This window comes from Flagellimonas allohymeniacidonis (assembly GCF_004296335.1).
Taxonomy (GTDB): domain Bacteria; phylum Bacteroidota; class Bacteroidia; order Flavobacteriales; family Flavobacteriaceae; genus Flagellimonas; species Flagellimonas allohymeniacidonis.
The window spans coordinates 1497787-1613129 of sequence record NZ_SGIU01000001.1; the positions used below are offsets into that span (position 1 = coordinate 1497787).

At 42.7% G+C, this 115343-nt stretch carries 98 protein-coding genes and 1 other RNA gene (2 of these 99 only partly in view); 49 read left to right on the forward strand and 50 right to left on the reverse strand.

All coding sequences use genetic code 11. The features are described from left to right. Positions 1–1333 carry the 3' portion of an OmpP1/FadL family transporter gene (locus EW142_RS06900; protein ID WP_130611570.1) on the forward strand. It extends 167 nt beyond the left edge of the window, so 1333 of the gene's 1500 nt are visible here — the last part of the coding sequence; its start codon lies off the left edge, out of view; its stop codon occupies positions 1331–1333. A 52-nt stretch (positions 1334–1385) separates the two neighbouring features. Here the strand turns inward: EW142_RS06900 and EW142_RS06905 are convergent, their stop codons facing one another. Further along, a complete protein-coding gene (locus tag EW142_RS06905; protein ID WP_130611573.1) occupies positions 1386–2831 on the reverse strand; it encodes a T9SS type B sorting domain-containing protein in 1446 nt (481 codons plus the stop codon). Positions 2832–2947: 116 nt separating this feature from the next. Beyond that, positions 2948–4750: a T9SS type B sorting domain-containing protein gene (locus tag EW142_RS06910; protein ID WP_130611576.1), complete on the reverse strand. Its 1803-nt coding sequence runs from the start codon at positions 4748–4750 to the stop codon at positions 2948–2950. Between the two features lie 134 nt (positions 4751–4884). On the opposite strand from EW142_RS06910, the gene folE reads away from it, so the two are divergent. The 10 genes from folE (at position 4885) to EW142_RS06960 (ending at position 13333) form a co-directional block, all read left to right on the forward strand. Further along, positions 4885–5565, forward strand: a complete 681-nt coding sequence (folE, locus tag EW142_RS06915) for a GTP cyclohydrolase I FolE (RefSeq protein ID WP_130612520.1) — start codon at positions 4885–4887, stop codon at positions 5563–5565. Positions 5566–5578: 13 nt separating this feature from the next. Further along, positions 5579–7060: a cysteine--tRNA ligase gene (gene cysS / locus EW142_RS06920; protein ID WP_130611578.1), complete on the forward strand. Its 1482-nt coding sequence runs from the start codon at positions 5579–5581 to the stop codon at positions 7058–7060. Positions 7061–7095: 35 nt separating this feature from the next. Further along, positions 7096–7323, forward strand: a complete 228-nt coding sequence (yidD, locus tag EW142_RS06925; RefSeq protein WP_130611581.1) for a membrane protein insertion efficiency factor YidD — start codon at positions 7096–7098, stop codon at positions 7321–7323. A gap of 84 nt (positions 7324–7407) precedes the next feature. Beyond that, on the forward strand, positions 7408–8379 hold the full coding sequence (gene lgt / locus EW142_RS06930; RefSeq protein ID WP_130611584.1) for a prolipoprotein diacylglyceryl transferase: 972 nt from the start codon (positions 7408–7410) through the stop codon (positions 8377–8379). 8 nt (positions 8380–8387) lie between these two features. After that, positions 8388–8870, forward strand: coding sequence for a DUF192 domain-containing protein (locus EW142_RS06935; protein WP_130611587.1), 483 nt, complete (start codon positions 8388–8390; stop codon positions 8868–8870). Beyond that, positions 8870–9394, forward strand: a complete 525-nt coding sequence (locus EW142_RS06940) for a GNAT family N-acetyltransferase (protein ID WP_130611590.1) — start codon at positions 8870–8872, stop codon at positions 9392–9394. Before EW142_RS06935 ends, EW142_RS06940 begins: the two co-directional genes overlap by 1 nt. Before the next feature lie 46 nt (positions 9395–9440). Then, on the forward strand, positions 9441–10682 hold the full coding sequence (locus tag EW142_RS06945) for an ATP-binding cassette domain-containing protein (RefSeq protein WP_130611593.1): 1242 nt from the start codon (positions 9441–9443) through the stop codon (positions 10680–10682). A gap of 74 nt (positions 10683–10756) precedes the next feature. Continuing rightward, positions 10757–12232, forward strand: coding sequence for a glycosyltransferase (locus EW142_RS06950; RefSeq protein WP_130611596.1), 1476 nt, complete (start codon positions 10757–10759; stop codon positions 12230–12232). Then, entirely contained in the window at positions 12229–12552 is a 324-nt protein-coding gene (locus tag EW142_RS06955) for a hypothetical protein (RefSeq protein WP_130611598.1), read from the forward strand. Before EW142_RS06950 ends, EW142_RS06955 begins: the two co-directional genes overlap by 4 nt. A gap of 10 nt (positions 12553–12562) precedes the next feature. Further along, positions 12563–13333, forward strand: a complete 771-nt coding sequence (locus EW142_RS06960; protein WP_130611601.1) for a HEAT repeat domain-containing protein — start codon at positions 12563–12565, stop codon at positions 13331–13333. Between the two features lie 72 nt (positions 13334–13405). Here the strand turns inward: EW142_RS06960 and secDF are convergent, their stop codons facing one another. Both secDF and mdh read right to left on the reverse strand, forming a co-directional pair. Then, the gene (gene secDF / locus EW142_RS06965) at positions 13406–16372 is read right to left on the reverse strand and encodes a protein translocase subunit SecDF (protein WP_130611603.1); all 2967 of its coding nucleotides are present in this window, start codon (positions 16370–16372) and stop codon (positions 13406–13408) included. Positions 16373–16590: 218 nt separating this feature from the next. Then, the gene (gene mdh, locus EW142_RS06970) at positions 16591–17517 is read right to left on the reverse strand and encodes a malate dehydrogenase (protein ID WP_130611606.1); all 927 of its coding nucleotides are present in this window, start codon (positions 17515–17517) and stop codon (positions 16591–16593) included. Between the two features lie 248 nt (positions 17518–17765). Between mdh and EW142_RS06975 the strand changes: the two genes are divergently transcribed. Next, complete coding sequence (locus EW142_RS06975) at positions 17766–18137, forward strand: hypothetical protein (protein WP_130611609.1); 372 nt, start codon at positions 17766–17768, stop codon at positions 18135–18137. A gap of 75 nt (positions 18138–18212) precedes the next feature. On the opposite strand, the gene EW142_RS06980 is transcribed toward EW142_RS06975, so the two are convergent. From EW142_RS06980 to asnB, 3 genes are all read right to left on the reverse strand, one after another. After that, complete coding sequence (locus tag EW142_RS06980) at positions 18213–19223, reverse strand: DUF6588 family protein (RefSeq protein WP_130612523.1); 1011 nt, start codon at positions 19221–19223, stop codon at positions 18213–18215. Positions 19224–19294: 71 nt separating this feature from the next. Beyond that, positions 19295–21235, reverse strand: coding sequence for a DNA topoisomerase (ATP-hydrolyzing) subunit B (gene gyrB, locus EW142_RS06985; RefSeq protein WP_130611612.1), 1941 nt, complete (start codon positions 21233–21235; stop codon positions 19295–19297). 254 nt (positions 21236–21489) lie between these two features. Next, a complete protein-coding gene (asnB, locus tag EW142_RS06990; protein WP_130611615.1) occupies positions 21490–23154 on the reverse strand; it encodes an asparagine synthase B in 1665 nt (554 codons plus the stop codon). 241 nt (positions 23155–23395) lie between these two features. On the opposite strand from asnB, the gene EW142_RS06995 reads away from it, so the two are divergent. Then, entirely contained in the window at positions 23396–23935 is a 540-nt protein-coding gene (locus EW142_RS06995; RefSeq protein ID WP_130611618.1) for a DUF2911 domain-containing protein, read from the forward strand. Between the two features lie 49 nt (positions 23936–23984). On the opposite strand, the gene EW142_RS07000 is transcribed toward EW142_RS06995, so the two are convergent. Together EW142_RS07000 and EW142_RS07005 are read right to left on the reverse strand one after the other, a co-directional pair. After that, positions 23985–25604 carry an amidohydrolase gene (locus tag EW142_RS07000; protein ID WP_130611621.1) on the reverse strand — a complete coding sequence of 540 codons (1620 nt, stop codon included), beginning with the start codon at positions 25602–25604 and terminating at the stop codon, positions 23985–23987. Between the two features lie 48 nt (positions 25605–25652). After that, on the reverse strand, positions 25653–26609 hold the full coding sequence (locus EW142_RS07005) for an OmpA family protein (RefSeq protein ID WP_165395232.1): 957 nt from the start codon (positions 26607–26609) through the stop codon (positions 25653–25655). A 291-nt stretch (positions 26610–26900) separates the two neighbouring features. Here EW142_RS07005 and EW142_RS07010 point away from each other — a divergent pair, with 291 nt between their 5' ends. Next, a complete protein-coding gene (locus EW142_RS07010) occupies positions 26901–27224 on the forward strand; it encodes a carboxypeptidase-like regulatory domain-containing protein (protein WP_130611627.1) in 324 nt (107 codons plus the stop codon). A 16-nt stretch (positions 27225–27240) separates the two neighbouring features. Here EW142_RS07010 and EW142_RS07015 read toward each other — a convergent pair whose 3' ends face one another. The 5 genes from EW142_RS07015 to EW142_RS07035 form a co-directional block, all read right to left on the reverse strand. Further along, positions 27241–28332 (reverse strand): OmpA family protein, encoded by a 1092-nt coding sequence (locus EW142_RS07015; protein WP_130611630.1) that lies wholly within the window; start codon positions 28330–28332, stop codon positions 27241–27243. Between the two features lie 174 nt (positions 28333–28506). Further along, complete coding sequence (locus EW142_RS07020; protein ID WP_130611633.1) at positions 28507–29088, reverse strand: SRPBCC family protein; 582 nt, start codon at positions 29086–29088, stop codon at positions 28507–28509. A 73-nt stretch (positions 29089–29161) separates the two neighbouring features. Then, a complete protein-coding gene (locus EW142_RS07025) occupies positions 29162–30013 on the reverse strand; it encodes a helix-turn-helix transcriptional regulator (protein WP_205783223.1) in 852 nt (283 codons plus the stop codon). Between the two features lie 91 nt (positions 30014–30104). Further along, entirely contained in the window at positions 30105–31856 is a 1752-nt protein-coding gene (locus EW142_RS07030) for a TonB-dependent receptor (protein WP_130611638.1), read from the reverse strand. Positions 31857–31869: 13 nt separating this feature from the next. Then, complete coding sequence (locus EW142_RS07035) at positions 31870–34893, reverse strand: tetratricopeptide repeat protein (RefSeq protein ID WP_130611641.1); 3024 nt, start codon at positions 34891–34893, stop codon at positions 31870–31872. A gap of 146 nt (positions 34894–35039) precedes the next feature. Here EW142_RS07035 and EW142_RS07040 point away from each other — a divergent pair, with 146 nt between their 5' ends. From EW142_RS07040 to ppgK, 3 genes are all read left to right on the forward strand, one after another. After that, positions 35040–35723: a cell division ATP-binding protein FtsE gene (locus EW142_RS07040; protein ID WP_130611644.1), complete on the forward strand. Its 684-nt coding sequence runs from the start codon at positions 35040–35042 to the stop codon at positions 35721–35723. Positions 35724–35725: 2 nt separating this feature from the next. Then, the gene (locus tag EW142_RS07045) at positions 35726–36151 is read left to right on the forward strand and encodes a hypothetical protein (RefSeq protein WP_205783225.1); all 426 of its coding nucleotides are present in this window, start codon (positions 35726–35728) and stop codon (positions 36149–36151) included. 99 nt (positions 36152–36250) lie between these two features. After that, entirely contained in the window at positions 36251–37015 is a 765-nt protein-coding gene (gene ppgK / locus EW142_RS07050) for a polyphosphate--glucose phosphotransferase (protein WP_130611647.1), read from the forward strand. A gap of 30 nt (positions 37016–37045) precedes the next feature. Here the strand turns inward: ppgK and typA are convergent, their stop codons facing one another. From typA to EW142_RS07065, 3 genes are all read right to left on the reverse strand, one after another. Continuing rightward, complete coding sequence (gene typA / locus EW142_RS07055) at positions 37046–38845, reverse strand: translational GTPase TypA (RefSeq protein ID WP_130611650.1); 1800 nt, start codon at positions 38843–38845, stop codon at positions 37046–37048. Between the two features lie 90 nt (positions 38846–38935). Further along, entirely contained in the window at positions 38936–41335 is a 2400-nt protein-coding gene (locus EW142_RS07060) for a TonB-dependent receptor (protein WP_130611653.1), read from the reverse strand. A gap of 218 nt (positions 41336–41553) precedes the next feature. After that, complete coding sequence (locus EW142_RS07065; protein WP_130611656.1) at positions 41554–42111, reverse strand: hypothetical protein; 558 nt, start codon at positions 42109–42111, stop codon at positions 41554–41556. Between the two features lie 70 nt (positions 42112–42181). Here EW142_RS07065 and kdsA point away from each other — a divergent pair, with 70 nt between their 5' ends. Together kdsA and EW142_RS07075 are read left to right on the forward strand one after the other, a co-directional pair. Then, the gene (gene kdsA / locus EW142_RS07070) at positions 42182–43000 is read left to right on the forward strand and encodes a 3-deoxy-8-phosphooctulonate synthase (protein ID WP_130611659.1); all 819 of its coding nucleotides are present in this window, start codon (positions 42182–42184) and stop codon (positions 42998–43000) included. Positions 43001–43019: 19 nt separating this feature from the next. After that, positions 43020–44990 (forward strand): transglutaminase family protein, encoded by a 1971-nt coding sequence (locus EW142_RS07075; protein ID WP_130611662.1) that lies wholly within the window; start codon positions 43020–43022, stop codon positions 44988–44990. Positions 44991–44994: 4 nt separating this feature from the next. Here the strand turns inward: EW142_RS07075 and EW142_RS07080 are convergent, their stop codons facing one another. From EW142_RS07080 to EW142_RS07090, 3 genes are all read right to left on the reverse strand, one after another. Beyond that, positions 44995–45360, reverse strand: coding sequence for a DUF1801 domain-containing protein (locus EW142_RS07080; protein ID WP_130611665.1), 366 nt, complete (start codon positions 45358–45360; stop codon positions 44995–44997). 22 nt (positions 45361–45382) lie between these two features. Continuing rightward, on the reverse strand, positions 45383–45658 hold the full coding sequence (locus EW142_RS07085; RefSeq protein WP_130611668.1) for a hypothetical protein: 276 nt from the start codon (positions 45656–45658) through the stop codon (positions 45383–45385). An 82-nt stretch (positions 45659–45740) separates the two neighbouring features. Beyond that, positions 45741–46946 (reverse strand): NAD(P)-dependent oxidoreductase, encoded by a 1206-nt coding sequence (locus EW142_RS07090; RefSeq protein WP_130611671.1) that lies wholly within the window; start codon positions 46944–46946, stop codon positions 45741–45743. A 429-nt stretch (positions 46947–47375) separates the two neighbouring features. Between EW142_RS07090 and ssrA the strand changes: the two genes are divergently transcribed. Together ssrA and EW142_RS07100 are read left to right on the forward strand one after the other, a co-directional pair. Then, positions 47376–47772, forward strand: a transfer-messenger RNA (tmRNA) gene (gene ssrA, locus EW142_RS07095). 399 nt (positions 47773–48171) lie between these two features. Then, the gene (locus EW142_RS07100; protein WP_130611674.1) at positions 48172–48594 is read left to right on the forward strand and encodes a hypothetical protein; all 423 of its coding nucleotides are present in this window, start codon (positions 48172–48174) and stop codon (positions 48592–48594) included. A gap of 166 nt (positions 48595–48760) precedes the next feature. Here EW142_RS07100 and EW142_RS07105 read toward each other — a convergent pair whose 3' ends face one another. Both EW142_RS07105 and EW142_RS07110 read right to left on the reverse strand, forming a co-directional pair. Then, the gene (locus EW142_RS07105) at positions 48761–51178 is read right to left on the reverse strand and encodes an outer membrane beta-barrel family protein (RefSeq protein ID WP_130611677.1); all 2418 of its coding nucleotides are present in this window, start codon (positions 51176–51178) and stop codon (positions 48761–48763) included. 150 nt (positions 51179–51328) lie between these two features. Then, the gene (locus tag EW142_RS07110) at positions 51329–51550 is read right to left on the reverse strand and encodes a hypothetical protein (protein WP_130611680.1); all 222 of its coding nucleotides are present in this window, start codon (positions 51548–51550) and stop codon (positions 51329–51331) included. Positions 51551–51958: 408 nt separating this feature from the next. Here EW142_RS07110 and EW142_RS07115 point away from each other — a divergent pair, with 408 nt between their 5' ends. Then, entirely contained in the window at positions 51959–52369 is a 411-nt protein-coding gene (locus tag EW142_RS07115) for a GNAT family N-acetyltransferase (RefSeq protein WP_130611683.1), read from the forward strand. A gap of 329 nt (positions 52370–52698) precedes the next feature. Here the strand turns inward: EW142_RS07115 and EW142_RS07120 are convergent, their stop codons facing one another. Next, a complete protein-coding gene (locus EW142_RS07120) occupies positions 52699–53541 on the reverse strand; it encodes an alpha/beta hydrolase family protein (RefSeq protein WP_130611686.1) in 843 nt (280 codons plus the stop codon). A 51-nt stretch (positions 53542–53592) separates the two neighbouring features. Next, positions 53593–53745, reverse strand: a complete 153-nt coding sequence (locus EW142_RS16690) for a hypothetical protein (protein WP_165395233.1) — start codon at positions 53743–53745, stop codon at positions 53593–53595. 190 nt (positions 53746–53935) lie between these two features. Between EW142_RS16690 and EW142_RS07125 the strand changes: the two genes are divergently transcribed. The 6 genes from EW142_RS07125 to EW142_RS07150 all read left to right on the forward strand — a co-directional run bounded on the left by EW142_RS07125 (position 53936) and on the right by EW142_RS07150 (position 59088). Beyond that, positions 53936–54499 (forward strand): Crp/Fnr family transcriptional regulator, encoded by a 564-nt coding sequence (locus EW142_RS07125; RefSeq protein WP_130611689.1) that lies wholly within the window; start codon positions 53936–53938, stop codon positions 54497–54499. Between the two features lie 20 nt (positions 54500–54519). Continuing rightward, positions 54520–55188 carry a hypothetical protein gene (locus EW142_RS07130; RefSeq protein WP_130611692.1) on the forward strand — a complete coding sequence of 223 codons (669 nt, stop codon included), beginning with the start codon at positions 54520–54522 and terminating at the stop codon, positions 55186–55188. Positions 55189–55405: 217 nt separating this feature from the next. Beyond that, on the forward strand, positions 55406–56284 hold the full coding sequence (locus tag EW142_RS07135; RefSeq protein ID WP_130611694.1) for an alpha/beta hydrolase: 879 nt from the start codon (positions 55406–55408) through the stop codon (positions 56282–56284). Continuing rightward, positions 56269–56814 (forward strand): carboxymuconolactone decarboxylase family protein, encoded by a 546-nt coding sequence (locus EW142_RS07140; RefSeq protein ID WP_130611697.1) that lies wholly within the window; start codon positions 56269–56271, stop codon positions 56812–56814. The genes EW142_RS07135 and EW142_RS07140 overlap by 16 nt, the downstream gene beginning before the upstream one ends. A gap of 82 nt (positions 56815–56896) precedes the next feature. After that, entirely contained in the window at positions 56897–58540 is a 1644-nt protein-coding gene (locus tag EW142_RS07145) for an HAL/PAL/TAL family ammonia-lyase (RefSeq protein WP_130611699.1), read from the forward strand. Between the two features lie 38 nt (positions 58541–58578). Further along, positions 58579–59088, forward strand: coding sequence for a phenolic acid decarboxylase (locus EW142_RS07150; protein ID WP_130611702.1), 510 nt, complete (start codon positions 58579–58581; stop codon positions 59086–59088). A 46-nt stretch (positions 59089–59134) separates the two neighbouring features. On the opposite strand, the gene EW142_RS07155 is transcribed toward EW142_RS07150, so the two are convergent. The 7 genes from EW142_RS07155 to EW142_RS07185 form a co-directional block, all read right to left on the reverse strand. Next, positions 59135–59671, reverse strand: a complete 537-nt coding sequence (locus tag EW142_RS07155) for a DinB family protein (protein ID WP_165395234.1) — start codon at positions 59669–59671, stop codon at positions 59135–59137. A gap of 52 nt (positions 59672–59723) precedes the next feature. Then, on the reverse strand, positions 59724–60143 hold the full coding sequence (locus tag EW142_RS16695) for a hypothetical protein (protein ID WP_165395235.1): 420 nt from the start codon (positions 60141–60143) through the stop codon (positions 59724–59726). A gap of 366 nt (positions 60144–60509) precedes the next feature. Further along, positions 60510–61208, reverse strand: coding sequence for a hypothetical protein (locus EW142_RS07165; protein WP_130611711.1), 699 nt, complete (start codon positions 61206–61208; stop codon positions 60510–60512). 21 nt (positions 61209–61229) lie between these two features. Continuing rightward, positions 61230–61781 carry an OsmC family protein gene (locus tag EW142_RS07170; protein WP_130611714.1) on the reverse strand — a complete coding sequence of 184 codons (552 nt, stop codon included), beginning with the start codon at positions 61779–61781 and terminating at the stop codon, positions 61230–61232. A gap of 346 nt (positions 61782–62127) precedes the next feature. Further along, positions 62128–64728, reverse strand: a complete 2601-nt coding sequence (locus tag EW142_RS07175) for a helix-turn-helix transcriptional regulator (protein WP_130611717.1) — start codon at positions 64726–64728, stop codon at positions 62128–62130. A gap of 476 nt (positions 64729–65204) precedes the next feature. After that, a complete protein-coding gene (locus EW142_RS07180; protein ID WP_130611720.1) occupies positions 65205–66680 on the reverse strand; it encodes a pyridoxal phosphate-dependent decarboxylase family protein in 1476 nt (491 codons plus the stop codon). A gap of 241 nt (positions 66681–66921) precedes the next feature. Then, positions 66922–67437 (reverse strand): GNAT family N-acetyltransferase, encoded by a 516-nt coding sequence (locus EW142_RS07185; RefSeq protein ID WP_165395236.1) that lies wholly within the window; start codon positions 67435–67437, stop codon positions 66922–66924. Between the two features lie 499 nt (positions 67438–67936). Here EW142_RS07185 and EW142_RS07190 point away from each other — a divergent pair, with 499 nt between their 5' ends. The 3 genes from EW142_RS07190 (at position 67937) to EW142_RS07200 (ending at position 70908) form a co-directional block, all read left to right on the forward strand. After that, positions 67937–68998 carry a c-type cytochrome gene (locus EW142_RS07190; RefSeq protein WP_240740171.1) on the forward strand — a complete coding sequence of 354 codons (1062 nt, stop codon included), beginning with the start codon at positions 67937–67939 and terminating at the stop codon, positions 68996–68998. A gap of 15 nt (positions 68999–69013) precedes the next feature. After that, entirely contained in the window at positions 69014–69691 is a 678-nt protein-coding gene (locus EW142_RS07195; protein ID WP_130611726.1) for a twin-arginine translocation signal domain-containing protein, read from the forward strand. 413 nt (positions 69692–70104) lie between these two features. Beyond that, positions 70105–70908, forward strand: coding sequence for a sulfite exporter TauE/SafE family protein (locus EW142_RS07200; RefSeq protein ID WP_240740172.1), 804 nt, complete (start codon positions 70105–70107; stop codon positions 70906–70908). Positions 70909–71061: 153 nt separating this feature from the next. Here the strand turns inward: EW142_RS07200 and EW142_RS07205 are convergent, their stop codons facing one another. Next, the gene (locus tag EW142_RS07205; RefSeq protein WP_130611729.1) at positions 71062–71853 is read right to left on the reverse strand and encodes a hypothetical protein; all 792 of its coding nucleotides are present in this window, start codon (positions 71851–71853) and stop codon (positions 71062–71064) included. 195 nt (positions 71854–72048) lie between these two features. Next, the gene (locus tag EW142_RS07210; RefSeq protein ID WP_205783227.1) at positions 72049–72561 is read right to left on the reverse strand and encodes a GNAT family N-acetyltransferase; all 513 of its coding nucleotides are present in this window, start codon (positions 72559–72561) and stop codon (positions 72049–72051) included. Positions 72562–73034: 473 nt separating this feature from the next. On the opposite strand from EW142_RS07210, the gene EW142_RS07215 reads away from it, so the two are divergent. After that, entirely contained in the window at positions 73035–73514 is a 480-nt protein-coding gene (locus tag EW142_RS07215; RefSeq protein WP_130611732.1) for a nuclear transport factor 2 family protein, read from the forward strand. 502 nt (positions 73515–74016) lie between these two features. Then, complete coding sequence (locus tag EW142_RS07220) at positions 74017–74907, forward strand: ketopantoate reductase family protein (protein ID WP_130611735.1); 891 nt, start codon at positions 74017–74019, stop codon at positions 74905–74907. A gap of 284 nt (positions 74908–75191) precedes the next feature. Here EW142_RS07220 and EW142_RS07225 read toward each other — a convergent pair whose 3' ends face one another. Genes EW142_RS07225 through EW142_RS07235 form a run of 3 tightly spaced genes read right to left on the reverse strand, consistent with a single transcriptional unit; the run spans position 75192 to position 81595 of the window. Further along, positions 75192–76784 carry a RagB/SusD family nutrient uptake outer membrane protein gene (locus tag EW142_RS07225; protein ID WP_130611738.1) on the reverse strand — a complete coding sequence of 531 codons (1593 nt, stop codon included), beginning with the start codon at positions 76782–76784 and terminating at the stop codon, positions 75192–75194. An 11-nt stretch (positions 76785–76795) separates the two neighbouring features. Then, positions 76796–79723: a SusC/RagA family TonB-linked outer membrane protein gene (locus EW142_RS07230; RefSeq protein WP_130611741.1), complete on the reverse strand. Its 2928-nt coding sequence runs from the start codon at positions 79721–79723 to the stop codon at positions 76796–76798. A 27-nt stretch (positions 79724–79750) separates the two neighbouring features. Continuing rightward, a complete protein-coding gene (locus EW142_RS07235; RefSeq protein ID WP_130611744.1) occupies positions 79751–81595 on the reverse strand; it encodes a glycoside hydrolase family 13 protein in 1845 nt (614 codons plus the stop codon). A gap of 261 nt (positions 81596–81856) precedes the next feature. Here EW142_RS07235 and EW142_RS07240 point away from each other — a divergent pair, with 261 nt between their 5' ends. From EW142_RS07240 to EW142_RS07255, 4 genes are all read left to right on the forward strand, one after another. Continuing rightward, positions 81857–82651, forward strand: coding sequence for a LytR/AlgR family response regulator transcription factor (locus tag EW142_RS07240; RefSeq protein WP_130611747.1), 795 nt, complete (start codon positions 81857–81859; stop codon positions 82649–82651). 739 nt (positions 82652–83390) lie between these two features. Further along, a complete protein-coding gene (locus EW142_RS07245) occupies positions 83391–83939 on the forward strand; it encodes a LacI family DNA-binding transcriptional regulator (protein WP_130611750.1) in 549 nt (182 codons plus the stop codon). 399 nt (positions 83940–84338) lie between these two features. After that, positions 84339–85439 (forward strand): sensor histidine kinase, encoded by a 1101-nt coding sequence (locus EW142_RS07250; protein ID WP_130611752.1) that lies wholly within the window; start codon positions 84339–84341, stop codon positions 85437–85439. After that, positions 85420–86133, forward strand: coding sequence for a LytR/AlgR family response regulator transcription factor (locus EW142_RS07255; RefSeq protein ID WP_130611754.1), 714 nt, complete (start codon positions 85420–85422; stop codon positions 86131–86133). The genes EW142_RS07250 and EW142_RS07255 overlap by 20 nt, the downstream gene beginning before the upstream one ends. Positions 86134–86464: 331 nt before the next feature. On the opposite strand, the gene EW142_RS07260 is transcribed toward EW142_RS07255, so the two are convergent. Continuing rightward, positions 86465–88636: a xanthine dehydrogenase family protein molybdopterin-binding subunit gene (locus EW142_RS07260; protein ID WP_130611757.1), complete on the reverse strand. Its 2172-nt coding sequence runs from the start codon at positions 88634–88636 to the stop codon at positions 86465–86467. Between the two features lie 12 nt (positions 88637–88648). Next, positions 88649–89098, reverse strand: coding sequence for a (2Fe-2S)-binding protein (locus tag EW142_RS07265; protein WP_130611759.1), 450 nt, complete (start codon positions 89096–89098; stop codon positions 88649–88651). A 589-nt stretch (positions 89099–89687) separates the two neighbouring features. On the opposite strand from EW142_RS07265, the gene EW142_RS07270 reads away from it, so the two are divergent. Genes EW142_RS07270 through EW142_RS07280 form a run of 3 tightly spaced genes read left to right on the forward strand, consistent with a single transcriptional unit; the run spans position 89688 to position 92078 of the window. Continuing rightward, positions 89688–90110 carry a hypothetical protein gene (locus tag EW142_RS07270; protein WP_130611762.1) on the forward strand — a complete coding sequence of 141 codons (423 nt, stop codon included), beginning with the start codon at positions 89688–89690 and terminating at the stop codon, positions 90108–90110. A 15-nt stretch (positions 90111–90125) separates the two neighbouring features. Next, a complete protein-coding gene (locus EW142_RS07275) occupies positions 90126–90488 on the forward strand; it encodes a hypothetical protein (RefSeq protein ID WP_130611765.1) in 363 nt (120 codons plus the stop codon). A gap of 18 nt (positions 90489–90506) precedes the next feature. Further along, positions 90507–92078, forward strand: coding sequence for an FAD-binding protein (locus EW142_RS07280; protein WP_130611768.1), 1572 nt, complete (start codon positions 90507–90509; stop codon positions 92076–92078). A gap of 25 nt (positions 92079–92103) precedes the next feature. On the opposite strand, the gene EW142_RS07285 is transcribed toward EW142_RS07280, so the two are convergent. Genes EW142_RS07285 through EW142_RS07295 form a run of 3 tightly spaced genes read right to left on the reverse strand, consistent with a single transcriptional unit; the run spans position 92104 to position 97048 of the window. Continuing rightward, positions 92104–93402: a patatin-like phospholipase family protein gene (locus tag EW142_RS07285; protein ID WP_130611771.1), complete on the reverse strand. Its 1299-nt coding sequence runs from the start codon at positions 93400–93402 to the stop codon at positions 92104–92106. 25 nt (positions 93403–93427) lie between these two features. Further along, complete coding sequence (locus EW142_RS07290; RefSeq protein ID WP_130611774.1) at positions 93428–94975, reverse strand: MBL fold metallo-hydrolase; 1548 nt, start codon at positions 94973–94975, stop codon at positions 93428–93430. Between the two features lie 9 nt (positions 94976–94984). Continuing rightward, positions 94985–97048, reverse strand: a complete 2064-nt coding sequence (locus tag EW142_RS07295; RefSeq protein WP_130611777.1) for a gluzincin family metallopeptidase — start codon at positions 97046–97048, stop codon at positions 94985–94987. Between the two features lie 433 nt (positions 97049–97481). Between EW142_RS07295 and EW142_RS07300 the strand changes: the two genes are divergently transcribed. After that, the gene (locus EW142_RS07300) at positions 97482–99506 is read left to right on the forward strand and encodes a lectin-like domain-containing protein (protein ID WP_130611780.1); all 2025 of its coding nucleotides are present in this window, start codon (positions 97482–97484) and stop codon (positions 99504–99506) included. 121 nt (positions 99507–99627) lie between these two features. Next, positions 99628–101010 (forward strand): exonuclease domain-containing protein, encoded by a 1383-nt coding sequence (locus tag EW142_RS07305; RefSeq protein ID WP_130611783.1) that lies wholly within the window; start codon positions 99628–99630, stop codon positions 101008–101010. A 397-nt stretch (positions 101011–101407) separates the two neighbouring features. Here EW142_RS07305 and EW142_RS07315 read toward each other — a convergent pair whose 3' ends face one another. From EW142_RS07315 to EW142_RS07330, 4 genes are all read right to left on the reverse strand, one after another. Continuing rightward, a complete protein-coding gene (locus EW142_RS07315) occupies positions 101408–102181 on the reverse strand; it encodes an aldose epimerase family protein (protein WP_130611789.1) in 774 nt (257 codons plus the stop codon). A gap of 32 nt (positions 102182–102213) precedes the next feature. After that, positions 102214–103509 (reverse strand): M20/M25/M40 family metallo-hydrolase, encoded by a 1296-nt coding sequence (locus EW142_RS07320; RefSeq protein WP_130611792.1) that lies wholly within the window; start codon positions 103507–103509, stop codon positions 102214–102216. A 30-nt stretch (positions 103510–103539) separates the two neighbouring features. Then, positions 103540–104520: a PLP-dependent cysteine synthase family protein gene (locus tag EW142_RS07325; RefSeq protein ID WP_130611795.1), complete on the reverse strand. Its 981-nt coding sequence runs from the start codon at positions 104518–104520 to the stop codon at positions 103540–103542. A 90-nt stretch (positions 104521–104610) separates the two neighbouring features. Next, on the reverse strand, positions 104611–105852 hold the full coding sequence (locus tag EW142_RS07330) for an ABC transporter permease (protein WP_130611798.1): 1242 nt from the start codon (positions 105850–105852) through the stop codon (positions 104611–104613). A 3-nt stretch (positions 105853–105855) separates the two neighbouring features. Between EW142_RS07330 and EW142_RS07335 the strand changes: the two genes are divergently transcribed. Beyond that, positions 105856–107082 (forward strand): exo-beta-N-acetylmuramidase NamZ family protein, encoded by a 1227-nt coding sequence (locus EW142_RS07335; protein WP_130611801.1) that lies wholly within the window; start codon positions 105856–105858, stop codon positions 107080–107082. Here EW142_RS07335 and EW142_RS07340 read toward each other — a convergent pair. After that, positions 107073–107909: a sterol desaturase family protein gene (locus tag EW142_RS07340; RefSeq protein ID WP_130611804.1), complete on the reverse strand. Its 837-nt coding sequence runs from the start codon at positions 107907–107909 to the stop codon at positions 107073–107075. The genes EW142_RS07335 and EW142_RS07340 overlap by 10 nt on opposite strands. Before the next feature lie 21 nt (positions 107910–107930). After that, complete coding sequence (locus EW142_RS07345) at positions 107931–108425, reverse strand: YkgJ family cysteine cluster protein (protein WP_130611807.1); 495 nt, start codon at positions 108423–108425, stop codon at positions 107931–107933. Positions 108426–108507: 82 nt separating this feature from the next. Here EW142_RS07345 and EW142_RS07350 point away from each other — a divergent pair, with 82 nt between their 5' ends. Then, the gene (locus tag EW142_RS07350) at positions 108508–109218 is read left to right on the forward strand and encodes a class I SAM-dependent methyltransferase (protein ID WP_130611810.1); all 711 of its coding nucleotides are present in this window, start codon (positions 108508–108510) and stop codon (positions 109216–109218) included. A gap of 43 nt (positions 109219–109261) precedes the next feature. Continuing rightward, entirely contained in the window at positions 109262–110179 is a 918-nt protein-coding gene (locus EW142_RS07355; protein ID WP_130611813.1) for a hypothetical protein, read from the forward strand. 12 nt (positions 110180–110191) lie between these two features. On the opposite strand, the gene EW142_RS07360 is transcribed toward EW142_RS07355, so the two are convergent. After that, positions 110192–110824, reverse strand: coding sequence for a 7-carboxy-7-deazaguanine synthase QueE (locus EW142_RS07360; RefSeq protein WP_130611816.1), 633 nt, complete (start codon positions 110822–110824; stop codon positions 110192–110194). 62 nt (positions 110825–110886) lie between these two features. Continuing rightward, positions 110887–111342 carry a Rid family detoxifying hydrolase gene (locus EW142_RS07365; protein ID WP_130611819.1) on the reverse strand — a complete coding sequence of 152 codons (456 nt, stop codon included), beginning with the start codon at positions 111340–111342 and terminating at the stop codon, positions 110887–110889. Between the two features lie 89 nt (positions 111343–111431). Between EW142_RS07365 and EW142_RS07370 the strand changes: the two genes are divergently transcribed. From EW142_RS07370 to EW142_RS16700, 3 genes are all read left to right on the forward strand, one after another. Then, positions 111432–112946: a helicase HerA-like domain-containing protein gene (locus EW142_RS07370; protein ID WP_130611822.1), complete on the forward strand. Its 1515-nt coding sequence runs from the start codon at positions 111432–111434 to the stop codon at positions 112944–112946. Positions 112947–112951: 5 nt separating this feature from the next. Then, the gene (locus EW142_RS07375) at positions 112952–113500 is read left to right on the forward strand and encodes a hypothetical protein (RefSeq protein ID WP_130611824.1); all 549 of its coding nucleotides are present in this window, start codon (positions 112952–112954) and stop codon (positions 113498–113500) included. A gap of 73 nt (positions 113501–113573) precedes the next feature. Next, on the forward strand, positions 113574–114536 hold the full coding sequence (locus EW142_RS16700) for a YybH family protein (protein WP_165395237.1): 963 nt from the start codon (positions 113574–113576) through the stop codon (positions 114534–114536). Here the strand turns inward: EW142_RS16700 and EW142_RS07385 are convergent. Next, positions 114533–114955, reverse strand: a complete 423-nt coding sequence (locus tag EW142_RS07385; protein WP_130611827.1) for a winged helix-turn-helix transcriptional regulator — start codon at positions 114953–114955, stop codon at positions 114533–114535. The genes EW142_RS16700 and EW142_RS07385 overlap by 4 nt on opposite strands. Positions 114956–115051: 96 nt before the next feature. Between EW142_RS07385 and EW142_RS07390 the strand changes: the two genes are divergently transcribed. After that, positions 115052–115343, forward strand: the beginning of a protein-coding gene (locus tag EW142_RS07390) for an alpha/beta fold hydrolase (RefSeq protein WP_130611830.1). 548 nt of this gene lie beyond the right edge of the window; only the first 292 of its 840 coding nucleotides appear in the window; it begins with the start codon at positions 115052–115054; its stop codon lies beyond the right edge, outside the window.

The window sequence follows — 115343 nt, forward strand, 5'->3', positions numbered from 1 at the left end:
CATTAATCCGGCCGGTTCCGCCGTTTTTAACTTCAGCGAGTTTACCATTTCGGGTTCCAACTATAACAGGGACAACGAAGTTTTCTTTGGCAATTCGTTGCGAAGTGGAGATATCAACTCGGTGGAGCTCAATCAAGCTGGAGGGGTTTTCGTTTTCAAATCTTCAGACAGTCCATGGAAAAAACTGGCCTTGGCCGTTAATTATGATTTGGTCCAAAATTTTGATAATGAGTTTTTCGCATCGGGAACAGTCACACAGGGCATAGATAATTACTTTCTCAATTTTGCCGAAGGTCAACCCTTGGGTCCCTTACGAGTGCAGGATGGAGAGTTTATTGAAGATGCTTATTTAGATATTGGTGGCAGTCTTGGATTTGGCGCACAACAGGCCTTTTTGGGCTTTCAAGCCGGTCTTATTGAGCCAACGGCCGATGATGATGCCAATACTTCCTATTTTTCCAACGCTGAATACACCAATGTTAATCAGGATTATCTGCAAAGCACATCAGGATTCAACAGCAAGTTTACCCTTAATTTTGCTGGGCAATACCAGGAAAATCTGTACTTAGGAGCCTCGTTAAACTTCCACTCGGTCCTCTTTGAAAGGGTTACCCTATTGGACGAAACAGGATACGATATAGATTCCCCTGTTCAATTCACCACCTTTGACAACTTTTTGCGAACCGAAGGTTATGGATTTTCATTTGGATTGGGTGCCATTGCCAAATTGAACGATAACATTAGGGTTGGTGGTAGCTATCAATCCCCTACCTGGTACGAGTTTACGGATGATACTTCCCAACGTATCAATTCTACCCTAGCTCAACCGGATATTAATTTCATTGACTTCGGAATTGTTAATCTTTTTGAGGAATATCGTATAAAAACACCATCAAAACTTACTGGAAGCGTTGCCGTGGTCTTTGGGAAAGATGGTCTATTGAGCTTTGATTATAGCTACCAAGATATGTCACAAGCAGAATTGCGCCCCACCACCGATCCAAACTTTGCGCCAGAAAATGATTTTATTGCCAATACCTTGGGCATTGTAAATACCTATAGAGTTGGTGGCGAATACCGAATAGACCAAGTAAGTCTTAGAGCTGGATATCGCTATGAGGAAAGTCCATATGAAAATGGAGAAATCATAGGAGATCTTACCGGATATTCTGGTGGAGTGGGATACAGCTTTGGAGGAAATAGAATAGATCTGGCTTTTGTTAGAACCGAAAGGGATGTGAATGAGTTATTGTTCGACTCAGGACTTAGTAGCACGGCCATGATAAATCGGATAAATACAAATATCACCTTAGGGTACACCCTTAAGTTTTAATATAACTCAAAAATGCGCTTGGGAAGGGTCGGAAATTTTCCGACCTTTTTTCTTATCGTACCAAAGAGAAGTGCCTTCGAACGGAACGGGCAACAACAACACCTTGGTCATCACGATCATAATCCAACCTAAACCAATAATCAGAAGATGGCAACTCGCGTCCATTAAACGTACCATCCCAGCCCAGGCTCTGATCTAACTCCTTTAAAAGTTTTCCATAGCGATCAAAAATATATACTGCAGGATTGGTTAGGGTCTCAATTCCCAATACGTTCCAGTTGTCGTGAATGCCGTCCCCATTTGGGGTAAAGAACTTAGGATATCCCACAACCAAGAATTCAATAGGTTCGGTGGTTCCACAACCGTTCTTATCATTGATCACAACCGTATTCACTCCTGGAGGCACATCCAAGAAAATAGGATCATCTTGAAACTCACCGCCATTAATGGCATATTCAAAATCTCCATCACCCAAAGGTATAATCTCTACATTGTATGGATCGGTTTGATCACTATTTACCAAATCGTCAATAACGCGAACCTCATCCAACTGGGGAACGCCATAAAAAGTAATCAGAATGTCATCAGTAATGATAGTTGCCAGGGTTGTTTCAATGGTCACACGATAGCGTCCAGAATTAGGACTGGTCACTGTGAGCTCCGTAGCTCCGGCACCTGTGGCCAAAACTTGGTCATAAATTCCATCATCCTCAAAATCCACTTCCCAAGTAACATTGGCAATATCAGGACCAGCGGGAGAGTTCAAAGCGCTTAAAACAATATCGGGGTCGCCCTCACAGGCAATAATATCCAATCCCAAAAACTCATCACGAAGTGTACAGTCCAATGCAGTGTTTTGGTCTGCATCCACTGAACTACCCGTAAACGTCAGCGAGAAAGGTTCAGAATCACCGTTAAAGTTGGTGTTGTAATTGTTTATAAAAAGATAGTAGATTTCACCGGCCTGAACGTCCAACCACTCATCATACGTATTTTGACTTCCTTTGACAAAAGGTGCACCAGGCTGCCCATTTATTGGGTTTACTCCGATACCTGTAAAGCCCGTATCATTTACTTCATAGTTGCAGCGTATGGGTTGGCTAGTACCATCCCCAATGGTTCCACAAAAATTCTGTCCAGATGTTTGGTCAAACGGACCATAAAGGGCAAAATCCCACTCAGCAGTTACAATTCCGCCTGGGATTACCGGCAAAGCTTCAATGTCAAATCCAATTTGACCATCAGTGCCCGCTCTAAAAACATACCATGAGGTGTTGTTTTCAATATTGGCGGAGGCAACACTACCCTTTTCCAGACATCCGGATTGGGTAATTACGTTAGGGTCAAAATCATCTATATCACCACCACCATCCGTTGCGGACAAAATAGGAGCATCGGCACATACAGGAATGGCCGTTCTACAGTCCGGGGAGTTTTGGGAATAAGCTTCGACAAAAAACAGGAAAAAACAGCAGATAGCGCAAAATAGAGCTCTCATGGGTTTTGGGGCTAAAAGGTTATTCTGTGTACTTCCTACTATAACTTAAGAAAGCCCTGTTTTAGTATGTTTTATCCAAAAAAATGCGCCGTTAATCGATAAACTGCAGCTTCGGCTCAACGCTTCAATGAAAAATGATTCCTGAGGTACTTGGCCAAAACCCGGTTACCATCATTGTCCAAATAGGACAATTTGAACCAATAATCGGTGGATGGCAGTGGGTTACCATTGAGATTTCCATCCCACCCTGCATCAAATTCATTTAGCTGGGTAATCAATTTTCCATACCGATCATAGATGGTGATTACAGGACTATTCAATTCAGATAGGCCTTCAATATGCCATGTTTCATTCAATACATCCCCATTCGGAGAAAAAATGGCTGAAAAACCAACCACCACAAAATTTTCCGTGACTTCCCCACACCCTAAGGTATCCCTCATGGTCACTGTATGCATACCCCCGGCAACTCCTTGAAAAATGTTGCTGGATTGGAAAACGCCATCGTCCAATTGGTATTCGAAATTTCCTTCCACCTCTGTAAGCACCGTAACCACATTGTTGGTATTCAAGTCATCTATTTCAATATCTGAAATAGCCGGGGCATTCGATATACTCACCTGTACCGTTCTTGTTTGGGGACAAGAAATCGTACCGGAGGAATTGGTTACAGTTAGGGTATATGCACCTGCTTGGGTTACGTTGATGGTCGGTGTGGATTCTCCAGAATCCCATGCGTAGGTATAGCCTGGATTCGGAAGGGTCTCGCCAATCGTGATACCTGCAGAGTCTTCGCAGATACTAACCTCCTCCGGAAAACTAAGCTCTGGCAACTCCAAGGCATTCAGTTCAAAGCTTTCGAGCGCATCGTAACAGTCAGGATTGGCCAGGGAGGTAGTTCTCACATACACAATCTCAGAGCCTGAAGTTTTAGGATACATCTTTGGTAAAGGGTTGATTCCCAGTTCCGCATCGGATTGGGAGCTATGATAGCTTACCCTAAAGTCGTTAGGATTTTGAGTTCCCAGCGCCTCGGCATCCTTGGCACCAAGATCAAAGGACACGGTGGAATCCCAGCAATATTCTTCATGGGAGAGTGCTTCGGTCACGGGAATTGGATTAAACCCTATTTGGACATCACTGACCACGGAACCCGTAGCTGTGGTGACCACTACCCGATAAATTGCCGAAACCGTGGCGTTATAGGTGGCATTGGTCTCCCCTGAGATGGGTTGAAACCCTGAACCTAGGTCTTGATACCAGCTATATCCGGTTGCACCGACCGTTGTGGCATCCAAAGGAACGCTATCCCCTTCACAGGCAGCCACAGGAGGTCCCAAAAGATTGCTAATTATGGAACAGTCCAAAGCATCATTGGGGTTGGTCGCGAATATGTTTCCTGTAAACTGAATGGAAAATCCAGAGTTGGTATTGCTGAAATTATTGATAAGGAGAAAATAATCCTCTCCGGCAGCAACATCCACCCAATCCTCAAAATAAATGGAAAATTGTCCACCATCGGGATGCTCTCCCACCCCTGTATATGACGTGCCATCGCCATTATCGAAAAAATTACACCGTATAGGATCTCCCAAAGCAGAGCAACTTGAAGCACGATACAGGGCAAAATCCCAATCTTCGTTGTTGGCATGGCCAATATTGAAGCCCAACTGCCCAGATGCTGAGGTTCTGAAACGATACCAAACCGAGTTGGACTCGATAAATCCAGATAGAGAGGTTTCCAAACACCCTGTAGAAGTGGCACCATTGAAATCATCAATGCCGTAACCATTGGCGCCTTCGTTGATAGGGGTATTATTGCAAATAGGAATAGCACTGGCACAATCCGCTGCTACTTGAGCGAAGGCCATAGGACAAAAGAATACGAGGCAAATAACTTTGATCAAAAGTCTTACCATAAAACTTGCAAGTTTTGGGCATAGTAAAAATAAAGTACCCATTGCCTTAACAATAATTTATGTTGCCAAACGCTGGATACCAGATGTTAAATAGGCCATTAATGTATATCTTTGCTGCCTTGAAGAATAAGGAAATGAAACTACAGCAGGCATTGGAGGAGCAGTATGAAGAGCGAGGAAACGAACATATTGGTTCCTCCAGCGAAACCCCCATTCGGGAAGATGCTTTCGTACTCAGTGATGATGAGAAAATAGAACGCATTCAAAACAGTGTTCGCGAAATCATGTTGACCCTAGGCCTAGACCTAACGGATGACAGTCTTAACGGGACTCCAAAAAGGGTGGCCAAAATGTATGTTAAAGAGATTTTTGGGGGTCTACATCCCGAAAGAAAACCAAAATCCTCCACCTTCAAAAACAAGTACAAATACGGTGAAATGTTGGTAGAAAAGAACATTGTGCTCTATTCTACCTGCGAACATCACCTACTTCCCATTGTGGGAAGGGCCCATGTCGCCTATATTTCCAATGGAAGCGTGGTCGGTCTCTCCAAAATGAACCGTATTGTGGATTATTACGCCAAACGCCCACAGGTTCAGGAGCGTTTGAATATCCAAATTGTAAAAGAGCTTCAAAGAGTTTTGGGAACGGAAGATGTGGCCTGCGTTATCGACGCCAAACATTTATGTGTAAATTCCCGCGGTATCCGCGATATAGAAAGCAGTACGGTAACCGCCGAATATGGTGGTAAGTTCAAGGATGAGGCGGTAAGAAGGGAGTTTTTGGATTATATTAACCTGGAAACCGAGTTTTAATTGCACCTATTTCATGCAGCTTTATAAAAACCAACCGCTAAAAGTACACAACTCTCTTACCGGAAAAAAAGAGCTATTTCAACCCATAAATGAAGGTCATATCGGCATGTACGTCTGTGGACCTACAGTATACAGCAATGTTCATTTGGGAAATTGCCGCACGTTTATGTCATTTGATATGATTTTCCGGTATTTCAAGCATTTGGGCTATAAAGTGCGATATGTGCGTAACATTACCGATGCCGGACACTTGGAAAATGATGCAGATGAGGGCGAGGATAAAATCGCGAAGAAGGCAAAATTGGAACAGATTGAACCCATGGAAGTGGTTCAGCGGTATACGGTTGATTTCCATAATACGCTACAGAAATTCAATTTACTACCTCCCAGTATCGAACCCACCGCTACCGGGCATATTATTGAACAAATTGAGATCATCAAAGAGATTTTGGAAAAGGGCTATGCCTATGAGGTGAATGGTTCTGTGTATTTTGATGTAGAGAAATTCAACGAAACCCACGAATATGGCAAGTTAAGCGGAAGAAAATTAGAGGATATGATTGCCAATACCCGTGAACTTACCGCTCAGAGTGAAAAGAAGAATCCGCAAGACTTTGCACTTTGGAAAAAAGCGGACACACACCATATCATGCGGTGGCCATCACCCTGGGGAGATGGATTCCCGGGCTGGCATTTGGAATGTACGGCCATGAGCACCAAATATCTAGGGGACACCTTTGACATCCACGGTGGCGGAATGGACTTGAAATTTCCACATCACGAATGCGAAATTGCACAAGCTGAAGCCAGTAATGACCAATCTCCCGTAAACTACTGGCTGCACGCCAATATGTTGACTTTGAATGGTAAAAAGATGTCAAAGTCTACCGGCAATAATATCTATCCCAATGAAATTTTTAGCGGGGAGAACGGTATTTTGAGCAAAGCTTATACCCCGGCCGTAGTTCGTTTTTTTATGATGCAAGCGCATTATACCAGTATTCTTGATTTGAGTGATGAAGCTTTACAAGCATCTGAAAAAGGATACCTAAGGTTGATGGAAGCCCTTAGTACTGCTGACCAATTGTCAACTGGTCCAAAATCGGATTTTGATGTGGAAGCGTGGCGCCAAAAGTGCTACGACGCCATGAATGACGATTTCAATACGCCCATTTTGATTTCCCATTTGTTTGATGCTGTAAAACATATCAATCTTATCAAGGAAGGAATGGAGTCAATCAGCGAAAATGACAAAACAGTGCTTATTTCAACAATGCGTGCTTTTGTGCATGAGGTATTGGGCATTGAACATCAAAGTGAGGCGAAAGACGATTCCCAAGCACTCAATGGGGTACTTGAACTTCTTATCGAACTTAGAAATCAGGCACGGGCTAACAAAGATTTTGCTACCTCTGATAAAATTCGGGACCAACTGATTACCTTGGGTATTCAATTGAAGGATAACAAAGAAGGCACTAGCTACAGCATAAAATAATCAGATAGCCTGCCCGAGATGGAAATTCCGAATTTATGACTCTAAAGAAGGTTCTTATCGCTCCCTTCGTGGCGTTGGTTCGATTGTACCAACTGCTTATTTCACCCTATACGCCAGCAACATGTCGCTACTCCCCAACCTGCTCTGCCTATACTTTGGAAGCGCTACAAAAACATGGACTTTTTAAAGGGGGATGGCTTTCCCTCAAGCGTATTTTTAGTTGTCACCCTTGGGGCGGTAAGGGATATGACCCTGTTCCATGACACATACTTGAAATTTCAAAATCACCTCCTTAATTTGAAAGTGATCTAACATCTAATAAGTATATTAGCCCAAAAATTTTATCCATGTATTTTCTTGGCTTTAATTGGAATCCCGACGATACACTTTTGAAACTGGGTGTTATCCAAATCAAATATTACAATCTGCTTTGGATTGCCGCATTTGTAGTGGGTTGGTTTTTGATGAAAAGGATTTTTAAGAAGGAAAACAAGTCCATGGAAAAACTGGATTCATTGTTTATCTACGCTGTGGTTTCCATAATGCTCGGAGCCAGATTGGGCCACGTGTTTTTTTACGATTGGGATTACTACAAAAATCATCTGATTGAAATTCTACTTCCCATTCGCGAAAGTGCCGAAGGTTCCCTCTTTGGAATCATCAATGGCTATGAGTTTACCGGCTTTACTGGTCTGGCCAGTCATGGAGCGACCATTGCAGCCATTATCGGAGTATGGTTGTACTGCCGTAAATGGAAGGATATCAAAATACTTTGGCTATTGGACAGAATGGTCGTAGTATCCGCCATTGGCGCTTGTTTTGTTCGATTGGGCAACTTTTTCAATTCTGAAATCAATGGAAAAGTGGTGGACCAATCCTTTGTGCTGGCCACGCGATTCATTCGAGATTCAGATGATATGCCCGCTTACAAGGCCATGTCGATTACTAAGGAGAAAACTGCGAGCGCAGCCTACAAAGCCATTGAAACACAACCTGAGTTTGCCAGTGTGTTGCAGAGTATACCTTATCGACATCCCGCACAACTGTATGAAGCTATTTGTTATCTTTTAGTTTTTGTTGCACTCTACCTGCTTTACTGGAAAACGGATAAGGGACAAAAAGTGGGATACCTGTTTGGCCTGTTTATGGTATTGCTTTGGACGACTCGATTCTTTGTGGAATATTTCAAAAAGAGCCAAGGTGGTTTTGAGGAATCGTTAGGACTGTTATCCACGGGGCAATGGTTGAGTATCCCCATGATTGGAATAGGGCTCTATTTCATGTTCAGACCCAGTAAAAATACCAGCAAGGCGCAATAAAGAATTATATGAGATTTTTAATTGCAATAGCTTTGGCTTCTACCCTTATCATGGTTTCATGCAAAAAGGAAACCAAACAGGAAATCAAAACGGAAGCCATTCGTTTTAAAAAGGAAGGGGAATTGACGATTTTTCAATCTGCAACTGACTCTACGCTGGTAAAATTGAATATTGAAATTGCCGAAACTGATTACGAGACCCAAACAGGACTTATGTACCGTGAGTCCATGCTAGAAAATCAAGCTATGCTATTTATTTTTCCAGATAACTCGGTGCGCTCATTCTATATGAAAAACACCCAATTCCCCTTGGACATCATCTATATTGATGAAAATTTCAAGATTGTAAGCTTCCAAAAAAATGCTCAACCTTTGGATGAAAAAGGTTTACCCTCGGAAGTTCCCGCCAAGTACGTTCTAGAAGTCAACGCAGGTCTATCTGACAAATGGGGTCTTAGTGCAGGAGATAAAATTGACTTTACCCGAAACTGATGGGCAAATTTTTGTTGGACGGTGAAAGCTCAGAACGACTATATTTTCGAAAGGTTGCTCTCGACGATTTTGATGACTGGCTTCCTTTCTTTTTAAACCCCTTGTCCACTCAATATTGGGAAGGACTGCCTGATGAACCCGAAGAGGCTTGTCGGCAGCAGTTTGATCGTATATTTGAACGGTATCGAGATGGTTCAGGAGGGATGAATGCCCTGATTCACAAGACCACTTCAGGACTAATTGGGCTTTGTGGGCTTTTAGTACAACGTGTTGATGGACAACAGGAATTGGAAATTGGGTATTCTGTACTCCCAAAGTTTTGGCTACAGGGATTTGCTTTTGAAGCGGCCCAAAAATGTAAAAATTTTGCTTTTGATAATAGGTTTACCGATTCCCTTATTTCAATCATTCATGTAGACAATGTTCCTTCCCAAAAAGTAGCCCAAAAGAATGGTATGCATCTTGAAAAGACCACAACTTACAAGGAGAATCCCGTACATATTTTTAGGGTAAATCAGGGATAATCCTTACTTTGAAATGACCATTTTTTAAAACTCACCTAAGCTCTACATGTTAGAACATTGTGCCATAGTTGTCGATAACCAAACCCATATCGAAAAGTTGGCGCAAGAAATCCTGAGCGGAAAAGTGCAGGGTTTTGAGCGTTTAAAAGCCAAAAAAGGACTCCTCTTTTCCAATGAGCAAATAGAACAATTCATTTGGGAGGAAGAGCAACATGACCGCAAGGAGTTGACTCAAGAAAGTGAACAAACACTCCGCTCGATGAGCAGCGGAGAACGTAAAAAGTCATTACTGCAACATCTTTTGGTGCAAAATCCCGAATTCTTGGTCTTGGTCAACCCTTTTGATCATCTGGATAGTGAATCACAGCAGTTTTTGAAAGAGCGATTCTTGAACATCTCAAAATCAATATCCCTCATTCAGTTGGTAGGCCGTGCAAATGATATCCTACCCGACACAAAAAAGTATGGCACCTTTAAAAAGGGTTTGCTGAAATGGTATAAAAGTAAAAATGCATTTTGGGATTCGTTGAAAAACAACCCCCTGTCATTTTCCGAGCGCATTCCCAATGCGGTAAAAGCAAATCATTATCCAGGTGAGGAGTTGGTGACATTTAAAGACGTCTCTGTGAGCTATGATGGCAGACCCATTCTTGATCAAATCAATTGGACCATTAGAAAGGGTGAATTTTGGCAATTGATGGGTCCAAATGGGAGCGGAAAAACCACCCTGCTTACCATGATAACTGGTGACAACCTTAAAGGTTATGGGCAAGATCTTACACTATTTGGCCATAAAAAGGGAAGTGGTGAAAGTGTTTGGGATCTTAAGGAGCAAATTGGTTATTTCACACCTAGTATGGTGGACCAATTTCGAGGTTATCATTCTGCCCTAAACATGATTATATCGGGGCTCCACGATTCAATAGGGTTGTACACGGAACCCTCCGATACAGAGGTAAGAACTGCTTACCAATGGCTTCGACTTGTAAACCTGGGGCAAAAAAGAGAAGAACTTTTTAAGACCCTAAGTACCGGTGAAAAAAGGTTGGTCATGCTGGCCCGCGCCATGATAAAACATCCACCTTTACTTATTTTGGATGAACCTACCGCTGGTTTGGATGATTCCAGCGCAGCTTTTTTCATTTCTTTGGTGAACAAAATAGCCGAAGAAAGTGATTCTGCCATCGTTTTTGTCTCCCATAGACGAGAAAAAAATCTCAACCCAAAATATATCATGGCTCTCAAACCTGAAGAAGATGGCTCTGTTGGTTTGGTTAAGAAAATGTGATCTCATCCCCTCTCTTTCCCCTTTTCACTAAGTTTTTCCTATCTTAAGAAAATACCAATAACAAACAGGCTAAGATGCAAAAAATCAATGTAAAACCAGGCGCTAAGATTGAGGATTACAAAGCCTACGGTTCTTTATATTCCTCGGTTTTGGATTTTTTGGAACAATCAAAAAATTCGTTGCAAGCTATCCAGGGCTGTACGATTTGGATGATCAATTCTACAGCCATTGGTGGTGGTGTGGCGGAAATGTTACCCAGTCAAATGAGAATACTTAGGGAATTGGGCGCATCCATTGAATGGTTGGTCATTGAAGCCAAGGAGGAAGCCTTTTTCGATTTAACCAAGCGCATGCACAATGCAATACATGGAAGTGGTGACGGGAAATTTTCCGAAGCTGATCGGGAGATTTATGAATCCGTTAACCGTCAAAACCTTTCTAAAGCTTTGCAACTTATAAAAGATGGGGATATCGTCGTGGTGCATGACCCCCAGCCCATGCCTTTGGCAGCTATGATCAAAAAAGAAAGAAATGTCCCTATAATTTGGCGATGCCATATTGGTCTTGAGGAAGATACGGAAGTTACCGACGCAGTCTGGAATTTTCTAAGTCCCTATACGGACGATTACGACCATTTCATTTTTAGTTTACCCTCCTATGTTCCCAAATCATTGAAAAAAAAGACGTCAATAATTCCACCCGCCATTGATCCCTTGAGCCATAAAAACAGGGCGCTGCAATTGCACAAATGCATCGGGATTCTATATCAATCCGGTATTTTGGACGAACACAAGGCTATTTTGTACCACCGATATAACCACTTGGTGAGAAGAATCTTGCCCGATGGTTCCTTCGGAGAAGTCAATGCCCAGGAAGATTTAAATTTTTTATACCGTCCCATCGTCACCGAAATATCAAGATGGGATAGACTAAAGGGTTTCAAAGAGCTGATGCAGGCGTTCATCAAAATGAAGCATGACAATCGAAAGTTTGGTGACCCGGATAGCTTGGAATACAAACGGATTGAAATGACACTTTTAATTTTGGGTGGTCCTGACCCAGCTTTTGTTTCCGATGATCCTGAAGGGCAAATGGTGTTGAAGGAACTTACGGAACAATATCAAGCCGCGGACCCAAGTATGCAAAATAGCATTGCCATTCTTTTGCTACCCTTGGACAATCCGAAGGAAAATGCTTTGATCGTAAATGCTTTGCAACGGTCTTCCAGTATTGTGGTTCAAAACTCCATTCAAGAGGGATTTGGACTGACCGCCACCGAAGCCATGTGGAAGCGAAAACCTGTATTGGTATCGGGTGCTGCCGGATTGAAATATCAAGTAGAGCATAACAAAACAGGAAAGATAAACGAGGACCCAACCGATATAGCAAGTTTGTCAAAAGCATTGGTCTACATGCTCAACCATCCGAAAGAGCGTGACAAATGGGGTTTTAATGGACAGTCCAGGGTCATCCAAAACTTTACGCTCTTCAGCCAGCTAATTTCGTGGCTGGATGTCTTTGCTAGAATAAAAACCACAGTTCACATATGAGAGAGGAAACTCTAAAAGTATATGATGCATTGATTGCAGCCAATCCTAATTTTGAGCGCAAGGGAAAAACAATGCCTTATACCTCGGCCAACGGGTATATGTTTTCTCAGGTAAATAAGGCTGGAGAATTGGGAATACGCCTATCGAAGGCCGATACCGAAGAATTCGATGCCAAATACGGGGCAGAGCCCTTTTTATCTTACGGGTCCAAAATGCGCGAATATGTACTCATTCCAAAAGAATTGTTGGCCGATAAGGAGACCCTAGAGTATTTTCTTCAGAAAGGGTACGAGCATGTGATGTCGCTTCCTCCTAAATAACCCTTTCGGTATGGGCTTTTATGATTTATCAAAGGACGAACGGGCACAGCTGGTTCAAAAAATCGACTCCGCCATTTTAAAGGGACTAAAAGACGGAGATTCTAAAACACTCCTTCCCTATTTTGAAGACTCGGATACCTACATTCGAAAAGCTGCTTATTTAGCTATTGGAAAAGTTTACAAGGCGAAAAAAGTGGCCCCCTTAAAAATTATTTCTGTTTTAAAAAGTCTTATGGAATCCGATTCGGAAAAAGTAAGACAAACTACGGTCAATGCCGCTGGTGAAATTGGTAAAACCGACTTTCCCCTAGTCCAAACCTTTTTTGAAAGAGAGCTCTTCGATGTGCATCACTCGGTAAGAAACGCTGTGATTGGTTCGATTAAAAAAATGGGTGAAAAAAACCCTCAGCCGGTCTTAGGTTGGGCCAAGACCTATCTACATCATCCCAACAAAGAAATTCGGAGAGAAATATGCCATGGTATTGAGCTCAGAGGGCGTACACATCCTCAAGATATACTCCCATTATTAAAAGAACTACAACACGACCCTACTGCAAGGGTACGAAACACCCTGATTCATGTTCTTGGTCAGATTGCCTATAAAAAGGGGTGTTTAAAGACCGTAGTGAATGAACTTAACCATTGGGAAAACAAGGAGCTAGTGGAAAAAGCGCTGGATGAAATTGTTGATGTACACCATCGCTACAAAAATTTTGCGGTTCTATCACAAGAAGAGGTCATGGTATTTATTGATCAGCACTATATGAAAAGACCAGATTAAAAAGTCCAAAGAACAGACAATAAAAAAGCCACTCTTTAGAGTGGCTTTTTTATATCATTGGTTTGCATTTTCTCAGGCTGTGGCCAAAGAACCGATTTTCTTTCTTAACGCGTCAAACATAATTGGTGTTGCAATGAATACCGATGAATAGGTACCCACAAGAACCCCAACAATCATTGCAAACATAAAGCCTCGAAGGCTCTCACCACCAAATACAAAGATGGCCAAAAGTACAATCAATGTGGTTAGGGAGGTGTTCAAGGTACGACTCAATGTACTGTTCAATGCTTGATTGATATTTTCCCCATTTTTCCATCCCTTAAGGTTCACAATCTCACGAATACGGTCAAAAACAACCACAGTATCGTTCAATGAATAACCGATAACCGTAAGGATAGCCGCTATGAACGCTTGATCAATTTCCATGTTGAATGGCATTATTTTCCCTGTAAGCGAAAAGATGCCCAATACAATCATTACATCATGGAATACCGCGATTACGGCCCCCAATGAGAATTGCCATCTTCTAAATCGGAATAGGATGTAGAGGAATACTACCGCCAACGAACCTATGATGGCCAAAAAGGCATTTTTCTTAATGTCGTCTGCGATGGTAGGTCCTACTTTAACAGATTGTAAAATACCTAATGACTTCTCAGAAGCACCCACTGTAAAGTCTTCAAAGGTGGTACCGTCAGGTAAATACTTTTGAAGTGAAGTATAGAGTTTGTTTTGAATTTCCGTATCAACCTCAATGCCCTCAACATCTACTTTATAAGGTGTGGTCACCTTAATTTGGTTTGCTTCCCCAAAGGTTTTTACATTGGTTCCACTACCAAACACCGTATTCAATTCGGAGGCAATTTCTGATGGGTTCACCGCTCGTTCGAAACGGATTTGATATGAACGTCCTCCAACAAAATCAACACCTTGTTGTAATCCTGTGGTAAATAAGGAGAATGCACCAACACCAACCAAAATAAACGAAACGACATAGGCAATCTTGCGTTTTCCCAAGAAATTGATGCTCATATTCTTGAACAGGTTCTTGGTAATCGATGTAGAAAATTCCAAGCTTCGCCCCTTTTTAGCAATGTAGGTATCCACCATCAAACGCGTGATGAAAATCGCTGTGAACAAAGAGGTGACAATACCAATCAACAAGGTAGTCGCGAATCCTTTTATGGGTCCTGAACCGAAGATAAATAAGATAATGGCCGTCAAGCCAGTAGTAATATTTGCATCCAAAATGGAAGATAACGCATTACTGAAACCATCTGCAACCGCCTGCGCTTTCCCTTTACCTCGGGCCAATTCTTCCTTAATTCTTTCAAATATCAGTACGTTGGCATCAACCGACATACCAATGGTCAGTACAATACCTGCAATACCTGGCAAGGTAAGCACTGCACCTAGACTAGTAAGAACACCGAAAATCAATACAATATTGAACGTTAAGGCGATGTCAGCGAAGATACCGGCCTTACCATAATAGAAAATCATCCACACCAGCACGAAGGCCATAGCTATCATGAAGGACATAAACCCACTATCGATGGCCTCTTGCCCTAAAGAAGGTCCAACGACTTCCGACTGAATGATTTCGGCCGAAGCGGGTAATTTACCTGCACGAAGTACGTTGGCAATATCCTTGGTTTCGTTTACGGTGAACGTTCCTGTAATTTCCGAGCGTCCTCCTGAAATAGGTCCAGAGGAAACCCCAGGAGCCGTGTATACCTTATTATCCAGAACAATGGCAATCCCTGTTTGGTTGTTATAGGCGTCCCCTGTCAATTTTTCCCACTCTTTTGCACCTCTGGTGTTCATGGTCATGCTCACAGCAGCTTTGTTGAACTGATCAAAAGTATCCTGGGCATCAGAGACCACATCACCACTAATTCTTGGGACTCCGTCTCTATTGGATTTCAGGGCATATAGCTCAACAACTTCAACATCTTTTGCTGGTCTTTCCCAAAGAAACTTGGTAAACTGAACGTCATTCGGCAACAACCTTCTTATTTGAGGCATACGAAGATATCCTCCTACCTCAGCAGTATCGGTAACCAAAGCTCTTGCTATGGCGTGGCTGCCAGGATTGGCCGGAATCAATTTGCTCAACAAAGGGTTCACCTCGGGAGCCAGATCCAAAGAATCTTGGGCGACATCAGATAGCAAAGAATCAATTTCTGACTCTGGCTTTGCTACTTCCTCTTCCTTCTCTTCGGGTTCTAAAATCTCTTTGAGTCTTTCATTGGCGTTTACAAAGAATGCTCCTAAACTTTGGCTACTTTGAGGGTAGGTTTCCCAGAATTCCAATTGCGCCGTGCTGGAAAGCAACTCTTGCGCCCTTGCAATGTCTCGTGCTCCAGGCAACTCAACCAAAATGCGGCCAGAGTTTCCTTCCCGCTGAATGTTGGGTTGGGTCACCCCGAAACCATCAATACGTTCACGAAGTACTTCAAAGGCTGAAACAATGGACTCATCAATTTTTCTTCGGATGATTGGTTTAACCTGATCATCGGTCATTTGAAAATTAATGTCGTCGCTAAGACCCTTGTTGGCGAAAATATCAGGTGATGCCAATTTAGCATCCCCCTTTACATTGTCGAAAGCTTCAAAAAAGAGTTCGATGTATGTGTTATCACTGCTTTTCGATGCTTCATCGGCATCGGCAATAGCCTTGTTGAAGATTGGATTTTTGGTATTGTTGGCCAATCCCTTCAGAATATCTTTAACAGAAATCTGAAGCGTTACATTGATTCCTCCTTTAAGGTCAAGACCTTTATTCAGTTCCTTTGTCTTGGCATCCTCGTAACTCGTAAACCCTAGAACAGAGGCTGGGCCAATAGAATCCAAATACGATGCTTCTAAAGCCTCACGCTTTGCCACATAATCTTCCTCAGCTTCCGAAATTTGGTTGACAGCATAGGTCTCAGCATCCTTTTCCAACTTACTAGTGATGAAAGTAAAGGAGAGCTGATAAATGCTCACAACTCCAAAAAGGATCGCGAAAAGCCTTATAAGTCCTTTATTTTGCATTGATTATTAAAATTTTAGAAGTTTTCTTAAACAGCGTGCAAATATATCATTTCCCTTAAGATTTGCCAATAGAATTTAAGGGAATTGCAAGGCCGAGAATGGCATATACTGTTAAAAAAGGATTGTCATTTCGAACCTTTATAATAAGAAATCTCAGGAAACACACATCAGATTTCTCGCTTTGCTCGAAATGACAATCGCTATAAGCTTGTCAGGTACTACACCTGAAGCAATGTATTGGTTTTGGACACCCCTTCGGCACTTTCTTGCATTTTGGCCTTTTCAGCGTCACTTAACTCGATTTCCACAATTTTCTCGATACCATTTTTCCCCAAAAGAACAGGAACTCCGATACAGATATCGTTCAAATTGTACTCCCCTTCCAAATATGCAGAGCAAGGGAACATCTTTTTTTGATCACAAGCAATGGCCTGAACCAAGCTTGAAACTGCAGCTCCAGGAGCATACCACGCGCTGGTACCAAGCAACTTGGTCAAGGTGGCACCACCAACTTTGGTGTCTTCAACTACTTGCTTCATTCTATCATCAGAAAGAAATTCAGATACCTTCACACTATTTCTGGCAGCATGGCTGATCAAAGGCACCATACCTTTGTCGCTATGACCACCGATTACCATTCCATCAATATCAGAGATGGGGGCATCCAATGCCTCCGCCAATCGATATTTAAATCGGGCACTGTCCAAGGCGCCTCCCATACCGATGATTCGATTTTTTGGTAAGTCCGTAGTTTTATGAACAAGGTACGTCATGGTGTCCATTGGATTACTTACCACGATCATTGTAGTGTTAGGGGAGTGTTCAAGCAAACTACTGGCCACTGATTTCACAATACCCGCATTTATTCCAATTAATTCTTCTCGGGTCATCCCAGGTTTTCTAGGGATTCCCGATGTTATTACCGTAATATCACTGTTTGCAGTTTTTGAATAATCTCCCGTTGTGCCGGTGATTTTGGTATCAAATCCATTCAAGGAGGCGGTCTGCATCAAATCCATTGCTTTTCCTTCAGCATACCCCTCTTTGATATCCAACAAAACGACTTCAGACGCAAAGTTTTTCATTGCGATATATTCGGCGCAGCTTGCCCCAACGGCTCCTGCTCCAACTACGGTAACTTTCATAGAATTTCGATTTAAATTTAACGGCACAAAAATACGCTATTTAAGACAGAAAAAAGCTGATAATTATCCTCTTTCAATCCTTTATTCATGTTCCCGGAAACATGTAGGGGAAATCTTGGTTCTGTTAAGAAATTGTGCAGTTCATCGAGTAAATTACTGCATCTGTAGCAAATAGTGATTCTCTCAACAATACTTCCCTCAATTTCTACGTTGTCATAGTCCCAAATCCTACTTAATGCACTTGACCTATGAAGAAGCTCTTTTCATTATTGGCCATTGTATCCATAATAGCGGTAAGTAACTGTACCGATATTCCAGAGAACAACGATCCCATATTAGGGGTCTGGGTACGAGCAACAGCAGGCGCTGAAGAGGCCAAATCAAATAATATTACCAAAGAGGAATGGATTTTCAATGATGTCTTTTTAGGAAGGTATCAGAGTTATTCCGGTTCAGATCTTGTTTTTTACACAGATTTCAAATGGTCTGAGGAAAATGGAACATACACCATTATCTACTCAGGAACCAACATTGAAACTGTTACTGTAAGTTTGGAAGAAGCCAATTCACCCGAGACTTTGGCTCTCCAAAATGGAGATATTTTCGCTACCCGAGATTAGCGGAAATTGCACTTATGAAAATAGGACGCCCGGTCATTGGCCGGGCGTTCTTTATTGTTGATGGATAAGTTTCTATTATCTGAAGCCAAAATTCAAACCAAAAGTGAAAGTGCTGAACTCAGCAATATTATAGTCAGCATTGATTCTAAAGAACCCTAATTTAAGTTTGGTTCCAATATTACCCACAACACCACTAACATTGTTTGTAATCAAAAATGGATCTTCGTAGGTGGTTTGAAAGGGACCTGAGGTCACCACATAGGTTCCTAAGATATCCGTATCCGATTTTCCAGTAATGTATCCCAATCCCCCATAAAAGTTGATAACCGGGAGTTTGGTGGAAACCACGGCGCTAAAATTCCATGAACTGAACTTTGCATCAATGCGCTGATTTTCACCTGCAATTACATCAGTATCGGTAAAATCATATTCACCACTCAATCGGGTATATCCAATTACTGCAGAAATAGCCACTGGAAGAATTTTATCAGCCGGAAGGTGTTTTGTAAAGTCGTGTTGTACACCAAATCCATATAAGCCAATTTTTACATCGTCCGTATCTATTTTTGGAAGGAACCGGGCTTTGACTTCCGTTCCCTTAATTAATCCTACACTGGCTTGAATGTACCCAGAGGGCACAAAGTTCAAGTCTTCAGACGCGAGACCAGAAGGCAATTCAAAATCTGCCCGGACCGAGGTTCCATTTACATCCGCTTCCACAAACACGTCTACGCCTTCAATATCTCCCAATGCAGTGGAAACCTGTCGGGAAGTACTTCCGTCTGCAAACTGTAGGTTTTCATAATCAGCAGTATCCAAGGTGAAGGACTTTTTGTCATCTTTGTTTTTGAATCCCGTGAGATTTCCCACAATTGATATTTCAAACCCTCCTAGGGGTTTTGCATCAGCTGAATTATACCAGCCATTGGAAATGCTATATACTCCAGCTTCGGTAACTGGCGCCAGATAACTGGTAGTGTATCTTTCCGCATCGTTGAGGCCCGCGGCCAACAAATCATTTAAATTGGATTGTGCCATTCCTAGGGAAAAACTGCACAATACAAGAATCAAGACTATTCTTTTCATCATGTAAAAGTTTTCCTAAAGCTAAAAAACTCGCCTTGTAAGGGCGAGTTTTTGTTGTGAAATGGTACTAATTATGCATCTATGTTCGCATAAACGGCATTTTTCTCAATGAATTCTCTTCGTGGAGGCACCTCATCACCCATCAGCATCGAGAAGATACGATCTGATTCCGTGGCGTTATCAATGGTTACTTGGCGCAAAGTTCTGAACTCTGGATTCATAGTGGTATCCCAAAGTTGTTCGGCGTTCATTTCACCCAGACCTTTGTAGCGTTGGATGCCAGCTGTGCCACCCATAGACTCCACAATCTCATCACGCTCTTTGTCATCCCACGCATATCGTCGCTTAGTTCCCTTTTTCACCAGATAAAGGGGCGGTGTGGCAATGTAAACATGTCCATTTTCTATGAGTTCACGCATATATCGAAAAAAGAAGGTCAAAATAAGGGTCTCGATATGGCTTCCATCCACATCGGCATCACACATGATGACCACTTTGTGGTATCTGAGTTTCTCAAGGTTCAAAGCCTTACTGTCCTCTTCAGTTCCTATGGTTACCCCAAGGGCCGTGTACATGTTTTTTATCTCCTCGTTTTCAAAGACCTTGTGTTGCATGGCCTTTTCAACATTCAAAATCTTACCTCTTAGGGGCAAAATGGCCTGAAAGTTTCTATCTCGGCCCATTTTGGCCGTTCCCCCTGCAGAATCACCCTCGACCAAAAACAATTCACAGTTCTCTGGGTTTTGATCCGCACAATCTGATAATTTTCCTGGAAGGCCCCCTCCAGTCATAGGATTTTTCCGTTGCACCATTTCGCGGGCCTTGGCAGCAGCATGCCGGGCTTGGGCAGCCAGTATCACTTTCTGAACTACTGACTTCGCATCGTCTGGATGTTCTTCCAAATAATTGGTCAACATTTCGGAAACAGCCTGACTTACAGCACTGGTTACTTCCCTGTTCCCTAATTTGGTCTTGGTTTGACCCTCAAACTGGGGCTCAGCTACTTTAACCGACACAATCGCTGTCAATCCCTCTCGGAAATCGTCACCAGAAACCTCAAATTTGAGTTTGTCCAACATTCCAGATGAATCAGCATATTTTTTCAGAGTACTGGTCAACCCCCTTCTAAAACCGGAAAGGTGTGTACCACCTTCGTGGGTGTTGATATTGTTCACATAGGAATGGAGGTTTTCTGTATATCCTGTATTGTAGATCATGGCCACTTCCACAGGAATTTCATTCTTTTCCCCCTCCATGGAAATCACACTTTGAATCAGGGGCTCGCGATTGCCATCCAAAAACCGAATAAACTCCTTAAGACCTTCATTGGAGAAGAAAGTTTCTGAGATAAATTCGCCTTTATCGTCCTTGTTGCGTTTATCTGTTAGCGTAATTGTGACTCCCTTGTTCAGATAGGACAATTCCCGCATTCTGTTTGCCAGAGTGTCATAGCTATACTCGGTGGTTTGGGAGAATATAGAATCGTCTGGTGTAAAGGTCACCATAGTACCAGATTCTTTGCTCTCGCCTACACTTTTTACAGGGTAAAGGGTTTTTCCACGCTCATATTCCTGCTCCCAAATTTTTCCTTCGCGATGCACAGTGGCTTTCAAATGCTTGGATAGTGCGTTCACCACTGAAACCCCAACACCATGCAAACCACCCGAGACTTTGTAAGAATCCTTATCAAACTTACCTCCGGCACCAATCTTAGTCATTACCACTTCCAAGGCCGATACCCCTTCCTTTTTGTGCAGTCCTACAGGGATACCCCTACCGTTGTCATGGACCGTTATGGAATTGTCCTCATTGATGGTTACCTGAATTGTATCACAGTAACCTCCCATGGCCTCATCAATCGAGTTATCCACCACTTCATAAACCAAATGGTGCAAACCCCTAACCCCAACATCACCAATATACATGGAGGGACGCATCCGCACATGCTCCATACCCTCAAGGGCCTGAATGCTGTCTGCGGAATATTGCTTTTTGTTAGCCTCTTCGCTCATAAATTTACCTTGTTAATTTTGAAAATTTCAAATCCTACAAATATAAGAAATACCCAGTAAAAATGGGCTATAAGGCTATATTGAACCTTTGAAGTTATCAACAAGATTTTGTGGAAAACCAAGGAAAAATCCTTAGTTGGGTTATTAATGGGCAAGGAACACAAAAAACCCCTTTAAAAAGGGGCTTTTCTGACTAATTTAAAACGAATCATACCGTTTGCACACGGTATTGATAATGACTCCAATAGGTTGACTTAATAAGCGTCTTCATGAACATTTGCAACAGCTCTCCCAGAAGGGTCATTCATATTCTTGAAAGCTTCATCCCATTCCAAGGCAATCTTCGTACTACACGCCACGGAAGGTTCCTGGGGAACACTAAAAGCTGCAGCATCAGAAGGAAAATGTTGCTCAAAAATAGATCGATAATAGTACTCTTCTTTAGTGGTGGGGGTTTGAATCGGGAACTTAAAATGGGCATTGGCCAATTGTTCATCAGAAACTTCTTGTTCCACCAACTCCTTAAGCGTATCAATCCAACTATAGCCTACACCATCTGAGAATTGTTCTTTCTGACGCCAGGCCACGCTTTCTGGCAAATAGGACTCGAATGCTTTTCGTACGACCCATTTTTCCATTCGCTCTCCATTGATCATTTTGTCCTTTGGGTTGATACGCATAGCAACATCCATAAACTCCTTGTCCAAAAATGGGACTCTCCCCTCTATTCCCCATGCGGCCAAAGATTTGTTGGCACGAAGACAATCGTACATATGCAATTTGTCGAGTTTACGAACAGTTTCTTCATGAAAGTCCTTTGGACTTGGTGCCTTGTGAAAATAGAGGTACCCTCCAAAGAGTTCGTCAGCACCTTCTCCTGAAAGTACCATTTTTATCCCCATGGATTTGATTACTCGAGCCATGAGATACATGGGTGTGGAAGCCCTAATCGTTGTAATATCGTAGGTCTCCAGATTGTAGATAACGTCCTTAATGGCATCCAGTCCCTCTTGTATTGTGAATTTAATCTCATGGTGAACCGTGCCAATATGATCGGCCACCTTTTGGGCAGCTGCCAAATCAGGTGAACCTTCCAATCCTACTGAAAACGAATGCAATTGCGGCCACCAAGCTTCTTTGGTATCATCTGATTCAATACGCTTTTGGGCATACTTTTTTGCGATGGCTGAAGTTACTGAAGAATCCAAGCCGCCTGAAAGAAGTACCCCATAAGGTACGTCAGACATCAACTGACGGTGAACAGCAGCTTCGAGTGCGTCGCGAATCTCTTCAATACTGGTTTCGTTTTCCTTAACGGCATCATACTCCATCCAGTCCCTTTTGTACCATCTTTTGAATTCTCCGTCAGAGCTGTGAAGGTAGTGGCCCGGAGGAAACAACTCAATTTTGGTACATACACCCTCCAGCGCCTTTAATTCAGAGGCCACATAAAATGTTCCATTTCTATCCCAGCCTATGTACAACGGAATGATGCCCATATGATCTCTGGCGACAAAATACTCCCCTTTTTCACTATCATAAATGGCAAATCCGAAAATCCCGTTCAATTCATCCAAAAAATCGACTCCTTTCTCTTGATACAAAGCCAAAATAACCTCACAGTCCGATTGGGTCTTAAATTCATATTTCCCCTCAAAGGGCTTTCTCAGCTCTCTGTGGTTGTAAATTTCTCCATTGGCGGCCAATATGAGTTTGCCGTCAGCACTGTATAAAGGTTGCTTGCCCGAAGCGGGATCTACAATGGCCAAACGCTCATGGGCCAAAATAGCCTTGTCATTTGAATATATTCCGCTCCAATCAGGGCCCCTATGCCTCACTTTTTTTGACATTTCAAGCAATTGAGGTCTTAACTTATCAGAGCTCTCCTTTAAATCAAAAGCACATACAATTCCACACATAATCTTTCTTTCTAGTTACAATTATGATTCAAAAATGAAATTTAAATACCAATTATGAAATAAAAAAGTATATTATAATTACATATTTCAATAAAAAAGATTGAATTTTAACTCAATTGAAATAAATATCAGATGGTAGGCGGATTTTTCGAACATTTTGAAAGGTTATCGAATTTTAACGTCTTTTTAAAGGTATAGCGGGTAATTACGCCCTAGTTTTGGACGAATTAAAAACAACATCATGAAAAAATTTCTTTTTTATTCCTTTTTAACCTTATGTCTTGTATTCACCGTGGATGCCTCTGCGCAAAAATTTGGTGGTTTGGATAAAAGTCCTGCCGATATTGCTTCCTATCCGGGCAGCTACAGAGTAGCGGACAAGGCGGTTCGTGTAATTTACAGCCGGCCTCAGTTAAAAGGAAGAAGTCTTTCTGAACTTGCACCAGCCGGTAAGGTATGGCGTACAGGAGCTAACGAAGCTGCTGAGATCACCTTTTATAAAGATGCCACTATTGGAGGGACAGCCGTTAAAGCGGGAACCTATTCTTTGTTCACCATTCCTGGTGATAGTGAGTGGACCATTATCCTTAATAGCAACCTCAATCAGTGGGGAGCTTATTCCTATGATAGCGCTGCCGATGTAGCTAGGGTTACAGCTTCTGCCAGCACAGATTCTGAATCTTTGGAGGCTTTCTCAATTGCCTACAAAGATGTTGATGGTGGAGCCCATATGGTTATGGGATGGGGTACTACAAGAGTAGCCGTACCGATGACTTTCTAATCCAAGAAAACAACGATTTTAAAAAGCGAGCTAAAAAGGCTCGCTTTTTTTATTTCACTTGCTCACCGCTCAAAAATACCTGCTCCGCTTTTAGCTGAGGGATGTTGTCTTCTGGAACATTCATGATATCATCACTTAGAATTACAAAATCCGCCCATTTTCCGATTTCGATACTGCCTTTTTCGTTCTCCTCAAAATTGGAATGCGCCGCCCAAATGGTCATCCCCTTGAGGGTCTCCTCTCGGGATAGGGCATCTTGTATTTGGAATCCTCCTTCGGGATAGTTTTCCAAATCTTTTCGAGCCACGGCGGCATAGAAGGTCAAAAAGGGACTCACCCGCTCCACTGGAAAATCAGTTCCCAGAGCCACCGTCCCCGCTTTACCCAACAATTTCTTAAAAGCATAGGCTCCTTTGACTCTTTCTTCACCTAAACGATCTTCGGCCCAATACATATCGCTAGTGGCATGGGTGGGTTGTACGGAGGGAATAATTCCATTCTTGAAATAATCAAAATCCATTTCTGAAATGACCTGAGCGTGCTCCACTTTCCACCGTCTATCACTTTTTCCTTCCAAGGCTTTTTGATAAGCCCTGAGAACTACAATATTGGCCGAATCCCCAATGGCATGGGTGTTCATTTGATACTCTGTAGCGGCAATTCGTTCAGCCAGGGCCTCCATCTGATCCATTGGGGTTATCATGGCACCAAAGTGATCTTCCTTATCTGAATAGGGCGCTTTCAAGGCTGCGCCGCGTGAACCTAAAGCGCCATCTCCATAAACTTTTACCGAACGCACATTGAGTTTATCCGTTTTTACGATTCCCTTCTCCAAATAATGGTCCAGGTTTTCCGTGGTGTTGCTCACCATCGCATAAACCCGAATGGATAGGTCCCCTGTGTTTTGCAGGCTGTCAATAAGTTCTATGGTGCTTCTATGAAGTCCAGCATCATTTACCGTGGTAAGTCCATAATCAAAGCAGAGCTTTTCAGCGTCTTTTAGTGCTTGAATTTGTGTTTTTCTATCAGGTTTGGGCATCACGGCATCCACCATGGCCATGGGGCTATCGACCAAAACCCCAATAATTTTTCCATTTTCTTTTACAATCTCCCCACCAGTTACCACGGTTTTATCCGTAATTCCAGCCATGTCCAAGGCCTTTTGGTTTACCAAATAGGCATGGCCATCTACTCTTTCGAGAGCCACTGGTGTTTGTGGAAACATTTCATCCAGCTTATCCTTCGTAGGGAAATTTTTGTCCTCCCAATCGTTTTGATCCCAGCCTCTTCCCAAAATAAAACTTGATTGGCGCTCTTTTTGAAAAGCCTCGACCTTCTCTAATATTTCATTATAGCTTTTAGTCCCGACCAAATCCACGACCTGCTGGTTCAGCCCCAGTCCATAAAAATGACAATGTGCATCGATAAGGCCAGGAACTATGGTGTTGCCTTGGGCATCCAATAAATCTTTGGACTTATATTTTTGGGTAAGGTTGTTTTCCGAAACCTCAACAAATTTTCCATCTTTAACGGCTATGCTAGTAGCTTTGGAAAAAGTTTCATCGACTGTGTAAATGTTGGCATTATAAACAATAAGATCTACTTCTTCCTTGGGATTGCAAGCAAAGAAAAAGAGGGTAAGGAAAAGGAAACCGATAGACTTTCTCATGAACGAGGGTTTTCCCCAAAAATAGGAAAAGTCTAGAAAGGATTTTTCCTATTGATCGTCAAATTTGGTCATCACAAATTCTACACGACCATCCTCAAAATTGCTGGACTTGATTTTTCCATTGCGAAGCGGTTTGGTATCACCCACGCCTTCCCAAACAATTCGGTCGTCATCGATGCCAAGCTTTTTTAGGTGCAACGCTACAGCCCTTGCCCTAAGTGAGGAAATAAACTTGTTGTATTCTGAAGTTCCAATATTATCGGCATGTCCCGTGATCTTCATTTGCACTTCGGCATTTTCTTTCAGATACTTGAATATCTTTTGAATACTTGCCATTGCTTTAGCATCCAATTCGTACCCTTTTGGCTCGAAGGGATTCTGCTCCATGACATAAATCTTGTCTTTCTCATAGTTTACCCTTGGTAATTCCTCAAGAATAAAATTATCAACATAGTAATAGGAGAAATCGCTGGATGAGGACACTTCGTTATGCTTAAGCAACTGCGTGTTTTCATTGGTCTCAAAATTTCCCAATAGGATATGATTTTCAAAACCTTTAGCGTCAAATTCGGCCGTGAGGGTGACCCAACCATCAGTCTCAGTCATTGAACCATCAGCTTTTAATTGCACCTCCTGAAATTGCACATCTTCCTGCAAATCCAATCTTGAGTGGGTCAATACCGAACTGTTAGGTACTTTTATTTTCTTATTTACCAGAACAATGGACATTGTTTTCAAAGCGAGTTGTGAATGTTCTGCCCTACTGATTTGAAATGAAATTTTATAAGGATGTTTTTCTCGAAGTGTTTTGGCCGTGTTTAATTGAACATACTCGCGATAGTCATTCAGGGCATAAAAATACAATCCAATATAAGCTGATCCTTCAGCCGCAGCTTGACTTCCTTTAAAGTTAGCTGGAACACCAAAATCTTCATTGCTGCATGGGTTGAAATAATCCCCGGAACTTGATGTTGGCAACGAAACATCCTCAACCAACACATCCATGGAAGAAATATTGATTGGGCAATTGGTAAAACTTTCAAACCCAGAATTGACAATTAGGTTTTGTGCTGAAAGGGCTGAACAAAATAATATACTGAAGCTGAGAAAAGATAGGATACGGTAAACCATTTTAAACGCTGTTTATTGGTTCCCGTCATTGCTTTAAACGGATAACTTGCTGCTATATTGCGATATTCGATAATTTTTCATCTCCTGCCACATTCCTTCCCAACACTTGAATTTTGATACTAAACCTTGATAAAAAACGTTATTACAGTCCAAATCTTAACTGTAATGCGCAAGGTGACCTTTACGCTAATGCTATTGGCTATTCCTATTCTAGGTTTTGGCCAAAATGTAGTTACGGGAAAAATCATCGATGAATTGGGACTCCCCATTTATCGGGCTTCTGTTGAAATCAATTCAACAAACGATAAGGCGTACACAGACTTTGATGGTGTCTTCTCACTTGAGAGTGACAAAGATTTTCACTGGAAAATAAATATTAGCTCCAAGGGGTATAAAACCGAGTCATTCTTTGTTTTAAGCGGCGGAAGCGCGGGCGAAATTGTCCTGGAATATAATGCCGAAATGAGAAAACTGCTGGAAGGTAAGTAATAACTTTAGAAGCTTTTCATTCGTCATCCACGAACTTCGTCATCACAAACTCAACCCTACGATTCTTTTTTCTGGCTTTTTCTGAAAGTGTACTGTCCAACGGTTTTTTATTGCCATACCCTTTTGACGAAATTCGGTTTTTGGGTAATCCCAAACGAATTAAATATTTAGCGACTGTATTGGCCCGTTGTCTGGATAGCACGTCGTTGTATTCATCGGAACCCTGGTCATCGGTGTGACCGCTAATGAAAACTTTTAAGTTCGGGTTCTTTTTAAGATAGTCATAAACATCCTTTAAACTCGCCTTGGCCTTGGGCTGCAATGAAAACCGGTCAAAATCAAAGTTGACATGGTTCAAAACGTAGCTTTGGTCCGGTTTGTAAACGGGTCCAATGTAGCTCAACTCAACATTGTCCACATAGTAATAGGAGTATCCCTCTGTTTTGGCAGGATTCTTTCCGAAGTCAACATATCCTGTGCCTCCGTTGCTCTTGAAATTTCCGAGTATCAGGTTTTTTTCAAAGCCTTCCGCGGCGATTTCCAGGCTTACTTCCATCCAGTTGGTCTTATCGTCGTATAGCCCCTTTGTTGAAAAGGAAATGGATTGTGTAGTTTTTATGGATTGCGAAGCTAAAACCGTATTCGACAATTGCCTTTTTGTATGTACAGATAGCGGATGCTCTGAAAATGCGGCACCCATACTCATCACCGCTCCATCTGATTTTTCCGCCAGGCTCAGGGAAAGGCTCAATTTGTAACGATGCCCTTTTTTTAGGGTTTCGGTAAGTGCAACCTGAATGTATTCCCTATAGTCTTTGGGCGCAAATAGATAAAGGCCCACATAACCCTTTCCTTCAAAAGCTTCCTGCTTTCCCTTGAAATTCATTGGAATCCCAAGCTTTGTCTTACTACATTCGTTGAAGTAATCGGTGGTGCCCAAGGTAGGTGCGTTCCAATATTCAGCATCACGATTTAGGTTACTCATTTTGACGGGACATTCGACAAAATCCTCAAAACCACCATTGTGAACCAAATTCTGGCCCAAAACCGCATGTGCCAAAATCAAAAATGGAAGAAGCATCAAAATGTCATTGCGCAAAGTTCGCATAGCTTCAGTTTTGGCAATCCCAATCTGAAAAAGATGAGGTTGATTAGTAGTTGCAACGTAATTATCCTCCCTTTATTGCCTTCAATTAGTACTAATATTGCACAAAATCAGTAGTAAAACCCAACAAAAAAGCCCCCTAAAAAGGAGGCTATTTGTAACATAGTGATACGGAAACTAGGAGTACAGCTTTTTTATTTTTCTGAAATTCTCCTTGGTCACCTTTTCACCGGTTTTGGCATGATGCTCAATGGAGATAAAGTAATCCCGAATTAGCTTCTTAAAACTCCCTTTAGCCATAGAACCCATAAATGCAGGTTTGGTGCGATATTGCATTTCAAAGGTAATTTTGCTCTTGCCACCAGCTAACGGTTCCACTCTGTATACTGCTTTAGTGTAGTCCGGATCAACCGGAAACCTCCCCGATTGATAGACCGTATTGGTGAAGCTCATTTTCTCGGGATTGTAATCCACCATTTTTTCTTTCAGGAATTTGGTTCCCTTTTCATTAAAATTACATACCCTCTCGGCTCCCTCACCCGCTTTTAAGGTTCCATTAATGTAATTGGACGAAATAATTTTTGGATGGGAATAGGCGATGGCACCATAATCCTCTCCGACAATGGCCCATACTTTCTCTGCAGGAATGTCAATCACTTTGGATTCCACAAATTTATGCACCTTTTTTTGTGCATTAACACCTTCGGTCGCCATTACGACCATAAAAAATATTGCACTCATCATTACTAAACTTTTCATTTTTTGAACGATTTATAAATTCACGTTCAAATTTCCTTTAATCCTGGCGCATAGGATTGTTCGTTCCGTCCAATTATTTGGCGATAACGTTCAGGCGATACTGTGAAGGGGAAGAATTGTATTTCTTATGGAATATCCGGGAAAAATGGGCAAGGTCAGCAAAGCCACAATCATAGGCAATATCCGAAATACGTTTTTCGGTACCCTTGAGCAACTTTGCGGCTTTTTCGAGGCGTTTCTTTCGAATATATCGGGCTGGCGTGTCTATATAATGTTTGGCAAATTCCCGTTTAAATGAAGACAGACTTGTACCTGTAAGCTTGGCCAATTCCTCCAAGGTCAAGTTGTTATAAATATTGGATTCAATAACCTCCTTGAATTCATAGTTTACCTCACAAAACAGTCCTTGAAACAATTGAAGAATAGCATCAGCGCTATCGGAGCGGGCTAAGAGCAGCAACAATTCCTTGAGCTTGAGTTTCATCAATTCCTCACTAACCAGTTCGGGGTTCTCGAAATAGAATTGAATGCTTTGAATATAATTTCGAAGTAGCTCTGATGCTTTATAGCGTTGAATTCTTACAGGTTTTGCTTTTTTCAGATTCAGGAAAAAATCGAGCGGTTCCTTGTCAAAAATCAACTGGAGCATATCAGGATAAAGATGAACGGCCACTGCTTCACAATAATCAATTCCCTCTCCCGAAATCATATCGGACAAATAATTGCCACATTGCATGACCACTCCTTCTTGACGATCTATTTGCATACTTTCTGTAGGGGTCACCAGTTTGGAGCTACCTCTTTCCATATAAAAAAAACACGCCTCGTTGGGCATAGAATAAAAATGTCGGAACGGGGGACAGACCACGGCTTTTTCGAAAACCTTTCTACCTTGAAATTCAATCTGTTTGTATTCTTGAATCATCTCAAACAAAAGTAACCGATTTCAGGTCTCATGCCTTGTCGATTCAGCTCAGCGGTTTGACGATTCGGTTCAAAAAAGTGATTGTTCCCTATCAGAAATCAAACTTATAGGAAACCCCAGCCAAAGCTTGAAAAGTTTGCACCCTAAAATTAGCCCAACGTTGATAATCATTGTTTGCAATATTAGAAGCCTTTACAAAAATGGTCAATTGGTCATTGAATCGATAGCCCGCATGCGCATTAACATCAAAGAAACCATCCAAAGTAACAATGCTGGCGGGAAATTCTGAAGGAAGTGCATTTTCCAGAGCTTGTGCCACTAGGTCATCCCGTTCACCGACATAAAAGAGGTTGGCCCCAAAGTACCATTGCTTGTTCACTTGGTAATCCATAAACAAAGAGCCCTTTATCGAAGGTAAATTCCAGGCCGGGTTGTCGGTTTCTGTATCGTAGTCATAGAATTCAGCGTTTATCCCAAACGTAAAGTTCCTGTTGACATCAACGTTCAATTCGGCAAAAATGCCCAAGGTCTTAAGGTCATCATAGAATACCTGAAAAGAATTTCCATAGAAATATCCCTTATCATCGGTTCTGAATAGATTTTCCGGATTCAAAAGAAACAAAGGTCTTCTGTTTTCGGCCGTGTAGGAACCCTTGATGTTATAACCAACATTCGACAAAAGTTGTCCCTTTAACCCCAAATAACCTTCATACTGCTGGTCCGTTGGCTGGATTTCCAAGGTTGGAGAGACATAAGGATTGTCCTGTACAAAGTCGTAGTAGGAATTCTGTCGAAGTTCCCCTTCTATTCCTCCGTAGGCAATCACACTCTCATCAAGCAATCGATAAGATGCCGTAACAGCAGGGTAGATAAAGAAACTGCTATCGCTGTTTTCCAAATCGGAACCAAATACCAAATTCGCACCCAAATTAAGCGTCAAATCATCCCGAAGTATCAACAAACTTGGAGTAACGCCCACTTGAAATTGGCTATAGTTTATTCCTGAGTCATTGACCGTGTTGTTCAAGGATGTGTTTTCAAAACTACCGTTCACATAATCCACTTTGGTTTTTATGGTCACCAATTCTTCGGTTATGGGAAGTTCAATGGTCGGTTGAAGCACTACCCTGTTCTCCCCTGAGTCGGTGGCATCCCAAAATCGTCTCAGCAGGATATTCCCCTTCTTAAAGAAAGAATCCTCCAAATTCAAATGTGCCTTTGCCTCGGCATTAAAATAATTTTGGGTTTCATCCAAAGATGAAATCACGGTCTCATCAAATTCACCTTGTTCCACTCCATACCAATTGTACAACTGGTGTTGTAATCCTAAACTGGCGCCCCAATCCAAATCACGGTCTTTTTTGGCGTAGGAAACATCCAGACTTGTGTTGTAGAAATCGGCATCCAAGGGTGTGGATTCAATATCTCCTCGCGAAGAATGATGGCTTAGGCCTACATCCAAAAGATTTTCGCCTCTGTTAAACTCCCTGCTGGTATACACATCGACCAAGGCATTGTTGAAATTTCCCAAACCGATGGATGCATAAGAGTTAAAGAGTGTTGGCGGAGGCGTTTTTTTTACCCTTGATGCCCTGCCCTTTGCGGGTGTAAAGGTAGAAGCCACTGGTACCGAAAAGATGCTATAGTTAATCTTCTTTTTCTGAAGTACGATGGAATCGTCCAACTGCGGAGAGGATTTTAGTTTAAAGGCATCAGAAACGGTGGGGGAATAAGGCTTTACAACCGTTACCGTTTCCGTACCAATATTATCGGTTTCTTGGGCAGAAATACCTCCCCAAAGGCTCAAAAAGAAGATGGAAATTATGTTAATGCGTTTGCACATGATGTTCTTTGATTTAATTGCCATTGGTATCTACTGAAGAATTACGCTGTGCCTCTCGAGATTTAATAACGGCCAATTCGCCCTTTGCTTCCACCACAATATCCTCAAACTCGGTAAAATTGGTAATCACGCTTTCCAAAATATAGGTAGCCTGAAAGGCATCATCCAAAGCATAGAAGTTCTTGGCCATAACAATCAATCCCTTACCTCCCCATTCTTTGTAGGCCCCATAATCCTTTGCCAATTTTTGGGCTGACACATTGGACGCCTCAAAATCACTGTTTTGGTTCTTGAAATAGGCATCGTAGTACCAGGCTTCCGCAGCCAATGCTCCGGTCGCAATTTTCTTTACTTCCCGATAGGCGGTTTCTGCCAAGCGTTCATTGCCTGTGGAAATGGCAGATCTCGCTATCATGATTTGTGCATCACTCTTAATACGATTGTCAATTTTTGGGGCCGCCAGGACCTTTTCTGCATATGCAATGGTTTGGGAATAGTTCTTTTGGCCATAATAACCTTTCATCAAATTGGATTGGGCAAAGGTCCTATTCTGGGAAATCTCAGCAATCTGTTCGAGACGTTCTAAAAAAGGAAGTGCATTTTGATAATCCTCCCGACCCACATAAATTTCACAGACCCGGGTCAAGGCTTGCTCTTGATATTCGCTTCCACCACTGTTTGCAACAGTTTTGTAATACTCCAATGCCCTACCTTTTTGTCCCTTGGAAAAACAAATCTGTGCCGTGTTAAACCGCACTTGAAGTGCATGTATTCCATCGGGGAATTCCTTTAAGTAATCCTCATACCCTTTTAAGGCCGCCTCGGTTTTTCCCTCAGCATACTTACGGTCAGCGGCTTCGAAACTTGCGTTCTCAAGCTCTGAATCGGTTACTTCCACAAAATCCAAGTTTCTGGCCCAAGCTGCATATTCACTTACCTTTCCTTCATCTATGTAAACCAGCTTTGCCGTGGCCACCGCTTGTTTGGCCTCCGAGGTCTTGGGATATTGGCGTACCACTTCTTTGAGTTTGTTCAAGGCTTGGTCGTTTCTGTTGGCATTATAATGCACCAATCCTTGGCGAAGCAGGGAGCGAGGGGCAAATTTGCTTCGACCAAATGTTTCCACAAGACGGTCATAGGTTTGCAATCCCAAGGACTCTTGCCCTCCTTTTACATAAGAATTGCCCAATTCGAACAGGGCATCATCCCGAAAGGTTGACCTAGGATATTTTCTCAGAAATTCGTTCAAGCCTTCAATCTTGATTGAGTTATTTCCCAAAAATCCATCACAAAGTACTTTTTGAAAGGCGGCGTAATCCCTTTCTGGACCATCTCTTCGGGAAGCCTCATTGTAAGCTGTTTTGGCTCCTGTATATTGACTGGTGACAAAGTAACTGTCCCCTAATCGTACATAGCTGTCGCTTCTATTGGCATTTTCTTGGCTTTCAGAATCGGCCACTTTTTTAAAGAAAGGAATCGCTCTTGCATAGTTTTTTAGCTTGAAATGACTATAACCCAGATTATAGTCCAAATCCACATACTCCTTTAAATCTTTGGCCGAAGGGAGGGATTGAAATCTAGAAAATCCGGCAAGGGCATCGTCAAACTGATTCAAACGATAGGCAGATTCCGCTCTCCAATACTCAGCTCTAGCTTCAAATTTTTGGTTCTCCGGGTTCTTCAATGATTTTGAAAATCGTTCGGTAGCTGCTTCATAATCCCCCTCTACAAAAAGTTCCACTCCCCGGTAAAAAGACACTTTTTGATAGGTTTCTTTGCTGGCATAACCCTTATTCTCTTCCAGAAGGGTCATGGCCCCCTCAAAATTTTTGGAAGTGATATATGAATCCACCAAGAGTTCCTGCATTTCCTGCTGATACTGGTCTTTTGGATAGGTTTCCAAATAAGATTGCAACACCCGAGGCACAGGCTCATAAGGATTCCCGATCTCATAGCTTAACCGGGCATAATTGAGCAGTGCATCTTTTTTGATTTCAGCACTGAAATCCATTTCTGAAGCATTGCGAAAGGCATTGAGCGCTTCGGTTTTCTGATCTAATTTCAAATAGCACTCTGCCAAATGGTAGTAGGCGTTTTGCGATACATTGTTGGTGCCGCCTATTATTTTATTGAATTGTTGGATTGCACTGGCATAATCTCCTTGCTTGTAATAACTGTATCCAATCAAATAATAGTCAGTGTTGCTAAAGCGGCCTCGTTTGCCCCGATACTTTTTCAGATAGGGAATCGCTTGATCATATTGCTCAAGATTGAAATGACTTTCCCCAATGATCTTGTTTAGTTCGGAAACTTCTTTGCGGTCCGATTTTGGCAACTGCTTTTGGGCCATGGCAATGGCCTCTTCAAAGTTGCCCAACTTGAAATTCAGGTCTGCCTGATAGTAAGAAAGCTTTTCGTTGAGCAATTCAGGGTCCGTGATTTGATCAAAGCGGGCACTTGCCTCGTCATAATCATCTTGTTCATAGGCAATGTATCCCAAGTAATATTTCGCCTGTGATCCATAGGTTGGCGAATTGCTCACCTTGCTCAGATATCGCTCAGCTTCCTTTGGTCGCTTTGAGGCATATAGCGCATAGCCATTATTAAAGTTGAAGCGCTCCTTATCCCGGTTTGACATGGAAGCCGCATCGACTTTTTTATACCACTTTAAAGCATAAGGATATTTTCCGGTTTCAAAATAGTAGTCCGCAACATCCAAAAAAGCAGAGTTCCTCTTGGTGGAAGTGGGGTAACGTTCTACAAAATCTTCCATCATCCTATCTGCACCCCTTTGATTTAATCGAATGGCAGCATTGGCCGCATAATAAGCACTGTTTGCCTCGGTTTCATAGTCTTTAGTTGAGGACTTTACCTCTTCAAAAATGGTTTGCGCCGCCTGGTACTGTTGATTGTGGTATAAGGTCAAAGCATCTTGAAACGCCTTATCCTCATGATAAAAAACCTTGGATTCCTGTGCAGATATGGAGAAAAATAGCCCAAGGAAGATGGGCAAAAAATTGAAATTTTTTCGATACATAGTGTTCTACGCTGTTTCTCGATTGACTTATAACATAACGTCAAAATTTAGGCCAAAGTATGTCTTCCAAAACAGCGGGTAGAAATTCGATGGCCTAGCTATCACAATATTTTAGAACTTAGTACCTTTAATTTCAAAAGTAAAAGATGCCCGAAATCATTGTCCAGTTAGAAGACGTAGCTGTTTTCCAAACCGAAAATCTTATCCTAAACCACATCAACCTAGAAGTAAAAAAAGGAGACTTTGTCTACATCATAGGCAAAACGGGGAGTGGAAAGAGTAGTTTCATGAAAACGCTTTACGGGGATTTACCCCTCAAACAAGGAAAGGGAAGCGTAGTCGACTTTAATTTGGCCACACTCCAAGAAAAGAACATTCCATTCTTGCGAAGAAAACTCGGTATTGTTTTTCAAGATTTTAAACTACTTCCCGATCGAAATATCAATAATAATTTGAGATTTGTTTTAAAGGCCACAGGATGGACGGACCACGAAAAAATGAACACCAAAATTGAAGAGGTGTTGGAAAAAGTGGGCATGAAGACCAAGGGCTTTAAATTTCCCCATGAACTTTCGGGAGGGGAGCAACAGCGGGTGGCCATAGCCCGAGCCCTACTCAACGACCCCGAACTTATATTGGCTGATGAGCCCACCGGGAATCTTGACCCTCAGACCAGTGTAGAGGTGATGAAGGTGCTACAGGAAATCAACCAAAGCGGCCGGACGATTATCATGGCAACCCACGATTATGCCTTGATTCTTAAATACCCACACAAAACCTTGAAATGTGATGGGAGCAAAATCTTTGAAGTCATTCAAAAAGCGATGTAGCCATGATTCTTAAACATCAAGATTGTAAGCGTGATAAACCGGTGAACCCCCTCATTGGGATTCTGCTTTTTTTAATTTCCATTGTGCTTTTTGTTTTCACGGGGCCATTGGGCTTCATCTTTGCTTTGCTGCAACAATTGTTCACTAAAGGTTTACGGGGAGTGGGTGAGTATGCCCTACAATTGGCCATATCCATTGATCAATTGGGAAATGTGTTGATGCAGCATCTTTTCAATGGGCTTTGGATTACCAAAAACGGCTATAAATTTGGCAATAGGGATGAGACCATTTCCAGTGCCCTTGGAAAAAACAAACAATTGGGTACCCTAACCGGTTTCGGTAGGCTCATTGATGGATTGTTGGATATTATTGACCCCAACCATAGTTTAAATTCAATAGATTATTATATTGAACCGCCAAGCAAATAATGGGTTGCCGTTTAACCTAAATTGCTACACCGGCCAATCCATACTTTTGACTTTTAAAGATTTTTGTTTCTTTGCGCTTATTAAACACAAAACCATTTCATGGAAATTTTAGGTATTGATATTGGCGGAACCGGTATCAAAGGGGCACTGGTCGATGTAAAAACTGGGGAAATGCTAACGGATCGGTATCGTATTCCGACACCACCCTCGAGAAAACCCCAGGAAATGGCCGAAGTGGTGGCGCAAATTGTTGAACATTTCAATTACAAGGGCCCTGTGGGATGTGGTTTTCCAACGATTGTAAAGAAAGGCGTGTGCAAAGCCCCAGGAAATCTTCATAAAAGCTGGATGGGCGTCAATATCGATGAGCTTTTTACCCAAGCTTCTGGACAACCTTTTACCGTATTAAATGATGCCGATGCTGCTGGTTATGCTTCCATGAATTATGGCGTGGGCAAAGGACGGGACGGATTGGTCATTATGGTGACCATTGGAACTGGTTTAGGCAGTGGCGTTTTTTACAACGGGATTCTTCTCCCCAATTTTGAATTGGGTCAAATTCCATATAAGAAATACAAGAAAATTGAGACCTGGGCGGCAGCTTCAGCAAAGGAACGTGAAGGGCTTAGCTACGAAAGATGGGGCAAGCGTTTCAACAAGTTTTTAAAATTGGTAGAACTTATTACCTCTCCTGACTTGATTATTGTTGGAGGTGGCACTTCAAAGAAATGGGCAGAATTTCGTCACCATATCGATATTGAGACCGAAGTTGTAAAAGCTGAACTGATGAACAATGCCGGCATCATCGGTGCCGCGGTTTCTTGTTTAAAGGAACAGCATCATGGGGTAGTGGTACCGAAGTAAAACTTCATCCAAACCCAATGAACTGGCAAACTAGTTTATCTTATTTCTTTTTCGATCTACTTCCTTTAGGAAAATCTTTCGAATACGAAGGTGATTTGGCGTAACCTCAACATATTCATCCTTTTGAATATATTCCAACGCTTCTTCCAAAGAAAACTTGATAGCGGGTACGATTTTGGCCTTATCATCCGAACCTGCTGCACGTACATTGCTTAATTTTTTGGTCTTGGTAACATTGATGGTCATATCGTCCCCCCTAGAGTTTTCTCCAATGACCTGGCCTTCATAAATCTCTTCTCCCGGGTCAATAAAGAACTTCCCTCGTTCCTGAAGCTTATCGATGGAGTACGGAATTGCCGTTCCATTTTCCATAGAGACCAGCGAACCATTTTGGCGCTGGGCGATATCTCCTTTCAGAGGTTGATATTCCATAAATCGGTGAGCCATAATAGCCTCTCCTGCTGTGGCGGTCAATAATTGATTTCTAAGACCAATGATTCCACGGGAAGGAATAAGGAACTCGCAAACCATACGGGAACCTTTGGCTTCCATACTGATCATCTCCCCTTTTCTTTGGGAAACCATTTCAACAGCTTTGCCCGATACTTCTTCGGGCAAATCAATAGTCAAATGCTCAATAGGTTCGCACTTCACTCCATCAACTTCCTTTATGATAACTTGAGGTTGGCCAATTTGAAGTTCATAGCCTTCCCTTCGCATGGTTTCTATTAAAACTGAAAGGTGAAGTACCCCTCGACCAAAAACCATGAATTTTTCGGCACTGTCCGTTTCTTCAACTCGTAGTGCCAAATTCTTTTCCAGCTCCTTCTCCAATCTTTCCTTGATATGCCTTGAGGTCACATATTTACCATCCTTTCCAAAAAATGGGCTGTCATTAATGGTAAACAACATACTCATAGTGGGCTCATCAATGGCGATGGTCTTCAGCTGCTCCGGATTTTCAAAATCGGCAACGGTATCCCCAATTTCGAAACCTTCCATCCCCACAATGGCACAGATATCACCCGCTTTCACTTCTTTTACTTTTTGTCGACCCAAACCTTCAAAGGTGAAAAGTTCCTTAATTCTTGTTTTTACAAAGCTTCCGTCCCTTTTGACCAGTGTGATGGGCTGACTTTCCTTCAGCGTTCCACGCTGTAGTCGACCAATTGCGATACGACCTGTGAAAGAAGAAAAATCCAATGAGGTGATCAAAAGCTGTGTAGATCCTTCCTGGGGTTTGAACTCAGGAATGTGTTCTATGACCATGTCCAGCAAAGGCTCAATGGAATCTGTAGGCTGTTTCCAATCTTCACCCATCCAGTTTTGTTTGGCAGAACCGTAAACTACAGGGAAATCAAGCTGCCATTCTTCTGCACCAAGCTCAAACATCAAATCGAACACCTTTTCATGTACCTCTTCTGGCGTACAGTTTTCCTTGTCTACTTTGTTGATGACCACGCAGGGCTTTAATCCCAAATCCAGTGCTTTTTGCAACACAAAACGGGTTTGTGGCATGGGTCCCTCGAAGGCATCCACTAATAGAAGTACTCCGTCGGCCATATTTAGAACGCGCTCCACTTCACCTCCAAAATCGGCGTGCCCAGGGGTATCAATAATATTGATTTTGGTATCCTTGTACACCACGGATACATTTTTAGACACTATGGTAATGCCCCTTTCCCGCTCCAGGTCGTTGTTATCCAAGATGAGTTCACCCTTGTTTTCATTGTCTCGAAACAGGCGGCAGTGGTACATTATTTTATCAACCAAGGTGGTCTTCCCATGGTCTACGTGCGCAATGATGGCAATATTCTTGATTTTGGACATGGCCCTGTTTTTTAAGGGCGCAAAGGTACTGCTTATTTTTGTCCCCTGTTTGAAAACCTCATTATTTTTAACTTTTTGTCTATAAGCAGATTAACGCCCAATTCGCTTGTTTTCATCTTCAAGTCCTGTTTTACGTTTTCGTGCTTTTTTGATTTCATTGCGACCAAAATCATAGGTAAGGCTGAAGGCTACCCTTCTAGAATCACTTCCCCCATCGCCGTTGATAAAGAGATCGCCAAACTGGGTAACTCCCCTCCATGGTACTGTGAAAAGAATGTCGTTAACGGCCAAGCGTGCCGTGAACTTGTCATCAAAGAACCTTTTTTGAACCGCGGCATTGAGCGATCCTTGGGAGCGTGTCTGGTAGGTGCCTCCCCAAATGGAAGGGGAACTATACCAGCCCGAAACCTCAAAGCGCCATTCGCTAGGCAGGGAAAATGTATTTTGGGCATAAAACCCAAGCGTTTCTTGCCGGACTGGTAAAAACTCTGGGCTGGTCGCCGAATAATCGCTGATGTATGCATTCAAACTAAAATATAAATCCCACCAGCTCAATAGTTTTTTAGGATAGGAAACCCCTAAATTGTAGACTTCTTGATTTGCCACATTCAAGGAGGTCAAAAAACTGGTAGATTCCCCTTCAGCCACCGTAACCTGAGCAAAAAAGTCGGAAATATAGGAATAGCTCAACGAGGTAGTCAATCTATAATTGAAGGTATGGGACAGCTTCAGGTTGTTGGTATATTGGGGTTGCAAAAAAGGATTTCCCTGACGAAATGAAAGTTCATCCAACTTATACTCAAAAGGATTCAAGGATTGATAGTTGGGCCTTTGAATTCTACGGCTATAAGTCAATGCAAACTGGTTTTTTTGATTCAATTGGTAGGTAATACCTCCCGAAGGGAAAAAATCGGTGTAATTGCGTTTTACCCGATCATCCTCATTTTCTTGAGCACTTTCCAAATTGCCATCAGATACTGTGTTTTCTACACGTAAGCCAAGTTGAAGGTTCCATTTTCCCCATTTTCGGTTGTAATTGAAATATCCCGCATTGATATTCTCATCATATTGAAACTGGTTGCTCTGGGTTAAATCCAAGACCGGTTGCCCATTAACTTCATTGAAGAAATCGAAGGTGTTATCCGTAGTGATAAAGGACAATTTAAAACCTAGACCCAACTTTCCCTTCAGAAAGTTCTGCTCATAGTCCGCTTTGATTGTTGCAATATTGATGTCTATGGGCGTCTCTTGAAGAGTTACCCTTTCGCTGATAACAAAAGACTCCGTTCCGTCAAAATAAGTATTGGGCTGAAAAGCGTTTCGGTCGCTATTGTATCTTCCATAATCCAGGTCGATATTAACGCTATACCCCAATGTGTCCGCATATCGGTAATTTACGTTGGCATTTACATTGTAAGAAGTGTTATCGGTTTGGTTCAAAGCAACAAGAACGCTGTCGTTCTGAATCGTATTGGCCGGACGGATAGGGGTTCGGGTGTTATTGGTGTTAAATCCATTGTTGAAATTGCCATTAAATATGGCTCCTAAAGTGTGCTTGGAATTTAAGTAATAGTCATAGCCCAATTTGATATTATTGCTGTTGCGATCATAAACGCTGTTAGTCCGTGCATCGAATTGCGTGCCCGACTGGGTCCTTAACAGATTGATGAAGCCTGTATTCTTTCCAAAACGATTGCTGTAAGTCCCATAAAAGTTTCCTTTCTTCCCTCGGGTATTAAAGTTGAGGCTGGAGTTATATCTAGCAAAGTCTCCCGTAGTTATTCCCGTAGTGTATGTTCCGTTTGTCCCCAAACTTTTGTCTTTCTTTAGCTTAATATTGATGATTCCCGCATTTCCAGCGGCATCGTACTTTGAAGAAGGTTGGGTAATTATTTCCACCGCTTCAATATCCGTTGCTTGTAGACTCTCCAAATAATTGATTAGATCTTCTCCTTGAAGGACAGAAAGCTTCCCGTCAATAAAAATTTGCACTCCGGTTTTTCCCTCTACAATTATGCCTCCATTGTTATCCACAATAACTCCAGGGGCTTTTCGAAGCAGTTCGAAGGCACTGGTACCCGTTGCATTGATCGTATTCTGAACATTGAACACGGTTTTGTCAGCCAAAACCTGAACCATGGGTTTATCGGCAACTACGGTAACTTCCTCCAAATTCTGAGCCGCTTCATTCAGGATAATGGTTCTAAGTGATAAAGTAGTTCCCTCAAAGTTTATTTGCTTTAAGTAATCTGCAAATCCTAAGGCATTGATTTTTAAAAGGTATTCGCTGGGTTGCATTCCCTTTAGCACAAAACTTCCATTTTCTGTGCTGACCGTAGCTTTGACCAAACTGGAATCCAAGGGTGAGTTTAGTGTAATGGCCGCATAGGGTACTGCTTCCCCAGTAGCGGTTTGAATTTTTCCTGTAATGTTTTGCCCATACACAAGAGTGGAAATGAGCATGCCCAAAACAATGGTCAAAGTTTTCATGATGGTTACCTTTTTAAAATTGAATACTCAAAATTTTGGATTTGGTTACAACCTTAAAAAGTGTTGCCCGAGAAGTTGACCTATTTACTGACCAATTGGCAAGGGTCATTTATCGACAAATAGTCAATTCGACTTTATGTGGTTTTATGCAAAAGGGCTTTTGAGTTCATTTCTCTAAGTCATGAACACAATGGACAACAAAAATCATGCTTATTGGGTTAACGCCCCACGCACCAACGTTTCTCGCTGATGATCCAACCCAAACTAATGTTGAACATCGGATAAATACCTCCTCGAAATGGGCCCACATAATACCCGGCGCCCACATCAATTGAAAAACTAAGTCCAGAATTATAACTGCGCTGTAATCCGGTCACAAGTCCTGCAGCCCCATAAACGCCTTCAGCAATCTCTCCTTCCACCAACCTGCTCCCGGGTTCAAAAATGGAAATGGTCGGAGCCACATAGTTGGCCGAATTTCCGTAAATCTGCCTTCCTCTTCGACCTCTAGACCCAAAATTATAGTAGTACCTATTCTGCACGGTTATCGCAGGGAAAAATTCATAGTTCTCAATTGGTTCCATCGCAAAAGGGTCTAAGGCCAACTGCCAGGCTATGCGGACATCCAAAGTGGAGTTCACTCCCAGTCCCATTTCATATTCGATTCCCGGATTAAAAATGTTGAGCTTAAATTGGCGTACCTCACAATTTTTTCCAAATTGTGCTAGGGCCAAATGGGTAGAAAAGAGCAACAAGATGAAGAGCCATCGATGCATGGTAGGTAATTTGGGTAAGGATATAACCCATACTTTTTCAAAATAGTATTTTTGTCTAAAACTAATTTTGATGCAATTGACGCAAATACCTCAATTAAAACACACAGACAGCAATAACTTTTTCCTACTTGCCGGACCCTGCGCCATTGAAGGGGAAGACATGGCCTTAAGAATCGCGGAAAAAGTTGTCGATATAACCGACAAATTGAAAATCCCCTATGTGTTTAAAGGTAGTTTTAAGAAAGCCAATCGCAGTCGCATTGACTCGTTTACCGGGATTGGGGATGAAAAAGCCCTAAAAATCCTTAGCAAGGTATCCAAGACGTTTGAGGTACCGACCGTGACCGATATCCATGAAATTTCTGATGCGGATAAGGCTGCTGAGTATGTGGATGTCCTTCAAATTCCTGCTTTTTTGGTCCGGCAAACCGATTTGGTTGTCGCAGCTGCAAGAACAGGTAAGGTGGTCAATTTGAAAAAAGGACAGTTTATGAGCCCTGAAAGCATGCAACATGCGGTAAAAAAGGTAACAGACTCAGGAAATGACAAAGCCTGGATCACGGATAGAGGTACCATGTTCGGGTATCAGGATATGATTGTGGATTTTAGGGGCATTCCCACCATGAAGCAATATGCCCCTGTTGTACTGGATGTTACACATTCCCTGCAACAACCGAATCAATCTTCTGGGGTGACCGGAGGTCGCCCGGCCCTTATTGGAACCATGGCACGTGCTGGTATAGCAGCGGGCGTGGATGGACTTTTTATGGAGACCCACTTCGACCCTGTCAATGCCAAAAGTGATGGGGCCAATATGCTCGATTTAAGTTTATTGGAAAAGCTCTTGACAAACTTAGTTGCCATTCGTAACGTAATCAATCAAATTTGATACAACCAATCCATTGTATATGAAGAACAAATACCTACTAGGGTTGCTGGTGATTCTTTTTGTATCATCGGTTAACGCACAAACCAAAGCCGAATTTGGAAAATTAACTACCAAGGAGAAAAACTTCACCTCATATCAGCAAGATTCAACCGTCAATGCCGTGGTTCTTTTTGAAAAAGGCGAAAATCACTTTAAGGTGGTTGATTCCCGCATTCAATTGGTGAAAAAGTATCATACCAAGATCAAGATCCTGAAAAGAGAAGGGTTTGATCAGGCAAATATCTCCATCCGTTTTTACCATAACGATGGCCTAAAGGAGAAAATAAGGAATATCCATGCCATTACGCATAATGGTGCCACCCAGAGTATTTTACCTCAAGATGAGATCTATACCACCGATTTGACCGAAAACTGGTCAGAAAAAAAATTCACCTTTCCCACTGTACAGGAAGGAAGTATTCTCGAATATGAGTACGAACTGGTATCTCCCTATTTTTTCAATCTTACGGGCTGGGTCTTTCAAAGTGATATTCCCAAAGTGTATAGCGAGTTTTATGCTGAGATTCCAAGCAACTACATCTATAACCGAACCATGATCGGTAGTTTGAAGTTGGATGTCAATGAAGCCTCCATCAAAAAGAACTGCTTTTATGTGGAAGGGTATTCCGAGCCGGCGGATTGTGAAAAAGTACTGTATGCCATGAAGGATATTCCAGCCTTTAAGGCCGAAGAAGAATATATGTTGGCCAGCTCCAACTACATTTCAAAAATAGAATTTGAACTGTCCCAATACTTACGTCTTAATGGCACTCGGGCCATGTATACCAAAACATGGGAAGATGTGGACAAGGAATTGAAGCGTGAGCGGGATATTGGTAAGCAATTGACAAAAAGTGCCTTTTTTGAAAAAAATGTGCCCAATGAGCTGTTTGAGATTGAAGACGATTTGGCCCGGGCCAAAAAAATCTATGATTATATCAAAAAACACTTCACCTGGAACAAAAGATATGGTATCTATCAAGACAGTCGGGTAAAAGCGGCTTTTGAAAGAAAATCGGGAAGTGTGGGGGAAATCAATCTTTCGTTGATCAATCTCCTCAATGCCTCCGATATCGAGGCAGAAATGCTACTGATGTCGACGCGACAAAATGGGCTGCTCAAAAAATCACACCCCGTGATGTCTGACTTTAACTATCTGGTGGCCAAGGTAAATATTGATGGTAAATCCTATCTGTTGGATGCCACCGACAAAGACCTTCCCTTCGGGGTGCTCCCCTATCGCTGCCTAAATTACTACGGCAGGGTGATGGATTTTAAAAAGGGTAGTTATTGGTACGATATAGTTCCTGATAAACAAAATCGTATGATCTTTAGGTCACAGGTTTCATTTGATCATGACGAAGATTTGGTGAAGGGAACTTTTGATTCCTTCCAAACCGGATATTTTGCGTTGAGCAAAAGAAAGGAAATGCGGGGCATGACCGAAGATGAGTATCTCTCCAAGATGGAAGAATCTTCGAATGATGATATAGAAATTTTGGAGTATACCCTAAAAGAAAAACAGAGCAATGCCAAAACCGTTGCCGAACGATTCCAATTTGAATGGGAGGGTTCTTTAAATAACGACCAAATTTATTTCAACCCATTTTTCATCAAGTTTTTTGGGAAAAACCCTTTGACATTAAATGAAAGAAACTATCCTGTTGATTTTGGACATCCGCGGACATATGAATTTATGATGAACCTAACTGTTCCCGAGGGTTATATTTTAAAAAGCCTACCGGATAAAAAAACCTTGGGCCTGGCCGATAAATCAGCGACCTTACGTTTCGAATGCTCCCAAATGAATCAGAATACCATCACTGTTTTAATGAGCTTCAACCTGAGAAAAAGTCAATATGATATTAGTTCGTATGAAGGGCTAAAGATGCTTTTTGGAAATGCTATGGATGTGCTCGACAACTCCCTAATTGTTTTTGAAAAGAGTTAAAGCGTTATTTATAAAATCCCTTTTCTTTATGTGCATTGACTTCTTCCAAAACCTCGGTTAAAATGGTATCGTCAATTTCCTCCAAGGTGGTATACCGAAGGGATTTGACCACCTTACGCTTTTCGGTGACCATGAGTTCGATGTATTTGGTGAGATGGGCTGATGTCCAGAAAGCGATGTCCACATAATCCTTTTTGGAAGGGGCATTGAAATAGCAAATCGGGTATTTTTCTACATAAAAGCAGGGTATGCCCCATTTGTACTTCATAGTTGCTTCAGGAATGACCGCTTCTACAACTGCCCTTAAGTGCAACAAAATGCTTCGTTTGGGTTCGGGTTGGGATAGGATATATTCTTCGGCTGGGTTCATAAATCAGAAAGATGCATTTCCATTATGCCACTGAAAAGAAAGACGATCCATTGATTTCCCTATCAAATTCCTCTTTTATGCTTTCGATATAGTCTTTTGGTGTTTTTTCAGATATCCAAACCCATTGGTTTTTGATATCCACATCGAAATAAAAACAGCTGAAGTTGCTAAAGTCATCCGTATCCAACCTATCCATCAAAAAACGGGTGATTTTTGGTCTAAGCCGGTACTCAAGGTCGATACAGGCTTTTTTGGTTTCGGCGTTATTTGCTCCGGATATTATCCAGTTGAATTTCACTACTTTAACTCTAAGGGAGAGGTAAGATAACAAAAAATAATGTATGCCTTCGGAAAAAGTACGAGCCCTCGGTCAACGGCCATTATTCTCTACCATCCACATAATCTTGAAGATACGCGAAGCGCTTGGTGAGCTTCCCGTTTTGGGTCATTCTAGCCCGTTCCAGTATGCCGTCGGAGTCCCCGTTAAAGAAAGCGGGAATCACATATTTGGAAAAGGCTTCGCCAAAACCGTTACTGGCATCGCGCGGTAACTCGGCAGGCAAATTGTCCACGGCCATCACGGCAATAGCATCAGGATTTAGAAAATCGGTTTCCACTTCTGCAAGGGGGTCATACCCATAAATAGGGTCTTCAATGGTCGATGGACGAATGGTGGAGGCCACAGGGCCATCGATATCGCAGCTGATGTCGGCCACCACTTTAATTTTGAAATCTTCCTTTTTGGCATCTTCACGGGTGTACAAGTAAGGCGCTCCGTCGCCATAAAAATGACCGGCGATATAGAAGTCGGTCACTTGGGCAAAGCGATAAAAATTGGATTTGTATTCCTCGGGATTGGCAAAGAAATCGGCTTTATTTCCGCGGACACCGTCTTTTCGTTTGTTGTATTCGGAAGCATCAATTTGGCAATATACAGGCTCATCGAAGTTGGAACTCAAATAATCGGCGACCGTAACTTTTTTGATGTCCATGGCATCCAACATTTCACGGGCTCCGTTGCCTACCCTGCCCCTACCGGTCAATAAGATTTTGATATTGGGTAATTGTACCTTGCGTAATTCGGCTATCAAAGCTTGTTGGTCGGTCAGCTCTTCGGCCTTAGGCAATTGGAAAAGACCCGATTTATGTCCGTAGGTGCGCATGCCATTGTACGCTCCTACAATGCCGGCATAACGGCCAAAAGCTACCAAACGAACGCCATTGCTGTTGGTAATGACCTCATGGTCATACAATTCTATGTTTTTCTCCAAAATCGCCCTTAGCAAATCACGATTATAGGGCTGTTTTTTAATGGTATGGGAAAAGAAAAAGTATTTTTTGTTGGGAATAAGGGCATCGATTGGGACTTCCTTCACCCCGAGTAGCACATTGCAGTCTTCCATAGATTCGGAAACGGGAATTCCGGTCTCTTCGTACTCGACATCGGTAAAAACCCGAATGGGCGAGGCTTCCACCGAAATTTCTGCTCCGCTGAAGCTTTTTAGGACATTTTGACATATGGCTGGGGAAAGAACGACCCTGCGATCAGGCGGGTTTTTGCGTTCACGAATAATTCCGAACTTCATTTGGGATTTGGTATAATTGTTGCCCGAAAATAAGGGGTTTGGGCAGGGTAAACAAACTTTTACATAACTTTGCCCTCCTTCGCCCGAAGGGCTTCTGAGGGCAAACCCTAAATTGGGAATTGAAATCCGGGCTTCGGAGGGCAAACCTAAATTCACCGTAGCCTTAGCGAAGGTGAACTTAATTCTTCGAAGCTGCTTAGCAGCGAAGAAGGAGCGTTAGGGATAGAGGCCAATACCACGTATAGCCGATAGCCCGACCCATTGAAGCTTTTCAGCCTACATTGCCATGCTATTTCGGCGAAGTTGGCTAGCGAAAATGGGGAACGCCCAGAAACTGTTCTTTGACAAAACAATGAGATGATTTAGGCCCTTCGACTACGCTCAGGGCATAATTCGTTTACGGTAAGTAAAGCTTACCTAACTCATTATGGGGCCGACTGGTTTTGACAGCAAGACCAATGGTGATGTAAGCATGTCGAGCGCTGGGTTACAGCTCGTAAATCTCATGATTCACACTTTTTAAATGGCGAATCTAATTACGCTCTTGCCGCTTAATCTGAATTATAGTAAGATTAGCCTCGTCGCTACTAGGTAGCGAAGCGAGATGTCCCTGAATAGCCCTTGTTGACGGCGATTCATTTAGGGGCACCATAAAAGTCAACACAGGATTGCCAGAGCTTCGATGGCGGTCTCAAACTAAAGAAGCTAAGCGTACGATAGGCGGTTTTGGGTCGGTCGTGCGTCGACAATTGAACCAAGACTAAGCATGTAGAAAGCGTTGCAATTGCTTGTTTGGACGGGAGTTCGATTCTCCCCGGCTCCACTGAAATGGCATCATTTCGAATCATTAAACCTGTAAATTACTGATTTACAGGTTTTTTTATTTTATTTGCCTTTATTTAATAGTAAAAAAAATAGCATGGAGTGAAGCTAAACAGATAACATGAAATCAATCAAATGGAAACAAAAACATGAAGGAAATTCGTTGGTAAACGGAAACAACAGCTAATACCATTCCTTGAAAGGCTGCCTTATGGGATATATTCCCACATCATGTCTTGGCACAAAAGGCCGTACACCATGTTGGGTCAATTTTAATGCTCAAAGTGTCCTTACCGTATATCGAATTTTCCACAAAATAGGCCTCCCCAATCAATTAAAGTAGTAATTTTCTGTCAGTTTGGGCTTAAGCCCAAACACAACAATGTGTTTTAAAAAGAAAGTTATGAGAAAAGAAACCTACACAATGGTCATTGTTGCAGTTCTATCCCTGAATTTGATGTCTTGCAGCAACGATAATGACGATGGCAATGTGGATGAAAAACTCAATGGGACCTATGCCGGCACCTTCACCGTGGCCTATGCAAATGGAGACACTTTCTCCAACCCCGTTACCGTAAACTTTAGCGGAGACAGCAACTATGAAAGTAGTGCCAACGGTGACCGTTTACCTGCGGGGGGAAGTGGAACCTATGAAATGGGGAGTTCAAAAATTGATTTCAGCGACACCAACATATGGACCGCAGATTTTGACTGGAACCTTATTTTAAACGGTGAATATGATCTTTTAGCAAACGGGAACGAACTTATCATTTCAGTTACCAAAAATAATGTCGGGTCGTACAGGTACGAACTGACAAAAGAGTGAATGCCATTGGCAATACAGGGATGGCACCAAGTAACCAAAACCTCATTTTAACCTAGCCAAACCTCTTCGATGTTATGGTCGCCATCCATTCAGGGGGTTCCGGAAGTAATGGGATTGAGCACCACGGTCAATGCGGTAAATGGCTTGTTTCCTTGAATGGTCAACACTAATAGACCCTCTTTTTTTCCTCTTCCGAGCCGGATTTGGGGATTGCATCTACCCGCTTTTTGGACCGGTTGAGCCTGTAATTCATGCTAAAGGACAACACCCTGCCCTCAAAAAAGTACTGCCAGTCCAATACGGCATTGTTTTCAGGAAAGACACTTCGTGTTGCAAAATAGGAGCGGTCGTTTGTATCAAAAATATCCCTAAATGCAAGGGCAATGCTGAACCGATCATTAAAAGAATACTTACCGCCAAGATTAAGGCTCCAGGTGGTCGGTATGGTGCCCAGCCCTGCATACCGCTCCGAATTCAGGGTAAAACTGGCATCCGCCTGAAACCTATCGTTCAATCGATATTGAACCGAACTGTTCAGGAGTGCGTACGTGCCCCTATTGACCAAAACCTGTCCCTTGTATTTTGGACGCTCTTCCTGCCAAATTCCGGTCAGCGAGGTCTGCCATCTCAGATTATTGGAGAAATCTATTGGAACAAAAAGGGTGAGGCCCATGTTTTTCCTTCCCTTCATTTGCTGTGGAATCAGGGTGGTAAACTCAAAATCTTCCGAAAATGAGGGTTGCCCCCATACGTAGGGGTTGGTTTCGCTGGAAAAATAGAGTGACGCACTGGCCTTTTTGTATTTATACTCCAGGGTCAACGTCTTGCTCAGCACAGGCTTTATCTCTGGATTTCCAATGAGTATGGTATTGGAATCAAAATAAAAGAAGGAGGGGAACAATGTAAAGAAGTTAGGGCGTTCAATACGTTCCCCATAGAGCAGACCAATTGAATTCTTTTCGTCGAGGGTATAGTTCAGGGTCACTGATGGAAAGAACACCCCTACTCCCAGAATTTTCTTTTTGACATTGCCGGGAAGGGTAAGCGATGAATTTCCATAGGCATAGCGCTCACCAAAATTAAGGTCAAATCCATCGGCAAATTTGAAGTTCAGGTTCACATAGGCCGAAAAAAAATGTTCATTCAATATACCAAAGTTGTTCGAATCAGGAACTATAGTAGTATTGCCTGTTACCTGGTTCACCACTTCCGAGGTATTGTCAAATCTTGACCAACTCGATTTTATCCCTGCTTCAAGTTTTGTGTCATTGAACAGTTTTCCATTGATATCCAACTTGGCCACATGGAAATCAACTTTGGTTTGGGCCGAGGACAAGAACTCGCTGAAGTCCAAATCTAGGCCCTGTCTTAGCTGTAAGTCATAAAAAGCATCATTATTGTTTTTGTAGTTCAGGAAGTCATAATCGACCCGAAGGGTCGTTTCTTCATTAAACTGATATTTAAAATTAGAGTACAACAAGAGATGCTTCCAATTATTTTTTTCCGAAGTGGCTATTTCCTCCGATCGGATCAAATCGTCATTGGAAAACCCAAAGCTTTCGGTTCTGGCATCCATAATCCAATCATTGGCCCCCAAATCCATTCGCAGGCCTAGGGACGCCTTTTCGGAGAGGCCAATATTGGCCCCCAAATCAATTTTGTGCAATCCGGTATAGACCTGGCGATCACTGTACTGTTGCGATGACCTATTGACATCGTTTATGTTATAGCTTTTAAAAATCCGGGAGGGTTCCTCCCTGTAATTGTTATTTGTGGTTATGGAGGCATAAAGGGTAAATCCATTTTTGGAGTAAGCGCCGTTGAATCCCCCTATATACTTGGTATTACTGCCATAACCCAGAGATGCTTCAACCGTCCCACGGTACCCTTCGTGCCCCCCCTTATCCTTGGAAACGATATTGATGACCCCACCGGAGCCTTCGGCGTCATAATGGGCCGGAGGATTGGTAATCAATTCAATGCTCTTCACTTCGGTGGTCGTCAATCCGTTGAGCAATTGGACAAGTGCCGCTCCATCCATAACGGACCTTTTTCCATCGATATAGACGGCAACACCCCCTCTACCGTTCATGGAGATTTTTCCGGATGCGCGATCCAATAATACCCCGGGTAGGGTTTCAATGACCCTGAGCATGGAAGATCCCGCATTCATCGAATTATTCCCTACATGGACCACGGTCCTGTCCGACAATTTTTCCATTGAGGTCTTCATGCCGGTAATTACGATTTCATCCAGCGCCATATTATCTGCTAACAGGGTAATCTTTTCCTGAAGTCGAACGTCCTTGTTCCGAACCTCGATCACAGGGCCAATATATTCCTGAAATCCCAAGTAACTGATCTTTAGCAAAAACTTACCGCTGTTGGGCACCCCTACCCGGAAAGCCCCAAATTCATCAGAAGTCGTACCCGACACCATGGCACTGTCCAACTCCTTCAAAAGAACAATATTGGCAAAGCTTATGGGAGTTGCACTTTCATCCTGCAACATTCCTGATATCTCGAATTGTGCATAGGTTTTACTTCCGATCACAAGTAGTACAATAATTATCAAATATTTCATATTGATTTGCACGATTTTATCTTAATACAGTCTAGAAATCTTATTTCAATGGGACAATCCAGGCATCGGAACTCCATGCACAGGCACTGTCAATTGTCAGATTTTGGTGGTGGAATGCGGCCGCGGCAGTCCTCTTTATCCTCATGTTCTTCAAGATGTTTGAACCCATTTTGTGGGGATGAACCCAAAAAGCTGTTTATCGTCTTCGCTCTTTGCGAAGACCGACCTCCTTGGATTGGTCACAACGGCCGTTCGCTGGCCATACCTTTTGGACACCCTGGTCCAAAACCATGTCCAAGTTGCGCCTGCAATTACATCGCTTTTCCATGATTGTTCCAACAATCCCTGAAAAGCGGCCAAAGCCACAATCATTCAGCGAGCTTGAACACAGTACATTGTTGGACTTTTGAGCAATTCCCATAACCATAACCCGATTCAAATTTATCTGTCCCAGATCTCATCCAAATCAGGGGTATCACCCATATTTAATGCCATGCCACCTATTTTGCACGGCAGTCATAGAATTTTGTCCAAAGGAGGATGGGATCAAAAATGGAGCATGGGGTCATAAGATAGTTTAGGCTATGTCCCTAGGTTTTTTGATTTTTATGCATAGGTCCTGGGCCAAAAGGCTTAAGAACGAACCATGAAATAGGGTGCCTGCATACCATTGTTTTTGCTTTGGGCATTGCACAGTTGAAAATTGGACCCAGCCAATCAGGAAAGTATTCTGATTAAATGCTAATTTCAACAACTCAAATCAAATGTTCAAAGTGAAATATGGAATTGGAATTGAATACGGTACAAAAGCCCGAAGTGGACGAATTATTGGTCATTTTCCTACAGACCGGTTGGGCGAAGAACAGAAATAGGTTGGACATACAGCGACTCATAGATCAAATGGAGCATTTTGTAACCGTTAGACATGGTAGTCAGCTTGTAGGCTTTGGAAGGGCAATTTCCGATGGGGTTTATCGAGCATTGATTGAAGATATAATTGTTCATGAGAAATTTAGGGGCAAAGGAATTGGAGGCAAACTGGTGTTGGCACTGCTTGCTCAAATACAGTCGGTAGAAGAAATAATCCTTCATACCGAAACCCATTTAATGGAGTTTTATCAAGATTTGGGCTTCCGTGCCAATGATTGTCTCACCATGAATATCCGAAACTGGGCTGAACAAAAGACCTGATTTGAGAAATTCCATCTTCATCGGCGATTCCTGGTTGAATACGTCCCTCTGCGTGGTCTATCATATGGCAACATTGAGCAATGTGATGTTTTTGTTTCATTGACCAAACACCAGTCCATGTCCTTGACATTTTTAGGCTCCATGCCGTTCCACAATGGATTGCATTCATAATTCAACTTTCCCGTCCAAATGTTGGGAGCCTGAGGGTAACTGTCTTGACTAAAGCAACAGAAAAATTTGGAGTTCAACACTATCGATCATTGCAACATGTTGCGTCTTACAAATACCGGGACAGCTATGTGTACTCCCATTGGAGGTTTGACCATAGGTCAGCTCAATTGAATTTGACGGGCCAATATGGGCCAAAGAGTTTCGCCTTTCCTTTCTTTGAAGATTCCGAAATGACCAATATGCCCTACTTGGTAATCCTGATCACGTATATGAACGTGTTTACGCTTCTTGGATCCAAACCATCCGGCCAAGCATGCTACGGAGGCAATTGGGGCAAATGCATCCCGTTCCATGCTGAACACCAACAACTCGGCCTCAATTTCCTTATAAAAACAATGGCTTTGGGGAACATCGTCCAAAATATAATTTGGCAGGGTGCACCAATACCTCCATTGGAGGGCCATCCGCTTGGGCAAATTCTCCATACCCAAAATATGCTTACTGGGGAAATAGCCGAATAGGCTGGTCAAGGTGGGCAACAGCAGATACCAATTAAACAACATTTTCGCTCTTGAAAGGCCCGTCCAGAATTTCCAATAGCCGCATTGGGCTCCGATGAGGACGATGCAACTGGCCTTTCTGGCCGTGGGGGCCAAACCAATAAGCTGTCCACCAATGCTATGCCCTAGAATACACAGCCTTCCATCGGAATTTGTAGCCCTTACGAAAGAAAGGACCCCTTCCAGATCCGCACTTCCCCACTCTTGGGCATTGCATCTTACTTGGGCAATCGGACTTCGTAACGACTCCCCAATCCCCAAGTAATCAAAGGTGAGCACCCACATGCCCTTCTCTGCCATATAACTTGCAAAGGCGCTATAAAAGGACTGTTTGACCCCTGTGGCAGGAACAATCACCAAAATATCCTTACAGTTTTGTTGGCCATAGCCCGTGGCCACAATCACATGTCCCAGATTTGTTGTCACCTCCAACTTTGTCATACTATCAATCACCTAAGTTGAATAAAACTAGCCATAATCTGCTGAAGTTTCCTACCGCCCAATATCCCCATAGCACCATTCAATAGGATTATACCCCCATCCATTTCCTAAACCATCGGATATCCAATCCTTCATACTGTTTTTAGCCAAGGTCTTTACATGAAGTTTTTGGCCATTGCATCCAAGCAAACCAAAAATGTCCATATTCAATACCTTTTTCTTGGGAATCCGTTTTTACCTTTGGGGCGTCATTCCCTCCCAGCCCCTCTGCATTCCACCCTTGAAATTTTCCGAAGAGTAAATTCACCAAATCCGAACTGAGGCAATTTGAAAAACAGCTTAAAAAATCCTTTACAGTAGTTAACTTTGTAAAAGAAGTAATCTCGATGCGCCTATGTCCATTATCGGTTATTACCAAAAATACAATCCTGGAAAATCCAAGCAAGACTTTCCCCTTACCATTCATCAGGAGATCTTCAAAAAGGGGGATATCATATTGGACTACATGCAACCGGTGACCAAAATGTATTATCTCGTTGACGGTTTGGTCGAATTCAATACACTTTCCAAAGACGAGGAAAAAATTATTGATTTCTTTTTCAAGGATAATTTTTTTTCTGCGTATTCCTCATTTCTCCAAGGCGAACCTTCCAATATCAGGATAAAGGCACTAAAGGCCTGTAAGGTGGAATACTTCTTCATGAACGAATTGGTACAGGCACTGGACCATTCCCTTGAACTTAACCAATTGGCCCGTATCGAAACGGAAAAGCTCTTTATCAAGCGTATTCGTCGCGAAAAGGATCTATTGTCCAAATCGGCAGAAACGAGATACCTGGAAATGGTTGCGGAAAATCCTGAAATCATCAAAAACATTCCCGTCAATAAAATTGCAAAATATCTTGGAATCCATCCCGAAAGCCTCAGCCGGATAAGAAAAAACATAAAATCCCAATAGCTCTTTGCATTATCCAACATATGTCAATCCTGTTTTGGCACATTTCGTGTAGTTTGCCTTCAATTTGGCGGCCCGAACTCTCAAAATTTGCAGATTGGTCCGCTCCAAAACCTTCAAATTCCCAAATTGACCAAAGAACGGTAAGTGTTATGAATGAAAAAGAACGTAAAGCGCTGAATGCATTAAACAGCACCATTAAAGCGTTTCACCAGTTAATCGATTCCTTGACAGCGCAACAGTTGGCCACAAAATCCAAACGGTCCAAAAGAACAGTTCAAGGTATACTTGCCCATATTTTAATTGCAACACAATATGCTTATCCCCTACTTCTAAAAAAAGCAAAAAAACAAAAACCCACACCAGCCTTTTTTGGAACCCGAATGGGCCATTACCTTTCCTATAGGCATTCAGAGTTCATAGGTTCCAGAATGGATAGGGAAGCACTTCACTTTGCGTTTGATAGGGCCAATTGGCATTTGGAAAAAGCCATGCCGAAAATAAAGGACCATGAGTGGCAACTAAAAACCACATTGCCCAAGCAAACCAATCGCACACTCACCGTTCTGGAAATTTTCACTTTTTCAGGTACCTCAGCATTTTCAGGTGCATCAGGACGAAATATGGGATACCATAGGGGAGCGACCTTGATACATTTGTGCCTTCCCGATCAATTTGATCCTATTTGGTGAATGCTAAAATTTCCTAACATATATCAAGGAAAATCGCTATGATTATTACGTGATTTGTATGGTCTCTCGATTTCCAATAAACCCTTTCTCTTGGAGGTTGCATTCGAAATCCAAAAAATCGAGGGATGGCAAAGGACCAAGTATTAGGGATCATCAAAATCCCAATGTGCCTTGACCAAGGGATTGGTTTCACCCAAAGAAACCATAAAATAGAAGGATGGCCATGTTGACTTATAACATTAAGCGGAACAACTCGATCAATGCGACCAAAATATTCCAGTTTTTAAAGCGAATATTTTTTGGGCGCTTTATGGTCCTATGGAAAAACCCCTTGTCCCAAGATAAAATGAAAGCTTGGAACGAGGCACTGGTCCACAGTGCATCAGGTGCCATGATAAAGATCTTTTATTCCAAGCCAAGAACAGTGCCCCGACCCAAAGGCATCATGGTTTTGGGCCACCCCATGGGCAAGGAAGCCAAAGGATATTTCATCAAAAGGGGACATACGGACATACTTATTGAAAACGGCTATCATGTCACTGTATTCGATTTTAACGGTTTTGGTCAGAGTTCAATGGGAAGCTTTGCGTTCCATGAAGATATTCTGGCCGTTGGCGCTTTCATTCGACAGATCTATCCCGGTTTGCCCATTGGTTATCATGGAATCTCCCTGGGCGGACAATCCGGAATTCTAGCCTTGGCAAGGAACCGAAATATTTTTGATTTCGCGATTATTGAGGCAACCACAACCACCCTTTATGAATTTTGGCGACATTATCCCTTACAGTATCTCCTGTTAAGCGCGGGAAAATTCATTCTGCCCAAAAGCGCAAAGGGATATAATTTCATCAAAAGATCCAGCGATATCAAGGATGTCAAGGACTTTCTGATGGTTTATTCCCTAGATGATAAATACACCCCTGTCAAAATGGCCAAGAAATACCAACAGCACATCTCCGGCTCCGTGGAGATTTGGGTTGCCAAATCCGGAGGTCATGCGGAAATAGCCAAATCCTCGCACAATAAGGAATATTTTAAGCACATAGTGCAGTTCATTGACACCTCAATCGAAAAATCCAAATGGAACCAAGAATAAAAGCTCTAGAAAAACCACCTGGATTATGGGCGACCCTAATTTATGGAATCCTAAGAAAACAGTATGGCAAAGTATTGATGCCCGCAAAGGTCATATACAGTCGCTATCCAAAAATAGCCTTCCTGGTCAAAAAAATATATTCGACTGAACGTTCGTTCAAACATACTTCTGAAGAACAACGAAGTGACATCCAAAAATTGGTCGCCAGTTTGAACGGTTGTGCATTCTGTCAAGATCTGATCGCAAAAAATGAAAAAAACAAAATCAACCGCACACAAGCATCCAATAAAGAATATTCATTTGGTGACACTACATCGCTCAGTTTTGACAAAGAACGGGCCATCTACCAATATGTAACGGAAATGACGCAGCATATTACAGTAAGTGACAAAACCTATACTACTTTAAAAACCCATTGCTCCGATGAGGAGATCATTGAAATAACGTTTACCGCCTCTTCCGAAAACTTTTTAAATCGATTGATCAAGCCTTTGAACATAGGCTCTGACCAGCTGTGCAGTTTGCCATAATCAATCATATTCCATCCCAGAAACTATTAGATAATCCCATGCTAAAGGACTGCCTTTGGCAAAATCCCAAATAAATAATATCATGTTCGAATTAAAAAAAATCGATAGCCTGCCATTGGATACCAAGAGATTAAAAATCGACGATGTCGTATCGGTTTCGAAATTTCATCGAAGTGTTCGATTGACCGATGATGCCGTCGTCCAAGATAAAATCGAAGCCTCCCGCAGGTACATATCCGATGCCGTAAACAAAGGGAAGCCCATTTACGGGGTGACCTCTGGTTTTGGGGGAATGGCCGATGTGGTCATCACTCCCGAGGAGGCTTATGCGCTCCAAGCCAATTTGGTACAGTACCATAAGGTAGGGGCGGGAAAACCATTGCCCAAAAAGGACGTAAGGGCTGCCATGCTCATTCGCGCAAAATCACATTTGCGGGGCGCCTCTGGAATTCGTTATGAGCTCATCAAGCGGCTGGAAATTTTCTTGAACGAGGATGTCATCCCCATAGTTCCCGATCTGGGTTCCATTGGTGCAAGTGGCGACCTGACACCGTTGGCCTATATTACCGGTTGCATAACCGGGTTGAGCGATTCCTTCCAAGTGGAAATGCGTGGAAAAAAAATACCGGCAACGGAAGCACTGCAAACTTTGAACCTGGAAACCTTGGTACTGGAGCCCAAGGAAGGGCTGGCCATGATGAACGGCACATCGGTGATGACCGGAATTGCCGCCAATCTCATTCATGATACCGATGCCATATTAAAATTGACCCTTGGTGCCCATGCCCTATTTGCGCAGGGCCTCCATGCCACCAACCAATCCTTTCATCCATTTATCCATCAGTGCAAACCACACCTGGGCCAAAAATGGGTGGCATCAGAGATGATTCGCCTCTTGAAAGATTCGGGCCTTATCCGCCATGAATTGGATGGCTCGCATGACTACCGGGGTTCGGAACCAATACAGGATAGGTATTCCCTGCGTTGCCTTCCCCAATTCCTTTCTCCCATCTTAGAAGGAATACAAAGCATTAAAAAACAGATTGAGGTGGAATTGAATTCCACAACGGACAATCCACTGATCGACGCAGAAAACCAGGTAAGCTATCACGGGGGTAATTTCTTGGGGCAGCATATCGGTGTGGCCATGGACCAACTTCGTTATTACAATGCATTGCTCAGCAAACACCTGGACGCACAGATCTCCCTTTTGGTAGCACCAGAATTCAATAATGGGCTTTCAGCTTCCTTAAAGGGCAACGGGAACAAGTCCATCAATATGGGCATGAAGGGCCTACAAATCACTTCCAATTCCATTATGCCCTTGATCGGTTTTTATGGCAATTCCATTGCCGACAGGTTTCCAACGCATGCCGAACAGTTCAATCAAAACATCAACAGTCAAGGCTTTGGATCGGCCAATCTCACCCGTGAATCCAATTATCTGATGCAACAGTATCTGTCCACCGCATTACTTTTTGGCATTCAGGCAGTGGACCTTCGCACCAAAAGCCTATTTGGGCACTATGACGCTTCGAGGTACTTATCCGGACCGACCAGGGCACTTTATCTCTCCATCAAAAAACTTTTGGGAACACAGCCCTCCGAAGAACGCCCATTCCTATGGGATGATAGCGACAGGTCCCTTGATCTGGACATCGAACATCTTTTTACGGCCATTAAGGAAAATGGCCCGGTCACGGAAAGTATCAACGGCCATTTATAATTTCAAATTAACAGTAGTAACACCGAAAAAACAGTATTATGAACAATGACCTATCTAAGTTTACGGGATGTCACTTCCTGTACCAATACGCAAATGGATGGTGCTATGAGATGTACATAAAAAATGAGAAAACCATTGACTACAGGATCCATAGCGGAATCGTGGCCGGGCGATGGGTCAAGGACCAACACGCCCTGATCAACAGGATTGCCGATAATGTCTTTAAGTTCTCTTGGGATGAACCCACCGGGACCTTTGTAAGTATTACCATCAATCTTGAAGTTTATATCCTCCATGGTACGGTGGCCTTTCCCAAATGGATCATCGACCACCCGGAAAAAACGGTCTGTTTTCAGAACGACCATTTGGCGCTCATGCGCTCCCATAGGGACAAGGGCCCTACCTATGACAAGACCCTGGAAGATAATTTCGCCAAGCTCTATTTCTTCCGAAATGCAGGCAAAAACAATGAATCGGTTATTGATTGTCCGATTGGGGATTTACCGAAAGACTACCCGTTCAATCTCAAGGGAAAAGTTCTTTTATAGGGAGATAGTTCAATCCCACTATCGGGTTTGCGCATCAACCTTATGGTCAGCGTATCGCTTCCAAGGTCCTTTTGGCCTGTTCCAAATGTCTGCGCTCGTGGGCCAAAATGATTTCAAATGCCATACCCAATGTATAAACGATTTTAGGATTTCCTGGAGAGGGGATGACCACTTTTTCATGAACCAGGTCCATGGCATTGGCCCTCATGATTTTCAAATCGGACTGATGCTTTATAAATCTGTCCAAAATTCCCTTCTCGGATGCCCCAGAACCCGGTCGCCAGACCTTAAAGGTCCTTAGTTTCCTCTTATTGTCCGATTGTACGGCATTCAGCACCCTACGGCCAAAAAAGTCAACCGCAAAGTCAAATCGGGCGTACGGAGGTAACTTACAGGTACCTTGCCTGACAGACCTAATGACCAGGGCATAGGATTCATTGGTGACAATCAAGTGCTCTATGTTCTGGGCTATACTCCATGTATGGATATTGGGCTGGCAGTTCATATAGTCCAACCCCAAATTGTCAAAGTATTGTTCGAACTCTTGGGTTATTTTATCTATTCTTGCATTCCAAGCTCCCATAACCAATTTGATTTTTGTTGCCTCGATAAAAGGTGTCCAGATGAAATAGGACCTATTCCTCGAGCATATATTCCAAACCCGGACCGTCACAACTTTCCCAGGTCCCGATAAGTTTACGATCTGATGTGAACAGCAGCAATTCAACCGGGTTCGGAAAACAATTGCCAATGATCTTATGATCGGACTCATGGGTAAACTGCATGTACCTAAAATTATCGCCTATGACGACATCGTATTCTCCATTGGATTGACTACGTCCACCGTCCTGGAGCCTGGTCTTGACAAAAGTGCCATCGGCCATCAAAACATATTCCTCCTGCCAGTCCATATCGTCACCCGTTTTCTCGTCCATAGGCATTTGTCCCGTCATTTTTACCAAAGTCCATTCTTGGTAGATTCCATCAAAAAGTTCCTCTTCTTCACATGACATTACCAAGGAAAATGCCAATACTGTTACTGTAAATAATCTCATGACTCTTTATTGTTCATTTAAAGGGAGGCCATTGGCCTGATTCACGTTTTATCCTTTCTTTTTTGAAAAATGGATACATCTATCTACATACGCCCCGTTTTGCAATCGATGATCGCCAAGAGGGGATCTAATCAAAAACAGGGGGCGGTTTTAAATCAAAGCCACCCCCTTAACATAACCAAAAACACCAACCACAATCAATGCCCTACCAATCATAAGGACTCTTAAACAACACAAATTCCCTTATCTATAACTCTAGATATTCAAGTTGTCCAATGTTTGCGGGCACCATTGTGGGAGCGATCAAACATCAGCATCTCCGGCTATGGCACAGCATCAAAAAAAGACCGCAATGTCAAATAACAATCAGTTCTTAAATACAAAACCAAATTGTTCAACCACCGTCCCATCGGGACCCAACTCTTCTCCCCATGTTTTCCCATCCATGTGGTAGGATCCCACGACATGCCATTCTTCCTCATTGGTAAGGGGGCAATCCTTAATATCCCCTATCATGGACAAATCTGCAGGTGTAGGGCTCAAAGCAGTGATATGGGCCTGTCCCGTTGGGGAGGCAATGAAAAAGTTATCTGATCCATCACCCTTTCCAACGGCCCCTATTCCTCTAATATTGAGCATATCCTGGGAAGGATCCGCACCACCGTCATTAAAGGTTACATGCCATAAGGTATAAACACCATTGGGAACAAGACCGCTTAGGGTGACATCGATAAATACTCCATTGTTCTCACAGGTAACCTCAATTCTCCCGGTAACCGTACTAAAATCACCAAAGGTCATATGGTTCCCGTCCATATCGCGAATGGGTTCCTTGTCCCTGATTTCATAGATGACCTCGTCAGGAGATGTGGGCATTGCCCCCATATCATTTTCTATAAAAAAGGGCACCGTAATAACCTCTTCCAACACCTCTGAGACAGGGGGTTCTACCGGTAGTGGGTCTTCACCCCCATCATCGGAACAACTCAACACCAATAGGGCCAAGGATGCTGCGGCATAGAAAAGGCGCACATCATGTTTAAATCTAAATTTCACTCTTCTCATATCAATTTATTTAAAGGTTAACTATATTCGAATCCGATTCCCAAGCCCATATTTCAACATATCGAACAATGGGGATTTCCTCGCCAAATACTTAAGTTCTTTGGCCTGTGCCTGGTTCAGTGCGCCATCAATTTCCAATTGCACCGCAATATCTTGATATCCGCTCCTGATGGAATCATCCAGACCCAAAAAGCCACGCATGTCAAGCTCCCCTTCGATGATCACCCCAACCTTGGTGAGCGAAATTCCTCGAGAGGCCGCATGTATCAACAGGGTAGTGGTAATACTTATGGCCATGTTTTCCAATACAGATTTTACCGGTCGCGACCATTCATTGCGACCAAGCTTCATATTGGGTCTTCGCGTGTTGACATATAGTAATTTGGCCATTTCGAAGTCTTCATAAAAACTGGATTGGTATATCTTGCATATATAGGCATGATGTCCAGAATTGCGCCATTGGGATTTTATCCCCAGGCGTAACTGCGCTGCTTTCGGATTCTCCGTGATTGTCTCTATTATCCGGGAAATTTCACTGAGATCGATGCTATTGATTAAACTTGGGTCTATCATGTTTACTGAACTTCAATCGTGTAACCGTCCCTAAAAGAACTTCAATTAATATGGGTACAAATTTATTCCGGCCATCTTTGGGTATAATCAGGGGGATTACCCATATTTTAGGTGCCAATACCTAATTTGTAAAGCTTGGTTGTGTCCCATTGATGGAGCATTTGGATACTGCCGCCCGAGGTATATGGGCCGGAAAGCGCTTTTTTCGGTTGGGTTTGGAAATGGCAGGAAACAACCATCCCACTACCCCGGATAGTCTTTCGTCATTGCGACCGAATACAAAATCGACCAACAAAGGATTTCGTGCCTAGGCCCGGGTAGCCTGGTCCCCTTAAATAGAAAATACCTACAGGATTCCTTTCTCCATGGCCAACGAGACGGCCTTCCCCCTATTTTCCGCATGAAGTTTTAACAAAATGGCGGAGACGTGATGGTCCACGGTTTTCGGAGATATAAAAAGTCGATCTGCAATCTCGGCATTGGTCAGGCCCTCTTTCAAAAGCCCCAATATTTCCAATTGACGATTGGTCAGTTGTTCTGGGTTGGTAAGGGTACTGGAGCGTTTTCCCCTGGGCACATGTTTCATTCCCCTTTCCCTAAGGTCTTTTTTGATACGCGCGGAGGTCGCATGGGCACCGAGGTCTTCAAGGATGGTAAAGGCTTCGCGGACTTCTTCGATGCCACCCTCTGAAAGGGACATGGCCCTATAGTACGGTATTCCCAAAGCGCCCCATTGCTTAGCGGCCTTTTTCCATGACCCTTTGCAGTCACTTTTGAACGGTTCGACAAGGGCCTTGCCCTTTAAAGGAGGCAATGCCCTTTTCTTTAACCAAAAACCCAACAGGCTATCAAACCAAATACTTTTACAGTTCTGGGTCAGATCAAGGGCATAGCTTATGACCGACCGATCGGGAAATGCCTCCCCATTGATCCACTCGTATTCGAGAATCAGTCCGGCCATGGGGATCACAAACTGATACTCTTTGGTCTCCATTGCCAATCGGCTGCCTTCCAAAAGGAACTCCATGGCATCCGGGCTCCCGATTCTGGTGCTTATCACCGACTTTGTGAGAATGGCCACAATGGTGCTATAAAACCTATCATGCGACACATTCAGGGCAGCCTCTGCCACTACCAATGCCCTGTCCCAATCCCCAATAAGTTGGTGGAACATGGACTCCAATGATTTCAGGTAGTTATAGAAGAAGTCCAAATCGTTTTCCCGAAAGTAGTTTTTGATTTCTCCAAAACTCTCCTCTGCCATGGACAGGTTGCCGCTAATGAGGTAATTGAAGTATAGGTTGGAATAGATTCTTCCTATTAGATCTTGGTCTTGCACCTCATGGGCCATTTTCAAAGAGTCGCCCAAAATTTTGAAGCCCTTCGAAGAGGACTCGATGGAATGGTGGATGTCCAATAGACCCAAACTGGAGTAGGAAAAGGCCTGAATTTGCTTCTCCCCCAATTTTTGCGATAGCTTGTAGGCCTTTCTGTTCCATTCATAGGCTTCCTCCAACCGAAAGGAAAGCGCCCACAAATGTCCATACTGTACATAGGCATTGGCCAAATACGCTGTGGACGGCGCATATTTTTCCAATAGCTCAATTGCCTTGAACCCCTGCTCCAGCCCTTGCTCGCCAGCCCCACTGTACCAAAACAGCCTTGAACTTAGGGTATAGGCATTTCCCTCCCTGACATTGTCCAATGAACTCCATATCCGAATGGCGGACCCTATGGCCTCCTTCCCTTCGTTCAACTGATTGGTAAGATAGCACTCATGGGAATACGCTTCCAAAAGACCGGCGTACTCCTTGGAACTGTTTTGAACACTGTTCTCTATGGCAATCTTATAGAGACTGGAGGCCTGAATATGCGCTCCCCATTTTGAAGCCTCTTCGGCGCCCAGGGGTGCATATTTTCGAATGACATCCAGGTTCCTTGATTTTATGGCATGGTGCAGGACACTGGAAAAGTTGATCTCGTCCTGCGCCTCCTTTAAAAGTACCTGCAATATCTCTTTGTGCAAGCGTATCTTCTCCATGGGATATATGGATTCATAAATGGCCAGTCGTACCATTTCATGATTGAATCCCACATGGAATCCGTCGATTGCGAGCAATTCCCTACCGAGAAGGGCATCCATCAATACATCAATATTGCCCTTGGGGTCGATTTCATGTACAAGATCAATCCTTACCCTTTGTGGAAAAAAGGAGATCAACCGTAGCAGGTTGTTCTCCTCAGGGGTTAAATTGTTCAGGCTCGATAGGATGGAGTCCTTTAGGTTTTCGGTGACTTCCAATTTTTGGTCCTTTAACAATTCAGACACAAAAAGCGGATTCCCTTGGGTAAGTGCATAAAGGCGCTCACCGGGAAGGTCATGCTCTTTGGCCAGGCGAACTACCATTGTTTTGCTCAGGGGGGCGATTCTAATCCGATAAAGTGTTCTTGGATGGAACTCCCCCAATATTTTGTAAAATGGATGTACGGTATCAAGCTCGGTATCCCGATGGGTAAGCAACATTAGACACCTGAATTGTCCTATTCGCCTACCCAAATATTTAATAAGGTCCAAGGTGGCTTCATCGGCCCAATGCACATCTTCAAAAACCAGGATTATGGGACGTTTTGACCTTAAGATCTCTTGTTTAAAGCTCTCAAAGATTATGGCCCTATTGCCATTGGCCAATATCTTAAGAAAGTCCTGTCGCAGATGGGAGGACATGTCATAAATCGGGCCAAACGGCCTTGGTGTAAATAGGGATTCGCAGTATCCCTGGCAAATTTTAAAGGTATCGCGACATTCGTCAAGAAAGGCGTTGACAAGTGAAGTCTTGCCGATTCCGGCCTCACCATAAATGCTCACCACCTTTCCTTGCCGATCAAGACATTCATTGGCATACCTTTGTAAGGTAGCCATTTCATCTTCCCTTTCAATAAGTTTCATTTCAAAATATAAAATTCGGTTTTCCGACCCTGACCTAAGGTTGCCTCCAGCTTGGTATCTTGGTCACCCTTTTCCTGTTCGGCCCGCAATCCAAGCGAACCCATTGGGAATTAATCCGTCATTATTCTTCCGTCAAATGCACATTGCCTGTTCCGTATGATCTCATTCTTGAACTGGCATGGATCCTTATCATCTTCATAAAGTTAGCCAAAAAATGTACTTGAAAAGGCTCAAGGAACCGGAACACTCTCTAAAAACAAGATAGCTTTTCCCACCAAGGACTTCCTTCCCGTACCATATTAATACAACCATTTATGCCCATTATATCGGACAGGGGAACAACATCACTTGTCTACCCAGCCTCACCTTTAAAACAAACCATTTCCCGCATTTCCCGAACTTTTGGTTCAGGAAAGCTGACCAGGTTCTTCCATACCATGGCCACAACCCCATACCCCCTGCTTAGAACCGGACCGTCAAATCGACCCCTGTTGTCCCACACTTTTTTTGGCAGGTCTGTTCCCCATATATTTTTCCACATAGATGTTCATCAATTTCACAAGAGCTTCGACATCTTCTTTGGAGGATGCATAGTTCGTAATACAGGCCCTTAATGCATTGACCCCTTGAACTGGGTAAACCGATATCCAAAAAGTACCGGAATGTACAATTTCATCGCATAGTTGCCGGGCAAAAGCGCCATCCTCGTCAAAGTAACTGTGCGAAAAGAGTACGATGGGCAAAACCGTATGGTTTTTAATGATCCAACCGGTCGCCAATAGTCTTTCCCTAAGATGCTCCGCGAGTTCCAAGTGATGATCGACCTGCTCTTCCAATGCCTTCCATCCATGAAACGATAATGCCATATAAATCTTCAAGCCGATAAACCTCCTGGACCATTGTATCGAATTCACATAGGGATCTGGAAAAGAACCATGGGCAATTTTGGAATCTTTTGGCATATACTCGGTCCTGGCACTAAAGGTTCTACCCTGCAGCTCGGGTCTTGAGGTCAAGAACAGACTTGCCCCCATAGGTACCGATAGCCATTTATGCAAATCGAACGTAATGGAATCCCCATTGTTCATTCCCCTTAAATATTTTTCTTGTTTGGCCGAGAACTTCAGTGCCCCTCCAAAAGCGGCATCCACATGGAACCATATTCCAAATTTTCCGGCTATGGCGGAAAGTCCCTCTAAATCATCGATGGCACCATAACCCGTAGTTCCCGCTGTACCAATAATCATAAAGGGGGCCATACCAGAAGCAATGTCTGACTCCAGTCTACTTTTCAATAGCTCCAAATCGATTCGATACCGGTCGTCCGTATCTATGGGGACGATTGCATTGGAACCCAATCCACAGACACGGGCCGCCTTAAGAATCGAATGGTGCGTTTCCCGGGAGCAATAGAGCAATGGGGGTTGTTTGATTCCCTGTATCCCAGATTTTCCATAATCAGGGAAAGCATGGTTAAGGGCCATTACCATAGCGGTCAAGTTGGCTTCTGCACCACCTGTGCAAAAAGTACCCCCAACATCTTGGGAATACCCAAACTTCCTTCCAAATTGCTGGACCAATTGGTATTCCAATTCCACGGCATAAGGTGCATGGGACCACATGGCCAATTGCGGGTTGAATACGGCCGTAACCACATCGGCCAGTATACTGGCAAAGGAGGTCCTTGGATTGAACAGCCCAAAATACCTGGGGTGGGGCGTATGCAATCCATATTCCGTCAGCCCTTTCAATACATTGGATAGGGAATGCTTGAAGTCCAAGGGGTTCTCGAAGTCATTGCTGAGCACTAAAGACCGTACCTCTTCCCTGTTTGCTTGCCGAGACACTTTTAGCTTATCGGTGCCATTGTAGTATTGTCCCAGATTGGCCAACAGCAAACGTATGAGGCCCATCCGTTCCTTCTCACTGAGATCAAAGTTGGGTCTGTCCATGTTGTTCAATTAATAGTCCCGCAATCATTGGTGTTCAAGGGAATCCATCCCAGCCCCATCATATGGGTAAATTGGCATTGGGCCAAAATCAAATCTTTCACAGGTCCATCATCAAAATTCACTCGAAATTACAATCTCATGGCAGAGCACTAATCAGGGTATTTCCCTATTTTATAAAATCGACACCCCAAATGAAGCGTGGCAGGGACTCTGGATATGTTCATGAGGTGGGGCCCAAACCCTAATTCCCAGGATTGTATTCATAGAGCAGGAATTCCTTATGTGCAGGGTCTATCAGTTGCCCTTTATAGGAGAGCCCAATCCGTTGCAATAGATATTTTGCCTTTTGATTGCCCTCGGTGGTGTACCCATAAACATTGGACAATCCCAAATTGTCAAGCCCATACTCCAAAACGGCAATAGTGGCCTCAAAGGCATATCCCTGGCCCTCGTATTTTGGCAAAACGGCAAAGCCTATATCGGGATGATCCAAGTACTCCCGTTTCACAAAACCACATATCCCAATGGTGATATTGGAATTTTTCAATACCATTTTATACTGGCCATACCCATTTTTCTGATACCCTTCCAGTATGTATGAACGGATATAGTCTGTAGCAGATGACAAATCCTTAATTTTCCTATCCCCTATCCGTGTTAACCAGTTTGGGGAATTCAAAAGTTCAAGGATAAAGGGTGCATCATTGCCATCGATGACGGCCAACCGTAGCCTTTCTGTACGTACCACAACTTTCACTTTCCTCAATTTTAGTTTAATTGGATATACCGAATCCATACCACTCCAAAAAACACATTTTAGAAAACATTGCGCCTTTTCGTGTTTAGCCTTCCATTCATGGATAATTCGGGCATCAAATGTCTCGAACCCGAAAGAATCCTTGCCCAAAGATTACCAATAGTTATCCATTTTCAAAAATAATCCTGTGGCTACAGGGATTATTCTAACACATGTTAGCTTTTTTCGGTCCATTCCCCATTTAGTTTCTAAAAAGATGGGACATGCACACGGAAATGCTTAAGAAGATTCCCTACCGACCCTAACAACTGCCCAAACCTCAAATAGTGGTACCCATTCGGTTTGTTTTTATCTATAAAATAGGATTTGTGGAGAAACAAAATAGGGAATACTCCCAAATATGAAGGCGCTCAGCGCACCTAGTTTTGCATCGAGGCTGAGACAATCATGTCTCTCTTTGGTTTCCCCCTTGCACGAGGGCAACAGAGGAAAACAAGCGATGAAAAAAACAGATAACAGCAAGAATGGACCAATCCCCAATATGCAGTACGGCTTACAAAAGCTGAAGGGCATAGTTGCGCTGTTCTTTAGTGCCATATGTACTTTATCACTTATTATAGTATACTTTGGGCTGCAAGGGGGCCATGGACCAAATGCCGGGCTGCCATCCGACCCATATTGGATATATACTTTGGACTATACCCCCAATAATTCCAATTTGGATGTTCGGGATAGCCTAGTGGCCTTCGGTTTCAGCATTTTTAAGGAAACACCACAGCATATAGGTCCTCTTGCAAACGAGGAGGGGCTTCGACTTTCTGGAAATATGCTGTCCTGTTCAAACTGCCATCTTGACCAAGGCACCAAACCTTACTCCGCCCCACTGATAGGGGTCGTTCAGAGATTTCCCCAGTATCGCGGCAGGGAGCATCGAATGGGCACCATAGAGGACCGAATAAATGGTTGTATGGAACGGAGCATGAATGGAAAAATGATGTCCCCAAACGGGAAGGAAATGCGTTCCCTGGTAGCCTATCTCACCTGGCTTGGCAGGTACGCTCCAAAGGACGGACAAGTTGCCGGAAAGGGATTCATGGAATTTACCATCCCCGATCGGCCCGTTAACACCTTAAAAGGAGGTGAAATCTACGGCATGCAATGTGCCAAATGCCATCGCCCGGATGGTCAAGGCCTAAAATCGGGAAATACCTATATCTATCCTCCACTTTGGGGACCCCATTCCTACAATAATGGTGCAGGAATGGCAAGGGTACTTACCGCCGCCCGGTTCATAAAGGGCAATATGCCCTTTGGGACCACCTATGAGAATCCTTTGCTTTCCGACGATGAGGCCTATGACGTAGCGGGATATATCAACCAACAGAATAGACCGACAAAACTGGATTTGGAAAAGGACTTCCCGGACCTTAAAAGGAAACCGGTTTCAAGTCCCTATCCCCCTTATGCGGATAATTTCCCCATAGAACAGCACCAAATGGGACCCTATGCCCCCATGATGGAGTACTACCTCAAAACATACAATATCAAGAAAACCAAATAAATAAATATCTAATATATGAAAACAGCAAGTGAAAAATCAAGAAGAGGGTTTTTGGGAACATTGGCCCTAGGAGCTGCTGCGGGCACAGTGTCGATGTTCGCAAATCCGCTCTATGCAAACATGTCCACCTTTGACGAAAGCCAAATGGACGATGTCGAAAAATGGTTCAAAAAGATAAAAGGAAAGCACAGGGTGGTCTTTGATGGTTCCACACCAAATGAGGGCTTTCCCGTAATTTGGAACTGGGCCTTTTATCTTACAAACAACGGTACCGGGGCCACGGATGACCAAATCACGGCAATGACCGTATTTCGCCATACAGCTGCCGGTTTCGCCTATGAGGACAGGATCTGGAAAAAGTACAAACTTGGAGAGTTTTTTGGAATCAATGACAATAATACCGGTAAACCGGCCCTCCGTAATCCGTACTATGAGCCCAAAGGGAAGGATTTTCCCATTAAAGGTGTGGACGGTATAAAGCGCATGCAGGAACGTGGTGCACTATTTTGTATTTGTGACCTGGCCACCAAGGTATACAGCGGCTTTGTTGCAGAGAACATGGGGATGGACCCCCAGGTAGCCTATGAGGACTGGAAAAGCGGGATCCTTCCGGACATTAAGTTGGTACCAGCGGGAATATGGGCCTTGGAGCGCGCACAAAAGCACCAGTGCTCCTATATATTTGCAGGATAGCAATCCCGTTGTCTGGGACGGGTATATCAGGGCATTATTTTCATGCAATGTTGCCGGTCCCAGAATACCAACTGGCCCCAATCTTCCATGAGCTTACCCTATTGATTTGGGTCCTTGTCCCATCTATCCTTTTGAATTTTGAGCTGTTCCCTAGAATGTGAAGGTTTGGGGGTACCATCTAAAGTAGCAAAAAAAGAGCCACAAACGATGATTTCCAACAGCACTTGGACCATCCAAACAGTGTTTACCACATTCAGGGCTGAAACAAGCTAACCACAAGGCATCATCTTGGGTCCATTGGATTAGCCATTGCGTTGGGGAGGCTGTATTGCAACCCATCTGCATCCATTCCTTGCCAAAGGGAACCCCTCATAAAAGGAAGCAGTGCATAACCTATTAATCAAAGCATAATCATGATGACAACCCTATTGCTATGTTGTCTTGGTGCACTTTTAATTGGTGTTACCTTGGGCCTATTGGGTGGTGGGGGATCCATCCTAACGGTTCCCTTGATGGTATATTTGCTGGGTTATAGCCCTATCGTGGCCGGTGGCTACTCCCTGTTCGTTGTTGGATTTTCATCCTTGTTCGGTACAGTGCACAAATATAGGCAGGGTTCGGTGAACATAAGGATAGGGTTATTGTTGGGCGTACCTTCCTTCCTTGTGGTTTATATCACAAGGCGGTATCTGGTACCCCACATCCCCGATATTCTTTTCGGTTTTGGGAATTTTACCCTTACAAAGGGGATGGGGATTATGTTATTGTTCTCCTTGGTAATGCTTTTTGTGGCCCTAACCATATTCCGGGGGGGAAAAATCATTGATTTCTCCGAGCGGGGCCGACCCAAATACATAAAAACCATGTTTCAAGGGGTTCTGATAGGCATAATAACAGGGATTTTGGGCATAGGAGGGGGCTTTCTTTACGTCCCCATCTTGATATTGGGAACCCGCTTATCCGCAAAAATGGCCATTGGCACCTCTCTGTTCATAATCACACTTAAGTCCCTGATCGGTTTTTTTGGAGACATTCAGATACTTGATATTGACTGGATATTTCTTTTGACGTTCTCCGCCGTTTCGGTTATTGGGATTTTCATTGGAAGTCGGTTTGCCAAAAGATTGGACAATAAAAACCTTGTCAGGATATATGGATACATTCTTACTTTCATAGGAGTTTCCATTCTTGCGCATATCCTATATCAATTGGTCTGAAATGCGCGTTCTCTTGAGGCGCTCTCACAGAGGGCGAGCCTTGGTCGCGATAGTGCCATCGGCCATTGGCTGCCCCGTGGAGCTCAAAAATTATACCTATGGTATGAAGCCCTTCAGATGCCATAAGGGTGCTGAAAAAGGGACGTCCCTTTTTCAGTTCCCGCAAAACACCTTGTTTCTTTGGAGGGCATATTGTGTGTTCCCGTTTCTCCACCTTCCCCTCCTAATAATTTCCTCATTGAGCACAAAATCATTCCTAGACCCGTTGCCATAGATCAAACTGATGTAATCCTGACCATTTGCCCTATAGATCTTCCATTTTCCAGTTGAACTGCCGTAGGTAGCCCCATGGGCATTGCCACCATATCCTTCAACACTGAAGGAACCGTCATAATTGACAAAAAAGTAACCATTGGCACAGAAGTTATAATAGTTCAATGAACTGGCATTACTATCGCTTACGTAGGAGGTTCTTGTATAGACCGAAATTTGACTTCCCGCAATAAGATCAAATAGTGTATTGGCAATTTTAGGTTGCGCTGTATCGGTCGTCATTTTCTTTTGGGCCTCAACGTAGGGGGCAAAATCAAACTGGTCCAGCTCATGTTCCGGTTGCAAAAAGGAAAATAGCTCTGAATGTCCGGATATTTCAACGTTCAGGTTGCCCGTCCCAATAATTCCCTTGACCTCCAGTCGTTTTTCCTGACTGACAAAATGCCCTTTCAACAAGTTGCCCTGACGTCTGGCAACAATTACAAAAGATCCGTACATACTGCTCATCAGGCCATAATGGTTTTCCCCATCCTTTTTTAATTGAAGGGACACCTCCTGGCTTGCATTCATATAAGTGCCATCAGGAAGGCTGTTTTGACCAAATACCAGATTGGCCATCAAAAATGGCATATAAAAAGTAAAGTACGCGATACGCTTGTTCCAGTTTTTCATAGTATCCTTTCATTTTCGATATGGTCGCCAAATTGTATGGTAAACCCCAAACCTGTCAATCTTAGACCATACTTGCCCCAACATGCTTTTGGACCTTGTCAACCCCTTTGCATCAACCCAAGTTCAAGCCCTTTTCAGAACTGCCTGTCCTTCACAAGGACCTGACATAAAAATCAAGATGGGCTTCTACCCTCTTTAATTTAGTTCCAGCTTCATTAGAACGTCGGTCTGATCGTCATTTCCGAGTTTGAAAATATGTTTGCCAAAGGCCGAAAATCCATTTTTTTGATAAAATCGTATTGCTCTGGGATTGTGTTCCCATACACCCAACCAGACATATTCGACATCCCTATCCTTCGCAATTTCCATCGCTTTCCCAAAAAGAAGTTGTCCGACCCCTTTTCCATAAAATGTCCTGAGTACATAGATCCGTTCAATCTCAAGGGCATTATCATCCTTAATTTCGGTTTGCGATTTCCCAAAATTTATTTTTAAGTAACCAACCACCTGACTTTCAAGTTCCACAAAATAAAATTCTGAATTTTCGTCCAGCAGTTCACCCTTCAGCGTTTCCATGGAAAATTCTTTCTCCAAATATGCATTCATGTTTTCTTTACTGTTTCCAGAAGAAAATGTTTCCAAAAAAGTCCTTTCCCCAATCCTTTTCACCTTTTCAATGTCAGTTATTGATACTCTTCTAATTTCCATTTTTTCAATACACATAATTATTTGTTACTACATTCCTTAGACAATTACTATTAGCAGGGCACCCCTTTAAATCTGCATTGGGAAGTTCAGTCCATTGGATTAACTGAAACGGATAACGGTTCGATAAGGCCCAAAGTCCCATTTTTTGACCAACCGTACCTATAGGGTATGCACACTTCAAAACTTGCTTCTCAAATCAATAATTCAAAACTTGAATTTCCCACTTTTACAATTATTTCCCGCTAACAATTGTTAGAAAATAACCCTCCGCCCCATGCCCACCGATTTAAGTCGGGACATCATTGGCAATACAGTTTTATGGAAATGGAAATTAGGCGGTACAACACGCAATATAGGGACATCCCCCAATGACGTTTGCCTTACTCGGGCTTAATATTGTTACATCAGGTCAACGAACCTGTCAACCAGAAATTTCCGAATTATCAAAATAAGCTATGATGAATATCCAATTTATGACCAAACAAAAAAATGATAGGAAACTATTGGTCCTCTTTGCATTCTTCCTTTCTTCGGGCGTACTTGCCCAAACCGTGAATCATTTCCCCGCAGAGGGGGCCAAACAACAAATCCAGATGAAGATCGACCATCTGCTCGACAACCTCAAAGAGGGAAATGTGGCCGTTTTGGAAAGCTATCACTACAACGGCGAAGAATCCTCTTATTTCACCAAGAGGGGCCTACTGGATTACGATGGCATAGTGGCACTGGAAAGTGGGTTCTTTTCCAGTTTACGGAACTTTGACAGCCAAGTGCATAACTTACGGGTGGATTTGGTCGGAAGTGGAAAGGACGTAGCCATTTGTACCTTTATATACAGCTATAGTGGAATATTCCGTGATACTCCCATTGCACGGGAAGGGTTAAAGGTATCAGCCATTTTTATTAAGACCGGGGATGAATGGCAAGTGGTCCACAAGAACGTTTCAGAATGAGCTGCTACAATAACTGCGGGTATTGTTGAGGGTTAAGATAAGGGGCGGCTCTTTCCAAAAACAATGTTTTGAAAACCCCTGCCAAGCCCAATCCACCGATCAATGGCCCAGCTTTTGTAACCAGGGCTTCCGCCTGCCAATACCCTATCTAAGGTTCGGGAGGTCCGGCAGGCACAAAGGGTACGTTCCTGTAGCCAAGGGCCAACACTGCAATGACCACCCCAACCAGGGATTTTAGCACCCTATTTTCTAACATAAGTCAAGGGAATTATCGGCTATTATTGGCACATTTAAAGGGTTTGGGCGATTGAAATCGGTCATGTTTGTCGATGGTGTGAATCTTGCCGCTTGATCGGTTTATGCCTACCACCCAAATGGTGCGTGGTTTCATATCGAAATCCATTGAGGTACCATTGCCATAAAATGGAAAGAACTCAAAAATGGCCAATGCCATTTATACTCCCCGATTATACCAATTAATCGTATTAAACATGGATTGTCAATGGGAACAAAACAAATTGGAATTTTAGGTATTGGGGCCATAGGGTCCTTGATGACCTATCAATTGGGCCTAAACAAAAACAATACCCTTTTTCTGTACAGCAGAACGAAAAGGGAACAGGTCGATTTAAAAATAAAGTCCGACCTGATATCATTGCCGCTCAATATTTCGTCCCACCCCAAGAAGGATCAAGAATTGGAATGGCTCATCATTTGTATCAAGGAGCACCACTACAAATATGCCAAACATTGGTTCAAAAAACTCATCGGCCCCAACACCAAGGTCCTGGTCATTCGAAATGGTCTAAACCTAAAAGGCCCATTGTTACGGTACACTCATGAAAGCCATATTTTGGAAAGCATTATTGATGCCCCGGTCCAATGGACCGATTCGAATGAATATGAGGTAATCCATACCCCTAAACTCATCCTTCCTAGATCTAAGGTGGCAACATCTTTTTCGCGATTGCTTAATGAAGAGCACATTCAGATTACGTTTGTGCAGGATTTTAAAACTGCCAGTTGGGAAAAACTGGCTGAAGCTGCAGCGCTTGGTTCAATTTTATGCTTGACCGGTGAAACCTGTAGGATATTTAAGTATAAAAAGCCAAGAAAACTGTTCGTCCAGCTTTTGCAGGAAATCATTAAGGTCGCCCAGGCAGATGGCGCAGCCATTGATTTGGGCTATATCCCTGAGATGGTAAAAAAGATAAAGGCCTACCCGCCGGATAAAAGCAGCTCCATGCTTATGGATAAGACCTGGGGCAGGCCCATAGAGGTAAACGCCAAAAATGGTATCATTTCGAAATTGGGTAAAGATTACGGCGTCCAGACCCCAATAAACGATACGTTGGCGACCTTGTTGACCTTTGTGAATCACAGAAATTTTTAAGTCCACGGCAGAAAAAACGAAACACAGTCCTTGATGGGCACATTGCAAGCTTTCCGCAATGGTCCGCCCAAAAAGAAACAGCGCCCCATCCTTTTGTTTTGAATGCCAGGTCCCACAAAATGTCATAGGGTTCCAAATGGCTCCAATAGAAGCGAACAAAAAGGGAGTGTGTCGCCACACCCCCATTTGAACTAATTAACTAAACCTAACCCCAGGATTCCCTATAATTTCCTATGTCATGCGAATGTAGATAGGGGGTCCCCTGCCCTTTTATAACTTCTTGCCTAATACCCATCATTTTGGGTAATGTTCGGATTGGCTATGACATCAGCGACCGGTATTGGATAGAGATCCCTAAAACTTTCCGTGGTCCTTCCCTCGGGCACATTGCCCTTCCATGGCCAAATCCCCTGGCTGGAAAACTGTCCAAAGCGAATCAGATCGGTCCTCCTATGACATTCCCAATAGAGTTCCCTGGATCTTTCATCCAGTATAAAATCCGGATTCAACTCGGAAGCGGTGATATTCCCGGAAGTATCCCCATACGCACGTTCCCTCAGCAAATTGACATAATTCAGGGCAGTGGCCTGATCTCCCCCAGCTCCCCTTACAAACACTTCGGCGTACATTAAGTAAGCATCTGCCAAACGGAACATCGGAAAATCGATATCCACAATATTTCCGGAGACATCTGAACCAATGGCCCCATTCACATCAACATTGCGATATTTTGTAACGGCGTAGCCATTTTGGAAATTAAAGGGATCTTCTATTTCCAGAGTCTGGGAATCCGTATAGAACATGGCTCTTGAATCCGTATCTCCGGAAATATCGGCAAACTTTTGAACAAAGTTCTCGGTGGTACGAATACCCCACCATCCACCATTGACACCAAACTCCGCTGGGTTCATCGTGCCACCGATAGCGGCATGGGTAAGATACGTCGTCCCTCCAAATCCGGCATTGTTGATGCCATCAAACAGCACGGAAAAAATCACTTCGTTTTCGGCCCCATTTCTATCGTTATCGGCCAGATACAGATAATTGTAATTTGGAGATAGCGTATATCCCGATTCTATTACGTTAACAATGTAAGGGAGTGCATCGGAATATCGGGCCACCCCGGTATAGACCTCCGCGTTCAAGTACAGCTTCGCCAACAACATCCAAACCGCCGCCTTATCGGCACGACCATATTCGTTTCCCCTTGGATCTAAAAGGGAGTCCTTGATTTCAAGCAATTCGGATTCAATAAATTCAAACACCTCGCCTCTCGATCTTTGCTCGGGAAAAAAGTTGCCCACTTTATCCGTTTCCGTAACGAAAGGAATGTTTCCAAAGTTATCGATGCCGTGCCAATAGCTAAGGGCCCGCATGAACCTTGCCTCATCCCGGAACAATTGTATTTCCGCCCTTAGCGCAGTGTCTACACCCCGTTCATCCAATTTGGCCTCCGTGGTCTCCCTTAAGAATTGATTGACCATACCGACCTGAAAATATATTCTGGAGTACATTGCCGAGAGAAACTCGTTGGCCGGAGTCCAGACATGATTGTGAATATCGTGAATGGTGCCGTCGTTCCATGCAATTATGGCTTGATCGGTCGAAAGTTCCTGAACCGTGAACAGCAGGCGCAGATAATTGGAGAAATTTCCATCTATCCCCTGTATATCGGCATCCCCGGCAGCTTGACCGTTTATGGCTATTCCGCCATATATCTTTGCCAAAAACTGTTTGTACGCCAGTGGGTCCTCAAATACTTTGTCCGCTGTTTGAGAAGTGATTGGTTCCAAATCAAGTTCACTTTCGCAGGAACCCACCAACACAGTCAACAGCATCGAGATTCCAATGTAATAAATTCTTTTTGTTTTTTTCATAGTGCAAAATTTTAGAAGTTAGCATTAAAACCGAACAGGAAAGTTCTAGGTCTGGGAAATAGGTTGTTATCTATTCCATTATTGATTTCAGGATCCAATCCGTCATAGCCCGTAATGACAAAGACGTTTTGTGCCGTTGTATACAACCTTAAATCTACCTTACCATTAAGTATGTTATCAAAATTGTACCCTAGGGTGATATTATCCATCCTAAGAAAAGAAGCATCCTGGACATAATAATCCGAGAACAACTGTAAAGTTTGAAAATTGGTGTCCAGATAGGAGGCCAGGATGTTTCTGTTCGAGTTCAGACGATTAAGCTCGGATGCCACACCCAGGGAAGAATCATTGTTGTTATAGGCATAGTTGCCAAGGCTGCCCCTCAGGGTGAAGTTCAAATCCCAATTCTTGTAGTTTGTATACGAGGAAAAACCAAGTAATACATCCGCATTCGGATTTTTGTAAATTCTGCGGTCCGCAGAATCCACAGTTCCATCCCCATTTATATCGACATATTCGCCCTCAATGGGTCGTCCATTTTCATCATATACCTGTTCAAAAACGAGGAAAGAATTCTGCGGTTCACCGACTTTTTGTGTTTGTATGTTATTCCCGGTTCCACCGGAAATTGGTCCTGTAGCAATCCCAGGGGAGTTTGGGTCATCCACGGAATTCAATTTCTTGATCTCATTATCCAGATAGGTCACATTAAAGCCAAAATTCCAGTTGAATTGTTCCTTTCGAACAATATCAGTTTCCAGGGAAAACTCGATACCGCTACTTTCCAGGTCCCCAATATTGGTGAAAAGGATGTTCGTGAGATTCGATCCCGCCGGAGGTGAAATGGTACTTAAGACATCTGATGTGCTCCTTGTAAAATAATCAATTGAACCGGCAATCTTATTTTCAAGGAAACCAAAGTCCAAACCAATATTGTAGGTACTGGATTCCTCCCATTTAATATCGGAGTCAAATCCCGAAGGACGCAGGGTATTGAAAAATTCGTTTCCAAACTGATATCGAAAATCATCTTGTCCCGGGGTGAACACCGGCAAAAAACCGAAGTCCGATCCAATTTCCTGTTGCCCGGTTTCTCCGTATCCCAGTCTTAGCTTAAGATTCGAAATTGTTTTGGAATCCTTTAAAAAGTCCTCCTCTGAAATGGACCAGGCCAATGCACCCGATAAAAAGTTGCCCCATCGGTTTTCCCTGGCAAATCGGGAGGAACCATCCCTTCGATAGGAAAGCGTTAAAAGGTATTTACTTTTTAGCACATAGTTGAATCGTGCAAAATACGATATTAGGGAATTTTGGGTGGCAAATTCAGTTTCGGAAATGGCCCCTAGGCCCGTAAGGTTGAAAGATTGGTTTTCCCTATAAAAATCCTGATAGGAATGTCCAACTGTCAAATCAATTTTACTGTCCATCTTTTCCAATTCGGTCATGTAGTTCAGATAAAAATCCGCCAACGTACTTCTACGCAGACTTCCATAGGTGCCCTCACTTCCACCATTTAAGAATCCGCCTGCAGAGGTTGCCAGTGTACGGGTTTCCCCATCTACTTTGGAATAGTCAAACCCTAAAATCAAATTGGCCTTCAATCCTTTCAAAAAGGGGATGTCATAATCGAACTTGACATTTCCTATGAACCTTTCGGTATCCGCCGTGTTGAAATTTTGTCTTAATAGTCCCAGTGGATTTAATGCAGCTAGAGCCAATGGGGTACCGTCATCCTGTAGCCATTCCGAATAACCCCCATACAGATCGGATCCACTAAAAACGGGAAATGTGGGATCAAACTCCAATGCAGACCGCAATGCAGAATTATTTGCAAAATCATCCGTTGTAAATGCTCCACGAATGTTTAAATCAACCTTCAAGCTATTGTCAAAGAGATTTTGACGAAAGGTCAAAGCAGCATTAAGCCTTTCAAATTCCGAAGTTTTCAAAACACCTTCCTGGTTAAGATAGCCTAACGACAATCGATAGGATGACGAGTCATATCCCTTCGAAATTGCGAGGTTGGTATCAGTTCCAAACGCGCCTTGAAAAATTTGGTCCTGCCAATCGGTATTGGCATTGCCCAAAAGGGCAATTTGTTCCGGGGTACCCGTGGCATTAATGGCGGCCCTAAATTGTTCTGCGGATAGCACATCCGAACGGTTCGCAGTACTCCCTATGGAGGCATAGCTACCAAATGTAACTTCCAACGGGGCATTTAATTTTCCTGATTTTGTGGTAATCAAGATTACCCCTGCGGAAGCCCTAGACCCGTAAATAGCCGCAGCCGAGGCATCCTTTAGCACGACAAAGCTTTCTATATCATTGGGGTTGATTGAATTCAACGGGGTCGATGCGCTCCCTGGCGTATTGTTTTGGTCAACCGGAACCCCATCTATAACAATTAGGGGACTATTGTTCGCATTAAGGGAAGAAGTACCTCCTCGTACCCGTATCGTACCGGCCTGACCGGGCTGTCCACTAGGTGGTATAATGTTCACCCCGGCAGTCTTTCCGGAAATCAGCTGTTCGGGTGAAACAATGACCCCTCCGTTAAACTCCTCTGCATCCACCTTCTCGATCGCTCCCGTTGCATCTTTGACCGTAGTGCTCCCATAACCAATGATTACAACCTCGTCCAACTGGTTTTGCGATTCTGACATAACAACATTCAGCACCGAGGAAACCACCTCAATTTCCTGGGTGGTAAAGCCGATATAGGAAAAAACCAGTATATCGCCCTGATTGGCTTGAATTTGAAAATTACCGTCCAAATCGGTCGTGGCACCAACCGAAGTTCCTTTCAATAGCACATTGGCCCCAAATATGGGATCCCCTGTCACCTCATCGGAAACGGATCCCGTAACCGTGATTTGGGCACTTAATCCGAAGAGTGCAAAAAACAGTATGCACGCAATTATGGTTTGCTTAGTTTTCATAGGTTTGATTTTAAACTCTTAATAGTATTAATTGGTTAGTTGTATTATTTTGGCGGTATGTTTTGGAAGGGTTATACTTCCAACGGAGCCCATAACCTCTCCCGTTAGGATATCCGTCCCTTTGGAAAAACCATCCAGGGATTCCTGAAAACGGCCTAGGTCATAGGTTGAATGATCTTTTTCACTATTGTTTATGATCACCATTGTTGACCTGTCTTCCAGGTACCTGAAATAGACATAGACATCTTCAATAGGTTTGTAATGCACTAGATTCCCCTTGTGAATTTCAGTGGCGTTCTTCCTCCATTTAAGAATGGTACTGACATAATCGAACACCTCGTTTTCATCTTTGGACCTCCCATCCCTGGAAAAAGCATTTCGGTCATCGGATTTCCACCCACCTGGAAAGTCCCTTCGCAACAGACCATCAGGCTTATTTCCGTCCAATAAGATTTCGTCGCCGTAATATATTTGGGGAATGCCCCGAGTCGTAAGCATGAACGCCATTGAAAGTTTAACCTTATCCTTGTTTTTGTCAAGTTGGTGAAACACTCTCGCGACATCGTGGTTTCCATTGAATATCTTGTGGCTAAACGGGGTGCTGTAAAGGAAATCATATGCCAAAGCCTCATAAAGCCTATAGGTGTCATTATCCTTCCCAAAAGCCCTTACCATGGCATAATAGAGGGGGTAGTCACTCAAGCTATTGATATTGGAGCGATACCCATCCTTGTTCAATTCGTCCCTATTCCAATAGGAAAGCGATGCGGCCTGCTCCTCAGAGGTTTCTGCAACCAGATAGAAGTTAGGGTACTCTTCTTCTATTGTTCGGCCCCAGGTGGCCATGACATCTTTGTCCGGATAAGGATAGGTATCCATTCGGATTCCATCCAAATCCGCATATTCTATCCACCATATTGAATTCTGTATCAAGTAGGTCGACAGATATTTGTTGTTCTGATTTAGATCGGGAAGATTTCGGTCAAACCATCCTTTGGTATGCAGGTCCAAATCTGTATTGGATTTGTAAGGATCGGAAATACTGATATTGGTATAGCTGGTTCGCGTAAAGTCATCCCATTGGTTCAACCAATCCTTTGAGGGAAGGTCCTCCATCCACCAATGACCGGCCCCACAATGGTTAAAAACCTGATCCATGACCATTTTGATCCCTTTATCATGACATTTCTCCACCAAATCGAGAAAATCATCATTGGTTCCAAAACGGGGATCGGTCTTGTAGAAATCAGATATTCCATAACCGTGGTAGGAATATTTTGGTTGATCGTTCTCAAGGAAGGGATTTAGCCAAAGAGTGGTTACCCCCAGTTCCTCTATATAGGCCAGGTGGTCCATAATACCTTTGATATCACCGCCGTGCCTACCATCCAAGTTGGCTCTGTCAACATTTTCTAAGGTGTCATCGGTAGAATCATTCAATGTATCCCCATTGGAAAACCTGTCCGGAGTAATGAGGTACATGACGTCGGATGCATCAATCGATGGTCCTACGTGCTTTGAATTTCTTTTGGTTTTAAGCTCATAGTCATAAACCACCGAACCCTTATCTCCCTGAAAGCGTATCAGGAATGTGCCCGCCTTTGTCGTCTTGCCGATATCAAGGTTAACAAATAGGTAATTGGGGCTTTCCAGCGTCACGGTACTTTTAATGGCAATGCCAGGATAGTCTATTGTAGGAACGGTCCTGCTGATATTGGTTCCATGGACCAAGAGCTGCAAATTTGAATTTTCCATGCCCACCCACCAACTTGGCGGTTCGACCCGATTTACCGCAATGTCCTGCGAATGGCCATTGGGCGTAAGGAAAAAGAAAAATACAACGATCGATATAACCTTGTAGAGGGTTTGCATAGTATCAATAAATTTTACCCGACAATTCTATCAAATTAAAATGCCCACTACAAGGAAGCTATATAAACAGCCTTTTGATTTGTACCAAATACGACTTCCATCGATTCGATGTTCCTTTTTAATATCTGTCAGATTTCAAATTATTGGACCATGCCCACCTGTATTTTGTATAGGTTAAGTTGCATTATGTACTTTTTATGTTGTTGTTTATACAATTTTGAAGAACTTCGAACTACCTCGGGCACCAAATGAAAAAACTCAATGTTGAGAAAATTATTGAAACATACTTGGGCAAGACATTTGTTCTATTGGATTTCCTTTGTCCTATTCTTTACAATTGTGTGGGGCACAGCGGACGGGGATTACTTTACGAGCCTGAAAATTCAATTGTGCAGTCTCCCTTCCCGTTTGGTATTGGTCTATGTCACCTTACGGGTACTCTTTGTAAAATATTTTAAAAGCAAACAGTATGTAAAGCTGTTTTTCCTCTACCTATTATTACTGATTTTTACCGGTGTTTTTATTCAAAGGCCAATGATGCTTTATTTTGCAAGGCCTTTTTTATCCCTGGATTGGGTCAATCCCGAATTTTTCGTGGTGACCGAAATTGTCAATACTATTTTGGACGTTAACCTGGCCGCAATACTTCCAATCAGTAATTTTTTCTACAAGGCGTACAAAACCACCTATGAAAAATCCATGGCCCTGGAAAAACAAAGCCTAAATCAAGGGACAGGGGACATTGAAGGTTTTCTACTGGTAAAGGTTGAAAAAACCCTACAGAAACTTCCCCTTTCCGAAATTGTCTATATCGAGAGCCAAAAAAACTATGTCAAAATCTGCACAACAAAGAAAAAGATCTACACCTACAAAAGCATTTCCTCGGTTGAAGAGGAATTGCCCAAGGATTACTTCATTAGGATCCATCGATCATTCATAATCGGCCGTCACTTCATCGAATCCTTCTCGCCAAGTAAGGTAGTGGTCAACGGATTTGTAATCTCCGTGGGAAGAAAGTACAAGGAAAGGTTAAAAAACGAGTTGGGCTACTTTTAGTTTCCATTGGTAGGCGCAATGGATTCTTACCCCCATTACCAGCCAACAAGATGGAATGCAATTCAAATCGGTCACATACTGCATTTGCCTACAGGTAAGTCGAGTCATCGGGACTTAAACCTCAAAGTGGCCAAGGGTCCCTTAGGGCAATAACCACATTGCACATGAACTCAAAATCATCACAGCAGCGCACCCCAACCCATGCCAAAAAACATGCTACCGGTATGGTAAAATCCCATTTCCGTCATTTATTATAAGCCATGGTAGTTCTATGGACCTAAATTTGAACCAACAATTTTAAAACATGCACGCCGTTCCTTCCTTAATGGATGTAGATTCTGAATAACCACTCAAAAGCTTTGAAAGGGATGGGGCATAAGATTGAGTTCTGAAGCTGAAGTGTCACCGACCTTTTTGATTAAGACAAAGGTAGAAATCCCAGAAAAAATCCTACCCCCACGGAATGTGATGAACCGAACACCATTTGAATTTTGAGAAATCCCCCAGTAAATGAAGCGCACCACCCTTATTCTCCTTGCAAAAATTGTAGCGGCCATTGGAGTTTTCCGTACTGTTCAAGCCGTGATTTGTATAATAGGATTGCGGATTATGGATGAATTTTATACCTATATACCATGTCAAAATTGAATGAAAATTATTGGTGGGTGCTAGAACAAAAAATTCTCGATATGTCATCCTACTTTTTTAATACCCCCAATTACCAATAAGCCAAGTATACATGTCTCAAATTTCCCTTAAACAGATCGCTTTTATTTCAGGATACTCTCCCGGCACAGTATCAAAGGCGTTGAACGGCAGTCGAGAAATCAGCGATAGGACAAAGGAAGTGATCCGGAATATTGCCAACGAATACGAATACCAACCGAACATCTCGGCAAAATCATTGCTTTCGGGAAGAACGAACACCATTGGCTTGTTGATGCCGGAATTTTCGAAAATCGAATATTTTGAGGTAATGAAGGGTATTGAAGAAAACTTGGTCAAAAATGGGTTCAAACTAATGACACACCAATCAAAAAGAAGCCATTCAAATTTCAAAAAGGTGGTAAACAATTTTTTGGATGGAAGTATTGACGCCCTTATTATTATTGACAAGGCCCATATTCCTGGAAAGAATATCGAATATCTGGACAAAATCATTGAGCGAAGGCTACCGATCTGTACCCTGGATCTATCCAACACCAATGGATTTAATGAAAATCCAAGTATTTCAACCACGGAAATCGTCAAAAAGGTTGCAACAGAAATCTTACGGCATTTGAATTAATGGAGCTCTGTCAACGTTTTTCGCTGAATACCAAGTCCCCTGCTTACACAACCTCCAATTTCCCCTGATGACGCCCAAAACCTCGAACATAGACAAAATTGACAATACTTCGAAGTTGAACATTCAAAACCCTGGTTCCAAAAGTCTTATTGGCTTGAAGAACATAAATACATTTTGATCATAGGAAAAGTCAGGTCAATATTTCATCTACCTATGCAAGTGCACAGAATCAAAATGTGCCAGGTCTTGGAGCAGTGATATGGGGTACTCCAAATACCATGTCATTCTTGTACGCCGTTTTGATAGTTACATGGCCCTATCCCATGCATTCGTATATCCTTCATTGATTTACATCCCTTTTGGAGACGGTCGATCTGTTCGTTATCTTATTTTTGAAAAATGTTACTATTATCGAAGACCTATCGAACATGGTCCCTTGAGCGGGTTTCAAGGCATGTGGTATATTGGATGTTTTGGTGGGTGTTCTATACCGTGGTGAACGAGGGGATCTTTGAAAATGGCAGTTATAGTTCATGGTTTTTATTTGAGCTTCATGTCTTGCCGCTAAAGCTTTCCATAACATATTTTACGATTTACTATTTGTTCCCGAAATATGCCAAAAACAAAGGGTACTTTACTTTCTTTGTCTTTTTGATTGGTTTAACCATAGTCGGAGGCTTTATATTTCGGGCCATTGACTATTATATCATCAGTGGTCGCATCATTTCTTCAAAATCCTTTTTAAATGAAATAGATGATACGAGATTCTGGTCATTCCAAATCGCGTACAAAACCCTTAACCTTCTGTTTATTGTATCATTGGTACTGCTCATAAAGTACATTCAGCTGCAGTTCGAGCAGGAAAGAAAGAACAAGGCACTGATGACCCAAAAACTCGAAACCGAGTTAAATTATCTAAAACATCAATTGCAACCCCATTTTCTGTTCAATACCTTAAATAACTTATATGGTTTGATTATCACCAAGGACGAAAATGCCGGTAAAATAGCATTGAAATTATCAGAAATCCTAAGCTACATGCTTTATGATTCCAATGATAAGGAAATTCCCTTGGAAAAAGAGCTCACCTGTATTTCTGATTATATTGAATTGGAAAAATTACGCTATGGTGATGAACTGACGGTAACCTACAATGTCGAAGGGACCGCCCATCACCAAAAGATTGCGCCCCTGATATTGATTTCATTTGTTGAAAATGCCTTTAAGCATGGTCCTTCTGGTGAACTGGCCAGTTGTTGGATAGCCATTTCAGTTACTATTGAAAGGGATATTTTGAGCTTTTCAGTGGAGAACAGCATCCAAAAGGAACCCGTGGAGACCACCAAGGAACCTGCTAGGATTCTAAGCGGAATTGGACTTGCCAACGTCAAAAAAAGACTTGAATTGATATATGGAGAATCCTTCGACCTTAGTACCACTGAAAAAGACACGTATAAAGTGGAATTAACAATTAATTATAATGAACTGTCTCATAGTTGATGATGAACCTATTGCCATCAAAGTAATAGAGACGCATCTAAAGGAATTTAAGGAACTGGTGGTGATAGCCAAGTGCCGGAGCGCGATACAGGCTTTGGACATCATAGAAAAAAATAGGATCGATCTTATTTTTCTTGATATTGAAATGCCGAAGATTGATGGGTTTTCATTTTTGAAATCACTCAAGAACCCTCCTTTGGTGATTGTTACTACGGCTCACCGTGGTTATGCAATCGAGGGGTTTGAGCTGGATGTGGTCGACTATCTACTAAAACCCATTTCATTGGAGCGTATGGTAAAGGCCATTTCAAAAGTAAGGCGAATGCAGAAAGAGGGAGCTTCCTTCGGTGTTTCCCAACTGGTTAAGACCAAATACAATCCCTTTATTTTTATCAGAAGTGAGCGGGAAAATGTCAAGATAGAGCTACAATCTATACTTTATATCGAAAGCCTTAAAAATCATATCAAAATAGTTACTCCAAAAAAGAGCCATATTACGTTACTAAGCATTGGTAAAATGGAGGATAAATTACCAAGGGATGTTTTTTTAAGGATTCACAGGTCCTACTTGGTAAACAAACATCAAATCGAAAACTATTCCAACACCCATGTGGTAATCAAGAGAAAATCCATCCCAATTGGCAGAAACTACAAGGAAGAGGTATTGGAATATCTTGGTAAGAATCAACTGTAATATTTTGATGTTCACTAAGCATCCCATAACCTTTAACCGGTACAAATTAAGGGGGGATCCTTAAACCAGCATGTGCTGTCCCATTTCCGATTTTGGTAAGTTTTCAGCTCATTCCCAAAAAACTATGCTTCTAACAAAATAAAACTCTTTGCATTTACTTTTCATCCGAAGACAAGTTTCTCAGCAACCCTATCTGGGGCTGGGGCACAAAATACAAGTACGGGCCTATCTCGTAGAAAGTACGATACTCCTCTAGTCTGACTTGAAAAAAAATAACACTGGGTTTGTCCATTCTTTTTTAAAGAACACCCTTCGAAATTCGAACCAATGGTTAGACTGTACTAATAGGCAACTTTCTTATCCGTTTCCCTGTGGCAGCGAAAATTGCATTACAAACAGCTGGATAAGTCACGGGAGGGGCGATTTCCCCTACTCCCCAAGGCTGTTCTTCGTCGCTTTCGCAAACATATACTTCAATTTCAGGCGTTTCATGTATGCGCAACACTTTGTTGTCATGGAAATTGCTTCGTGTTACCTTTCCTTTATCATATTCCGTACCGCCATAAAAAAGGGCCGATAGCGCCCAAATCACCCCTCCCTCCATTTGTTTTTTCACGAAATCGGGATTGATAACCAGGCCACATTCAATGGCCACGAAGATCTTGTCCACCTTCACTTGACCACTCTCAATCGACACCTCGGCGATAGCAGCTGCATACCCATTTCCATGCATGTAAGGATATACAGCAATGCCCTGGCCTGAACCCTCTTCCATTGGTCTCCCCCAATTTCCCTTTTGGGCAACAGTTTTCAGTGCCTTTCTAATTCGGTCAATTTTGCAGGGGTATTTGTGGTTGAGCTGCACCTCTGTACCTTCCGGCAATAGTCCCAACCTAAATTCAAGTGGGTCTTCTCCTAGTTCCACAGCCACTTCGTCAATAAAGCACTCGGTGGAAAAACCCTCTGCATTGGCCATCACCGAACGCCAGGCACTCATTTGGGTGAACCCCTTGAGACCAATGAGTTCTGCGTGAACGTTAGGCACATCATATATCATCCAAGCGCAGAGTCCCCCCCAATTGTCCAAGGCCCCTTTCAATTGCCAAGTAACGGGATCACCCTCTTTGAACCCCATGGTGTGCGTATTTATTTCCAGTGGGTTTAAAAAGTCAAATTGGATATCATCCTCCCTTGAATACACCATTTTTACCAATTGCCCCCCGGCTGCCTTTGATACCAAGAGTGCCTCCATACCATGGGAAGCCCAATACCGCAATCCAAAACCACCACCGGAGGGATGGCAATGCAATTTGATGTTTTCTTTGGGCACCCCTAAATGCTTTTCAATGTTGCCAAGCATGTAATTTGCAGCCTGCGTTCCGGTCCAGACCTCACAGCGGTCTTCCATAAAAATTGCTGTGGCGTTCAAAGGTTCCATACAGGCATGGTGTTGATAGGGAAACTCATAGGTATGTGATATTGTTTTTTCCGCATCCGGATAGGTATCCACATCCCCCTTGCTATAGGCAACGTATCCATCTTCTTCCCTTAAACGTTGGTGCGCTTCTTCCAAAAAACGCTCATGTACAATATTGCTCTTTTCCCCAGCTTCCCAAGTAATCTTAAGTTTTTTTCTCGCCTGAAAAGCTGTCCATGTGGAGTTGGCGATTACAGCCACCCCATCTCGAATATGGGAACTACCGTCCAACACAAACCCTTTAATGGGAACTACTTGTTCCACGCCGGGCAACTGCAAGGCTTCGGTCGCCTCAAAGTCAACGAGCCTGCCTCCAAATACTGGTGCCCGTTCTATGGCGGCATACTTCATTTCAGGTAGTCGAATATCCAGCGCATAGGGATGTTTCCCCAAAACGATATCTGGAATGATCTTGTTGGAAAATACTTTCCCCACGAGCTTGAATTGCTTCTTGTCCTTTAGTTCGGTTACCTCGGATTCAGAAGGGTCAAATACAATTTTGTCCACCAGTTCACCGTACTCTACCTTGTTTTCAGAATCCTTGAGATGAACATGGTTGTTATCTGTAAAACAATCTTCCTTATCCACCGCCCAGCCCTTGGCCGCAGCTTGAATCAAAAGCTTTCTTGCCAATGCCCCAGCACTGCGCATGATTCCCCATTCATTGAGGGTACTGGTACTTCCGCCTGCCCAATTGGCTAGTCCTGGAATGGGATCGGAGTAAACCACATGTACTCTGTCCCAGTCTGCATCCAATTCTTCCGCCACAATGGCCATAAGTCCAGAAGCGATCCCTTGACCCATTTCATGTTTGACAATATTGATGAAAACCTGCCCATCCGGTCGAATTTGGAGATATTCCCCAATGGCCGACCCGTTGTTGTCCCCAAAACCATTTTGAGTATTGGGCAAGGGATTTTTAGGTGGTTTTTTTTGTTGCTCACAGGATTCCAAAAGACCTATTCCTATGACAAGACCTCCACCGGCAACTCCCGTGAGTTGCACAAACTTTCTACGTGTCAACATAATTCGTGAATATTAATCGTTCTGAGCTGCCTTTCGGATAGCTTTAATAATTCTTGGATAGGTTCCGCATCTACAGATATTTCCCGACATAAAGGATTTTATTTCCCCATCAGTCGGTTCAGGGTTCTCATTTAGCAATGCAATAGCACTCATTATCTGCCCAGATTGACAATAGCCACATTGGGGTACTTGCTCATCAATCCATGCTTTTTGAACAGGGTGCAAGAATTCTCTTGAAACACCCTCAATGGTTTGCACTTGCTTATCCTCAACAAACCTTACCTTGGTAGTACAGGACCTCATGGCCTGGCCATCCACTAAAACAGTACATGCCCCGCATTGACCAATGCCGCAACCATATTTGGTCGCCGTTAGTCCCAAAACATCTCTCAATACCCATAGCACAGGCATATCCGGATCCAGTTCTTGCTCATAATCCTGCCCGTTAATGTTTACTTTCATTATTCTTGGGTTTTACAAGTTTGAGCCAAAAAGATATCTAAATCTCCCACTCCAGAACCATTAAAATGACCAACACAGGATTTAATGATATGAATTGAAACAATTGAAAGACCAAAAGTTTGTTTCGCCAAGGCAAAAGGACCTCGGAATGTGGATCTTCTTCAAAGTCCAATGCCCAGGGGTTCAGATTTTGATTGACATGTGCTATATAATTAAGGTTTTTTGGGAATACGAAAATCGTAATTAAACACTTTCCGAAATACTAAGATTTACACCCATTTGAGGTTATGTAAGGAATCGAACCTGATATTCTTAGATATAGTTACCTATTCGGTGAGTATAAACTTTTATTGTGTTCCAAAGCCTATTTTTATTGGGGTTTTGAAAGATAGGTTCTAGTCCCTCCGGGGCCAATTCCGAACCCAGTGCAAAATTGACAAATTTCCCCGTTTCCTTTTGAGGGTACATTTGAATGAACGTTAGGAATATATCCCTCAACACATACAAAAAAACCTACAATTCATACAAGTCTTGTCCTAGTCCAGGCTTATTTCTTTTATCTTAAAAAAGGATTGCAAAGAGCCTGGCCATGGACAAAAAACCCTTTCCCTATAAAACCCTTATTTGGGCCGTTGTGGCGGTGGCGGCATTGGTACTTTTTAAGCCCCAGATAGCCAACCTGCTCCTCAATAGCAATGAAATTGATGTGTTCGGGGTTAGCATTAAGGTAAATGACAAACAATCCAAGGAGCTTCTGAACGCCCAGAAAGATTTTGAGGACCAAGCTGCTGACCTCAACCAAAAGATTATCAACCAAGATATGGCCATTGATTACTTAAATCTACTGGCCTCAAACTTATCAGGACAAATTCAGGGCTGCCAAGATGCCCAATCCACCGCCAAACAAATAGACTCGAGTATCCGAAACCTCAACATCCTGAACAAAAACCTGAAAAAGGAGCCGTTTCTCTTGAAAGATTATCAAATCATAAGAGCCAAAAAGTCGAGATAAGCAAAAAAACGAATCATGAAAAATAGCAAGCTGACCTTAGTTTTCATCCTGATCCTAAGTGTTTTTTCTGTGTCCTCATGCGTAAGTACACGAATAGAGGCCAGTCCGTATCAGGATAGTGCTGAAAATATAGAATGCCAACGCAAATCGAGCTGGAGCTATTGGTGGGGCGTCGCGCCAGGAAGCACCAAAACGGTCAGTGCCAACCCTGAAATACAGGGCACCGAATGTCCCTGTGAAGAGAAAGCCATGAGTTGGACTGTCGTAAAGACCTCTTTTCCCGATTTTCTATTGAGCCTGGTCACCTTGGGAATCGTGAACCATAGAACCGCTATTTACGGTTGTGCGCGACCACAAAACGGTGATGGACCGTTATAGACAATTAAAATCAACAGTATGCCGCCTGAAGGAATAACACAGCTGCCCATTCAGCAATGGACCAATAAGCACGAAAACTTCATCCATAATTTGGTGCAAAATGCCTCATTTAAATTGAGAAATCCTGATGCAGGCAGTCGTAAGGAACGCTATCGAAAGAGCACGGAAAACTTCCAGTGGCTCATTCAACATGCACTGGACAACAACTTAAAGCTACGGGCCATGGGTAGTGGGTGGTCCTTCACAAAAGTCGGTGTCACTGAAGGTGGATTGATTGACACGGCCTCCCTGAATTTTTCATTCCCGCTCACACAAAAGTATGTCAATGCCAATTATGCAAACGGACCTGAAGATTTGTATTTTCTTCAATGCGGAACCATTGTCTATGAAGTCAATAACCGATTGGATGCCAAAATACCCCCTCGTTCCATCAAGGCATCGGGAGCCAGTAATGGGCAAACCATTGCCGGGGCCCTTTCAACGGGTACCCACGGCGCAGCCTTCAAAGTTGGCGCCATACCTGATTTTGTAGTTGGATTGCACATCGTGACCGGCCCCAATACCCATATTTGGTTGGAGCGAGCTTCATACCCTGTGGCTTCCCAAGAATTTGTGGATTGGTTGGACGCCGATTTACTACAGGATGATGATTTGTTCAATGCAGCTTTGGTTTCTTTTGGAAGTTTTGGGTTCATTCACGGAGTGATGGTAGAAACCGAGCCTCAATTTTTGCTTACGGAACATCGGGAAGGAAACATTGCTTATGACCAAAAGCTTAAAAAAGCGATGACCCAACTCGATTTCTCTGACCTACAATTGCCCGGAACTGGACAAAATGGGGAATTATATCATTTTGAAGTGCTTTTCAACATTCACAAATTTGAACCTGGAAATCCCCAAAAAGGGGCATTTTTAAAATATATGTTCAAAAAGCCAGTGGAACCGCATCCACCCATTTTAAGGGATAATGAGTTCACCTACGGCGATGATCTATTGGGAATCATTTCCACAGTTTTGGACAAATTACCTGGTTCAGGACTTCTCATTCCCGTGCTGGTCAATAATATGTTTAACCTTGCCTTTACGCCAAAACCGCCAATTCAGGGAACCATAAGGGAAATTTTCAATTACACCAAGTTTAGGGGCAAAGTCGCCAGTGCGGCAATAGGAATTGATATTGCTGATTCCCCAAAAGCGTTGGAACTCATTGTAGAGGTAAACAAGAACAAGCCTTTCCCTGGCGGATTATCCTTGCGTTATGTAAAAGGTACAAAAGCCACCCTAGGGTTTACCAAATTTCCCAATACCTGCGTTTTGGAAATGGATGGTGTTGATGGAAATAAAGCCCGAGAGTTTTATGAAGCCGTTTGGAACAAATTTGAACAAGAAGGAATTGCCTACACTTTACATTGGGGCAAAATCAATTTTAACCTGAATGAGAATAGGGTCAAAGCCATGTACGGGGCTAACCAGGTGCAATCATGGATAGATGCCCGAAACCAATTGCTCTCAATACCGGTGTTAAAGGTGTTTGAAAACAAGTTTATCGAGCAGTGCGGATTGAACAAGGTGCTTGGAGCAATTATTTGAGTCCATATGACAATCTTCTAAAACCTTAGTTGAAAAAACTAGGGCAATAGAGCTTAACCTGAATTTCCGTCATAATAGAGGCTTGCGATATGAGGGCCTCTATTTGTTCATTGCTCAATGGCACCAAATTCGTACTTACTTTTCTCGCAATCTCCAATTTTTCTTTCGGCTGTAATTGCTTTAGGATGGTTTCGTAGTTGATGCTCTCTTTCAGTTTTTGTTCAATCAACTCCCATTTTTTTTGTTCAATATCTGAAGCGGATATGCCATGGGATTTCCACACATCTTCTTTGATATGACCCTGCTTTAAACCATCAATGAATATTGGTATCGATTCGTCAAAGTCCCATCCCAGTGATTGATAGGCCACCTCATGTTTTTGACTTTTACTGGGTTGAAACAATTGCTGTATCATTTGAAGGTTCTTAATCCGGTTCATAAAAACATTTGAAGTTCTAAATAGCAAAGCCAAAGAATTCCAATACCTGTTTTTAAAAGGCATTTCATTACCGGCATCACTTACCAAAATATAATAGCAACCATATTTGCTTGCCATTTGTGTCAATTTATGAAGCCCCTGATTGTCGTAAACTCCGCCGTCAACCAATCTAGGTTTTACAATTTGATAGTTTTCGGGGTTTTCATAGAACTGTTTTTTGATCTTTACCGGAGTGAACACCCCAGGAACCGCTGTTGACGCCGATACAGACCGGGCCAAGGGAAAGTCTTTTGTCAGATACTTAATATCTGGTAATTCTTCGTCATACACATATTTGGAATCTCCCATGCTTGTTCTTGAGAACACGAACAATCTCCCGGTCTCCAGATTGGTAGAGTTTATTGCTATTTCAATATCTGGGGACATATCAGAAAGCTTTGCCTTCTTAATGAAAAATTTGTCATAGGCCTTTTCATTTAGATAGCTCAAAGGAAAAAGCAAAAATTGGAAGAAAAGGATCAAAAGAATAAACCCAAGTATTCCCAATAATCCAAAAAGCGTATAGCCGTTAAACAAGAGCCATGTACTGCCCACAACTATCCCCAAAACAAAAAGGGATGGGATCAAAATGCGAAACGAAGTCAAAACAAATTTTATGACGCTTCGCTTTACCCCGGATAAAATTATTTTTTCAAAGGTGTCATAATCCCCTAAATGTAACATATAGGTCGCCCCTGTAATTGATCCACCTGAGTTGGAGGATATGACATCTATTTTGTCCAATAGAGCCAATTCCCTTAATTTTCTAAAAGTTCCAATATGATAGGTTGTTGCACGATAGCCACCTCCACTGAGACTCAACCCAAATTTCTTATTATTGATCATATCCAGATTTGATTAATTGGTTCCTTTAAAATCTTATGGTCAACTCATGGTATAATCCATTCACATCATCCGTCTTGAAATTGTTCTGAAAATCAGCTCTCTCATTGGAATCCATCCTCGTCCTTTCTTGATTGATTCTATCCGTCAGCGTTGTCTGTTTATTATATGGTATTCCCGCTTCATTGCTGAAAATTAAACGACCCTTTGTTTTGTGCAATAAGTCATCGAGAATGAACTTATTGGGCATTGTATTTTTCCAACCTTTACTAATCACGTTGTAATCCAAAGTGGCCATAGCGGTTAGTTTTGGATCGGTCATCATATCCAGACCCAATCTTTCTGCGGTTCCGTTATGGCTCATATGGTGTGCAACTTTGTAGAAAATGGTTCTATTCAACAAATCTTCGGTCAAATGTTTTTTGGCAGGATCTTGCTCGTTTCCCCAATCGATTGTATGCCAGCTGGACCAACTACCATATTCAGCATCTCCAGGAAAGAGAAGAACTTGTCCCGTGCTCTCAAATTCTATTGCAATAGCAAGACTTAGGTTATTGGTAAGACTGTTCATGCGCAACGCCAGATTACCACTGCTAAAAAGCCAATCATAATCTATTCTGCGCCAGTTGCCCTCCTCATATTTCTCCTTTACGGTTTTCATCACCTCATCTGATTCAACCAATAATTCTTGGTTTCTCATTTTTGCCGAATCGTCATCTTCGTCCGTATAAATGAACTTTTCATCAAACGGTAGTTTAGAGGAAGGCAGCTCAATTTCGTATTTCATGTTAATAGCTTCCGAAAATGCTCGGTGATCTTCCATATTATGACTGTGTTCAAAGGACTCACCCGGTCCTCCTGACTCCTTTTCTACTTTATCATGCAATTCGGGAGGGCCCAGAATGTAAAACTTTAAACCTTTTGCACCTGGATGATCTTTTACCACCTGGCCTGGTTTGAAGTAGCGAAATCCATCTACATTCATATCCTCTTTCACGATTCGCATACCCTCCATGGCCCCTTTGTACTCCCCCGCTATCGCTAGATTTTGTTCTAGACCTGTATTCAACTCGGCAAAATCTTCAATGATTGAAGCTTGATTCTCCCGCAAATTGAGCATTTGATTTTCATATTTATGTCCTTGGAATTGCTGCATGAAATCAGGTGAGGCAATAGCCTGATTTAGAAAAGAGGCCGCCATGGCCAAAGCTTTTTTCTTCTCTCCATGGTTCTTTTTCCATTTTTCCACTTTGGGATCTCCGTCTTCCTCTGTCCAGCCCATCCATACTTGTTTTACATCAAATCCTTGGGTAAACAGATCCTTGCATCTTTGAAAGGCCAAAACATGATCCATATGTTCATGGGTCACCACCAACACATCCACTTGATTATTGACGTATTTTTTGATGTCCTTTACGAAAGGTTCTATGTGATCTTTGCCTTTTTGCCAAACCCCAGCATCGATCATCATTTTGAAGGTGATCTTATTCCCCGAAAAAAACTTTAGCACAAAACAGTCACCTGTTCCCATGCGGTACATTCTTATTTGTACGCGTGTTACTGTTGAGTTGGACATATTTATCTATTAATGTTGATGTAATATTGCAAAAGGCTCTGTGAACATAAAATCGGATGCCCGGGTACCAAAGTACCGTCTTGCTTCCCCCATATGTAGGGGCATATCGTAATTCTGATATTGATATTGAGCCAACACCCTTTCAGCATTGATCACAGCCTTGTTTCTTTTTAATTCCTCGATATCGAGCAGTGGTTTGTGTATGGCATATTTGAGCACATTGGAGTCGAGGTCAAAAATCAAGGTGCAACCACCATAGAAAATGAAACCCTCATCGTTGTCCAAAGCATCATCGCTATCTGGAATAAAGTGACTAATAGCACGATTTATATCCACCTGGCAGCCACTTTTTTGCGTTATGGAAAAAATAACATGATTAATTTTTTGATTGTCCGGTCCTACTCTGGATACTACCCTTAAATTTTGGATTTGAAATGAAGGAAAATAGCCGCTTCCCGCTGTTTTAAACCCGAGTTGATCAAAATTGGGAACGAAAGCCAAACCGGTCATTTCACTAAACACAGGATTTTCCCCAAACTTTACCTTGATACGGTGGTGCAGCCCTTTTTGGTATTTATTTGAGTCCCCGAAGCCTCCACCGATATAATTTCTGGTGATTTCATAAATCTGCTGTCTGTCAGTTATGTACTGTATCTCTTTGGCATAGTCCTTTAGAAAATCTATTATTATTTCTATTAATCTTACTGAGGTTTCGTCGAAATTGGTTTGATAGTTGCTTTTAATGTTGAAATTGTTATTCTGTTGATTTGCAATACCTAAACGTAAGTCAACAGCTTCATAGCTCAGCGTTTCAATGCTTAAAGTTTTTATAGTACGTGGATAAATGCCCCGCTTTCTGAAGGCATCGATAAAGGCTAGTCTGTAGTCCAGGGGATCTTCTTTCATAAGATCGATATCTGCAGTAATTATGGCTCTTAAATAATCTCCAAAAGTCAAATCAACCGGGGGACAATAATCCAAAGCACGTATACACATGTTCAGCACATGTTTTGCCGATTTAGATGCCTCGCCCGCAAGGCGATTGGCCAGGTCAGGATGGATTTCCCCTTCTTCAAGTAGACCTGTGCCGTTTGTTGCTATTCGTAGTAAATCGGCAATACGACTTTGATAAATGGTTAAAAAGGCCTCGAAAATAGCGGCAACCAGAATACTGCCTCGCTCATGGGGCTGTGTTATGTTTTCATAATCATCGGAATTGGGTTCCCGAGGTCGCCATTCGCCCGTTGATTCATCAACCTGTCCAATGGCGTCTCTTAAACTTCCATAACCTCCTATTGCTGAACCTAATTCTTGGGCCAATTTTCCCAATAAATTCTGACTCCCGAGGTTTCCCCTAGTGTTTGCAATCTCATGTCGTAAAACTTCAGGATGCGTGAAATGTTGAAATAAGGCCACAATATCTGCGAAAGCTTCATGAAACGCCAGCATATCGGGATTTGTGGGGTTGTTATAATCCCTATGAATGCCATCCAGAATGGCATGTGTCACCTCATGGGAAATAACATCATGGCTCAAGCAGGTAAACACCAAAGAATTGGGCATATGAATAACATTATTTGCCGGAGTAGAATTAAAATAGCCAAATAAAAGTGCTTTTCTGTACGGACTGTAAAAGGCATTGGCCTCTCTTAGAGCATGGGGGTAAATACGCAATTTGGGAACGTATTCTTCATAATTATCATCATTGGTGAGTCTTGGTGACCAAATGATTTTTCTTCCCAAGGCACGCTCAAAATTCTGAATGGTCGACATAGCCACAGCATATACCATCTGCTGATGAAATTGAGGATTACTTACGCTTGGTCGAAGCCCATTATCGGCCAAAATCGGTCTATCATTCAAATCTACCGGAGCGTAGTAACGCGATATGGTGGGGTCATAATCAATGACCTCCAGATATTCTCCGCAAGGACCAGGTTCCAAATCTTCCCAATCAATAGCATATGTTATTCTATTAATTTTGGCTGTATCAATCTGTAGGGAAAGTGATGGATCAAAGGCATAGGCACGTAAATGCCGAAAATCTGGATTTTTCGCTTTTGATATTCGCATGGGCAACAAGGAATTAAATGTGATGGGGGAAGTACTGTAAGTTACTAAATATCAATCAAAAGCAATTACATGAAAATCTTAAAAATTATAGGGTTTTCCTCTAAAGCCACCTAATCTCAACAGAAATTTGCCTATCGATCAAGCATGCATTTTTAAAAAGTTAAGAAACCTTGTTAACCGGTGTTAGGTTCTGATGAATCTTTCCCTGGAATAATTCCGATAATTCGCTTTTGAAACTACCTTGAGCGTTTATGCTCTATAGCAACAAAAGAACATTCCAAAAATGGTTGATAGGTATGTGCTATGATTTATTTAAATTAGGCTGGTTCAAAGAACATTCTAACCAAATTTGACATAGGACTTAGCCGACCTTAAGCTCAGCAACAAATTCAAAAGGAATCTTGATTAATCTTGAATCATACATATTTGCTTAATGAAGTTCAGGATTATAGTCGTTTTTTTACTGTTTGCCTTAGGCTATTATAACCCCTCATTCTCGCAACTTGATGCCTCGACCATTGGGAGCGCTGTTGACCTAGGAGGTAACTGCTATAGTATCACACCTGATCAATTGGATCAAGCGGGAGGTGTTTGGTACAATAATAGCGTCGATTTCGCAGAAGATTTCACTATTTATTACCAAGCTTTTTTTGGCACAAAGGACGCCGATGGTGCCGATGGCTCAGCTCTCGTATTTAAAGGTACTCCAAACCCTGTTATAGGTGGTAGTGGAGGAGGAATAGGTTTTGCTGGAATCACACCTTCCTTAATTATTGAGTTCGATACATTTCAGAACATTTCACCCTTCAACAATAATGATCCTGTATCCGATCATATAGCCATTATTAGAGATGGGGACCCCGATCACGGCCAACCCACTAATTTATCAGGTCCGGTTCAAGCAAGTTCTACAAGTACAAATATTGAGGACGGTTTAAATCACGAGGTTCAGATTCAATGGGAAGCCGCTGCACAAACCTTGAGTGTTTATTTTGATTGTGTCCTTCGACTTACATTGACCGAAGATATTCAGAACACCATATTTTTAGGAGATAACACTATTTTCTTTGGATTTGTAGCGTCGACCGGAGGATTATCCAATTCAAACGAAGTATGTTTTAACAGCATCACATTTGTGGAAAATCTACTACTTGAGGATGAAGTTCTATGCATAGGAGAATCCCTGGATACTGTCGACGCCACCATTCCCAGCGGTGTTACGTATTCATGGAGCCCTATAACGGGAGTAAGCGATCCCAACATTCCCAATCCAATTTTTTCCCCATCCACTACTACTACCTATACCGTGACCATCGAAGATATTTGTGGAGAGACCACCACCGAAAACTTTACACTTAATACTTTACCTATTGAGACTCCACTATTTGACGCTGTCCCTCCCATCTGTGCAGAAGAAGACCTGACAGCGCTACCAACCACATCAAACAATGGTATTACAGGCAGTTGGAGTCCTGCATTGAACAACACAGTCACAACAACCTATACCTTCACACCAAGTTCAGGAGAATGTGCAACAGAAACCACATTAGAGGTAACGGTCATCCCTAATACCGTTCCCATTTTCGATGCTATTATGCCTATTTGTCCTGGAGATATTCTGCCTCCATTGCCAACTACGTCCAACAATGGCATTACGGGAAGTTGGAGTCCAGCTCTTAACAATATGGCCACCACCATGTATACCTTTATACCAAATCCTGGCCAAGGTTGTGTCGCTGAAACATCTACGGAGATAGTGGTGCAAGGAATAATCCCTGAATTTGAAGCCGTGGGAGCCATCTGTGCTGGTGAAACCTTGCAACCCTTGCCAACCCTATCCAATAATGGTATTGCTGGAAGTTGGAGTCCGGCTCTAAACAACACGGCCACCACCGTCTATACCTTTACACCTAATGCAGGAGAATGCGCCTTTCCTACCACATTGGAAATAGTTATCACACCCATAAGTACACTGGAAGTGGACGCATCCGTCACTTCCGAGAACTTTGATGATCGGCAGACCATTGAGGTAATCGTTACAGGGGGTATACCACCCTATGAATTCAGATTAAATGATGGTGCTTGGCAAGAAAGCAATGTTTTCGAACGGGTTGAAGGTTGCGCGCAAACGGTGTTTGTAAGACAGGTAAATGAATGCAGCGATATACCCGAAACCTCGGTGCTGGTTCTTACCTATCCCAAATTCTTTACTCCCAATGGAGATCCCTATAATGACACTTGGAATATATTTTGTCTTGAAAACGACCCCTTAGCGCAAATAACCATTTTTGACCGATATGGGAAGTTATTAACCAGATTCCCTACCACTAGTTTTGGTTGGGATGGAAGGTTCAACAATATTGACATGCCTTCCGAAGATTACTGGTTCGTACTGGAATATGAAGATCAAGCTGGAGTTATGAGAACATTTTCTTCACACTTTTCTTTAAAAAGATAAACTTGGTGATGAGCTATCTATTGACTACAGCTATTTTCTTACAAAGTGTTCCAAGCCCTTTCTGAATTTCACTATTAAATAAATCCCTAATTTTAAATTCACTTTCTATAAGCTTGGAGCTTTGTATACTGTCATCGACATAGAGACCACTGGGAACGGCATTAAAGGGAATCGAATTACCGAGATTGCCATCTTCAAATATGATGGGCAGCAAGTGGTGGAGGAGTTCACTTCCCTGGTCAATCCAGAATGTCCTATCCCCTACTTCATCACTGGTCTTACTGGCATCGATGATCAAATGGTCGCCAGAGCTCCCCTTTTTTCTGAAATTGCCGATACCATTCTCGACCTTACCCGTGATAGCATCTTTGTGGCTCATTCTGTTAATTTTGACTACGGGGTCATCAAAGAAGAGTTTCGACAGATTGGAGTGGATTTCGTTCGGAAAAAATTATGTACCGTACGTTTGTCCCGTAAGTTGATTCCAGGACTTCGGTCCTATAGCCTAGGTAAGCTATGTTCAGCCATTGACATTCCTATTTTGGACAGACATCGGGCTCGCGGTGATGCCCATGCCACAGTTTTACTGTTCGAAAAGCTGCTGCGTCGGCCTGAATCGGAAAGTGTAATACAGCGCTTTTTAAACGCGCGAAGTCAAGAGGCCACGCTTCCCCCGCACTTGTCCAAATCGGTTTTGGACGCCATCCCCCAAAAACCGGGCATCTACTATTTTAAAGATCAAAAGGGAAACATTATTTATGTGGGTAAGGCCAACAATTTGCGAAAGCGAGTTTTGGGGCATTTTTATGATAAAAGTGAAAAGGAGGTACGAATGTGCAGGGAAACGGCCCATATCGATTTTGAACTTTCGGGCAGTGAGCTGGTCGCTCTCTTAATGGAATCGGCAGAAATAAAAAAACACTACCCGCCATACAATAGCGCCCAAAAAAGAAATCTAAAAAGATATGCTCTTTTCAGCTATGAGGATCGACGCGGAATACTGCATCTAGCTTATAATGACATTAGGCATGTCCCCAATCCTTTGAAAATTTTCTACAGTCAAACCGATTGTAGGGCCTACTTGGAAGAAATATGCAATATTTTTGCGCTTTGTCCTAAATATTGTCATTTATTACCTAATGCATCTTCCTGCACACTACATGGGCTAAACTCTTGCGAAGGGATATGTATTGGGGAAGAATCCATAGAGCGATACAATACCAAGGTTGAGGAAGCCCTATCTCATTTCGGCACCTCATCATCAGAAATTCAAATCATTAAAGAAAAGGGAAGAAACCCAGATGAAAGTGCCGTAATCCTTGTTGCAGAAGGTATTTACCAAGGATATGGGTTTATCGATAAACAGCATCAGGTCACGACAATTGAAGATATTGAAGCATTTATCATCCGTCAAAAAAATACCTTGGAAACGGAACGCATTATCAATGCCTACTTAATCAAAAAAAATGCGGTTGGTAAAACAGAATCGACGGTAGTCAATTAAGTGGGAGGGCAATAAATCAGTCTTTGATCTTTTTGTACATGCGTATTACAAAGAGCAGCCAGGCCAAGAAGATAATGGCAACCACAATGGAATAAGCAAGAACAAAATCCATTACTTTTTATATTTCAAGTAATTCATAAAACCTAATATGGTCGGTGCCCAGAATGCTATGAAAATAGCATCCATCTTTTTTCCACTCAGGAAAAGTACTTCAGAGACGATGATGATCGATACCACAACAAGGAGCATGATACAGTTCATTACCCCAACTCTCTCAATAAATTTTTGGAACATTAAGCGTATTTCGTAAAATTAGCTATCCCAATATACTTAATATAACGGTGGATTTCTTAAAAAAATTGTGATTTTCTTAACATTTATTTTTGGAAGGGGAAACCTACACAGAAATAATTGTTTTAAAGACTACTTCTGAGTCCTTTGTATAGTCAAAACCGGTATGCAATTCCCGCTGCTCCACAGCGTATGGATAGAAGGAAATAGGTTCAATGCACACCATGTTCGGAACCATGGTCCAGCACATAAAATGACCGAAACCTTCGGTTTCAATCTTAACTTCCTTCTTATCCTTTAGTGTGATGGCTTCACAGTCTGCCACCTGCAGTGCCCTATGCCCCACGGCAAGGACATCTTTGAGGGGAATTTCACGGGAATCCGTTTCAAGGACAGGGTTTTCGGTATACAATTTAAAGGCGGGGTGATACCCAATCATATAGGGCATATCGCGTTCTGCATTCAAAACAAGCGTAACCTCAAGCTGGTTCGGTTTAAGTACAAATCGCTTTTCAAACTCAAAACTATAGGGCCACATCAGCAAGGCCTTATTGGAATTTTCAGGAAATTTTCCGTTTTGCACCGGAGTGCCACCCTTGTAGACTTTTTTGAAAGTCGCATGGGTATCGTCATGTGAAATCAAGTCATAATCCAATAACCTTAAATGCCCATGTTGGTCCAAAATTGCATTTCCTCGAGGAACTTGAACGGCATAACCCGCATCTTTTACAGGACCAATGATGGGAAACATCTCCGTATCGGCGCTACCCCATCCCGGGCTTCCCTTTTGATGGATATATTCATGGCCATCTACTTCATAGCCTACCAATTCTCCTTCTTCGATTCTTACGGTTTGATTATCTAATTTTAAGTATGTCATTGGTGATGTTTTAAAGGATTCGGTTCAGCTTTTTATTCGTTGATCAATCTATAAATCAAAATGGCTGTTCGTTTGGTCAATGCTTCAATGGTGTTCAAATTAACGGTTTCTTCCGGGGTATGGGCTCCGGAGCCCATAGTACCCAGGCCATCCAAACAATCCACATATTCTGCAACAAAGGAAACATCCGCAGCTCCCCTTCTACCCGGGTCATACGCCAACACTTCACCCTGATTAAGATCAAGACTCACTTGGTTCAGGGTATTCAATAAATTCATATTTCCTTCAGAGGGTTGCATGGCCGGGTAGCTGTCAGTAAAACTGATGGCAGCGGAAGTCTTGGGTAGGTTGTTCTTTACGATTTCACGCATCTTGTTCCTTGCACGTTCTTTTTGTTCTTCGGAAATAAACCGAAGCCCTCCACGGGCAATGGCTTTCTGTGCCACCACATTGCCTTTTCCAAAAACATCTCCTTTACTAGTGGATGTATCAAAATTCACAAAAGTACCTCCCAAAAGGGTTCCGGGATTAAAGGTAAGCAGCTCTTCCCCTTTGACATCGGTATAAAATTGATGCAAAATCCTAGAAATCTCAAAAATAGCTCCGGCTCCCGTACGCTCACTGAAAACCCCAGAAGAGTGCGCCCTTTTTCCTTCTACTTCCAAAGCCCAACCCGAAGCTCCCCGTCGGGCCACAGTAGCATAGTTGAATCCTGTGGAAGTCTCAAAACCAAGGGCCACATCGCTTCGCTTTGCAGCTTCAATCAACTCCTTACGGCTTATATCTAAAGGCTTTCCCGTGCTTTCTTCATCTCCCGTAAAGGCCACAATAATCTGCGCATTCTTTAAAAGTCCATTCTCGTGCAAGGCCTTAAGGGCGTATAACACTATGACATCACCACCTTTCATATCGTTGCCTCCCGGTGCATGGGCAATGCTGTCATTGACCATTTTGAACTCTTGAAAGGGGCTATCTTTTTCAAAAACGGTATCCAGATGACCGATCAGCAATAGCTTTTTACCGTTCTCTCCTTTCGTTTCCGCAAAAAGATGTCCGGCCCTTCCCATTTCCGGAGGCATATCAATCCATTGGGTCTGAAAATTGATGGCATCAAAAGCATCTTTAAATACCGTACCCACCTCCTGAACGCCCTCCGCATTTAAGGTGCCACTATTGATGTTGACGACTTTCTTAAGAAAGGAAATGGCCTCATCATTGTTCTTTTCAATGGTGGCCACTATTTTTTTCTCTTTACCAGATAACTTTTGGGAATAACCCGATGCGCTTAGTACGAGTGTAAAAAGCAACAAAACTGCTTTGCGAACCATGTTGGAAATTTTGCTTTTGAAGGTAACAAATTATTCTATGAATCCCTTCTCCCGCATCCAATCATCATTGAACATTTTACCCACATAGCGACTTCCATGATCATGGAACAGTACCACCACAACATCGTCCTTCGTAAAATGTTCCTTTAACTGAAGAAGTCCTTTTATGGCGGCTCCAGCGGAATTGCCCAAGAACATCCCTTCTTCCTTGGCCAAACGTTGTGTATAAACGGCAGCGTCCTTATCAGTGACCTTGGTGAAACCATCAATAATATCAAAACGGACATTTTCAGGCAGTATGTCCTCACCAATACCCTCAGTGATGTAGGGATAAATTTCATTTTCATCGAAAATCCCTGTTTCGTGATATTTTTTGAAGACCGACCCATAGGTGTCCACACCCCAAACTTTTATGTTGGGGTTTTTCTCTTTTAAGTAGGTCCCCACACCAGAAATGGTTCCGCCGGTACCCACGCCCACAACAAAATGGGTCACCTTTCCATCGGTTTGTTCCCAGATTTCCGGCCCTGTACTTAAATAATGTGCTTTGGTATTGCTCGGATTATCGTATTGATTGACATACCAAGAATTCGGAATCTCGGTGGCCAGTCTTCTCGCTGTGGAGTAATAACTTCTGGGGTCATCAGGAGCCACATCGGTAGGACACACATGCACCTCACTGCCAACAGCTTTCAGAATATCTATTTTTTCTTTGGATTGCTTATCGCTGATTACGCATATCATTCGATACCCCTTGACCACGGCGGCTAAGGCAAGGCCCATACCGGTGTTACCGGAAGTACCCTCGATTATGGTCCCCCCAGGTTTAAGGACTCCAGCAGCTTCGGCATCCTCTACCATTTGTAGGGCCATACGATCTTTGACCGAGTTGCCAGGGTTAAAGGTTTCATATTTTGCCAAAACCAAACAAGGTAGTTCTGCTGTAAGCTTGTTCAACTTTATCAAAGGGGTGTTCCCAATCGTCTCAAGAATGTTATTTGCGTATTCCATAATCGGGCACAAAGATAGTTTTTTGGAATGGTGAATAACAGTAATTCTGTGAAATCAAGGAACAAATTTTCAGCTAAAAATCCTTGAAAATCATTCAAACTTGATGGCCTTCACCGGAGTTATCTTGGTAATGATGTAGGAGGGAATCAACAACATCAACAAACAAAGGAGCATAACGCCCAGATTGAGCAACAGAACCGTAGGCAAATCAATAAAAACTGGAATGTAATCGATATAATATTCTTCTGGATTGGGAAACTTAAAAAAGCGATAACGATGTTGCAGGAACAAAAGTCCAAGACCAACCCCATTGCCCCACAACAAGCCAATGGAAATCAAATAAGCGGCATTGTACAAGAACACTTTTCGTATGCTCCAGTTTTCTGAACCCAAGGCTTTTAACACCCCAATCATTTGTGTACGCTCTAAAATGAGGACCAGCAAAGCCGTGATCATATTGATGCCCCCAACAATAATCATAATGCCAATAATCAAAGCAATATTAAAGTCGAAGAGTCCTATCCACTCAAAAATTCGAAAGTACTTGGATCTGATGTTTTGGGTATCCAAGCTCGAAATGGTTTTCCCGTAAATCTCTTGGGTCTTAGCTTCCATCTCATCAAAATCGGAAAGAAAGACCTCAAAGTTTCCTATTTCGTTTTCCTCCCATTTATTCATTCGCTGAATGTGACGAATATCCACAAACACATAGGTGGCATCAAACTCCTCAAAACCGCTGTCATAAATACCAACAATCTCGAAACGACGGTTGTTAGGTACTTTTGATGGATCTCCTTCCTTCAGAAAAAAGGAAAAAAAAGAGTCGCCAACCTTTAGTTGTAGGCGATTGGCCATCAATCGAGATACCAATACCTCATCATTCAATTTTCCAGAATAGTCAGGAATTCGTCCATCCACCAGATATTCTCCAAACACGCGCCAATCATAATCTGTCCCTACGCCCTTGGCCAACATTCCCTCAAAAGTATCCTCGGTTCGTATGATTCCCCCTTTGGTCGCCACCGCTTGAACATGCTCCACGCCTTCCACGGATTTGAATTCTGGGTAAAACTCCTGATTCAAAGACACTGGAGAGATGGATACTTCGGAAGTATTGTTGTCGAAGTTGGAAATTTGAATGTGACCATTAAATGCCGCCACTTTTTCCCTGATCTTATGCTTTAGGCCAACCCCAGTGGCGATGGCAATGAGCATCATCACAATGCCCATAGCGATGGCGGCAATCGCAATTTTTATTATAGGGGCGGAAATGCTAATTTTATGTTCCTTCCCTGTGATCAGGCGTTTGGCAATAAACAGTTCTAAATTCAACGGATGCCCAATTTATCGGTTCTCAAAAGTACAGCTTTCTCTTTGGTTTTGCTCGTTTTCTCTTGTAAAGGACAAACCCATCCTCCAGAAAAAATTTCGAATCCAGAAAAAAATAAATCCCCAAATCAAGTTGTTGTTGCGGCCAATCAAACAGATGCTTACCTCCCCTTATTGAAGGGTAAAACCATAGGGGTAGTGGCCAATCAAACGAGTGTTATTTTCAAAGCGGAGGGGCATACGCATCTTGTGGATTCTCTCTTATCTCTTGGAATCAAAGTCAACAAAGTATTTGCTCCCGAACACGGATTTCGGGGTCGGGCTGATGCCGGCGAGTTAGTGGAGGATGGCCTGGATAAAAAAACAGGACTTCCCATTGTTTCTTTATATGGGAAGAACAAAAAACCTTCCAGGGAACAGCTTGAAGGAATTGACATTGTAGTGTTCGACATACAAGATGTGGGTGTTCGTTTCTACACTTACATCGCCACCCTACATTTGGTAATGGAAGCTTGTGCAGAAAATAACATTCCTGTTTTGGTCTTGGACCGACCCAACCCCAATGGGCATTATATCGATGGGCCTACCATGCAAGCGGAACATACAAGTTTTTTGGGCATGACCACCATCCCCTTGGTATATGGCATGACCATTGGGGAATATGCCATGATGCTCAACGGTGAAGACTGGTTGGAGAATGGTGAACAAGCAAACTTACAAGTTATCCCCCTCCAGAACTACACGCATCAAACTTCCTATAGTTCGCCCATACGCCCTTCTCCGAATTTGCCGAACGATGTAGCCATCAATCTGTACCCCAGTCTTGGTTTGTTTGAGGGCACCTATGTCAACGCCGGCCGAGGTACGGAATTCCAATTTCAACGTTATGGAGCTTCCTTTTTAGATAGCACAATCTATGATTTCAGTTATGTGCCAAAACCCAATTTTGGTTCAAAATATCCAAAAGAGGAGGATAAAAAATGCTTTGGAAAGGACTTGTCATCACATCCTAAAATGAACTCGGTTTCTTTGCAATGGTTGATGGATGCCTATACATACTCTTTGGATAAATCCAAGTTTTTCAATACCAACTCTTTTACAAAGCACGCCGGAACTGCTCTTTTACAAAAACAAATTGAAGAAGGTCTCGAAGAATCCAAAATTCGGGAAACTTGGCAAGAAGACCTTGATACTTTTAAGGAGATACGTAAAAAATACTTGCTTTACGATTGAGTTTCGGTAGTCGGTCTACGGTATTTGTGAAAAGGCTGTTTTAATAACCCAACAATGCTGCTGTTCTCCTTTTCATTGGGAAACGTATCCACCCCATAAACAATTTTTTTAGGGTCGAGGGTCATATAAGTTCTAAAAAGCCTATCCCAAATAGAAAAGATATTCCCATAATTGGAATCGGTGTAAGGCAATTTATAATGATGGTGCACCTTATGCATATTGGGACTGACGATGATCCAGCTAAGAACTGTGTCCACTTTTTTGGGCAACTCAATGTTGGCATGATTGAACTGCGACAAGACCACAGAAAGACTTTGATAGAGCATTATAATTCCGATGGGAGCTCCAACCAAGAAAACGCCGATCAAGGTGAATACATATCGAATTACACTTTCCAGTGGATGATGCCGATTCGCCGTGGTGGTGTCCACATTATGGTCAGAATGATGCACCAAATGCACCATCCAAAGCGGTTTCACCTTGTGCTCTACCCAATGCGCCGCATACGCCCCAATAAGATCCAAAAACAGGACTCCCAACAATACATAAAGCCATAAGGGCATTTCAGGCAACCAATTGATTATTCCAAACTCGTTGGCAACGGCCCAGTCGGAGGTCTTTAGCAGTAGAAACGCCAAGGGGAAATTCACAATAATGGTAGTCAGCGTGAAAAAGAAATTAGGTACGGAATGTCTCCATTTTTTATAAGGGATACTGAAAAGGGGTACAACGCCCTCCAAAATCCAGAAAAAAGTAATGCCCCCAACCAAAATAAGACTACGGTGTAAGGCGGGAATGGTTTCAAAGTAGGCTATCAACTGTTCCATATCTTCAAATATAAGAAATCGTCATGGCTTGATTCTCCGTTTCATCTCCTCAACAATATTGAAAGCTGCTGGGCAAATGGCCACATTTTTGAGGGTCAAGTTGGTGATTTGATGAAATTTTTTGCGATTCGTATGGGGAAATTCCCGGCATGCCTTTGGGCGAACCTCGTAAATAAAGCAGGCGTTGTCATCCCCTAAAAATGCACAGGGGACCTCTTGCAACACATGGTCATTGTCCTCATCCACTCTCAAATATTGCTGTATGAACTCCGCAGGGCGCAATCTTAAATGTTTGGCAATACGTTCGATATCTGCCGAGGTAAAGAGTGGGCCGGTAGTTTTACAGCAATTGGCACAGGTAAGACAGTCCGTTCTTTCGAACTCCGACTCATGCAGTTCATCCATCAAATAATCCAGGTTCTTTGGAGGTCGCTTTTTAAGCTTTGCAAAAAACTTTTTGTTTTCTACGTGCTTCTCCTTGGCTCTTTGAGGGAGTCGTTTCAATTCATTTTCCATGCACTACAAACTTAAAAAACCCTTTTCAATTAAACCTTTGGATGGAATTAAAGTCCCATTTTTGTAGCTTTCAAAAGAAGATATGGCCGATATTTTTGGAATTGCGTTGCTTGACTATTACCACGGAAACTATTCCGAGGATATCAAAACCCATTCTTCCTTAGAGGAAGAGGACCGAATTCCCCTGCCCTACCTTTTCAGAAGTTTTGAGGAAATGCCACAGTTGGAGCAAAAAGCGCTCGAGCTGGCAAGAGGCGAGGTTCTTGACATCGGTGCTGGTTCGGGGAGTCATAGTCTGTTTCTTCAAGAGAAAGGATTTCAAGTGACTGCGCTTGATTCATCAAAGGGAGCCATAGAAGTTTGCAAGTTGCGCGGCTTGCAATCTGTCAGTCAATCGTCCATTATGGACCATTCAGGTCGGCAATACGATACGTTATTGCTATTGATGAATGGTATCGGATTAGCAGGCAAAATTGAAAGTTTGGAAGGGTTTTTGCTGCATTTAAAGTCGTTATTAAAACCAGATGGACAAATCTTGATGGATTCCAGCGATATCATTTATATGTTCGATGAAGATGATGATGGTGGATTTTGGGTTCCAGGCAATACCAATTATTATGGGGAAGTAACTTTTTATCTGGAATATAAAAATGATAAAAGCGACCCTTTTGATTGGTTATATGTTGATTTTGAAACCTTAAAAACCCATTGCGAAAAGGTAAATCTTGATTGCGAACTTGTAATATCTGGGGAACATTACGACTATTTAGCTAAACTTTCTGTAAAAACATAATACAGTAGCTAGTTTGCCCGTTTTAAATTGATATGATTTTGTTATGAAAAAGAAAAGATTTCTACCATTGCTTCTTGGTCTTGTTTTATTGATGGCCTGTTCAAACGATAGTGACAATACCCCACCACCTGATAATAATTCCAACAGCAATAACAATGGCAACAACGGCAATAATGGCAACAACAATGTTGACCGGTCGGCCAATCTATTGGGCGCTGGAGATTCTGCCAACGACCTCTTAGCAAACACCAACTTTGATAGATTGGTCATCGAAATTGGGCATGTGGCCGGATTTCAGCCTACTGTGGAGACCTTAGCAAATTTTGAAGACTTCATACTAAATCAGTCTTTTAAGGAAAATATTCAAATAGACCTTCTCTCTTTATCCTCTCCAGAGGAAACTACGTTGACACTTCAAGAAATCGTAGATCTCGAAAACGATAATAGAACAGCTTACAACGACGGAACCACCTTGGCCATCTATATCTATTTTGCTGATGCGCCTTCCGACAGTGATGACGATGACGAAGGTTTGGTCACCGTAGGTTCGGTATATCGTAATACGTCTATGGTAATCTATGAATCTACCATAAGAAGGCTCGCAAGCCGCAGTTCGACCATTACGCTTTCCGATTTGGAGACGGCTACCCTAAACCATGAATTTGGGCATTTATTCGGATTGGTTAATTTGGGCACAGACCCCGTCAACTCTCATGAAGATCTTGATGCCCCCAATCATTGTAACGTTCAGGGTTGTTTGATGCGTGCTGAAATTGAGTTCGGTACCGTTTCAAGAAGTGCACAAGCTTCTTCCAAAGAAGGAATATTGCAGTCTGTGTGTGATTTAAGTGGTAACTCCCTGGTTCGAAGGCTAGAATCAAGAACTGGAAGAGGGTTGGCCATTATTCCTGTTCTAGATGATGAATGTGTTTTGGATCTACAAAACAATGGAGGGCGTTAAAGCCAGCGACCATTAAGGTATATTCAAATATTTATGGGTCTGTAGAGAAATCTTCCATTTAGGGTTTTTCATAACGTAATCCACAATCAATGGAATCATTTTTTCCCTGACACTCCACTCGGGCTGAAGATATAATACGCAGTTGTTATTGACCTTTTCTGCTTGTTCTTCAGCAAAAATAAAGTCATGCCTATTGTAAACAATGACCTTTAGCTCATCGGTCTTATCGTAGACATCGCCAACAGGAAGTTTATTCTTCTTAGGGGAAAGACAAATCCAATCCCAAATACCGGTCAAGGGATAGGCTCCCGAAGTTTCAATGTGGGTCTGTAGGTTTTTTGCTTTTAACCCTTCTGTAAGCGGACCCATATCCCAGGTTAAGGGCTCACCCCCGGTCACCACAATGGTATTCGAATATTGAGCAGCGTTTGCCACAATACTATCTATATCGGTTGGAGGGTGCGTTTCGGCGTTCCAACTTTCCTTTACATCACACCAATGGCATCCCACATCACAACCACCAACCCGTATAAAATAAGCAGCGGTTCCTTTGTGGTACCCTTCGCCCTGAATGGTATAAAACTCCTCCATCAAGGGCAGCATCAGTCCCTGGTTCACTAAATCCATCACCTTTTCTGTAACCATTTTGCAAAGATAGAGCTTCGTGGCAGTAAAATATGCTGATAAATTCGATAAAACCATTGGTTTTATTCCCGGACGGCAATCACGTCGATTTCAATTTTGGCACTTGCAGCCAATCCGGCAGCCGCATAGGTCGTACGAGCTGGTTTTTTGGTAAAATATTTAACGTATACCTCATTAAAGGCTCTAAAATCATTGATATCGCTTAAAATCACGGTGCACTTTACCACATTGTCCAAGGTCAACCCGTGTCGCTCCAAAACACCTTGAATGTTTTTAATGGCTTGCTCGGTCTCCCCTTGAATACCTCCTTCGGCCAATTTACCCACACTTCTATCCATTCCAATTTGACCTGCCAAAAAGAACAGGTTGCCCGCTTGGACTGTTTCACTAAAAGGAGCTTTTTGGCGTTCAGGATTCGGAGGTTTATGGAAGATAATTTCAGAGTCCTTTTGGGCAGAAACGCTTACGCATAGAAATAGACCAAGTATAGCAATTGGAAGTCTTGTTGAAATTTTCATGAGGAGTAGGGTTATAAAGTCTTTGTTCTAAGGTCTTGAATATTTTGTCTTCTGCCAAATTACCCTATTTTTATCGCAAAATGAATAGCATGGCGGATACGGAAAAATTCTTTCAGCATATTGAAGAGGGCTATACGACCAAAGGAGATTTCATTACCATGGGTGCGGGTATGTTGGATGGCGAAACGGTGAAGAACGCTTTGGTAAAAGTTCCTTTGAAAACTTTGAATCGTCACGGCCTGATTGCTGGGGCCACCGGTACCGGAAAGACCAAAACCCTTCAGGTTATTGCTGAAAATTTATCTGATAAGGGAATTCCCGTATTATTGATGGACCTCAAAGGTGATCTTAGTGGGATTGCACAACCGAGCCCAGGCCATCCGAAAATCGACGAACGCCACGAAAAAATAGGCATCCCATTTAAGCCCAGCGGATTTCCCGTTGAGATTCTTACGCTTTCTGAACAGGATGGTGTACGATTACGAGCCACAGTTTCTGAATTTGGTCCTGTTTTGCTGAGCCGAATCTTAGATTTGACCGTTACCCAAGAAGGTATTGTGGCCGTGGTTTTTAAATACTGTGACGATAACAAACTTCCGCTCCTCGACCTAAAAGACTTCAAAAAGGTATTGCAATATGCTACAGGTGAGGGCAAAAAAGAATTTCAAGCCCAATATGGACGAATTTCTACCAGTTCAACAGGTACCATTCTTCGAAAAATCATCGAATTGGAGCAACAGGGTGCTGAGCTGTTCTTCGGAGAGACATCTTTCGATGTGGAAGATTTGGTACGAATCGATGAAAATGGCAGAGGATACATCAATATCATCCGATTGACCGATATTCAAGATAGGCCCAAGCTCTTTTCCACTTTTATGCTTAGCCTTTTAGCAGAAATTTACGCTACCTTCCCGGAGCAAGGCGACAGTGACCGACCCGAGCTTATTTTGTTCATTGATGAGGCCCATTTGATTTTTAAGGAAGCCTCCAAAGCTTTGTTGGACCAAATTGAGAGTATTGTCAAATTAATTCGCTCCAAGGGAATTGGTTTGTATTTTGTGACCCAAAACCCTACCGATGTTCCCGATGATGTTCTAGCACAACTTGGACTTAAGGTACAGCACGCCTTAAGGGCGTTCACCGCCAAGGACCGGAAAGCCATAAAACTTACGGCTGAAAACTATCCTGATTCTGAATTTTACGATACCAAAGAGGTTTTGACCTCACTGGGAATTGGAGAAGCGCTTATTTCGGCCTTGGATGAAAAAGGACGACCCACACCATTGGCTGCAACCTTACTTCGGGCTCCTATGAGTAGAATGGATGTTCTTACCGATTCAGAATTGAAGGAAGTCATCAACACATCGAAACTGGTCAAAAAATACAATGAAGATATTGACCGGGAAAGTGCCTATGAAGTGCTCAATGAAAAGATAGAAAAAGCACAGAAAGAGGCTGAAAAAGAAAAAGAACGAAAAACCACCTCGTCGCGCAGAACTTCAACCCGGCGAAAGAGCACACGAATGAACCCCGTGGTAAAGGTGCTAACAAGCGCAACCTTTATTCGAGGTGTTTTGGGTGTTTTGAAAAAGGTAATCCGATAAATAGAATGAAAAGAGTACTAGGAATTTTAGGAATTGTCGTTCTTACGGCATTGGCTTCTTGTGAACAAAGGGACACCAGCTTTCTTATTGCGGAAGACAGCGTAGGACCCCTGCAGAAATCCACTACCCTTAATGAACTTGAAACTATTTTTGTTGAGGATTCGATAGTGAGGGACACGTTTCGTACGAAAGTCGGTTCAAAAACCAGAAAAATCAAGGTATATGAGCGAGGGGGAAAACATCTGCTAACGCTTACCCCCAGCCAAGACAGCGTTCAACGCGTTGAAAATATAAGAGTTTTTGATAACCGTTATACTTCAGAAAAAGGGATTGGTCTGCAAAGCACCTTTAGGGATATTAAGCAGCAGTATGCCATTAAGAAAATCGTGACCACGCTGAACAGTATTGTCGTTTTCCCAAAAGCAAGTAACCTTTACTTTACAATTGACAAAGGTGATTTACCACCAAGTTTACGCTACACGGCGTCCAATATCGAGGAAGTCCAAATCCCGGATAATGCCAAAGTGAAATATTTGATGATTGGATGGGACTAAGTTCTGTTAATTAATAGTCAAAGAGACCCTTGGGCGGGTTGATTTTTACTAATTTATTGGCAAAACCCAACCAATGAAAATTGCCAATCTTCTTTCATGTTTGCTTTTGCCTTTGTTGTTGAGTGCTCAATTTGAGTACGAACCTTCCCCGGAACATCCTTTTGGACTTCCCAATCCAAAAGCACCAGAAGCTTTGTTGGATTTTGCTCCGATGATAGGTGAATGTGAATGTCAATCCCAAACACGGAATGCCGACCAAACCTGGGCAGAGCCCGTGGATATGGTATGGAGGTTTAAATACATCATGAACGGAATGGGCATTCAAGATGAAACCCTCAAGAAAGATGGTACTTACTCAGGCAGCATACGCCAGTTCATCCCTGATAGTACCCGTTGGTTTGTGCATTACTACAGCTATCCGCGTTCCTCCCCGTCCCTTCCAACTTGGGAGGGCAATAAAGGAAAAGATGGGAACATTGTCCTCTACAGAGAGCAACGGGCCCCTAACGGCATGGATGGGTTTTATAGGCTCACCTTTTACGAAATCGATGAACAGGGCTTCAAATGGCTTGGAGAATGGGTGAATACCGACGAATCCATTGTATTCCCCACTTGGAAGATTGATTGTTCCAAGGGAAAGCAAAATAAAGGGCAGGAAAAAGATAAAAAAGCCATCCTGGAGGCGGTCCGAAAATTTTCAGAAGCATACATGGCCGCTGATTTTGAAACCGTGGCCCATAGTTACACCGCTGATGCCAAAATATTTCCAAATGGTGCACCCATTATATCAGGACGGGAAGCCATAAAAAAATGGTGGATTCAGGGCTCGGGTTCCAAGGTGCTTCACCATGAAATAGTTCCTGAAGAAATCAAGTTTTTTGGAGATTATGCCCATGACTACGGGTATTATCAAGGCAAAAGTCAAAATAAAGAAGGACAGATTTCTGAATGGAAAGGCAAGTATGTGGTCATATGGAAAAAGGAAGATGGGAATTGGCGTATGTATTTGGACATCTGGAATCGCGTCAGAAACTAGTACAGCCCATATCGTTCCCGGTTGGCCAATACTTTTGGGCTGTTCAATTGCATCCACTCCGTAAGCTCCAATAGTTTTTCCACGTAAGAATGACCAAACTCCGTCAAGGTATATTCTACTCGTATCGGCACTTCGGCAAAAGCTTGTCGGGAAATATACCCATCCGCTTCAAGTACCTTTAAACGTTGGCTCAGCACCTTGTTAGAGATACCATAAACGTACTTTTTCAGCTTATTAAAACGTAAGGTCTCGAAGTAGGCCAGCCAAAGAATAATCAAAACACTCCACTGATCGGAAGCTACGGACATCACATCTCGAACTGGGCAAAGTTCGGGAGGGTTCTTGTAATCGATATGCCCAAACATTTTTTCTAATTTTTTGGTTATCCTAACCTTTTGATTTTCAGCAACGGTATCCATTTTTCTACCTGATTTGATGTGGGTTACTATGAATTTTTTAAAAAGGAATATGTATTTTTAATCTCTTTTATAGAGTAAGTTACAAAAAGTAACCAAATGAAAAAACTACTGACCAAAATTATTCCACGGATCTACGGGAAATATTTTAATCTTTTGGTGGTTTTCGATACAAAGAGGACTGCACAAAAAGCCTTCAACACCTTTTGTAAAATACGTAAGGGTCGGGTTACCGAACAGCAAAAACCCTTCTTGGAGGCCGCAAAAAAGGAGGTGGAAGCAGCTGCAGGACATCAAATCCAGGTCTACGAATGGCAAGGCAGCAAACCTACAGTGATGCTCGTTCACGGCTGGGAAAGCAATAGCTTCCGCTGGAGGAATCTGATAAAAA

Coding starts and splice junctions, on each gene's coding strand:
- EW142_RS07225 (WP_130611738.1), bottom strand. CDS start 76,784: ATGAAAAAAACAAAAAGAATTTATTACATTGGAATCTCGATGCTGTTG.
- EW142_RS07240 (WP_130611747.1), top strand. CDS start 81,857: ATGTTGAGAAAATTATTGAAACATACTTGGGCAAGACATTTGTTCTAT.
- EW142_RS07295 (WP_130611777.1), bottom strand. CDS start 97,048: ATGCGAATATCAAAAGCGAAAAATCCAGATTTTCGGCATTTACGTGCC.
- EW142_RS06950 (WP_130611596.1), top strand. CDS start 10,757: ATGCAAAAAATCAATGTAAAACCAGGCGCTAAGATTGAGGATTACAAA.
- EW142_RS06910 (WP_130611576.1), bottom strand. CDS start 4,750: ATGGTAAGACTTTTGATCAAAGTTATTTGCCTCGTATTCTTTTGTCCT.
- EW142_RS07190 (WP_240740171.1), top strand. CDS start 67,937: ATGAAAAAAACAGATAACAGCAAGAATGGACCAATCCCCAATATGCAG.
- EW142_RS07075 (WP_130611662.1), top strand. CDS start 43,020: ATGAAGAACAAATACCTACTAGGGTTGCTGGTGATTCTTTTTGTATCA.
- EW142_RS07210 (WP_205783227.1), bottom strand. CDS start 72,561: ATGGAAATTAGAAGAGTATCAATAACTGACATTGAAAAGGTGAAAAGG.
- EW142_RS07135 (WP_130611694.1), top strand. CDS start 55,406: ATGGCCATGTTGACTTATAACATTAAGCGGAACAACTCGATCAATGCG.
- EW142_RS07000 (WP_130611621.1), bottom strand. CDS start 25,604: ATGAGAAAGTCTATCGGTTTCCTTTTCCTTACCCTCTTTTTCTTTGCT.
- EW142_RS07300 (WP_130611780.1), top strand. CDS start 97,482: ATGAAGTTCAGGATTATAGTCGTTTTTTTACTGTTTGCCTTAGGCTAT.
- EW142_RS07140 (WP_130611697.1), top strand. CDS start 56,269: ATGGAACCAAGAATAAAAGCTCTAGAAAAACCACCTGGATTATGGGCG.
- EW142_RS07375 (WP_130611824.1), top strand. CDS start 112,952: ATGAAAAGAGTACTAGGAATTTTAGGAATTGTCGTTCTTACGGCATTG.
- EW142_RS07060 (WP_130611653.1), bottom strand. CDS start 41,335: ATGAAAACTTTGACCATTGTTTTGGGCATGCTCATTTCCACTCTTGTG.
- yidD (WP_130611581.1), top strand. CDS start 7,096: ATGACTCTAAAGAAGGTTCTTATCGCTCCCTTCGTGGCGTTGGTTCGA.
- EW142_RS07200 (WP_240740172.1), top strand. CDS start 70,105: ATGATGACAACCCTATTGCTATGTTGTCTTGGTGCACTTTTAATTGGT.
- EW142_RS07120 (WP_130611686.1), bottom strand. CDS start 53,541: ATGACAAAGTTGGAGGTGACAACAAATCTGGGACATGTGATTGTGGCC.
- EW142_RS07170 (WP_130611714.1), bottom strand. CDS start 61,781: ATGATAGACCCAAGTTTAATCAATAGCATCGATCTCAGTGAAATTTCC.
- EW142_RS07125 (WP_130611689.1), top strand. CDS start 53,936: ATGTCCATTATCGGTTATTACCAAAAATACAATCCTGGAAAATCCAAG.
- ppgK (WP_130611647.1), top strand. CDS start 36,251: ATGGAAATTTTAGGTATTGATATTGGCGGAACCGGTATCAAAGGGGCA.
- EW142_RS06975 (WP_130611609.1), top strand. CDS start 17,766: ATGAAGAAGCTCTTTTCATTATTGGCCATTGTATCCATAATAGCGGTA.
- EW142_RS06995 (WP_130611618.1), top strand. CDS start 23,396: ATGAAAAAATTTCTTTTTTATTCCTTTTTAACCTTATGTCTTGTATTC.
- EW142_RS07045 (WP_205783225.1), top strand. CDS start 35,726: ATGATTCTTAAACATCAAGATTGTAAGCGTGATAAACCGGTGAACCCC.
- EW142_RS07105 (WP_130611677.1), bottom strand. CDS start 51,178: ATGAAATATTTGATAATTATTGTACTACTTGTGATCGGAAGTAAAACC.
- EW142_RS06935 (WP_130611587.1), top strand. CDS start 8,388: ATGAGATTTTTAATTGCAATAGCTTTGGCTTCTACCCTTATCATGGTT.
- EW142_RS07360 (WP_130611816.1), bottom strand. CDS start 110,824: ATGGTTACAGAAAAGGTGATGGATTTAGTGAACCAGGGACTGATGCTG.
- EW142_RS07260 (WP_130611757.1), bottom strand. CDS start 88,636: ATGTTGACACGTAGAAAGTTTGTGCAACTCACGGGAGTTGCCGGTGGA.
- EW142_RS07155 (WP_165395234.1), bottom strand. CDS start 59,671: ATGGGAGCTTGGAATGCAAGAATAGATAAAATAACCCAAGAGTTCGAA.
- EW142_RS07115 (WP_130611683.1), top strand. CDS start 51,959: ATGGAATTGGAATTGAATACGGTACAAAAGCCCGAAGTGGACGAATTA.
- EW142_RS07130 (WP_130611692.1), top strand. CDS start 54,520: ATGTCAATCCTGTTTTGGCACATTTCGTGTAGTTTGCCTTCAATTTGG.
- EW142_RS06980 (WP_130612523.1), bottom strand. CDS start 19,223: ATGAAAAGAATAGTCTTGATTCTTGTATTGTGCAGTTTTTCCCTAGGA.
- EW142_RS07270 (WP_130611762.1), top strand. CDS start 89,688: ATGGACAAAAAACCCTTTCCCTATAAAACCCTTATTTGGGCCGTTGTG.
- EW142_RS07040 (WP_130611644.1), top strand. CDS start 35,040: ATGCCCGAAATCATTGTCCAGTTAGAAGACGTAGCTGTTTTCCAAACC.
- mdh (WP_130611606.1), bottom strand. CDS start 17,517: ATGAAAGTTACCGTAGTTGGAGCAGGAGCCGTTGGGGCAAGCTGCGCC.
- EW142_RS07080 (WP_130611665.1), bottom strand. CDS start 45,360: ATGAACCCAGCCGAAGAATATATCCTATCCCAACCCGAACCCAAACGA.
- lgt (WP_130611584.1), top strand. CDS start 7,408: ATGTATTTTCTTGGCTTTAATTGGAATCCCGACGATACACTTTTGAAA.
- kdsA (WP_130611659.1), top strand. CDS start 42,182: ATGCAATTGACGCAAATACCTCAATTAAAACACACAGACAGCAATAAC.
- EW142_RS07215 (WP_130611732.1), top strand. CDS start 73,035: ATGACCAAACAAAAAAATGATAGGAAACTATTGGTCCTCTTTGCATTC.
- EW142_RS06945 (WP_130611593.1), top strand. CDS start 9,441: ATGTTAGAACATTGTGCCATAGTTGTCGATAACCAAACCCATATCGAA.
- EW142_RS07005 (WP_165395232.1), bottom strand. CDS start 26,609: ATGGATGTGTTGGTTGAGGATGTTTCGTTGCCAACATCAAGTTCCGGG.
- EW142_RS07010 (WP_130611627.1), top strand. CDS start 26,901: ATGCGCAAGGTGACCTTTACGCTAATGCTATTGGCTATTCCTATTCTA.
- EW142_RS07340 (WP_130611804.1), bottom strand. CDS start 107,909: ATGGAACAGTTGATAGCCTACTTTGAAACCATTCCCGCCTTACACCGT.
- EW142_RS07110 (WP_130611680.1), bottom strand. CDS start 51,550: ATGATTGTGGCTTTGGCCGCTTTTCAGGGATTGTTGGAACAATCATGG.
- EW142_RS07175 (WP_130611717.1), bottom strand. CDS start 64,728: ATGAAACTTATTGAAAGGGAAGATGAAATGGCTACCTTACAAAGGTAT.
- EW142_RS07275 (WP_130611765.1), top strand. CDS start 90,126: ATGAAAAATAGCAAGCTGACCTTAGTTTTCATCCTGATCCTAAGTGTT.
- EW142_RS07320 (WP_130611792.1), bottom strand. CDS start 103,509: ATGGTTCGCAAAGCAGTTTTGTTGCTTTTTACACTCGTACTAAGCGCA.
- EW142_RS06940 (WP_130611590.1), top strand. CDS start 8,870: ATGGGCAAATTTTTGTTGGACGGTGAAAGCTCAGAACGACTATATTTT.
- EW142_RS07195 (WP_130611726.1), top strand. CDS start 69,014: ATGAAAACAGCAAGTGAAAAATCAAGAAGAGGGTTTTTGGGAACATTG.
- EW142_RS07280 (WP_130611768.1), top strand. CDS start 90,507: ATGCCGCCTGAAGGAATAACACAGCTGCCCATTCAGCAATGGACCAAT.
- cysS (WP_130611578.1), top strand. CDS start 5,579: ATGCAGCTTTATAAAAACCAACCGCTAAAAGTACACAACTCTCTTACC.
- EW142_RS16690 (WP_165395233.1), bottom strand. CDS start 53,745: ATGGACATTTTTGGTTTGCTTGGATGCAATGGCCAAAAACTTCATGTA.
- EW142_RS07230 (WP_130611741.1), bottom strand. CDS start 79,723: ATGAAAACTAAGCAAACCATAATTGCGTGCATACTGTTTTTTGCACTC.
- EW142_RS07025 (WP_205783223.1), bottom strand. CDS start 30,013: ATGATTCAAGAATACAAACAGATTGAATTTCAAGGTAGAAAGGTTTTC.
- secDF (WP_130611603.1), bottom strand. CDS start 16,372: ATGCAAAATAAAGGACTTATAAGGCTTTTCGCGATCCTTTTTGGAGTT.
- EW142_RS16695 (WP_165395235.1), bottom strand. CDS start 60,143: ATGAGATTATTTACAGTAACAGTATTGGCATTTTCCTTGGTAATGTCA.
- EW142_RS07290 (WP_130611774.1), bottom strand. CDS start 94,975: ATGTCCAACTCAACAGTAACACGCGTACAAATAAGAATGTACCGCATG.
- EW142_RS16700 (WP_165395237.1), top strand. CDS start 113,574: ATGAAAATTGCCAATCTTCTTTCATGTTTGCTTTTGCCTTTGTTGTTG.
- EW142_RS06905 (WP_130611573.1), bottom strand. CDS start 2,831: ATGAGAGCTCTATTTTGCGCTATCTGCTGTTTTTTCCTGTTTTTTGTC.
- EW142_RS07315 (WP_130611789.1), bottom strand. CDS start 102,181: ATGACATACTTAAAATTAGATAATCAAACCGTAAGAATCGAAGAAGGA.
- EW142_RS07285 (WP_130611771.1), bottom strand. CDS start 93,402: ATGATCAATAATAAGAAATTTGGGTTGAGTCTCAGTGGAGGTGGCTAT.
- EW142_RS07100 (WP_130611674.1), top strand. CDS start 48,172: ATGAGAAAAGAAACCTACACAATGGTCATTGTTGCAGTTCTATCCCTG.
- EW142_RS07245 (WP_130611750.1), top strand. CDS start 83,391: ATGTCTCAAATTTCCCTTAAACAGATCGCTTTTATTTCAGGATACTCT.
- EW142_RS07035 (WP_130611641.1), bottom strand. CDS start 34,893: ATGTATCGAAAAAATTTCAATTTTTTGCCCATCTTCCTTGGGCTATTT.
- EW142_RS07150 (WP_130611702.1), top strand. CDS start 58,579: ATGAACAATGACCTATCTAAGTTTACGGGATGTCACTTCCTGTACCAA.
- EW142_RS07065 (WP_130611656.1), bottom strand. CDS start 42,111: ATGCATCGATGGCTCTTCATCTTGTTGCTCTTTTCTACCCATTTGGCC.
- typA (WP_130611650.1), bottom strand. CDS start 38,845: ATGTCCAAAATCAAGAATATTGCCATCATTGCGCACGTAGACCATGGG.
- EW142_RS07235 (WP_130611744.1), bottom strand. CDS start 81,595: ATGCAAACCCTCTACAAGGTTATATCGATCGTTGTATTTTTCTTTTTC.
- EW142_RS07015 (WP_130611630.1), bottom strand. CDS start 28,332: ATGCGAACTTTGCGCAATGACATTTTGATGCTTCTTCCATTTTTGATT.
- EW142_RS06960 (WP_130611601.1), top strand. CDS start 12,563: ATGGGCTTTTATGATTTATCAAAGGACGAACGGGCACAGCTGGTTCAA.
- EW142_RS07180 (WP_130611720.1), bottom strand. CDS start 66,680: ATGGACAGACCCAACTTTGATCTCAGTGAGAAGGAACGGATGGGCCTC.
- EW142_RS07355 (WP_130611813.1), top strand. CDS start 109,262: ATGAAAAAGAAAAGATTTCTACCATTGCTTCTTGGTCTTGTTTTATTG.
- EW142_RS07220 (WP_130611735.1), top strand. CDS start 74,017: ATGGGAACAAAACAAATTGGAATTTTAGGTATTGGGGCCATAGGGTCC.
- EW142_RS07250 (WP_130611752.1), top strand. CDS start 84,339: ATGTTACTATTATCGAAGACCTATCGAACATGGTCCCTTGAGCGGGTT.
- EW142_RS07350 (WP_130611810.1), top strand. CDS start 108,508: ATGGCCGATATTTTTGGAATTGCGTTGCTTGACTATTACCACGGAAAC.
- EW142_RS07265 (WP_130611759.1), bottom strand. CDS start 89,098: ATGAAAGTAAACATTAACGGGCAGGATTATGAGCAAGAACTGGATCCG.
- EW142_RS06955 (WP_130611598.1), top strand. CDS start 12,229: ATGAGAGAGGAAACTCTAAAAGTATATGATGCATTGATTGCAGCCAAT.
- EW142_RS07205 (WP_130611729.1), bottom strand. CDS start 71,853: ATGAAAAACTGGAACAAGCGTATCGCGTACTTTACTTTTTATATGCCA.
- EW142_RS07370 (WP_130611822.1), top strand. CDS start 111,432: ATGGCGGATACGGAAAAATTCTTTCAGCATATTGAAGAGGGCTATACG.
- EW142_RS07335 (WP_130611801.1), top strand. CDS start 105,856: ATGCCCAATTTATCGGTTCTCAAAAGTACAGCTTTCTCTTTGGTTTTG.
- EW142_RS07030 (WP_130611638.1), bottom strand. CDS start 31,856: ATGTGCAAACGCATTAACATAATTTCCATCTTCTTTTTGAGCCTTTGG.
- EW142_RS07165 (WP_130611711.1), bottom strand. CDS start 61,208: ATGAGAAGAGTGAAATTTAGATTTAAACATGATGTGCGCCTTTTCTAT.
- EW142_RS07020 (WP_130611633.1), bottom strand. CDS start 29,088: ATGAAAAGTTTAGTAATGATGAGTGCAATATTTTTTATGGTCGTAATG.
- asnB (WP_130611615.1), bottom strand. CDS start 23,154: ATGTGTGGAATTGTATGTGCTTTTGATTTAAAGGAGAGCTCTGATAAG.
- EW142_RS07090 (WP_130611671.1), bottom strand. CDS start 46,946: ATGAAGTTCGGAATTATTCGTGAACGCAAAAACCCGCCTGATCGCAGG.
- EW142_RS07145 (WP_130611699.1), top strand. CDS start 56,897: ATGTTCGAATTAAAAAAAATCGATAGCCTGCCATTGGATACCAAGAGA.
- EW142_RS07365 (WP_130611819.1), bottom strand. CDS start 111,342: ATGAAAATTTCAACAAGACTTCCAATTGCTATACTTGGTCTATTTCTA.
- EW142_RS07255 (WP_130611754.1), top strand. CDS start 85,420: ATGAACTGTCTCATAGTTGATGATGAACCTATTGCCATCAAAGTAATA.
- EW142_RS07345 (WP_130611807.1), bottom strand. CDS start 108,425: ATGGAAAATGAATTGAAACGACTCCCTCAAAGAGCCAAGGAGAAGCAC.
- folE (WP_130612520.1), top strand. CDS start 4,885: ATGAAACTACAGCAGGCATTGGAGGAGCAGTATGAAGAGCGAGGAAAC.
- EW142_RS07325 (WP_130611795.1), bottom strand. CDS start 104,520: ATGGAATACGCAAATAACATTCTTGAGACGATTGGGAACACCCCTTTG.
- EW142_RS07385 (WP_130611827.1), bottom strand. CDS start 114,955: ATGGATACCGTTGCTGAAAATCAAAAGGTTAGGATAACCAAAAAATTA.
- gyrB (WP_130611612.1), bottom strand. CDS start 21,235: ATGAGCGAAGAGGCTAACAAAAAGCAATATTCCGCAGACAGCATTCAG.